Below are 82,946 nucleotides of genomic sequence, written 5' to 3'. Positions count from 1 at the left end.
CAGGAGAAGTTGGAGCGACGGGGGCAACGGGAGCCACAGGAGAAGTTGGAGCGACGGGGGCAACTGGAGCCACAGGAGAAGTCGGGGCGACGGGGGCAACGGGAGCCACAGGAGAAGTCGGGGCGACAGGAGCAACTGGAGCGACAGGAGAAGTTGGAGCGACGGGGGCAACTGGAGCGACAGGAGAAGTTGGAGCGACGGGGGCAACTGGAGCGACAGGAGAAGTTGGAGCGACGGGGGCAACGGGAGCCACAGGAGAAGTTGGAGCGACGGGGGCAACTGGAGCCACAGGAGAAGTCGGGGCGACAGGAGCAACTGGAGCCACAGGAGAAGTCGGAGCGACAGGGGCTACTGGTGCAACTGGCGCAACTGGCGCTACAGGAGCCACCGGTACCTTTGAATCCGCGGCAACAATAGAAAATGTAGGGCCTGCAGTTAGTTCTCAATTCAACGAGCTAAGGACTGCGGAAAAAACACCTATTATTGAATTGGTTTCAGTATATGGACTATCCGACCTTAGAGACGTTGTTACTATTACAGGTGCGGGGACAGTTGGAACTAATAATACGGAATTTGTATTAAGTACCACTGCAAATGGTGTAGATAGTGCGATCTTAGAGACTGCGGAAAGAGGAAGATACGAACCAGGATTTGCGGGAGAAGCAGGAATCGGTATACGTCTTCCAGTGGCTCCCACCGGGAATCAGGTGGTCAGATGGGGCGTTTTCGATGACCAAAATGGTTTGTTCTTTGGTCAAGATGTCGCGAACGGTATTTTCGTAGCAATTAGGAGGTCAGGCGTCGACACAATAATATCCCAAGCTGCGTGGAACGTGGATCGCTTAGATGGTACAGGACCAAGTGGTGCAACACTCGATCTTTCAAAAGGTAATATATTTCAGATGGTGTTTACTTGGTATGGATATGGTGTCATAGAATTTAGGGTAGTTTTACCAGACCCCACGACGTTAGCCCAACAGGTTATCACTGTCAATCGCTTTTCACCCACGGGTCAAACGAGTCTGGCAGACCCCAATCAGCCTGTGCGTGCAGAAGTATCCAACAACGGGTCGGCTACTGCAATCGATTTATTTGTTGGAGGAAGGCAGTATAGTATTGTCGGAAACTTTGACCCAGTATTCCGTATAACGTCTGAAAGAAGACAGGTCACAGCCACTGCAACGTTGACTCCAATTATTGCCTTCCAACGAAAAGCTGTCTTCCCTGCAGGGTCAGGAAGAGCTAACTCCGTCAGCGTTAGGTTAGAGGGGATTGACCTTGTAACCGCAGACGATATTGTTTATCAAGTAATATTGGATGGCACCATAAATGGAGCATTTGTTAACTATCCTACCGCGACTACAAATATCCCACTTACCGAGACTGCCTTAATGGTTAACAGCACTTTAACGACCATCACCGGTGGGCAAGTAGTATTACAAGGATTAGCAGCAGGGGCTTCAGGAAATACACGTGTTTTAGCAACGGATAGTCTCCTTGATTTTGAATTACCAGATGATAGCACAGTTACCCTTGCCGTTGCAAATTTGGCAGGTGGTAGTAATTTGGTAACAGCTACCTTCCAGGTAACTGAAGAGTGGTAAGAGGATAAGAAATCAAGGGAGAAAGAGAAATTCAGCTTTCTCCCTTTGATCAGAAAAGGAGGGATTGTCGTGTCCAATATTATTATCTCTAATATCGGTCCAGCTGTTGACTCGCAATTTAATGAACTAAGAGTTGCCAGAAAGTTTCCGATCGTTGAATTAACGTCAGTGTATGGAGTATCAGAATTAAGAGATGTTGTTATTACAACAGGCGGAGGAACCGTCACCAATGACGCAACTGAATATAGTGTTAGTACGACAGCAAGTGGAGTAGATTCTGCCATTTTAGAAAGTGCTTTAAGAGGCAGGTATGAGCCTGGGTTTGCAGGGGAAGCTGGAATCGGTGTTCGTATCCCTACTGCGCCAGCGGGGACTCAAATTGCACGTTGGGGTATGTTCGATGATGAAAATGGGGCTTTCTTCGGCTCAACCAGCACAAATATTTTTGTGGCAATACGAAGGGGAGGCGTCGAAACTGTCATTAATCAATCCGCCTGGAATGTAGACCCCTTAGATGGAACAGGACCCAGTGGAGCAACCCTTAGCCTTGCCGAGGGAAATATTTATGAAGTTGTCTTTACTTGGTACGGGTACGGTATCATTGAATTCAGGGTAGTTTTACCGGATCCCACAACCTTAGCCCAAGAAGTAATTACCGTTCATCGCTTTTCACCGACCGGTGAAACAAGTATTGTTGATCCCAACCAACCGCTCCGAGCAGAAATCGATAACGCCGGAACAGCTACTAGCTTTGATTTATTCGTAGGCGGCAGACAATATAATATTATCGGGAAATATAATCCTACCATTAGGATCACTTCAGAAAGAAGAACCATTTCCGATGTCACGACGACATTAACCCCTGTAATTTCATTTACGAGAAAAGCAGAATTTCCAGCAGGTTCAGGAAGAGCTAACTCCGTTGAAGTGAGTTTAGAGGAAATTGACATTATTGGGACAGTAGAGTTAGCTTATCAAGTACTTTTAGGCGGGACTCTCGACGGCGCATTTGTTAATTATCCGACAGCTACTACCATCATCCCTAATGCTGAAACGGCTCTCTTGGTCAACACAACTTCCACAACAATTACCGGGGGACAAGTGGTGTTTCAAGGATTAACATCCGGCGGTGGTGGCGGGACCAGAGTGCTAGCGACTTCTGAAATTTTAGACTTTGCCCTTCCCGTTGATGAGGTTGTCACACTAGCCGTAGTTAGAATCGCAGGTTCAGCTACAAATACAGTCAACGCATCCTTTAGTGTCACGGAGAGTTGGTAAGTGAGCTGTCTAGTACAAGTTAAACATTGAAAAAAGTCTAAGACTACCACTTCGTAAAAAGCTGGAGTCTTAGACTTGGTTAAATTCATTAAGCTCAACGGTCATTCTTCTATTACGACCCTTCCTTGTAAGTGCAAATATCTAGACCTCTAATCTCTTGAAACGTATCACTGTGGTGTCAATAATAAGTGGACGGCCATATCATATAGTAATGGGATTGAGGAATGATGGAGGATTTATGATGGATAAGCTTGATGACCAGAGCAAAAAAAAACTATTAACCCTCCCACAAGTTGTTGGAGTAGGGCGTGGTTTCAAAGAAGTTAAGGGTGTAAAAACCGATCAGGAGGCTATCGTTGTCTTAGTAACAAAAAAACTTCCTTCTGAACAGCTAGCCGACCATGAACTCATACCCAAGAATGTATATGATATGATTACGGATGTCATTGAAGTGGGAAAACTCCAAGCCATAGAAGTGGAAATACTCGAACCGCTCCAAAGTCGCACGGAAAAGGTGAGACCCGCGCCTCCAGGATTGAGCATTGGTCATTATTTAATTACGGCTGGGACCTTCGGAGCCGTAGTTTACGATAACTCTACCGGGCAACCGATGATTCTTTCAAATAATCATGTCCTAGCGAATACTAGCAATGGCAACGATCAAAGAGCCAGTATCAATGATAGGATCTACCAACCTGGACCCCTTGATTTTGTCCATGTTGATCTTGGCTACGCAGCTCGACAGTATATTATTGCTTGCTTGAAGAGATTTGTTAGTCTAGCTGATTACCCAGAAATTAATGTTGTAGATTGTGCCATTGGGGAACCGCTGGAAAATAGCATGATCGTTCCAGATATTCTCGAGATCGGTTCGGTTCAAGGAGTCACTACGCCAGCTTTAAATATGGCAGTCAAAAAATCGGGACGTACTACGGGTTTAACGTTTGGTGAGATTATTGTTCTTGATGCTTTGGTTGACGTGCATTACGGAGCGGGACGAACTCTGCGTTTTGATCACCAAATTATTACCACTAAAATGTCCTCTGGAGGAGATAGCGGTTCCCTTCTGTTTGATCACAATAACTTGGCGGTCGGATTACTGTTCGCGGGCTCAGACTCTATAACGGTACACAATCCAATTCAAGATGTTTTGGATTTATTGAGTGTAAATTTCGGCTGATGAACGTCATGGAACTGCATTTTAAACAATAGATAAATCAACGGGGAGGCCTTAAAAATGTTTTACGTTACGACAGGCATCTTGGATAATACAGCTGTTGGAGACGGGAGGCCGACGTTCACACTAAATATAAGAATTACAAATAACGGCCTAGTTAATGATACGGTACAAATCATAGGCTTCTATATTAATGGTGATACGAAGGTGCAGTATGTCAGTGAGATTATTACTCTAGTACCGGAGGGTGCTCTGAATAGAAGTTACTATGCAAATTTAGATGCCTTCGAATTTCAGTTTATGACTATTCATAACTCAATGGAGATCTCGGTATGGGGAAAAAGCGCTAATAACAATCTAAATCCAGCGCATAGGGTATTGCCTTCCGAGCTCAATCCTATTCCCTTGTGAAAATAGATACGTATCCTCGGTGAGGATATAAAACCAAAATGATTAATGGAATGTCGTGTCAACAAGGGATGGACTTCCATAACTTAAGTAATGAGTTATGGCGAGGATGGATCCAATAATGAAGATTTAGACTTCACCTGATTAAGAAAATAATAAATGAAGGGGCCGTAGCTGGCCCCTCCAAGTCTTTATACAATCACTCTTTAGTGATTTTCTATTCTTCCCTTCTGTTTCCCAATATTTTACAAGGTCTTACTTAAGGCTTAACAAGAACGCCTCTACTTGATCTGCAGTACGTTGCCAAGTCCAGGTTTGAGCGAAAAGGTGGCCAGCGTTTGCTAGACGCTGACGTTCCATTTCATCAGTTAGCAAATATCTAATGGCTGAGCTAAGTTGATCAATGTCGCTAGGAGGAACTAAGAGACAGTTTTCACCACTTCTGACATAATCACGGTTTCCGCCACAGTCGGTGCTTATAACGGCCGTGCCGGAAGCCATCGCTTCAAGGGGAGGTAAACCAAAAGCCTCAAAGTAAGAGGTGTATACGAAGAGGTCAGCCTCCGCATAAAGTTGAGCAAGCTCTTGGTCTGTCGTCGAGGTTTTGACTCGACATGGAACCGGGCTAGCAAATTGAGCGCTCTCCGGTATAGATACAGTTAATTCAAAATCAATATGCTCTTTTACTTGATTGACAGCTTGCAAAAAGTCTGAACCCCCTTTCCAGGTATAGCCTGAAGTAGGATCACGCATGATGTAAAAAATGTTCTTGCGGCCCGTTAGTGCAGAGGGTTTAGGATAAGGGCAGAATGTCGAGGTATCCACTCCGCCGGAAATTACCGTGCTTTGTAAGCCAGTTTCTTGGAGTATAAGTTGACGGTGCCACTGAGATATTGACATGATTGGAGCACCAATTAGATAAGTCTGTTTTGCAGTTTCTGATTCTGAAACCCAAAGAGGTTCATAACCCAAACTCAAGCGAACAACTTGCCCACGTCTAGATTCCCAAGCGGGTTTAACTGTCAAATAGAAGTTTGGAAGTATGAAATCGGCTGAAGGGATGGAGGCTGGGGTTAGCTCTTTTACTCTTCGCAATTTGGCACGAAGCGGCCATACCTGGAGTCCTTTTTCGGGCATCACGATTTCAACATCATGCCCCTTGTCAACAAGGGCATTGGCTAGATGATAAATAAAACGGGCTCCCCCGCCCATTTCTAAACTAAGAACAGGAAACACGATTTTCATAGTTTGTCCTCCCTTTACTTTCCGGTACTACATATTATGCTTTCACAGAGGGTATTGGTGTGTCAGATGGCACTTTAAATGAAATTTTGAATATGATAGTAAAGAAACGAAAATTAAGGATGGAAGGATGTCAGCCTGTGACAGTCAATACCGTAAAGCATAAGGGTTTTCTCGTTACCATTAATGAACTACTGTCAGATTCAAATACGGTCCTTGATGTAGGCTGTGGAGTAGGTGAAACCCTTGGAAAGTTCTGTTGTCCGATAAAAGTTGGGGTTGATGCTCATCGTCCCTACTTAGAAAATACTAAGTTGGGTGAAACGTTTTTAAAGATAAATTTTAGAGCAGAGGGCCTAAGAGAATTGTTTTTGCCTAAGTCGATAGACAGTGTAACCTTGATTGATGTTATAGAGCATTTTGAGAAAGAAGTTGCTTGGGACGTACTCTGCCAAGTAGAAGAAATCGCTGCTAAAAGGGTGATTATCTTTACTCCAAGAGGGTTTTTCCGACAACTTGACGTCGATCACTATAATTTGGGGGGAGAAAGCTTTCAAAGGCATCGATCAGGATGGGAGGTAGAGGATTTTCAAAAGCTTGGTTACAATATTTTGATTTTTAGTAAGTTCCATGACCATAGTAATAAAGCTTTTTTGGAGGTCTATGGAAAAAATGCTGAACCTGTCGATGCCCTTTTAGCTTGGAAAGACTGTTAAAACGAATCCTAAGAGCGGGCTAACTGAAATAGTAGGGTCTCTAACTTATTAGCAGCGTGCCGCCATGTCCAAGACTGAGCAAACTGCAAACCAGCCAGGGCAATGCGAGTCCGTACTGCTTCCTGAGTTAATAGATGAGCTAATACAAGAGTTAGCTGATGAGTATCACTGGGGGGAACTAGAAAACAGTTCTCTCCATTTTTTGTATAATCCCGGTTGCCGCCATTATCGGTCGTTACGACGGCAGTTCCACATGCCATTGCTTCTAAGGGAGGCATGGAAAAAGCTTCGAAGTACGATGTTGAAACAAAAATATCTGCTTGAGCGTAGAAGAGGGCCATATCATTGTCAGCAGGGGCTTCAATGATTTTATAGGGAAGGGGTGCTTGATAATTTGCTCCTTCCGGAGCTACAACTTGTATATCAAAATCCGGAACCAATTGCGCTAAACCCTTACAAGCTTCCCAAAAGTCATCAGTGCCTTTCCAAGTATACCCATGTTCTTTAGAACGAAGAATATATGCGATGGTCAATCGTCCGGTAGAAAGAGATTTTTTAGGACTAGGTGTAAAAACAGAGGTGTCAACTCCTCCGGAGATAACCGTACTGTTTTTCCCTGTTTCTTGTAGGATTAATTGGCGATGCCATTCGGATATGGAAATTATCGGAGCATTTATATGGTAAGAAGCTAATGCTTTTTCTTTTTCTGCAACCCATAAAGGTTCATACCCAAGGCTTAGTCGTACGACTCGGCCTTTTTTTGATTCCCATGCAGGAAAAACTGTAGGATAAAAATTTGGCAGGATAAAATCTGCAGAAGGGATTCTATCAGGAGTAAGCTCTTTGATTCGAGTAACTTGTGCACGCAGTGGCCAAGCAACTATAGCTTGTTCAGGAAGTACAATCTCAACAATGTGTCCTTTATCCACCATCTCGTTTGCTAACTGATAAATAAAGCGTGTTCCTCCCGTTTCCAAGCTTACAACAGGGATTACTATTTTCATGTTTTGTCCTCCATAAATTTATTATCTTTTTAGTGTATGTTCTAACAGGCATCAAGGTTGCAAAACTTTACAGCTTTATCCAGCGTCACAGAGATTATTTCTAGCAGATATATAGATCAGTTGTGTCAACTAAGAGTGGACTGCCATAACCTATAGTGATGATATTGGGGGAGGATGGTTTCCAATAATGAAAATCTGTGTCGTTGGGTTGGGGAATATCGGGTTTAATCTGTTCGCATATCTGGATCAGAAATTCTCTGGAGAGGTCATTGGGGTGGATGTAAATGAGAGTCGAGTTAAAGAGCTGAGACGCCAGGGATATAGAGTAACCACGGATTATAGGGCATTAACAGGGATAGATATATGGTTAATGGCACCTTCTACCGGTAACCAGGGCCAAAATTTGTTTTCAGCCCTAGAGCATATGATCATTTGTCCAGGCGCTTTGATCTCCATCGAATCGACGTTGCCTCCGGGTACCATGGTGCGAATTCGAGAATTCTTGGAGAAAAGAGGGTTTAAATTAGGGACAGATATTTTCTTAATTCATGTTCCTCACAGGGTAATGTTTGGAGTGGATAAAACCGTTTGTGATACCCCCAGAGTGATGGGAGCCTTCACAAAAGAGTGCCTAAAAAAGGGCCGTGAGTTTTATAGCCCATTGGTCCCACAACTGGTAGAGGTTTCAGATGTTCGAGTGGCTGAGTTATCGAAGGTTGTTGAAAATGTAAAACGTTATGTTGATGTCGCTTTTGCCCAGGAGATTTACGGATTTTGTGTTTCTAATGGGATGAGTTATGAAGAACTGAGAATGGCTGTTAATAGTAAAAACAATGTTGAATTACTGACAACTGATTGGGGAATTGGAGGGGAATGTCTGCCTAAAGATATGAACTTTTTAAGGACGGTTTGTCCCTCGGCTTTGTTAGAGGGGGCTGAGCTTGCTGATCAGGGTTATCGAGATCGAATCCTTAAACAGGTAGGTATAAGTAAAGAGGTATGGCTAAGAGGTATAAGCTATAAAACAGGAGTCAAGGATCTTAAGCATAGCAGAGGGGTAGATTTGGTTAGGGCTTTAGAAGCCGCCGGCAATACGGTTAAAGTTGAAGATCCATTATTTTCTGCAGATGAGTTAAGTGAAGCAGGCTTTAATCCAATCAATCAGCAAACGGTGGATTCTCAAAACAATGAAGAAGATACTGCCAGGGTTATTTTAGATCGGCATAAGGCCTTAGAGATTAAAATGTGGGAAAAGGAGCAATACGATGGCTAAGATTTTAGTGACGGGAAGCAAGGGCACGTTAGGTAAACGATTAGTAGAAGTACTCAAATTTAGAGGAAACGATGTTTGGGAAGTGGATTTGCAGCATCATCTGGGGGGGAAATATATTAGAGCGGATATCTCTGAGTATCGTCAGTTAGACCGGGTATTTGAACAAGACTATGATTATGTTTTTCATTTAGCCGCTGAATTTGGACGTATCAACGGAGAACATTATTATGACACTCTCTGGAAAACTAATGTCATTGGAACAAGGAATATATTAGAATGGCAATTGAAGAAGGGTTTTAAGTTGATCTTTACAAGTTCCTCAGAAATCTATGGGGAAGCGATGGAGCCATTGTTAACAGAAGATTTGCCTCTGAAGAAGACGATTATTCAGCATAATGATTATGCTCTGACTAAGTGGGCTAACGAAGTGCAAGTGATCAACTTCGAAAAGAAATACGAATCTCCAATCGTTAGGCTACGGTTATTTAACGCTTACGGCCCCGGAGAATACTATCATTCCTATCGCAGTGTAGTCTGCCTCTTTATTTATCGAGCTTTACAGGGAATCCCATATGAGGTTTATGAAGGCTACTATCGTGTTTTTATGTATGTAGATGATCTAATTCCTACCATAGCTAACGTTGCTCATAACTTTAAACCTGGGGAGGTTTATAACATTGGAGGGACGGAATACCGAAGTGTCAAGGATTTAAGCGATTTGGTGCTTAAATATACTAATGGCAATTCGAAATTAGTAAAATATCTTCCTGAAGATAAGCACAATACAGTTAGTAAACGACCAGATATCAGTAAAGCAAAAGAGGATCTAGCCCACAACCCAAAAGTGTTGCTAGAAGAAGGTTTGCCCCAAACTGTAGAGTGGATGAAGAAGATATACAGTAATTAAGTGATAATCTTACTTCAATGGAGTGTAAACTCCATTGAAGTAAGATTCCTAAATAGACGGTAAATGCCAAAAACTTGAAGCATCCGTCATTTAGCCAATACTCAGAATGAGTCTAGCTTACTGCAGCAAGTAGGATTTGATTTTGAGTACGTGCTGTGATTAAGGAGGAAACTTAATGCTAATGCCTAAAGTTAGTGTCGTTATCCCTACGTATAATCACTCGCGATACCTGACTCATGCTTTAGAAAGTGTCATCAATCAGAGCTATGCAAATCTTGAGGTGATAGTTATTGACGATGGTTCCACGGATGGGACAGCAGATGTAATTAAGCCTTATCGTTCAAAGATCAATTATATTTATAAAGAAAACGGAGGAACACCCAGTGCTTTGAACCTTGGTTTATCGACAGCCAGTGGAAAGTATATTTGTTGGTTAAGTGCTGATGATGCCTTTTTAGAGGACAAAGTGGCAAAACAAGTGGGGCTCATGGAAAATGACCCGGGTATGGGGTTTAGCTACACAAGCTTTGTAGTCATTGATGCCTATGGAAAAAAGCAATACGAAGTTAATTCGGCATTTTATCCCAGCAGACAGGAAATGGTCACCCGCCTTATGGAGGGTTGCTTTATCAACGGATCTTCTGTGATGATGCGCAGTAATGCGTTAGAGGCTGTAGGGTTTTTCGATGTAGGTTTACCTCAAGCCCACGATTATGATTTATGGTTTCGTTTCCTTCGCCATTATTCCTGTGGATTTCTGCCAGAACATCTGCTGGCATATCGCTGGCATGGCGAGAATATGAGTTTGAATCCCGATGAAGCATGTTCCGTAATTGTTCAAGAAAGGGCGAAGAAGCTCTTTCCTGAATGGCTGAACTAAATAAAAATGTGGAAAATGATGGGGAGTGGTAGTAACTGCTTCCCATCATTATTGTGGGAACATAGACATGTTGTGATCTATATCTTTCTCGTTGATTAAATGACGTTGACTTAGAATTTTTGAGGAACCAAAAAGAGGACAGGTTAATATAATGGCAAAAAAAGAATTTTTCATTATTTAGTAGGTTCTAATAAAAAATAAAAATATTAAGGAGATTGGGAATGGACCTATTAACTACGGGATTGATAGAGAATACTTCTGTAATGGGGGTAAGGCCAAGTACGAGCCTTACTGTAAGGATTGCAAATAATGAGGCACTAGAAGCCTCCCTTGAAATTAGGGGGTTTTATGTAGCTGGGAGCGGTCTAATACAGTATGTATTAGAGAATGTTACCCTTATGGCAGGCGAAGCGGCAACAAGAAACTACTATGCAAATTTTGATGCCTTTAAATTTCAATTTGTCATCAACTCTGATGCTGTAGAAATATCGGCTTGGGGGAAAGATGTCGATGGCAATTTAACTGCAGCCCATCGCGTATTGCCTGCCGAACTAGATTTGGTTGGTTCTGAGCTTGGAGCAACCGGAGCAACAGGAGCAACAGGAGCAACAGGAGCAACAGGAGCAACAGGAGCAACAGGAGCAACAGGAGCAACAGGAGCAACCGGAGCAACCGGAGCAACCGGAACGACAGGAGCAACAGGTGCTGCCTTAATTGCGGAGTATGCCTATATCTTTAATACCGGTGAACAGCTAATTCCAGTAGAAGAAGATTTATCGTTTAGTACTAACGGGGCATTATTTGGTCCTAACCATATTGTTGATACGGGAGACCTTGTTATTTCAAGTTCCGGTATTTATGCGGTTTGCTTTATCGTGGCTGGTTTAGAAGCTAATCAATTTACTCTCTTTCAAAACGGTCAGGAAGTTTTAGGGAGCGTTTATGGATCCGGCGATGTGACCCAGCCCAACCCCGGAATGGTCATCATTTCAGCGGCCGCAGGAGATAGCTTAAGTGTAAGGAATCATACCAGTTTAACAAGTATAAATTTACAAGCCTCAGCCGGCGGAACACAAGCAAATGTGAATGCCTCAATTATGGTGTTAAAAATAAGTGAACTTCCATTAATTACACCTGAGTTAGAAGCCGTTAATAACGCAGAAACAATAGTCCAGATGCGCGTTGCCATTGAAGACCCTCAGCTTGGATTAGATCTTACAGGCTTTGATATGCTAAGTATAGATCTACAAGATCAAGTATTAGATTCAATTATTAACAACCGACCGGTATTAGGTTATTTCACGGTGACAAGTGTTCAAGAAGTTTTGGATTATGCCGTGAATCACATCGTTGATCCAAATAATATTTGGGTTCAAGCAGGCGCTATAAATGGGGACGGGAGCATGGCCAACCCATTTGGGATGATAGAAGAAGGAATTTCTGCGGTCGAAGCAGGTGGAACTGTTCATGTTTTAGGCGGAACGTATAATGTTGCAACTCAGATTGTTATTCCTAAAGCACTCACTTTACTTGGTGAGTCGGATCCACTTCCGCAAGTCGTATTTGATCCTTCAGTAACTTTAGATGGTATTCAGATAGTGTCTGATAATGTAACTATTGATAGTTTGCACTTAATTAGCAATAGGACTTTAACTGGACTAAATGCTGTTTTTAGTGTTCAACTAAAATCATCTAACCCCATTGATCTTTACAACAATTTTAATCTCCGTGCCAGTATTATTGAAGGTACTGTACGAAGCGGATATATTTGGGCGCAGAATATGACCATTGAGGATACACTATTTATTCATAACGCTCTTAACACTCAAGCATTAAGATTACAAATAGTTAGAGGGACGACAAATATCCTTAATAATACGTTCCAAGGCAATAGCACAAGCCTTGGGGCAATAGTAGTAGAACCAAATTTAGTTTCCTACACGACCTCTGGTGATATTAATGTAATCGGGAATACAATGACGAGATTCACTCAGTTCGTTAATTTCTTCCCTCACCTTGCTGGGCCAACAAGTTTAATAGTCCAAGATAATGATATTGATCATCAAGACCGTTCTGGGAGTTCAGTTATTCTATTCGCCCGTGTAAATTATGACTTAATGGAGGAGATCCTAATTCAAAACAATACAATGGTAAATCCAAATCCTGAACGACTTGCTGTATATTACAGTGGAGCTGGTGGAAGCTTTGTTCCCTCTGAGGATCAGATTCAAGTGTATAATAATACCTTTGAAGTTGCACAGCCATGGGGAAAGCCGACAGATACAGTTGATCCAAATTTCCCGGTAGGGTATGCAAGCGATGCACCGGTAGGGATGTCACTAGATGCCTTTGATTTACAAGGAAATATTAATATATAGTCATTTGTGACAACTTGAAGGTGCAAAATAACTAGCTTCATGAAAGCATTTGTTTCTAAATTGAGATAGTGTTTCGGAATTGATGAGTTACAAATATTTTTTTAGGATAATGCAGTAGCAATTAAGTGCATTATCCTTTTAATTTAAATACATTATTAATCGATAAGAAAAAATGTAAAAGTTTTTACTCTGTAATAACCTCCTTGTATCACCTAACAATTGACACATACATAATATATAAAACCTAGTATTAATTATTACTCCTCTAATCAAGATACTAAAATAACTTCTTCGCCTGTTTAACTGAGTCAAGAGAATACTGAATTTCAATAATAATTTATGATCTATATTGTAAGGAGGCGAAAAATGGCTTCGCTAACAACCGGATTGATAGAAAACATTAGAGCTTCCGGTGTACCCCTCTGTTCAACTCTCTCCGTAACAGTAGAGAATAAGGATCTTATAACTAATACTATTAGAGTCAATGGATATTATTGGGATAGAGCGACTAAGAAGGAGTACGTTTTGGACTTGCTGACCTTGGCACCTGGGGAAGTAGTTGTTCATAACTATTTTGCACAGTTTGAGGCTTTAGAATTTAGTTTTATATCAAGCTCTGACTCTTTAGAAATCACGGTTTGGGGTAAAAATGATGCTGGAAAATCGACTATGAACTACAGTGTTCTTCCTGCACAACTTTTTCCCATCGATAAAGAACGTATAACTATGGAGGCGCAAAATTCAACTCTGCCATCTGCTCTCAACAGAATTTATCTCTTAGATTCCCGCAGCAACAAAATATCAGTTATTGATGGTCATACCAATACTCTTGTAGGAAATCTAATTGCTGGTTCCGGTCCTTTTGGAGTGGGGGTTAATCCGGTAACAAATCGAATATATGTTGCAAACTTTGCAAGTAATAATGTCTCAGTTATTGATGGAAGCTCTAATGAGGTCATAGCCCATATTACCGTGGGATCGAATCCCATGGGTGTGGGTGTAAATCCCACAACTAACAGGATATATGTAACAAATTGGGCTAGTCATAGTGTGTCAGTTATTGATGGGTTTACCCATATAGTCATAGGGACTATTAGGGTAAGTTCATATCCTGAAGGAGTAAATGTTAATTCAACCACTAATCTAGTTTATATAACAAATCATGCCAGCAATAATGTTTCAGTCATCGACGGAAGCAATAATACTATACGAGGAACGATAGAATTAAACGAAAATAACAATGATGAAAGATCATTGTAAGATCATAGAAGGAGCAAAAGGATATGCTCCTTCTGATTTACTTGTATGTTTAGTTAGGAGAATGTTGTAATGAAGATTATGACGATTTTAGGTACTCGCCCGGAAATTATTCGCTTAAGCCGGATTATACCTCTCTTAGATGGACTATGTGATCATATTTTAGTGCATACCGGTCAGAACTTTGACCGAAGATTAAATGAGATTTTTTTCTCAGAACTTAACTTAAGATCTCCGAATTACGAATTAAATTGTCAGGCTACAAGTGTGATGGCTCAAATTGGTGAGATACTTCACAAGTGTGAGCAGGTGATGATCAGAGAAAGACCTGATCGCCTGCTTATTTTAGGAGATACAAACAGCGCTTTAACTGCGTTGGCAGCGAAACGTTTAAGTATTCCCGTTTACCATATGGAGGCGGGCAACCGCTGTTATGATGACAGGGTGCCTGAGGAAATCAATCGAAGAGTAATCGATCACTGTAGTGATATTTTAATGCCCTATACAGAACGAAGCCGAGCAAATTTGCTGAAGGAGGGAATCGAAGGAAAACGCATATATGTTACTGGAAATCCCATTAGGGAGGTTCTGAGATATTATACAGATAAGATTGAACAAAGCAACGTTCTAAAGACTTTAGAAGTAACTGAAAAGGGTTATTTCCTAGTAACTTTACATCGAGCTGAAAATGTGGATAATGAGGTTCGTCTGAGTAAATTCATAACGTCTTTTCATAGATTATATTTCGAATACAAAATACCCCTTATTTGCAGCCTGCATCCTCGTACTCGATCTCAATTGGAAAAGCAAAGTAAGACGCTTGACAGTACGGGTATTCATATTCTAGAACCTTTAGGGCTATTTGATTTTGTTTGTTTAGAGCAAAATGCCTTTTGTGTGCTGAGTGATAGTGGAACGGTTCAGGAGGAATGCAGCTTATTTAAAATACCAAATGTAACCTTAAGAGATGTGACAGAACGTCCCGAAACCGTGGAATCAGGAAGTAATATTATTTCCGGTTGTGAACCGGAAGACATTTCTAGAGCTGTAAACGTTGTATTAAGCCAAGGATGCGACTGGGAGGCCCCGTTAGATTATATGGAACAAAATGTTAGCAGAAAAGTGCTCAAAATCCTCCTGGGCGGCTAAAAAGGGATCGGGTAATATGGCAAAAAAAAAACCCCTACTTTTACTAGAAGTAAGGGTCTAGAAAACCTAGATGATGGAATACTAGTATAACCTTGTTGCTAAGAACCTCGTAGGAGGTTCTTTAATATTACTGCTGCAAGAATTCTTGAACGTAGAGATTGCCATAAGCACTTCCGTAAGCTATTCCGACACCCACATGTGTGAAACGAGGATCTAGGATATTTGCTCTATGACCTGGGCTTTGCATAAGTGATGCCATTGATCCCGGTACTGATTTATTTGCTGAAATGTTTTCTCCAGCCCAGCGTACGGTAATACCTGCCTGCTGCATCATGGCCCAGGGGCTACCATAGGTAGGAGAAGTATGACTAAAGTAATTATTTACTTTCATATCGTTAGCCTTAGCTCGTCCTACGGCGGTCAAGCGAAGATCTGCAATTACAGGATTTAAGCCTGCCCCAATACGTTCTTGATTGATCATGTCCACCATAAGTTGCTCGTCAGCAGTTAATGCTGACACTGGGGGTATTGAAGGAATCGTAGGGGTCGGAGTAGGAGCCGGTGCGGGAGTAGGAGTCGGAGTCGCTGCCGGGGTAGGAACTGGAGTAGGTGTCGGAGCAACTGAATTAGTCCTAGTTAGGTTATAATTTTTTAAGGAAATAACATTTCCATAGGAGTTTGTCGGTGGTGCTCCAATGTTAATATACGTTGGGGTGGTTGGAGTTGGAGTTGTTGGGGTTCCTTGGTTAGGAGCTGGAGCTGGGGTTACAGGCGTAGTTACTGTTACCGGAGCAGGAGTTACGGCTGTCGTTACGGTACCAACAGAACGCAGGGTGACAACAGAACCTGATAACTGGCGAGGAGCTCCTACAATAAGGGCAGCTTGGACCGGTAGAGCAACTGTGGTCATTAAAACGCCAAGTTGAATTCCGATTAGTAGTTTTGCTTTCATTGACATGTCCGAAACCTCCTAAATTAATATTCTTATGCTAAAGCTTGTGCTTTTTTGGACAACTGCAGTATAACATGCTGAGTTAAACCTGGAAATGGTACATTATGCCACATATAAATAAGTACTAATTGCTTAAGCTATAAATTTCCCTCGGGGAATAAAACGCGCTATAATAAAACGAGAATGAAATAAGTAAGCGCATATAAAGATTGTTACAAAATAGTAAACTTGGCGTAAGATAAACCTCGTCTGCGCCCGGTCCTATGTCAAAGACTTGTAATTGTTATGAAATCAAGTCAAGGGCCATATCATCCTGAGCGCAGCGAAGGATCTAGACCAACGCTTAAGCTCAGGATGACATGATAATCGTTTATCGTGGTGCGGCAGCGTGTGAAGAATTGCTATGAAAAATAGAGTATAGAGAGGGTGAAGTAACAAGTATGGCAAATGAGATGTTACTCATCTTTGCCCATCCTGATGACGAATCCTTTGCCTTAGGCGGAACCATCGCTAAATACGCCGACCAAGGGTTAAACGTTACCCTTGTGACGGCGACCAAAGGAGAAGCAGGTAAGGCTGCTGGGATTTGCAAGCCGGAAGAACTTGGTTTATTTCGAGAACAGGAACTTAGAAGAGCAGCAAAGGTCTTGGGGATTAAGGAGATAATTTTTCTAGGCTATCGAGATAAGGAAGTTCCTACTGCACCGCATCTTGAAATAGTAGAGAAACTTGTACAAGTTATCCGTAAAATACGTCCTCAGGTTGTGATAACCTTTGGAGCAGATGGTTCGTCCGGGCATCGTGACCACAAAGCGATTCATTACTTTACAAAGGCAGCTATACAACTTGCAAAAGAGCATATAGAACCCGAGTGGGGAGCTCCCTATACTTTACCGCGTCTCTGTTATGTCCAGTCTGGATGGAGGCTTTCGGAAGATGTACTGAAAGAAATTGACTATATCGTCTCAATTGATCAATGGGCTGAGCAGAAAAAAAGGGCTATTAAAGAGCATCGGACTCAACAATTCTCTCAGCAAAAGTTTGAAACCATGGATGAACGACTAAAGCAGGATTATTATACCAACGAATATTTTCAATGTGATGCTGAATTGAGTGCCTTTCCTGGGCGAGGTTCGGATATCTTTGCAGACTTGGAAAGGGTGGATTCTTAGGTGCAGGCCAAAGTAGTGCTGAAATTTTGCCCAGACTACACAGCAGATGTGGAAAACAGTTTGAGGGAAGGCCTTGAAGAATGGGGCGGTATGTCCACGTTTGTGAAACCTGGACAAAAGGTATTGCTTAAAGTAAACCTCCTCATGAAAAAACGACCAGAGGAAGCAGTTACGACTCACCCTAGCGTTGTCGAAGCTGTGGTTCGACTCGTTCAGGAGGCTGGCGGAATACCAATCATAGGTGACAGCCCCGGTGGGCCTTACACAGTAGGAGCTTTACAGGCTATTTATACAAAGTCAGGCCTACGTGAAGTTGCAGAGAGGACAGGAGCGATTCTGAACGAGGATGTCGGACAAACAACCTTTCAGTATCCTGAAGGGAAAATCATCAAGAGTTTAACCGTCACTAACTGTGTTTTAAATGCGGATGTAGTAATCCCTATCTCAAAGCTGAAAACTCATGGCATGATGACCTTTACCGGTGCAGTTAAGATTTTGTTCGGGGTTATCCCAGGACTATTAAAAGCCGAATACCACTTGAAAATGTTTAAAATCCCCGATTTTGCAGATCTTCTTGTGGACATTGCTGCTTGGGTAAACCCAGCCTTAAGTATAATGGATGGTGTCGTGGGGATGGAAGGAGATGGGCCTTCAGCGGGTAAACCACGAAACATTGGAGCCCTTATTATGAGTACAGACCCTTTCGCTTTAGATGTTGTTGCCACAGATTTGATTGGTCTAAAGCCAGAAAAGGTTCCAACGCTGATGGCAGCGCGCTTGCGAGGTCTGACAAGCCGTCTCAATGAAATAGAATTAAAAGGGGACTCCCGTTCTCTTTGGCGAATTCAAAATTATATAATTCCAAAAGCAGTATCCACTAATTTTCTAGACATGGTTCCGTTGCCAAAAAGCGTCAAGAATTTTGTACTCAACCGTGTTCGCCCTTTTCCAATGTTTGAGCATGAGATGTGTGTAGGGTGTAGAGACTGTTTCAATAATTGCCCTCCAAAAGCAGTAACCATGAATGAGAATCAGAGGCCGATCGTCGATTTACAAGCTTGCATTCGCTGTTTTTGTTGCCAGGAACTTTGTCCACATCACGCAGTCAAGCTCTTTAAGCCTTGGCTAGGAAGAAAGTTTATCAAGTAGTGAAAATTGTAGAGACAATTCATGAATTGCCCCTACGGGTAAGGGGTAATTGCATTGCCATTTGGGGAAGGTGGTGTTATTAATGACAGAAAGTGTAATAGTGATTGATGTTGGGTCCGGAACCCAAGATATTCTTCTCTATCAACCGGGGAAGAATCTAGAAAATTGTCCAAAGTTTATTGTTCCTAGTCGGACTCAGACGGTAGCGGCACAGATCCGTAAAGCTACAGTTCAAGGAGATGAAATCTTTCTTCATGGACATTTAATGGGTGGAGGGGCGAGTGCTGTGGCACTTAAACAACATGTGAGTGCAGGTCTAAAAGCCTTTGCAACCCCTAAAGCTGCAGTAACCTTTAATGACAACCTTTCTCTAGTCGAGGGCATGGGAATCGTCCTATGCGAAGCAGCACCACAATCAGCAAAGCCTATTTGGATGGGAGATGTAGATACTCGTTCTCTGAAGCAAGCCCTCGAAGCATTTAGCCTCGACTATCCCTTAAAAGCTGCAGTTGCGGTCCAAGACCATGGCTTCAGTGTCACAGAAAGTAATCGAACACTTCGCTTTCGGCTCTGGGAGGAGTTTGTTTTGCAGGGAGGAGATTTGCGAGGCTTGGTGTTCACTCAAGATATCCCGAAAGTCTATACAAGAATGCGTGCACTCCGTGAGATTATCCCAGAGGCTGTCGTGGCGGATACCGGGACAGCGGCACTTCTAGGAATTATGGCTGATCACTATGTTAAGCCCCACCTCAATCAAGGTATTTTAGCGGTTAATATTGGGAACTCGCATACGTTAGTTGCAGCTATTCGAGGGGAACGGGTATATGGAATAGTAGAGCACCACACTAGTATGATTAATATAGAATCCCTAGCCAAACTCATTCAACGATTTCAGATGACCGAATTGACCAATGCGGAAATCTATGAGCAAGGAGGGCATGGTGCAACTCTACATCCAGAAATGCGCCCGGGCTGGGATTTTGTTGTAGTCACTGGACCTAGGAGAAGTATGGCGAAGCCTCTCAATTGGTATGAAGCTGCACCCTATGGGGATATGATGTTAACAGGATGTTTCGGAATTCTAGCGGGTATGGGGATTGCATAGCGAAAAAATATTTCGTAAAGGCAAGGATTTTTTACATATATGGAGAATTTAAACAGAGTGAGAAAAACTCTATTGGTTATAGATTTGAGTAGTTAGAAACGGGGGGAGACCATGGCAGAATTCTTATCACAATTTGAAAACTTTGGACTGCGGAGTGCTATTGATATCATCGTGGTGGCAGTGGTCTTCTACCAATTCTATATGCTCATTAAACGTACCCGCGCAGTGCAGTTAGTTAAAGGGGTGATGGTACTTGTCGCTGTCTCCCTCCTCGCAAGGTACTTTCAGTTAACAAGCATTAGTTGGTTGTTGAGTAAACTCTTAGAGATGTTTGTCATCGCCATACCCGTTGTCTTCCAGCCCGAACTTAGGAAGGCTTTAGAACAACTGGGCAGAGGGCGGTTTTTAACTCGCCATCCCTCAACCCCGGGCTTGGATACCTTAGAACAGGTTGTCGAAGAGTTAGTACGGTGCACACAAGTTCTCTCTAAAAACCGAATTGGAGCGTTGATAGTGCTTGAACGAAAAACAGGCATTCAAGATTTCGTTGAAACGGGAATCAAAATTGATGGCATGGTCTCCTCTGAATTTTTAGTCAATATTTTCATTCCGAATACACCACTTCATGACGGTGCAGTCATTATCCGGCAAGATCGTGTAGCTGCCGCTGGGTGCTTTCTCCCGTTGTCTGAAAATCCCAATATCAAAAAAGACTTGGGAACACGTCATAGAGCAGCTATTGGTTTAACAGAAATCACTGATTCTTTGGTGCTTGTTGTCTCGGAGGAAACCGGGGCCATATCCATTGGAATTGATGGAGCATTGACTCGCTTTACAGATGATAAAACGTTACGAGAATTACTGCTGCAGGAGCTTGATGTCAAAAGTGTCTCCTCATCCGTTATTCCGTTTTGGAGGTGGTAGCCATGATTGAGATACTTCGGCGAAACCTCGTAGTTAAGGTGGTTTCGTTCTTATTTGCCATTCTCTTTTGGCTTTTTGTACTGAACCAAGGGACACCTGATAAGCTAATTCCTGAGCAGACATTGACCATCCCAGTGGTATCTAGCGGATTGAACCAAAACATGGTTGTTATGACCCAACTACCTTTAGTTCGAGTTCGTGTGCAAGGAATCAATCCCAGTGCCAATATTAAAGATATTTATGCGCAAATTGATCTATCTGGTGGAGTACCTGGAGAAAACACTTATGTCGTTAAAGTTAACACTCCCCCAGGAACAAATGTGGTGGATGTTCAACCTTCAAATATTAAACTGACCTTGGATACGGTCCAAGAGAAGACAGTCCCAGTTCAGGCCGTCCTATCGGGTAATCCTGCCGATGATTATCAAGCGGGCAGCCCGATTATTAAACCTTCGGCGGTCAATGTACGTGGGCCGAGTTCTATTTTAGGTACTCTAGACAAAGTAATTGTTGAAATTAGCGTTACAGGCGCTAATGAAACGATTCAAGTATCTCGACCAGTAAGCTTTCGAGATAAAGAGGGCAACCCGATCTTTGGTCCAAACCCGAGCATGGATATTTTAAGTGCTTATCCCAGCAGTGTGGATGTGATCGCTCCAGTCCTAGCGAAGGATCTTTCTTCGAAAATGATTCCCTTGAGAGTTACTAGTAAAGGAGACCCGGCCTCAGGCATGGAACTCTGGTCATTAGTCCCATCTCCAGCAAGTATACAGGTTACCGGGACCCTACAAGCCTTGAAGGGATTAGACTCGGTCAACCTTGGCCCGATTGACATTAGTAATCTAACAGAGGATAAAACGTTCCAGATTCCAATTAATCAAGTATCATTACCAGCGGGAGTTACCATTCTGGACGGGACAACCCTGAGTGTTATTGCTCAGATTCGCCCCGGACCAATTCAAAAGGCCATATCCAAGGTTCCGGTTCAAATCCGAAATATTGGGAAAGATTTAGAAATAGAGCAACCAATTTCTCCTATAGATATTGTTGTCGAAGGTCTATCGGATATCTTGAATAATGTAGCTGCAGATCAAATCCAACTCTGGGTAGATGTCTCGGGTAAAGAGGCAGGAAACTATACAGGTGTTGATGTTTATTGGCAACTCCCGCCGGGAGTGAAAATGCTTACAAAACCACAAGTGGACTATAGTCTAAAAGCTCACTTGGAAGAAGGAGCAGAGTAACTACGTGGATTTATTATGGTCTAATCTAAAAATTCCTGTAGAAGAGGATGCCTTCTTAAAGACGACGATGGCCCGCAAACTAAAAGTACCTGAACAGAGTATAAACGGTCTTCGCTTCCTGCGTCGTTCTTTAGATGCGCGTAAAAAACCTCTTCTCGCTTTTGTCTATACGCTTCAATTCTCTCTTGACGTACCTAGGACCCAGGGAAATCGTATCTTAGCCAGGGTTTCAGGGCTCAAAGAAATGCCGATAGAGGCCCCGGTTATATGGCCAAAGCCGAGTAAAACCCTGACCCATCGTCCCGTGGTGATTGGTGCGGGCCCGTCAGGGTATTTTGCTGCGTTAGCTTTAGCTCGGAGGGGGTATTCTCCTCTTGTCCTCGAACGGGGTGACGCTGTTGAGGATCGCACCCAAAAAGTTCAGGAATTCTGGGATACAGGAAAACTAGATTCTGAGAGTAATGTCCAATTTGGAGAAGGTGGAGCAGGTACATTTTCAGATGGTAAGCTCACAACTCGAATTCAAGATCGAAGAATTTCGCAGGTTCTAGAAACCTTTGTTAAGCACGGAGCCCCAGCTGAAATCCAATATTTAGCTAAACCTCACATCGGGACAGATATACTTAAAGATGTCGTCAAAAGAATTCGGCAGGAAATTGAGTCTTTAGGTGGCGAGGTGCGTTTTCGAGCTAAGGTGACAGGATTAAAGACATCATCAAGTCGCCTGAGAGCGGTCGTTGTTAATGGTGAAGAGGAAATCCCTGCAGAAGCAGCTGTACTTGCTATTGGGCACAGTGCTCGAGATGTCTATAAATACTTATTTGACATGAATCTCACTCTGGAAAAAAAATCCTTTGCCATTGGCTTACGAATAGAGCACCCGCAGGCACTGATTAATCAGTCTCAGTATGGAGTAGAGGTACACCCCCATGTCGGACCGGCTGATTATCAGCTAACGTATAAAGATGTGAGTACTGGCCGAGGGGCTTATGCCTTTTGTATGTGTCCAGGAGGAAAGGTTGTGGCAGCAGCTTCAGAAGAAGGTGGAGTTGTCACGAACGGTATGAGTGAATATGTTCGTGACTCGGCAATTGCCAACAGTGCCATCGTGGTAACTGTTGGAACTGACGACTTTCCGACGACGCATCCCCTTGCTGGTCTGGAATTCCAAAGAGAATGGGAACATAGGGCGTTTATTGCAGGCGGGTCAGATTATAAGGCTCCTGCTCAAAGAGTCGTTGACTTTTTAGAGCGACGTGTGACGGACCGTTTTGAAATGTTACCTACTTACTACCCGGGTATTAGATCTTATGAACTCCATGAGGTACTTCCGGGTGCAGTAGGAGATGTATTAGATCGTGCACTACGAGTTTTCAATGGTAAAATCAAAGGATTTGCCGGGGATAAAGCAAATCTGACAGGAATTGAGACAAGGACAAGCTCCCCCATTCGAATAGTCCGAAATACTCAAGGAGAATCTATAGCCTTAGCAGGGTTATATCCGGCAGGTGAGGGAGCGGGGTATGCAGGGGGAATTACCAGTGCCGCCGTCGATGGGATAAGAATTGCAGAATTTCTTATGGCGCAATTTGCTCCTATAGAGTAAACTATTGAAGTTAACAAGTATCATTGAAATTAAGATTCTTGTATATAAGAACGTTTTACTAAAGAAGTAAATACACTAAATAGGAAGGGAGGGAACGATTTGGGTCGACTCTTTGGAACGGATGGGGTACGTGGTGTGGCTAACAGCCAGCTAACCCCCGATCTCGCTTTTCGCCTTGGGCAAGCAGGCGCATATGTACTTAGCAAGGAGCATCCACACCCCCGCATTGTCATTGGTAAAGATACCCGGATTTCTGGAGATATGCTCGAATCCGCGCTGATTGCAGGGATTTGCTCTGTCGGAGCAAATGTTTTACGAGTTGGAGTGTTACCAACACCTGGAATCGCTCTCTTAACGCGTACCCTTGATGTTAGCGCGGGTGTTGTAATTTCTGCCTCGCATAACCCTGTCCAAGATAATGGAATTAAGTTTTTTGGTTCATCAGGATATAAATTGCCAGATGCTATTGAAGATGAGATTGAACGAATCGTTGTAAGTAAAGAGAAGCCTTGGCAGACCCCGACTGGCGGGGAGGTAGGAAGGGTAATTGAAGTACATGACGCTGAATCTCGTTATAAAGATTTTCTTAAATACACGGTTGGACGTTTGGACGGAATCAAAGTAGTTTTAGATTGTGCCAACGGAGCAGCATCCTTTGTCGGTCCCCAAATATTACAAGAGGTTGGGGTCGAAGTGATCTCTATATGTAATACGCCGGATGGTATAAATATTAATGAGGATTGTGGGTCCACTCATCCGGAAAGGTTACAGAAGGCAGTATTGGAACATGGCGCAGATCTGGGACTAGCAATGGACGGAGATGCCGATCGTCTTATTGTGGTGGATGAAAAAGGCACCATCTTAGACGGGGACTTCATCATACTTATTTGTGCCTTAGCACTAAAGGCCAAGGGAAAATTGGCACAAAACTCAGTCGTTGTCACTGTCATGAGTAACTTAGGATTACACCTTGCCCTAAAAGAGGCAGGGGTCAAGATTTATGAAACTCAAGTTGGGGACCGCTATGTCATGGAAGAGTTAATTAAAACGGGAGCCCAGCTGGGCGGAGAACAGTCTGGACATATTATTTTCCTTGATCACAACACGACAGGAGATGGATTATTGACTGCCCTTCAGTTATTATCCGTGATAAAGGAACGACAAGTTCCGCTGTCTATGCTTGCTTCCCAAATGCAGCGCTTACCTCAGGTCCTTCTCAATGCTAGGGTTCAACATAAGGAACGGTTAATGTCGGATACCAGAGTGCTTGCAAAAGTACATGAAGTAGAGGAAATCCTTAACGGCAAAGGCAGAGTATTGGTACGTCCTTCCGGAACAGAATCTTTGATACGAGTCATGGTCGAAGGTCCAGATCAAGAAAAATTATTGGACTTGGCCCAAGAGGTTATTGACACTATTGTTCAATGTGATGAATAAAATACCATTGGATAACTTTTGAGAATTTGTTTATAATGATCCATGTGCCTTTTGTATTAAGGCTAAACTCTTTTGTGGAAAAGGGCACATGGACCCCTAGAAAGAGGTGATGCTATAGGTTTATAAATATGTAAAGAGATTGTTTGGATGGGCATTTGAATCAGTTTGGGCAATAATATAAAGCGCCAGGACCTTAGAAGTTCTAATTGATAAGGTCGACGAGGAAGAGGGTTATCGAAGAATTCGGCGGATCCCTCTCGGTGGCTTGTCACCGTAAAGCTTACTTAAAACCGAGGAGTAATTTTCGGGACAAAGGTAAAGCTGACAAGACAAGGGGAAGGTGTGTTCAATTTGATCCCCCTTGCTTGTGTTGCCTTTAATCTGAATCAACAAGTCGTCCAAATAGGACGGCTTTATTATTTTCCGAAAATTATGTAGTTCGCACATACACTAAGGCTGAAATTTAGGTACAAAAGTTTAAGTTGAGAGGAGATACACATATGTGTGGTATTGTTGGGTATATTGGAAAACGGGTAGCTATCCCTATTTTGGTTGATGGTTTAAAGAAATTAGAGTACAGAGGTTACGATTCCGCAGGTGTGGCCGTCTTAGACTGTGAGAAAATCGTAGTGTCTAAAAGTGTTGGTAAGTTAGTTGCCTTGGAAGAAGAACTCGGTCAGAGTTATTCTCAGTCTTGCATCGGGATTGGACACACCCGTTGGGCGACACATGGCAGACCTTCTCAGGTGAATGCACACCCTCATTGCGATTGTAAGCAGGACTTTGTAGTCGTGCATAATGGAATCATTGAAAATTACTTGGAATTAAAGGATATGCTTATTGAAAAAGGGCATAAGTTTGCCTCTGAAACTGATACAGAGGTTTTAGCACACTTACTCGAAGCCTACTATGAAGGAGACCTTGAGGGAGCTGTCCGGAACGTTCTGAAGACGATTCGAGGTTCTTATGCAATGGTCGTTTTAAGACGTCAGGACCCCAATAAGCTGGTGGCAGCTCGTAAAGACAGCCCTATGGTGGTCGGTCTTGGAGATGGAGAGTTTTTTGTAGCTAGCGATATCACTGCGATTTTGAACTATACCCGTAAAGTCTATATTTTGGATGATGGCGAAATGGTTGTCATTACTGAAGATGGAGTGAAGGTCTTTGACTTTGAAGGCAATCCCCGTGCCAAAGAAGTCTACGATGTGAAGTGGGATGCGGTGGCAGCGGAGAAGGGTGGATATGAGCATTTCATGCTCAAAGAAATCCATGAACAACCTAAAGCCTTGAAGGATACCATGTTAGGACGCTTGGAAGACGAGAAAGTAGTCCTTCAAGAGGTAGATTTAACCCTTGAAGAACTAGCTCAGATTAATAAAGTATATATTGTTGCTTGCGGTACAGCTTGGCATGCCGGATTGGTAGGCAAGACCTTGATTGAACGATGGGCACATCTGCCCGTTGAAGTAGATATTGCCTCTGAGTTTCGCTATCGCTCTCCTCTTGTAGATGATCATACCTTAGTTGTGGTCGTAAGCCAGTCCGGGGAAACAGCGGATACCTTAGCCGCTCTGCGCGAAGCAAAAAATCGAGGCGCGCGGGTGGTTGCCGTCACGAATGTGGTAGGAAGCACGGTATCGAGGGAAGCGCATGATGTGATTTTTACTTGGGCCGGCCCGGAGATTGCCGTAGCTTCGACGAAAGCTTACACAACTCAGCTCGAGGGAATGGTTTTACTGGGACTCTATCTCTCTCAGGTTAAAGGGACATTGCCTAAAGAAAGAATTGCAGAGATTATTACTGCGTTGAGAAAGATTCCGGCTCAGGTCCAAGAGCTTTTAGACCAGTCGAGTCTCATTAAAGAGCTTTCAGAGTCCTTTGCTAAGGTAGAAAATACCTTCTTTATCGGCCGCTCCTTAGATTGGGCTGTTGCCATGGAAGGATCTCTAAAACTAAAAGAAATTTCCTATATCCACGCTGAAGCTTATGCGGCTGGCGAATTAAAACACGGTACCTTGGCCCTGATCACTGAGGCCACACCCGTCATAGCTTTAGCTACCCAACGGGATGTCTATGAAAAGACAATTTCCAATGTCAAAGAGGTCAAAGCCCGAGATGCTAAAGTCATCGGACTAACCTACAAAGGGAATACCAGCATGGCGAAGTCGGTAGATCATGTGATCTATATTCCAGAGACAATGGATGAGCTCTCACCAATTCTTACAGTTATACCCTTGCAACTTCTATCGTACTATGTATCAGTTGCTAGGGGGTGTGACGTTGATAAGCCAAGAAATTTGGCCAAGAGCGTCACAGTGGAGTAGGACTTGAAAAGTTATTTTTTGAATTATTATGGTGAGGGTGAAACACTCTCACCTTTTTAAATTTGAAAGCCATCTCATCGATTAGTCTTGAGAAGGACCTGTTACCTAGCCAAGTTACTTAATTCGATCTTTTAGCCCTGAGAATGAATCCTGAATCATTGTTTCGTTAGCACCTAACTCATTTATATGATGTAGATACTTAAAAAAATAGAGTAATAAAACGTGGGAAAAAATAGCGAACATAAAGGTCTCAGCGATACTCCAACCATTAAAGAATACCTGATTAAGTGAGTGGGCTGTATAGTTCATAATCGTAGCCCATATAACAAAAAACAATACAAGCCATATCTGATATTTTGAAAAGCGCCATAGTAAATAGCCAAAAATTACTGTCACGGCGAACCAACTTAATGTAAAGAAAACGGGTATATTATAAATCATTACTATGTCACCCTTAAAGGACCATCGTTTGAATATATTTACCGCAAATATTTGCACTATCCAAGTATAGATGAAACCGCCTAGAAAGGCGAAGGGCATAAGTCTTTTGATATAGTTTATGGGGACTAAGAACAAAACAAGGGACCAGTACGCGACAGCCTGAGCAACCCAATAGAGTTCCATATCGAACACCTCCTGCTATATTATGAGATATTTACTGACTTACTATGAGAAAAAAGAATCTTATTACGAAAATAGGATAATTATAAACAAAGGCATTTCAATACTCAAATGGGATTATCATGCCCACTTGCTAGTACTAAAATGCCTTTTGTTTATATTTGTTTGCCCCTAGCACATATCGGTAATTTAGTAAGGTATCAGCCCACAATCCTCCAAGATCTGCTGCCCCTTCTTGCTTAAAATTAGATCTAGGAAATTCTTTGCTAAGTCGGGGTTTTCAGTATTTTTTGGAATAGAGATGGCAAATTCAATGGGTGCACCGGGGACCGTAATCATCTCACCGGAATTTTTGCCCTGCAAACTTACTGTGGCCTGCTTGTAATACTCTGCGTAAGAGGGGTTCGATAGATTAATCTTTTCTGGTAGAGTCAGATATTTCAGACCGAACTGATTAACCACACAGAGATATTCGAAGGCATAGCCTAGTTTACCTACCAGCACATCTGAGGCTAAGTCGTAAGATTTAGGATAAATCAAATCCTCTCTGCACTTCTGGTCTAGTTGAGCAAAGAGACCGGATTGTTCGTAGTATTGTTCCGCTAACTGCCAGACCATTAGAGTACGATAGCCACATGGATCTAAATTTTGGTTAGACCTGCCAAAGGTGACGTCTTCGCGAAGCAGAATATCAAACCAGTTCTTGACGTTGATTTCTCCGCTTCCTCTAGAAAACTCATTATAGGCCAATACAATTTGGTCGTTGGCAAAAATATAGTATTTGTCCACGTATTCGGGTCCTAGCAGCTCATCAAAGAGCATGGGGTCTGCCAGAGCTAGGATATCAACGACCTTGCCCTCACGCACCTGTCTAGCACAGGCCCGTGAACCATAGGATTCTAGCTGAATGTCTATCTCCGGACAAACTGCCTGTAGCAACTTGGCACATTCAACAACCGGTTTGCGCAAAGCCCCGGCGTGTAATATTTTTAAGATTTGCTGATAACTCAACTTCCTTTCACCTCCCGCTGGTATTGTTCTAGAAAAGCTTGCATTTTGGTTACCTTGTCGGTGATTAATTGCACACAATAGTCCAAGGCCTGGTAACCTTCGGGGCTTAACTGGTAGGACCGTCGTGCGGGACCAGTATTTTGAGTTTCCCACTGGGAAATGACCAGCCCATCTTCTTCCATCTTGCGTAGGTTGCGGTAAATAGTGGCTGGGTCGGCTTCGATTTCCGAGAAGCCTGATTCGTTAATCTTTTGTATTAGCTCGTACCCGTGTGCAGGCTTATGTGCTAGAAAGTAAAGTAGAGCGGGTACCAACATTTTATCGATACGCCCAGCAATATAAGCGAAGGCAGGATTTTGCAGGTCTTCTTTCACTGTTTTCACCTCAAAACTTTTTCTACATTGAACATTCTTCTTCTATCACATAAAACTACCTAATACACTGACTGGTACAACTCTAGACGATTCTAGTATTTAATCATAAGATATCCTTTGAGAGTCTATTGAACAATAGCCTTTTGTTAGAGGATTAGAGGAAATATTGTCCAATATAGCTAATAGCCAAAAATAGTATTAAACCAGTTAAAATAATCTTAATTATTCGATCAGGCAGGAACTTCTGGACTCGGGCACCTACATAAGTACCAAGCAAACCCCCAATACCAAAGAGTATGCCTAGCATCCAGTCCGGGGCTACTGAGGCACCTGCTGCAAGGTTGCTTGCGGCTAAAATATGGTAGTAGGCGACTCCAGCAATGGAGGTAATAAAAGTACCTGCTAAGGCGGCACCGGCTACAGTATAAATGGGCAGCCCTAGCACGGCAACACAAAAGGGAGATATAATCGCACCACCGCCAATGCCATAGATACCACCAATTAAACCGACAACCAGAGAAAGGCATAAAATAGATATTCCGCTAAAGGAATAGGTTTCACCCCAGAATTCATACTCGATTTTTTTCCATGAAATAGTCTTAGTCTTAACCACAGCTTCTGCAGGAAGGCCGGAAGCTAATCGACCAGAATTTACTTCTTTCATCTTAGCTACTTGTTTGGCAAACTTGTTTTGCATGATCGTACTTTGTTCTTTTACCTTCTTATTCCAGCCCATCACTTCGGACAGAAGTCGGTAGCCCAGATACAATAACACTACGCCTACGAAGAGCTTAAAGACTTTGGGGTCTGGCAAATAGAGTATACGTACCCAGGCACCTACGAATACGCCAGGGAGGGTACCGATAACCACCGCCCATGTCAATGGCCATGCCATGCGCCCCTCTTTGATATAGCGATAGAGACCTCCAGGAATGGCTACAATATTATAGATAAGATTAGTAGGACTCACTGCTGGACTGGTGTAGTGTAAAACACTCACTTGGAAGGGGAGTAGTAGAAATGCACCAGACACACCTGCAGAAGCGGTTAATGATGATACCAGAAATGCCACCAAGGGAGGGATGAAGGGTAATACATCGACACCGGAAACTGGAAAATGCATAGTTTCTCCTCCTAAAATTAAATTTTCTCAAAAAGGTTATTTTTTGAAAATATATGTACAATTCACCTAGTGTCACTGTGCATGTAGGTTCAATGGATTGTATTCTATAAAGTTAATAATTATCCTGCTATATATTGGTATGACAAGCTAATTTTTTTCTTCTAATCCTTTTAATATAACATATTGCTTTCAAAGGGGTTTTCCTGCTATTGTTAGATAGGGGGATGTCGTTTGGTACAGTGATGCTTTCGAAAGGCTTCTGCCTACGATTATTCAGAGAGTGTAAGCAGGGATTTGTTTATGGTTTATTGAATATATGATTTATAAATAAATTATTTGGAGGATTTATGAGAAGTAAATTTCTAAAGATTGCAGGCGTTATGGTCTTATTGATAGCTGTGGCAGGATTTTGGGGATACGATAAATATTTTAAGCCTGACTTGGAAATCCAACATGAGCTTACTAGCCAGTTTGGAGAGGATTTTTTTACATCATTTGATGGTTTGAACGCTGAAAATAATCCCGGTACAGTAGGTCAGCCAATCAATCAACCAAAAACAACGGATGATACGAATGAGATAAATGAAACTCCAGATAATAAGCCAAAGCAAACTGAACCTGAACCAGGGACGATAGCTGCACCTGTTAAACAAACTACTACTCCGAAAGAGTTTACTCTTGAAGAAATTAATAATAAGTATAAGTCTCAGTTTAGTTATCTACAGAGTGTAGCTTTGAGTCGTTTAGATACTTTGTATTCGGCGGCAGTTCAAGAGTACGCTCAACGCAAGAAAGAGGGTACAATAAACCGTTCAGCGTTGGCCCAAAAATATATTCAAGCAGGAAACATGCTTGAGGCTAACATGGATAGACAGTTCAGTAATACCTTGAATGCGATGCAGGCTGAGTTGATTGCAAATAATCTACCCACTGATCTTATAGATGCTATAGAGAGCGAATATGAAAATGCTAAGTCTGATAAGCGTTCACAGCTCTTGTCAAAACTCACCAAATAACAGCACCAGTGTAATTGATAAACATTGCTACGGATATATAAGAGTGGATATAATTAATTACGGCCTAGCTTTTAAGGATAGAATGATCCTTAAAAGCCAGGCCGTAATAGTTGATCTAGTTCAATTCAGCTATAAATTCGTTATGAATCCAGAAGGGAACTAATCTCCAGGGGGGGATTCAGTAAATTTTAGTTTAGGTACCTCATGCCTTAAGGTCACTTCAAAATGTTTTATATCATTTATATGTCGTTGGTAGACGGAGAAATCTTCCAAATCAACCCAGTGCTTTTTAAATTCAACTTGCTCTTCCCCTAAAAGTATACGAGTAACCTCTATAGGTACCTCTACGTCTATGTGCCCATGATTAGCGGAAGAAATGGTTTTCTTTTCTATTACAAGCTCTTCACACTTAACAGGCACCGTAAATGTTTTTTCCTGAGTGTAAGATTCCTTATATATCGTTACCGCTCCTGTTCGTATCCACTTTTTTACGAGATCAAGTTGTTCCTCTTTAATCTGAAGGGACACATTTTCAATCGAGTCATTGGTTTGATTAGACGAACTTGTTTCAAATGATGAGTTCTCTTCCATACCTTCGGCCTCCACTTATTAGAAAAACACCCCACCAATCATAAATACGATGGGTGAGGTGTTTGTTATGCTACTGTAATTGCTGATCCGTTACACTCTCGATTACATCGGGATTGCCATATTTATTTACCCGACCTTCTTCATGTCTAAGAGTTTCATCGATATGCTTAGTATCTTCAACAATGTTCTTGCGAGCTAGAATTTCTCCGGTTACAACGGTATATTTATCGACGATAACTTTCTCTTGACTGACAGGAATTCGTATGGCATCTTCGTCAGCTATTGGCGAGTCCGTCTGTTCGTTGTTCAAGGCTCTTCTTTCGATAACAACTTCTTCACGCATTACAGGAACGTCGACGCTCCTTTGTTCTTCAATGATTTCCTTGCTAAGTTCTACTTCACCAGTTTGCACTCTGTCTTTTTCAATATTGAGCTCCTCTTTGCGGAGAAGTAGCTTTGCGTCATCGTTAGTCTGCGTAGGCTCTTCTCGAATCTCTTCTGGAGCCTCGTCCTCATTCCCATTTCCAAAAATATCACTTAAGATACCCATATTATATAAATACCTCCTTAATTTTTATCCTTTTGTAGCCCTTTTTATATTGCCCTTATACTGCTAATCTATGAAATGAAATTTCTGCAGATTTTTGGTACAATAATGCAAATAATAAATTGGATTATATGAAAGGAAGGATATAATATGGGTATTAAAGAGGATGTGCTAAGCGCAATGAAAGATGCCGGAAAGCCTTTAAGCGCCGGAGAGGTTGAAAAATTGACAGGGCTAGACCGTAAAGAAGTTGATAAAGCATTTAAAGAGTTAAAAAAAGAAAATACCATTGTTTCCCCTGTAAGATGCAAATGGGAACCTACCAATTAAACCAAAAATCAAAACAACTCCTGTTGTAGAAACATTTGTAATCTATAGCAGGAGTTATTTTTTAACGTTATGCAATAAAGGCATCTATTAAAGAATTTAGCGTAGAAGTGTTTATATACTCATAAAGAAATAAACGATCATCAAAATTTCAGCCCCTAGCTTTAATACTGTTCCGCCAAGGATTCCGACGAGAGTGCCAAAGCCAACCCGGATTGCTCGGTTTATTTCTATTCCTCGCAGCAATTCAGCCACAACGGCACCGAGGAAGGGCCCAATTACGATACCCAGAGGTCCGAGGAAAATTAAACCAACAATTGTGCCGAGGATTGCTCCCAGGCTGCCTGTTTACTGCCATTGAAGCGTCGCGTGCCAGCAGCAGAGGCTAGAAAATCTATAGAGAAAATAACCACGAGCGCTAATGCTTGTAAGAGAAAGAAGTTTGCATTAAGTGTTGCGAACTTAGTCATGAAGCCGTAAAGAACCATCCCACCGTAAATGAGAATGGCACCAGGTAGAATAGGCAGTATGGTACCTAACAAACCAGCTATAAATAGGATAATCGTTAGAATTAAAGCTGTTGTCGCCAAATTATTTACCTCCTTTGTTAGTACCTCAGCTGTATAAATTTAGCTTATCAAAAATATTAAGTCTCGGCAATTCTTAATGGCCGGATGGGGTGAAATTTGCCTTGAACAAAGAAAACCAAAATTTATGCTCGATCAAATTAACAGACTAAGAGTTAATTAAATGGATACCTGAGAAAGGAGTTGCATAATGACAGGGCCAGATAAAAATAAGCTATTTCCTAATGAACGTATAAAGACGATTTGCTATTTAAAGAACCTGCCACCAAAGACAAATGTAGAAATCGGAGAGTACACATATTATAGCGACAATAAAAACCCTCCAGAGAAATTTTACGATAACATAGAACATCATTATGAATTCCTAGGAGATAAGTTAATAATAGGAAGATTCTGTGCGATTGCAGAGGGTATCAAATTCATTATGAATGGTGCAAACCATAAAATGGATGGTATACAACCTAAAACACGGGGACAGGTTCACTGTTTTGCTTTAGACAAAACAAGTGACCTGTCCTCGTGTTTGTCATCCTGAGCGTTAGCGAAGGATCTAGATCCTTCAGTCGTACCTCCTTCAGGATGACATAGCCCTTGAGTTACTTTCATAGAAAAGACATGTATAGTAAAAAGACCCGTAGCGTTTTTTCTTAACCTTAACCGGTTTTGTATTGACATATACAGTGGAACTGTATATGTTATATATATAGTACAACTGTATATTGTGACTGTATAGTTTAGATGTATAACATAAAAATTGGAGTTGAGCTTATGAACCGAGATAAAGATCTACCATTGACAGAAACCACATACTACGTGCTTTTAGCCTTGTTAGAACCTGCTCATGGTTACCTTATCATGCAAAAGATTGAGGAACTAAGTAGTCAACAAGTTAGAGTAGCAGCAGGAACCCTTTACGGAGCAATTGAGAATTTGCTGAAAGCAAAATTGATACAGTCCGTAAAAAGTGAGGATAAAAGACGAAAGACATATGTAATAACAGATAAAGGAAAAGAGATTTTACGCTTAGATTTTGAAAGAATGCAGCATATGATTAGCATAACAAAAGGGTTATTAAACTAATTGTTTGGAGGGGTTTATAGTGAGGAAGTTTAAGTATTTTATTGACTATGACAAAGAAGAAAAATGGTTAACTGAGATGGCTAAAAAAGGCTATCAGTTAATAGATACATCCTTTGGATATAAATTCCGTTTCACAAAACCAGAAGAGGCAACAATTAAGATTGATTATAGAACGTTCAAGCATCAAGAGGATTTCATTGACTACTGTACTCTATTTGAAGACAGTGGTTGGCAACACATAGTAGGCAAGAAGAACTCGGGGCCCCAATATTTTAAGAAAATTGATAAAGATAGTGATGATGATATTTTCTCAGACAAGATTTCAAAAGCGGGCAAATATAAACGATTATCTAAAATGTTTATAGAACTGGCAATCTGCTTTTTGCCACTTTTTGTAGCAATGATAGCAACAGAAGTTATTGATTTAGATATAATATTAAATCCAAAGTTATTATACTTGACTCCGCAATTATGGGATATGAATGGAGAACTATTTTGGAAAGCTTTTATATTTGAAACTCCCTTTGCCCTTTTAAGAGCCTTAGGATCCTTATTCATACCGCTTTGTATCGCTAGCTTCCTTTTTATTTCATATAGAGCTCAGAAACTTTATAAGAAAAACACTAATTGAAAGAGAAACACGGGGACAGGTTCACTGTTTTGCTAGAAGCAAAACAGTGAACCTGTCCCCGTGTTTCCCCGTGTTTCCCCGTGTTTCTCCCTGTATTTTCAGAATTAAGTTCGAAGTTAAAGGAGATTACTAATTTATATATGTTTATCACTTTGCATAACCGACTAATTCCGACAACAATCGTTTTAATCTCTTTAGTTGTGTGATATATTTTAGAAGAAAATAAGTGAAGAGGTCGAATATCCTGCGCGTAACTGCGGGAGATTCGGTTCATATGTTTTATTTAAGAAGGGAATGAAAGGTTGTTGAACTATAAAAATCTTAATAGAAAACGCCTGGCTGCGGTGATACTTATGATCCTGGCCGTAGGGATATTAACAGCTTGTAACTCGAACAAAAATGAAACGGTTGAAGCTGATGACTTTGCTATGGGAACGGTTATTTCTCAAAAGGTTTATGGAGCAAACGGACAAGCTGCAGTCGATGAAGTTATGGAAAAAATAAACTATCTGGACAGACTCTTAACCTTTAATGCCTCGGAAGGGGATATTTACAAGCTGAACGAAAATGCGGGAATCCAGACTGTGGAATTGGATTCTGAAACGGTGAAAATAATAAAAAAGGCTCAGGAAGTAGCTGTGCTGAGTAATGGTGCCTTTGATATTACAGTAGGGCCATTAGTACGAAGCTGGGGTATAGGAACAAATCAGGAACATATTCCTAGCAACGAAGAGTTGAAAAATTTACTCCCCTTAGTTAATTATCAAGATATTTATATTGACGAATCCTCTGTGGGGTTGAAAAAGGCTGGGCAAATGGTTGATCTAGGAGGCATTGCCAAAGGGTATGCCGGAGATGTTGCTAAGGAGATCTATCAAAAGAACGGTATCCATTCGGCCTTTATTAACATTGGCGGAAATGTCGTAACTCTAGGAAAGAAGCCTGATGGAACTCCCTGGAAGGCCGGTATTCGAAATCCTAGACCTGTAGGGGACCAGAGTGGTCAAATCGTGGGAATTGTTAAAGTAGCGAACAAAGCGGTTGTAACAGCAGGAGATGAACAAAGATACTTTGAAAAAGATGGTCAACGCTATCATCATATCCTTGACCCTGATACCGGATATCCAGCCAAGTCGGATTTGATGAGCGTCACCTTGGTCACAGAGTCTTCGTTGGAAGCAGATGCTCTTGATACGGCGGTCTTTATCTTAGGGTTGGAGAAAGGTAAGGAACTTCTCAGGCAGTATGGTGGTGTTGAGGCTGTTTTTATTACCGCTGATAAAAAGATCTATGTTACAGAAGGCCTGAAAGGGAACTTTGAATTTCATGATGAAAGCAAGCAGTTCGAGTATATTGAATAAACCCATAACAGAAAAAGGAGGTAGTGATTCCTAAGATGAAAGCAATGCGTAGATTCAAAAAGGGTGACATAGTTCTTGTGTTATTCATTGGAATTATAGCCATAATCCCTCTGTTATGGACCTATCTCGGCGACAGAGGCAAACAAAGGGAAAACCTAACCGCGGTAGTTATTCGAGATGGAAAGCGTGTGAAGGAAATAGATCTTAATAAGGTGCAGGAGTCTCAATATATTAGGTTCGAAGAAGGCATCAAAACAACGATCTTGGCGGAGAAAGGACAAATAAAGTTTCTAGAAGCCGATTGTCCTGATCAAATTTGTGTCAAAACAGGTTTATTGACCAAGCCAGCCGACAGGGCGGTTTGCTTACCGGGTAAAACCATCGTGTTGATTGAAGAAGATGAAGGTAATAACTGATGAATAAAAACAGAAAGTATGCTTTGATTATAATTTTAGTCACTAACGCGATTTTGATTTCATTTCTAGAATCACTGATTCCTATACCTGTTCCTATCCCCGGTGTGAAACTGGGATTGGGAAATATAATAACCATGATCGGGATTGCATTTCTTGGCTTTAAGGATGTCCTGTTTATTGTGATTGTGCGCAGTTTTGTGGTAGCAATCCTGACGAGGGGTATTATGATGCTAGTCTTTAGTCTAACTGGCGGCCTTTTGAGCGCGCTTGTCATGTGGCTGCTTTACAAGAAATTCTCGAAACTATTTAGCATTAAAGGTATAAGTATCGCTGGAGCCATCGTTCATAGTACAGCACAAATTGTAGTGGCATCAATAATTTTAGGACAAGTTGTCGTAATGTTTTATTTACCGATACTTTTAATTTCTTCCATAATAACGGGCTTGATCACGGGAAGCATAGCCGAATTAACGATCAATGAAGTCAGAAAAAAAGAGGTTTTTAAGAATGTTAACCAATTCTAAAACCCAAAAAAACACCGAGAGCTGGGAGATGGATGGTCTAATTAAGTTTATTTTGGCAGCGGTGCTTTCTGTCATGCCTTTTTTAGTTCATAGGCTGATTAGTTTTGGAATACTTGCAGTTTTTTTATTAATAGTGACCTTGGTCTTTAGACTAGAACTACGAATCTTACTAATAAGTGCAGCATCATATAGTATCATTGTTTTAATACCCTACCTATTCGGGGTACTGATGAATGCCCTTGCATACTGGTTATCTGGCAATGTACAATTCGCATATCAAGGATCCTATGATCTATTTCTGAGACTGTTTAGATTGTTAGTTATTTGGTATGTTAGCATCCTATATTTCCATACTACACCAATGAAAACCGTGATCGGGTTACTAGATAAACTTTTTACCCCGTTGAAATTTTTGGGTGTGCCCGTTACAGATTACCTTAACGTCGTCATGTGCATTGTGCTAGAGCTCAAGGAGACAGGAGCAGTAGTGACAAAGGGTTTAGGAGCGCGTATGCGCTCAGTTATGGGGGAGGACAAACGAAGGTTTAGAATAAATGTTAAAGGGATATCCCAAATTATCGTCTCATTAATCGTTAATTCCTTTGAAAAAATTGATAGAATTCAAAGCTTTGTTGAAAAAGTGAATCCGAATGATTTGTATAATTATCGCTTTAAACTATCAAAGACTGATGTGATTGGGGTATTAAGCTTTATTATACTCACGGCTGTGATTATGATTTTTGAAACGAGGTATTGGTAGCAAAATTTCACAGCCTTTGTAGGGTGTCATTAAATATTATAGTGTTATTTTAAACTCCCATATGTGTATATTCACTAAGGTTTGGGCAGGGAGGCTTTTTGGCTCTCTGGTTTTCAACCAGAGTGCAATACAATATTTTACAATACGCCCTACTATTCGACATAATAATTACTTATATCTTATTTATTGACAAAATGCGTTTGGGTTGGTATTCTCAGATAGAGCAAAAGAACGTTTGTACAAGCACAAGACTTGGTCAGAAATGAGTAAATGACCATAATATTGTGAAAAGGAGGATTAATCTCAAAAAATCTAACTGAGTATCTTTATTACCATGGACTCATTAACGCTCAACAAAATTAGAAATTAGAAGGGGATTTTGAAAAATGAAGAAGATTAAATTGGCAACAATTGCACTCGCTTTAACAGCTTCAGTACTCGTTTTAGGAGGATGCGGATCAAGCGCTCCAGCAGCAACAGATAAGACTTCTGGCGCAGATCTTAAACTATCCCAAGGTGTAGGACAAACCTCCGTTTTTCGCACAAAAGTAGATAAAACGACAAAGCAAGAATCATATAGCACGAATTACGTAACTGCTAGTGCAATTTTTGATCAAAACGACAAAATTGTCAGGGTTCAATTCGATACTTTGGAAATTGCTCAAGCGTCCAAAAAAGAGGGCGCAACTCTTTTCCCTGGATGGCCTAGTGCAGAGATCAAAAAGGACGATGTAGTAACCGCTGTTGCGAACTGGAAAACAAAGCGTGAGCGCGGCGATGCAGCTTATGGGATGAATTGGACAGAGCAAGTTGACAGCTACCAAGAATTATTCAAAGGTAAAACTGTAGCTGAAGTGGAGCAATGGTTTGCTAAGAACACTTCTGACCTCAATGGAACGCCATTAGTCTCAGATTCAGAGAAGCCCGAAGATCAAGCAAAGTTTGCTAAGCTTACTGATGAAGAGAAAACCGCTCTTGCAGATGTAACTTCTGGTGCTTCAATTAGTTTGAAAGATGATCATGGCGATTTCATTGGAGCGCTCAAGGAAGCTTTTGAGAACAAAATTGAAGTTACTATGCCTGCTAAATAAGGTGTAATACAAGCGATCAAATTAGAGAGGGTATCTCGGATAGTAATTTATTCGAGATACCTTCTTTTTTGCTATCTTCCTTTCATTGACATAAGAAAATAATTAAACTACCCTTAGAGAGTATTAGTTTGACAAGCGTTGTTAGCATAAACGATAAGGATCGAGTTAAGGTGGAACAGGAGTAAACAATTATGCATGGAAAATTTAAAATTATCACCGCTATGCTTATTTTCGGAAGTATCGGAGCTTTTGTGAAGGAAATTGACGTATCTTCAAGTGAAATTGCCTTTCTAAGAGGAGTTATCGGCAGCTTATTCTTGGTTTTAACCAGTTTATTATTAAAGAAAAAACTTTCATTAAAAGCAATAAAAGAAAACTTTATCCTACTAATTCTCTCAGGAACAGCAGTTGGACTTAATTGGATACTTCTATTTCAGGCCTATAAGTATACGACAATATCTAATGCTACCTTAAGCTATTACTTCGCACCGATTTTTGTCATTATTTTAGCACCCTTTGTACTTAAGGAGAAATTAACGCCATTAAAGGTAAGTTGTATTATTGGAGCCATGATAGGATTATTTTTAATCCTTAATAATGGGGGCAGCAGTGCAAGTGGTTCTTATAATCATGTGGTTGGGATACTTTATGGTCTTTCAGCGGCAGTATTCTATGCCAGTGTTATTTTGATCAATAAATTCATAAAAAACCTATCTGGATTTGAAACAACCTTAGTTCAATTAATCATGGCAACTGTGGTGCTTTCACCGTATGTTTTATCCAAAGATCATAAGGTTCTTTCGGCTGTAAATTTAGATTCGATTATACTTATCCTTACAGTAGGTATTGTCCATACTGGGATGGCTTACTTCTTATACTTTACATCACTTCAGGAACTAAAGGGACAGACAATTGCTGTTTTAAGCTATATTGATCCAATTTCTGCAGTGATTATCGCTGCGATATTCCTTGGAGAAAGTATGAGTTTTATCCAAATGGTTGGCGGCACCCTTATATTAAGTTCCACTTTTTTGAGTGAAAGGCTAGATAGAAAAAATCAAATATTAGACCTAGAGGCATAAGCACAAAATTTCTTGGTGTTTTTCTCGTATGTTAGATCCGGTATCTAGAATCGGACGACCTTTTTCGTTAGGTTTAACTGCTCTTAATAATAGGGAGAACAGAGGGACAGGTTCCCAGTTTTGCTTTCGCAAAACTGAGAACCTGTCCCTCTGTTTATTCAGATATTTTCATATAAAGCCTCAAGACGGGCACATTAATGGAAATAATATCAAGGAGTGAATGAATTGATGGAGTCTTATTGGATTGCCTCTACCCCTAAAACTAATTATCCAACCTTAAACGAAGACATGAATGTCGATGTCGCGATCATCGGGGGAGGGATGGCGGGGATTACCTCAGGTTATTTACTATCGGAAGATGGATTAAAAGTAGCGCTCCTAGAAGCGGATCGAATTCTATTGGGTACAACAGCCCATACCACGGCCAAGCTTACTTCTCAACACGGGCTGATTTATGACCAAGTAAAACGTCAAATGGGTGCGGAAAAAGCCAGACAGTATGCAGAAGCGAATGAAAATGCGATTACCTTCGTTGCCAATTTGATTGAAGAGAAAAAGATTGAATGTGACTTTAGTTGGCAGTCAGCTTATGTCTATACCCAGTCAGAAGACTACCTTCAGACACTTCAAGACGAACAGACTGTAGCCGCTGATTTAGGAATCAAGGCATTCTATCAAACCGATCTGTCAATACCGATCCCAATTAAAGGGGCTCTGAGGTTTGATAATCAGGCCCAGTTTCATCCCCGTAAATATTTGCTTGAACTTGCTAAGATGATTGAAGCTAAAGGTGGCAAGATTTTCGAACAATCTAGAGTTGTAGATATCCAAGGAGAAGGTCCATACTCTATCTTTACACTGAACGGAAAGAAAGTAAGGGCTCGATTCGTTATTATGGCCTCGCATTATCCCTGCCATAACTTTCCTGGACTTTATTTCACTAGATTATATACGGAACGGGCCTATGCCGTAGTCGCTAAAGCCAAGGAAGCGTTTCCAGGCGGAATGTATATCAATGCAGAGAGTCCGTCACGATCCCTCCGTTCATTACCCACTGAAGAGGGAGAAAGGATCTTAATTGTTGGAGAAAAGCATAAAACTGGTCACGGTCAGAACTTAAGCCAGCATTATGAGAACTTAATGGATTTTGCCCGGGAGCTTTTTACTGTAGAGGAGTTTCCTTATCGGTGGTCAACTCAAGATTGTACGAGCCTGGACGATATTCCATATATAGGTCAAATGACTTCCGACCGTCCCAATATCTATATCGCAAGTGGATTTAGAAAGTGGGGGATGACCAATAGCACTGTTTCAGGCATAATTTTGCGAGACTTAATTGTCAAAGGAGAATCTCCTTGGCAAGATGTTTATTGCCCATCTCGCTTTACATCTTCTGCAGCTGCAAATTTCATAGTGCAAAATGCAGATGTAGGGGTTAACTTTATATCTGGAAAACTTAAGCCTATGGAGGAGGACATTCAGGTTAATCCTGGTGAGGGCGTAGTTGCGGAAGTCAAAGGCCATAGAGCGGGAGTATATAAAGACAAGGATAACGAGTTCCATGTGGTAGATACGACCTGTACCCATATGGGATGTGAGGTGCAATGGAATGATGCTGAACATTCTTGGGATTGTCCCTGTCATGGTTCGCGCTTTACAGTCGATGGCAAGATCGTAGAAGGACCAGCGATGAAGGATCTGGAGACTATAGTTTTTCCATAATTCTTGGTTTGCCTGGGTCACAAGAGGGGCTTTGAACGTCGGAGACAGAGGAAAGCTTGATTAAATAATAGCATTCCTCTCGTAACATATGATCTGGAAATAAAGGGTCAATAATTCCTAAGGCGGTTTTATTGAAAACCATTTCCTGAAGTTGAGTTAGAAATTGATTGAACTTTTGAATCTGTGCGGAGGCCTCGTGATTAAATTGAGCTAACTCAGGGAAATGCATCACCGCTCTTGTGAAACCAGCCATTTCAAGTGCTTTCTGGTAAGAATACTTAAAATCTTTAGAGAACTGTTTACTTTGTGTTCGTAAGGGTTTTTCAGATGCGTCGAGTGAGGTGGTGATTGAATCTGCATGTCCCACCGCATCCAGCATCCACAGCAAATGGTAGTGGGTAGGAGGGAGCAAAGGGACGTCTTCCTCCTTGATCAGAAACCCTAGTATTAGTTGATATTCTTCTAGCTCATTTACCATATGGCTAACTAGTGAGGGTGGTAAATTTAATCCAATATGACCTTCGAGATGTCGACGGATTAGGTGAAATTTGAACTCTTTCAATTGTTGGACTCGCTGCCAAATGAGTTTGTGTAATCGATTTAATTCCTCTCTGCCCAGACCCTGGCGGACTTGGGCAAGCAGACTATCAAACTCCTGAATAAAGTAATGAGCTCGACTTATTTCCTCCTTTTCAGAGGGACTTAAGGATTTGAAGAAAAAGCGCGAATGATCACCGAGAACCTGTAACCAGAAGCGGTGTTCATATAAGGCATGTGCCGGGAATTGGGTGGTCATGGAAAAACCTCCTCCATATAATTTGGCTTATTTATTAGGATATTATTTTTATAAGTGAGTTATTCGCATCTAAAGCCTACTAATGGCTTCGTACCTATATCTCATTTCCTTTAGGATTTCTAGAAGTGTCTAGGATCAGCCCTTTCAAACCTTAATATTTTTTTGATCATTGGAGAAATCTTTTTAAATCTACACCCTATGAATTATTGGATTAGACATTGAGAATTCTAGTATTGGGCATTAATGGGAAAGGGGAACTTAAAATGCAATCCTGTAAAAAGTGCTTAGTTCTCTTCGGCTTAATCTTTTTAGTTGTATATACTGCTCATAGGGTGGCTTATGCCTTTATGGCCGATCCTACTTTTTGTGTGAGATGTCATGAGGTAGCACCGTATGTTTCATCATGGGAAAATTATCCACATAGTAATATAGATTGCCGGCAATGCCATGAAACAAGAGGACTTTTTCGCAGACTTGATTTTGCTGTTCGCGGTATAAGGGATATTGGAATTCATTTCAAAGGTGATTTCTCTTTTCCAATGAGGGCTGTAGTATATGATGTTAATTGTATTAATTGCCATTTAGGCACCTTTGAACCAGAATCGAAAGCACCGATATTGCCTAAAGACCATAAGAAACTGATCAAAAGTGGCGTAGGATGTAACAATTGCCATAGAGATACTGGTCATAAGAATGGTCTTGGCGTTGATGATAAGTTTGAGTCTATAAATCCTTAAAAATATCGTACCTGCCTAAAAAGGTGCTTTACTTATTTGTAAAGCACCTTTTTAGGCAATGATTTTACATCCTGCTGCTAGGGCTTAACGTAGTAATTAGAGTTAAGCCCCTAGCTTTTCTATTGGTTACCAATATGATGTATGATTTGCTAGGTATTCAGAGGAGTAATACCTTTGTCAGGATATAGTAGCTAGAATGTTTAGAATATATCATATATGAAGCAAAATGAGCAATATTCTGGCATTTTAGTATACCAAAAGGATGATATTATAGTTTATACATACCGAATTATTAGTAAAGGGACAAAGGATAAAAACAATTATTAGGACTGAAATACCCTTTGAGTTATTGAATCATATTTAAAGGAGGGGGAACTAAAGAATGACTGATAAACGAAGTTTCTTCAGCAAGATCGATCGCCCCATCTTCTCAATTTCTACCGCTATTATGCTTATATTTGTCGTATGGACCCTACTGCAGCCTAAATTGGCTAGTAATACATTCAGCTTAGTCCAGAAGTTTATTACTGACAACTTCGGCTGGTGTTATTTAATTGGTGTAACGTTCTTTCTATTTTTTTCTGTATTTATAGCTTTAAGCAGATATGGAACGATTGTCCTTGGGAAAGACGGCGAGAAGCCAGAGTACAGTACTGTAAGTTGGTTTGCCATGCTATTCGCGGCCGGTATGGGAATCGGACTAGTGTTTTGGGGAGTAGCTGAACCCATGACACATTATACTAATCCTCCCTTTGGTCAACCTTCTTCGATAGAATCTGCCCAAATTGCAATGCGCTATACCTTTTTTCATTGGGGTTTGCATCCTTGGGGAATCTATGGGATGGTAGGTTTGTCTATGGCGTATTTTCAGTTCCGTAAAGGCTTACCTGCTTTAGTAAGTTCTACTCTTTATCCCTTATTGGGTAAAAAAGGAATTAACAGTTGGATTGGAAAAGCTGTTGATATCCTTGCCATATTTGTAACTATCTTTGGAGTTGCTACATCTTTGGGATTAGGTGCTTTGCAAATCAGTACTGGACTTAATTATGCCTATGGTCTTCCTACCGGTACTATGTCAACAGTCATTATTGTGGTAGTGATTACTGTACTATTTATAATATCTGCAGTAACTAGTATTGAGCGGGGAATTAAGTACCTTAGTAATACGAATATGCTTCTACTCTTCCTGATTCTAATGTTTATGCTAATAGTGGGACCTACTAGGTTTATTCTTAACGGCATTACCGAAACTGTTGGCTCCTATGTTCATAACATCATTCAAATGAGTTTTTGGGCGGATTCATATAAGACTAGGCCTGGCTGGGTAGGGGGATGGACTATTTTCTACTGGGCATGGTGGGTTGCTTGGGGTCCCTTTGTTGGGGCCTTCATTGCTCGAATTTCTAGGGGTCGATCGGTAAGAGAGTTTTTATTGGGCGTGCTTATTGCACCTACCCTAATGAGTTTTATGTGGATGGGAGTCATGGGCAACAGTGCGCTGTATATTGATGTTTTCCAAGGTGGGGGAATTGCAACTCAAGTGGCTAAAGATATCAGTACTGCTATTTTTGCCATGATCCAGCACTATCCGCTTAGTGGGATTTTAACAGTTTTGACGACTTTGATCATAGCGATCTTCTTTATTACATCGGCTGATTCTGCAACTTTTGTTATGGCAATGTTTACTTCAGGTGGAGATCTAAACCCTAGTACTGAGCTGAAGATTACCTGGGGCTTGATCGAGGGTGCTGTTGCTATTGCCTTACTCATCGCTGGAGGATTAGGTGCCTTGCAGACGGCCTCGATTGCTTCGGCATTTCCATTTATGTTTGTCATATTTGCGATGTGTGTGTCGCTTATAAAGGCCTTTAAAGGAGAGTTGAAATAGCAAGCATCTTTAATTAGTTAAGGACTCCATACAACTATAGTATGGGGTCTTTTTGCTGTTTTTACCGTCCTTAGCTAATATTGGTACACACCTCTTGTTAGAAAATGTGAAAAAGATATCAAAAAATGAATAATTAGAATTTTCATTTTTGGCTCCAAATGTAGCAAAACGAGCATAACTGTAGCGTTAATGAGCAAGAACTATGGTGTTATGATGAATACAGAGAAAATCAATCAAGAAGTGTTTGAGTAACTGTTTAACCGCATTCAAAGATCTGGGGCTTAAAAACACTATAAAATGGGGGAGTTTATAATGCTAAAGTATACTTCAGAACAACATGTCTACGATATTAATGGAGTAAAAGTAGGCGGGCAGCCAGGACAATACCCTACCGTGCTTATCGGTAGTATTTTCTATCGAGGTCATAAAATCGTTCAAGATGGAATGAAGGGGATTTTTGATGAAGCAGCAGCGAAAGCCCTTCTAGATCAAGAAGCAGAATTAAGTGCGGAAACGGGCAATCCATTTATTCTAGATGTCTTAGGAGAATCGGTAGAAGCTTTAACGCGTTATGTCGAGTTCGTTATGAAAAATTCAAAGGCCCCGTTTTTATTGGACAGCATTAGCCCCGCAGTGCGAATGGGAGCTTTAAAACAACTTGGCAAGGATTCAGAAGTACGGAAAAGGCTTATTTATAACTCAATTGAGGAACATTATTCTGAGGAAGAGTTAGAGACAATTAAAGAAAGTGGTATTAAAACGGCTGTTATTTTGGCTTTTAGTAACAAAGCATTAAAACCGAAAGCTAGAATTAAGCTCTTAAAAGGGGACGGCGAGAAAGAGGGATTAATCGATGCCGCTAAGCGAGCGGGTATTGAACAGTTTTTGGTTGACCCGGGTGTCTTGGATGTGCCCAGTGCCAGCTGGACAAGTGAAGCTATCAATGTGGTCAATGAAGAATTTGGTTACCCAGGTGGCTGTGCTCCCTCAAATGCCGTTTACCTGTGGAAAAAGATGCGTTCTAAAGGAACTCCATTCTTCGAAGTGGCTGGGGCTTCGGTCTTCACATACCCGGTAACTCAAGGCGCTGCTTTCATTCTTTACGGACCTATGGTAAATGCTCCCTGGGTATATCGAGCAGTTGCTACTACGGATGCTATGATGGCCTATAATAATAAACTAACTGGCGTTAAGTCAGGAACTACTGAGTATCCGTTAATAAAGATTTTTTAAGTAACGTCGTAAAACGAAAAATCAGGAAAAGATAGTTAATGGTTTATTCAATAGCACAAACTATTTAAAAATGTTAAAGGGGTGTCAAATCATGTTGCCAAAGTATAACGTTCTGACCCAAGAACAAGTTGAGATTATTCATAATGAATCTATCAAAATACTTGAAGAAATCGGTATGGATTTTGAATATGAACCGGCCCTAGAAGTCTTTAAGGCTCAGGGGCTAAAGGCAGAAGGAAACCGGGTGTATTTTACAAGAGAATTTATTGAGGGGAAAGTTAAACTGGCACCTTCTGAATTTACCTTGCATGCTCGCAATCCGGAACACAATTTGGTTTGCGGCGGTGACAATATTATTTATATGCCCGGCTATGGGGCTCCCTTTATCCAATTAGCTGATGGGTCGCGTCGTAAAAGTACGATGGAGGATTATGATAATATTGTTAAACTAGCTGGGGCCAGCAAAAACTTGCATATGACAGGTGGGACTGTAGCTGAGCCTCAAGATATTCCAGATGAAATACGGCATTTAAAGATGATCTATAGTTCGATCAAAAACTCGGATAAATGTTTCATGGGTAGTGCCGAAGGTCGGGAACGTGCACAAGATTCCGTTGAAATGGCGGCACTGCTTTTTGGTGGTAAAGATGTCATTAAAGAAAAACCAGTTCTCATTTCGCTAATTAATTCGTTGACGCCCTTAAAATTTGACGAGAGAATGTTAGGAGCTTTGATGGCTTATGCTGAAGCAGGACAAGCAGTTGTTGTCGCTTCTTTGGTTATGGCTGGTTCTACTGGACCGGCAGCATTAGTGGGTACTCTAGCACTTCAAAATGCTGAAGTTTTAGCGGGAATATCCTTAGCCCAAAGCATCAATCCTGGGACGCCAGTTGTTTATGGCTCAACTTCAGCTCTTAGTGATATGCGGAATGGCAGCCTCTCCATTGGAAGCCCAGAATGTGCTTTGTTCATTTCGGCCAGTGCCCAAATTGCTCGCTTCTATGGTATTCCCAGTCGATCTGGCGGTGGCTTAAACGATGCCAAGATTGTCGATGCCCAGGCGGGTTATGAGTCAATGATGACTTTAATGGCAGCCAGTGTAACCGGGATCAATTTTGTTCTTCATACAGCAGGAATTTTACAATATTTCATGGCCATTTCCTATGAAAAATTTATGATGGACGATGAAATGGCTGGAATGCTCTTGCATTATATGAAGGGTTTCAACTTTGATGAGGATGGTTTAGCCTACGAGGCAATTGCTAATGTTGGACCGGGAGGGCACTTCCTTACTCAAAAACACACCCGCAGGAATCATAAGAAGGAATTCCGTACACCACAATTGAGTGACCGCTCTGCTTATGAAGCTTGGTCTAGGGAAGGTTTAGATACAAATCAAAGAGCCCACAAACAATGGCAAGAGGTTTTGGCTAAATACGTACCACCAGTCCTTGATGAAAGTATTGATCAAAAACTTTTAGAGTTCATCGCTAAACGTTCCTAAATGTAATAGTCGATGAAGTGTTTTCTATAAGGATTTCGAAATGGGGACTCATCTTAATTAAAATTGGAGGAATACAAAATGAGTGAAGAAATTTTTGCAGGATTGAAGCAAGCAATTATCGATGGTGATGAGGATATAGTAGAAGAGTTATCACAACAGGTTATTGAAGAATCTATTAACCCAGTTGATGCTGTACAAATAGGTCTGATTAAAGGGATCGAGGTTGTAGGAGAGTTATGGAAAGCTGGGGAAGTCTTTTTGCCGGACGTAATGATGTCAGCTGAGGCTATGAAAGTTGGCTTAGGTCTTCTTGAACCAGAAATCGCAAAGTTAGGAATGAGCGAAGGGGATAGTAAAGGTAAGATTGTCCTAGGTACAGTGGAAGGTGATATTCACGACATCGGTAAGAATATTACGGGAGCTATGTTCACAGCAGCAGGTTATAAAGTTTTTGATATTGGCACAGATATCAAGGCAGAAGATTTTGTCTTGAAGGCTCAAGAGGTTGGAGCAGATATCATTGGTGCGAGTGCTCTCTTGACAACAACGATGAGTGCGCAAAAGCAAATTATTGATTATTTAAAAGACAAGAATCTTAGAGATCAATTCAAAGTATTCATCGGCGGAGGTCCTACTAGCCAAGCTTATGCAGATGAAATCGGAGCGGATGGATGGGCGGAATCTGCCGACGAGGCGGTCACCCTTGCGGACCGTATCCTGGCGAAGTAATACAATTTCTTGTTGAACTAATTCTAATAGAAGACTGGGTTTGCTTATAGAATGAATCCTAGGGACCTTAATAATACACATTTTTAAAAGTCCCTAGGATTTCTTTCGGTATTAACGGCGATAGAGAGGATTCTTTAGACTGGCGACTCCACGCACCAGGACTAGAATGCAAAACTAATCCCTAAACGTAGAGTTTACGAAAGGAGTAGTGCTATTTATGACTAATAATAGAAGCTCAGCAAATCGTTCAGTTATGTACATTTCTTCAGTTATTATTGTTTTGTTTGTAATTTTCGGAATGTTCCTACCAAAGGAAATGGGTGTAGTTGCCAGCGCTACCTTCGCATTTTTAACGACGAATTTTGGATGGCTATACTTGTTAGCAGTTGCCTTTTTCACCGTTTTCATTTACGGTATCGCGTTTAGCCGTTTTGGTAGGATTAAGCTAGGGAAAGAAAATGATAAGCCTGAGTTTACTAACTTTCAATGGTTTTCTATGCTATTCGGAGGAGGTATGGGTATTGGGCTTGTGTTCTGGTCAGTTGCTGAGCCAATGATGCATTACCTGACTCCACCGATGGATACAGCTGGTACTCCGGAAGCTATGCGTACAGCCATGCGCATCATGTTTTTTCACTGGGGTATCCACCCTTGGGTGATTTTCGCCATTGGCGGTCTAGCTCTGGCGTACTTCCAATTCCGAAAGGATCTGCCCTTCCTAGTTAGTTCAGCGTTTTATCCGCTGATTGGTGATCGAATTTACGGACCGGTCGGTAAAGCAATTGACATCTTAGCAGTGTTTGCCACAGTATTTGGGGTAGCTACTAGTTTAGGTCTTGGCTCTAACCAGATTGCCACTGGGCTGCAATATATCTGGGGAATTCCGGCGACGCCCATGACCGTCTCGATCGTTATAGCTGTGATGACACTACTCTTCACTCTGGCCACTATCTCCGGTTTGCACAAGGCGATGCAGATTGCTGCCGATATTAAGATATGGCTTTCCATCGGCTTTATGGTATTTATATTCTTGTTCGGGGGTACGGTTATTATCCTGAACAACTTCACAGATACTCTAGGTGCCTACTTGCAAAACTTTGTCGAACAGACCTTTTGGATGGGTAATATTGACTGGATTAATGGCTGGACCGTGTTCTACTGGGCATGGTGGATTGCCTGGGCACCCTTCGTCGGACAATTCGTTGCCCGTGTTTCCAAAGGTCGAACCATCCGTCAGTTCGTGTTGGCAGTCACATTGTTGCCTTCCGGATTCTCCATGATTTGGCTAGCGATTTACGGTGGGGCGGCCTTCAACCTGGATAAGATTTCTAATGGTGCCATCCAAGCAGCCGTTAATGCAGACTATACTACTGCCTTATTCGCCATGTTGCAACAGTTACCCTTATATACAATCACCGCTCCTTTAGCAATTCTTCTCATCGTTGCTTGTTTCGTAGGTGCTGCGAATTCCGCGACTTATGTACTAGCCATGTTGACATCCAATGGTGACATGGACCCCGGCAAGAAATTGCGCAGCTTTTGGGGGATCATACAGGGTTCCTTTACCATCATTCTAATCTTAGTCGGCGGCGGAACTGCGGCGTTATCCGTCTTGCAAACTGTTTCGATTGTAGCGGCATTCCCCTTTATGTTAATTATGATCGCTATGTGCTTCAGTATTTACAAAGCACTTGGGCAAGAGAAGATTTAAGGCGGAAAGACCCTAATATAAATCAGAAAAGAACACCCGGGTTGTGGAGGCCTGGGTGTTCTTTCACAAGAACTATACTCTTTTTTGTGATTGATAATGGTTGTTATGAACTTGACAAGTACCGTCTACAGGTGCATAAGGCTTGCGAGAAATATGATAAAATATATTCTGAGTAAAAAGGGGATCTTAAGTTCGTAGAGGCTATTCTTACTAGCAGTGGGAAATGGTGCTTGTACTCTCAAACTCTCAAAATGATGAATCTAAGGATACATACCAAAGTAGAAAGGAGGATGCTGTAGTGAGGATTAAGTTAATTGGTTGTCATTCAACCATGAATGAAGTTCATGCCCAGGGGTTTGAACAAGAGGTGGATTGTGAATTCTTAGATTTTAATTTTCACGCTCAGCCGGAGAAATTACATGCTAAACTCCAGGAGATAGTCAATAAGAGCCAAGATTACGATCTGATCATTATGACCTACGGACGATGCTCTAATTCAATGCTCGGTTTGCTATCTCCGCAAGTGCCACTCTTATTTCCCGCGACACACGATTGTATTGGCCTTATGTTAGGTTCAACGGCTAGGCATATGGAATTATTCAAGGAGAACCCTCTGACTTATTATTTCAGTCAGGGATGGTTGGACTATGGGCGTACTCCCTTGGCTGAGTACTACGAATATGAGGCGCAGTTTGGGGAGAAGAAGGCGCGTAAATTAATCAAGATGTTATATGGCAGATATCAAAAGGCAGTCTTTATAAAAACGCCTGGGATAAACGATCTTGAACAATATCGGAAGAAGGTTCGAGAAATTGCTGATTTCTTTGGTTGGGATGTTGGAGAAATAGAGGGAGATACCAGCCTCCTTACCTCGATTGTCAAAGGAATTACAGCTCCAGAATCTATTTATGTCGAGGCGGGGCAGGTGATTACTTTAGAAATATTAGGTGGCAGCAAAAGGAAGCGAATCGTTGAGGAGTGAGAGTATGATAGTAAGAAGATTAATGACAACTTCAAGGACAGAACTACTCTCATACATGCAAGAGTAGTTCTTTTTGCATTTTGTAACTTTCTAAAGGGCAATCTTTATGAGCCGTCACGCTTAGAGGGCAACAGCTTGCTTAGATTTTCCTTTAAAAAATTGCGGAATTCGAAGGCATCTTCAAAGGTATAATCTGCTCCTATTTCCTTGGCGAAAGCATCTGTTATCGGTGCGCCACCGACGATTATTTTAATTCCATGTCGTAGTCCTTGAGCTTCCAGTTCATCAATTACATCTTTCATAACAGACATGGTTGTGGTTAATAAGGCTGAGATCATTAAGATATTCGGTTTTTCTTTACGAACAGCACTGGCAAACTTTTTAGGAGAAACATTAACCCCAAGGTCTATAACTTTTGCTCCAGTCGTCATAGCCATGGTTTTGACAATGCCGAGGCCAATATCGTGCAAATCCCCTGCGACGGTACCCAAAACTATCTTGCCTAGTCCCTTTTTGGTAGGTGAAGTTAAGATTGGTTCAATAACAGATAGGCCTGCATGCATTGAATTGGTAGCCATTAGGACCTCCGGAACATTCACTTTTTCTGATCGGTATTTTTCAGCGATCATATTTATACCGATTATCAATCCTTTTTCCAGAATGGAGGTGGCAGAGTATCCCTGAGCTAAAGCTTGCTTGCACAAATCGATTGTATCTTCGGATTCACCTTCAGCAATTGAATGGATAATATCATCAAATATCAAGTAAATCGCCCCTAAAATAAGCTATTTTTATAAACTAAAGGAGTCACACCAATATATTTACGGAATACTTCAGCGAAATAGCTTTGGCTTTTAAAGCCTATTGCTTTAGATACTTGTTCAACACTGAATTCCGGTTTTTTCATCAGTTCTACTGCTTTTTCAACACGTACTCTTGTTAGGTAATCGTTAAACGTGCAATCCAATTCTAACCGAAATAAACGAGAAAGGTGGGAGGGACTAATAAAGAGATGATCGGCGGTTGCTTTTAGGGTAAGGGGTTTTTGATAATTTTCCATAATAAAATTTCGGGCGTTATTAACTAAACTGAGATGTTTCTTGTCGGCGAGTTTAAAAATTCCATCAAGGAACTCTGCTATGACTTTATGAACTTTGAAAAAGAATTCTTCTATGCGTTCAATGTTGTCGATCTCATTATTAAAATCCTGCAGTTTAACCATGACTTGTTCAGCATCAGCCCCTCCTTCTACGGCTGCTCTCGAGGATAGGGAGGCTAATTCAAGTATCCTGCTCTTTAAAGTAGCCTTATCACCAGCAGTTTTTGTTAAGAGGTCAGTTAATAGGTTTTTCAAAGTACTTTCAGCTCTAGTTTTATCACCAAGCCGTATATAACTTAGAAAGCGCCGTTCATTCTTTAAATAGGTGGCATAGTCAGTAAATTGAGCACTGTTTTTTTTCTTTCTGCTCTCTAGATCAGCTTTTATCTGAAGGCGTTGTAAATGATAGGCATGTTCTTCTTCCAGGGTGTGAATGGTTCTCTTCACCAAATGATTTACCACAACAAAAAGCATATCTGCGGCAGCTTGAGACTGCTCCGGAGAGGCTATACAAAGATTTTTAACCTTTTGTTGCAATGTATCAAAATCTAAAGCCGAATTGCTTTTTTTAATCTGACGAAGAAAAAATTCATCAGGTTTCCACAATAATACTTGTCCGCAAATAATACTCCCTAAAAATACATTATCTACTATGATTGGGACGGCCCATATTACGAGTCCGGCATGACAACGGAAGAAGTAGGGTTCATTCCATTTTGCGGCTTCTAAAGTGGCCTCTTTATAGGATTCTATACACTTCTTTTCCCCTTTACTATGACTACGGATAAACTGACAAAAATCACTTCGGCATTTATTCCCTAGTATTGCAAGGGTTTCTCCTTTTCTATTGACAGCTTCAATATATAAACCTGTTGCCTTGGAGAAACTAGCGAGGATTTCCTCTAAGTATTTGGGGTCGAGAAAATTTTCAATAGTTCGCTTTAACATGAATAGTCTCCTCATATTAATTGTTAATCGGCACTTGAAAGGTAATTGAATGTCAATAAAAGTTTAACTATATATAATATTTCGACGTAAAACCTACAATTCCTTTAGATTACACAGTTATTAACGACTAGAAAGTCCTGCACTATCGTATTGAGGTAATCGGAAGCCCGTAACAGTTACAGCTGATTACGGGCTATTTTAGAATTATTATATCCTTATTCAGTTAACCAGCTTCGAAGGAGTCTACTAACGAATTCCTGTTGTCTGATGAGGTCTGCTAATCTCAATCAGCTTGACAATTCCCCAGGCAATGACTGCATAAACAATCATAGCAATAATCGTTGTTGGCTCTAAGATGGATTGAGCTTCAATCCCTTTAGTGACTGCGGATCTAAAAATCCCATTAAAAGGTGCTAAGAATGCTTGAGATACAGAATATATGAAGGATACAAAGGGGCTCTGAGGATTAGCTCCTAGCAGTTTAAAAATTAAGCGAAAAGCTAATAAAACTTCTAAAACCCCCAGGACATAATAAACAATATTCTTTGCTTTCAAAGTCTGGTGGTGTGTTTTTATGTCCGTAGCTTCGTTCATTAAGGATCCCTCCATAATTTCAAATTTTACTTTTTATCTTTCCAAATTTCATAATGAATTACACGTAAGTTTGATTAAGTTACTGTTTAAAAGACAGTTTTTTAAGCCATAGGCCTTTCCCCTTGGCAAATTATCCTATGAAAATAACCTAGGTTGAATCGTATTTAGTATAAACACATACATATTTACTCTTGTAAATGCGAAAACTCTCTTATAGTAATTACTTAAGGGGGAACTAGGAAATGTCTGAAACTATTCTTGAGAAAACAGAAGGTCGGTTGAGTTACCATGATTCAGTAGAAGAAATGATGCCCAGAATCCGGGAAGATGGAATGTCAAATGTATTTGATCGCTGGATTCAACAAGAAAAGATACGTTGTAAGTTTTGTCTGCAAGGGTTAACTTGTCAACAGTGTTCCCAAGGACCTTGTCGGATCAGTGAAAAAGGTGGACAGGATAAAGGGGTCTGCGGAATTGGACCGGATGCCATGGCAGTGAGAAAGTTTCTTCTCCAAAATATCATGGGAGCAGGTACCTATAGTCATCATGCTTACGAGGCTTTTAGAACTCTAAAGGCAACTGGAGAAGGCAAAACCCCATTCAAAATTACGGATGTCAATAAGCTTAAATGGATGTGCGAAAAACTTGGAATCGATACGAACCAGGATACCAATCAGATGGCCATACAATTAGCGGATCTTCTTAATGCTCAAATGAATATCGATACTGAGGAGCCTAATTTAATGGTTGAAGCCTTTGCTCCAAAGAAGAGAAAAAAGGTCTGGAAGGATCTACATATTTACCCAGTAGGAGTCAATCATGAAGAACAAAATGCCGTGGCTAGTTGTTTAACGAATGTTGACGGGGATTATGTTTCTCTGGCGCTTAAAGCTATGCGCTTAGGATTGGCAACCATTTATAATGCTCAAATCGGCTTAGAAATGACTCAAGATATTTTGTTTGGCACCCCTAAACCTCATGAGGTTAACGTCGACTTAGGAATTATGGACCCTGAATATGTCAATATTGTATTTAACGGTCATCAACCTTGGCCTGGTGTAGCAACAATTCAAAAGGCTAAACTGCCTGAGATACAAGAAAGGGCAAGAGCAGCCGGAGCTAAAGGACTTAGAGTGATTGGTTCTATTGAAACAGGACAAGAATTAATTCAGAGATTTGAGATGGACGATGTTTTTGTTGGTATGATGGGAAATTGGTTAACGATTGAACCATTGCTGGCAACAGGGACAGTGGATGTCCTAGCGATGGATGAAAACTGTTCGCCACCAGCGATTGATATGTATGCAGAGCAATACCAAATTTCCCTCGTTAGCGTAAGTACAATTATCGGCGTCCCTGGACTTCAACATAAAATACCCTACCATCCGGAACAAGTGGATGCGATGGCGGATCAACTCATCGATATAGGTATTGAAAACTTTAAGAAACGTAAAGGAAAGATTGTTCCAAAAGTCCCTCAAATAACGCAAAAAGCAATTTCCGGATTCTCTACAGAAGCTGTTTTGGAGGCTCTTGGTAATAAGCTCGATCCACTGGTTGACGTTATTTCGGCAGGGAAAATTAAGGGTGTTGTAGCCTTAGTTAGTTGTTCTACCTTCAGAAATGGTCCGCAAGATTGGAACACGATTAATTTAACGAAAGAACTTATTAAGAGAGATATATTGGTGGTTTCCGGCGGGTGTGGAAACCATGCACTAGAAGTTGCTGGGTTATGTAATATGGATGCCGTGAAACTGGCTGGAGAGGGCCTCGGGGAAATTTGCACAGCCTTAAAAATCCCCCCTGTCTTAAGCTTTGGAACCTGTACTGATACCGGCAGAATCTCAATGCTTGTGACAGCACTGGCTGACCACTTAGATGTTGACGTACCTCAATTACCTATAGCTGTAACTGCCCCTGAATGGATGGAGCAAAAAGCAACGATTGACGGGATTTTCGCTGTGGCATATGGAGCTTATACTCATTTATCCCCAACTCCCTTTGTTACCGGCGCACCTCAGCTTGTCAAATTATTAACCGAAGATGTTGAAGGGTTAACCGGAGGGAAGGTCGCTCTTGGGGATGATCCTGTCGAAGTAGCCAACAACATCGAAGCTCATATAATAGAGAAGAGAAAGGGTCTTGGATTAAGCACCTAATTAAGCGGCGGCGAAGTAAACTAATGAATAAAAAGAGAACGGTTTCCATCATATGGAGACCGTTCTCTTTATACTAAACATCTATGCCCTTTTTGAAATCATCAAGGAAAAACGAGATGCTTTTAAGGTGGTTTAATTTAGCGTGCGCCTAAATCATAGGGAGTCTCTTGATAGACGTAGTAATTTAGCCAGTTCTGAAATAGTAAATTGGTATGGGAGCGCCAGTTGTGGATTGGTATTTGGCTGGGATCATCCTTTGGAAAATAGCCTTTAGGAAGGCTGATAGAGAGACCTTTGGCAATGTCTCGGTCATATTCCTCTTTTAAGGTTAACGTATCATATTCTGAATGCCCAGTTACAAAGACTTGCCGGCCATCTTTGGATACAACAATGTAAATACCAGCTTCATCAGACTCTGATAAAATCTCTAATTCGGGGTGTATTGCAAAGTCGGCGTGCTTTATTTCGGTGTGACGAGAATGGGGAACATAGAATTCATCGTCGAAACCTCGCAAGAGTTGCATACCATTTAAGCTGCTCTTATTAACGTTGTGTTTAAAGATACCAAACATTTTCTGGGCGAGAGGGTATTTAGGAATATCATAATGATGATACAGGCCAGCTTGAGCTCCCCAGCAGATGTGAAGGGTGGAGGTCACATGAGTCTTTGTCCAATCAAGAATGGTTTTAAATTCATCCCAATAGGTGACCTCTTCAAATTCTAAGTGCTCTACCGGTGCCCCAGTAATAATCATACCGTCAAACTTTTGGTTTTTAATGTCATTAAAACTTTTATAAAAGGAATCTAAGTGCTCCTGAGCGGTATTTTTTGAGACATGTGTGTCAATACGCAAAAGCACAATATCAACTTGTAAGGGGGAATTGCCTAGGAGTCTTAAAAGCTGTATTTCGGTTGTTTCCTTAATTGGCATAAGGTTGAGTATGATGATTTTCAAAGGACGAATATCTTGATGAAAGGCCCTGTCTTCCCCCATCACAAAGATGTTTTCTTGGTGCAATATATCGAGAGCCGGTAAATTTTCAGGTATTTTGATTGGCATATAGAACCCCCCACTTAAACCTTTTGACTTGCTACTAGGGCTTGATCTAAATCATATAATAGATCGTCAATAGTCTCTATTCCGATGGATAAGCGAATCATATCTGGTGAAACTCCTGCGCTGCGTTGGGATTCTTCGTCGAGCTGTTGATGTGTGGTGCTGGCAGGATGAATGACCAAAGATTTGGCATCCCCAATGTTTGCTAAATGAGAAAATAGTTTGAGGCTGTTAATAAATTTCTTCCCTTCATTCAGACCGCCTTTGAGACCGAAGGTGAAGATCGCGCCAGATCCTTTAGGCAAGTATTTCTGAGCAAGCGCATAATAGGGGCTTGTTTCAAGATCTGGGTAGTTAACCCAAGTGACTAAGTCATGTTGATCAAGAAATACTGCAACCTTTTTGGCGTTTTCAACATGGCGTTCCATACGTAGTGGGAGTGTTTCCAATCCTTGCAGGAACAAGAACGAGTTAAACGGGGAAAGGCAAGCTCCAGTGTCTCGGAGAAGAGATACTCTGGCCTTGGTGATATAGGCAGCATTACCACAGGCTTCGGTAAAGACAATGCCGTGGTAACTAGGATCTGGCTGACTGAGTCCTAAGAACTTGCCGTTATTCCAGTCAAATTTTCCTGAGTCAACTATTACTCCTCCAATAGAAGTGCCGTGTCCGCCAATGAATTTAGTTGCAGAATGAACGACGATGTCTGCTCCGTGTTCGATAGGGCGACACAAATAGGGGGAGGCAAAGGTATTGTCAACGATAAGAGGAAGACCATTTTCGTGAGCAATATTGGCAATTGCCTCTAGGTCGGCAACATTTATGAGTGGATTACCGATAGTCTCTGTGTAGAGAGCTTTCGTATTTTCTGTAATTTTTAAGCGGAATTCCTCTGGTTTATTGACATCAACGAAATGGACTTTGATGCCAAGCTTTGCGAAGGTGTAGGCGAACAATGTGAAAGTGCCACCGTAAAGAGAACTTGAAGCGACAATTTCATCCCCAGCTTGTGCGATATTTAGAAGAGCATAGGTTATGGCAGCTTGCCCGGAGGCAGTCGCGAGTGCTCCGATCCCCCCTTCAAGTAGGGCAATACGTTGCTCAAAAACGTCTTGTGTAGGATTAGTAATCCGAGTGTAGATATTGCCAGACTCTTTTAAAGCAAATAAATTGGCAGCATGATCTGTGTCGTTGAAGACAAAGGAGGACGTCTGGTAGATTGGAACGGCACGTGAATTTGTCGCGAGATCTGGGCTTTGTCCTCCATGCAGGGAAATCGTTTCGATACCTAGTTGTCGTTGTTCAGTCATGATAATTCCTCCTTATTTTTGGTAGAGATACTGTTTTTAGACCTATGAGTTGATTAAGGATGAAAAAGGTTTAAATAAAAACGACCGCTTCAAGAGAAGCGGTCGTTATGTTATTTAACGCGCTACTCTCATCTTTCAGAACCTATGGTTCTGCTGGAATTAGCACCTTATAGTTTGCACTATCGGTTGCCGGGCATCGTAGGGCCAGTCCCTCCGCCACTCTTGATAAGAGAAATTCAATATTCAATTGTTCTGATTGGAATATAGCTACTATAAAACAAATTTGAGTCTGTGTCAACGCTTAGGATGATGCCAATTTTTGGGTGTAACACGCGTGTCAAAAAGGACCATCCCCCTTGTCACACCTCTAGAGTAAACGTGCTAAACTTACTCCCAGGGCCACGCCACAGAAACCTACAATGATGCTGAGTAGGGTATATAATGCTGCAGTCAAATAGCTACCGCCTTCTATTAAGGAAATTACCTCAAAGCCAAAGGTCGAGAACGTTGTGAAAGCCCCTAGGAAACCCACCCCGATTCCAAGACGCCATAGAGGGCTGACATTTAAGCGTTCGATAAATAAAATATGTAAAAATCCTAAGAGAAAAGCCCCAGTGATATTAATTAGAAATGTATGCAGAGGGAAGTCCTGGCTCCATTTGTTCGATATCCATACCCCGAGGCCATAGCGTGAAAGAGCTCCAAGTGCTCCCCCAACCGTAATAACAAGTATTGTTTGCATTGCTTTAACCTCTTATCCTAAAATAAAGTAAACATGTATCTTTATCATAATACCTTGGAAAAATATTAACAACTATAGATGAACCAAGGTGTCAAAAAGGACCGTCCCCCTGTCACGAAAAGGAGAAGATTGTTAGGGATAGGACGTTGTGGAATGCTAGGAAAAGAAGTATCATTATCAATATACAATCATAGATCTAGAAACTAGAGGTGTAACTTGTGATTATTGATCCCTTAAAAATATTCGTAACAGTTGTCGAACATAAGAATTTCTCGCATGCTGCAGAGGAACTTTATCTTTCTCATCCCGATGTCAGTTTGCAGATCCAGAGTTTGGAAGAACAACTCGGCACAAAGCTAGTTGATAGCTCATCCAATCATCTGGAACTGACGCAATCAGGTGAGATATACTATGAATACGCTAAGCAAATTTTGCAATTGCAAGATAAGGCAAAACAGGAGATTAAAAGAATTTCAAATGTAGTTACTGGAAGTTTGAGGGTAGGTGCAAGCTATACAATTGGGGAATACATTTTGCCCTTTGTCGTGGCTGAATTTGCTGCTCAATATCCGAAAGTGGAGATTGAAACCTCAATTGCTAATACGGGGGATATAATTCGAGGGGTACAAGCTAATCACTTAGACATTGCTCTTGTGGAGGGAGAAGTCGATCATTCAGACATCCTTGTCCGCCCATTAATGGAGGATGAAATTATTTTGTTAGTACCTAACCAACATCCCTTGGCAAGACTTCCCATTGTTACTTCTGAGCATCTCCAAGACCAAGTATGGATTCTCAGGGAAAGTGGTTCTGGTACTCGTGCGTTTAGCGATAAGCTCTTCAAGGAATGGGGCATTCATGCTAGAAGGTCGTATATCTTTGGAAGTGGCCAAGCCATTAAACAGGCTGTAACCGCTGGCTTAGGAATTGCACTCGTCTCACGTTGGATTGTGAGAAAGGAGTTAAATGCGAAAGAGTTTAAGACGATCAAATTAAAAGGGAATCCACTTACGCGTTCTTTTTACTTAATAGGACCGAAGGATCCTGAAGCGTCTGAGGCTAGGGAGGTTTTTACGGAGCAACTCTTAACTCTGGAGTCTACTACATGGAGAAAACTGAGTAAAAAAGGAATTGCAATTTAGTGAATAATGGCAAGGATTAGAGTCATATCGATAAAAAGGCTAAGATTAAGAGAGGTGATCGAGAATGAAAGATGTAGTTGAACTTGTGTTTCGTCCTACGCCTTCTATAGAGCGTCTTTATCTGGAGTTAACCAACCGTTGTAACTTGTCTTGTGAAATGTGTTATCGCCAGAAGTGGCAAGAACCTTTGGGAGATATGTCAACTGGAATCTTAAAGGCAATTGCAAGTGAGGTGGAAGTTTTTCCTGATCTTCAAGAGGTAATCCTTGGAGGTATTGGTGAACCGACGATTGCCAATAATTTTAGACGTGCCGTGGAGCTATTCGCTTCACGGTATAAAGTTTCTGTAACAACGAATGGAACTACGTTAGATAGTGAATTAATTAATTTTCTAATTAAAAGTAAAATAGCAAAGATCATTTTATCTGTAGATTCCACCGATGTACAGACATTTGCCGCCATTCGTCATGAAAACATACAAGGAATCTTAGAAAGTACACGTCTTATAACAGAGCAAAGTGGTAACGGAGGACCGGAGGTGATATGGGAATTTGTAGTCATGAAAAGCACTCTCCCTTATCTGGTAGAGACCGTACGCCAAGCAGCCAAGCTAGGCGTAACTAGAGTCTTCGTTTCTCATCTTCTGCCGATGAGAGAAGAAATGATGGCAGAAACTCTTTACTATCCCACCAAGTCTGCAGAGATGGATAAAGTATTCCAAGCCGCTTTCATCGCTGGATTAGCAAAAGGCGTGGAAGTAGTGCTGCCTAAAAGTGAATTAAAAACAGATCGATATTGTAAGTTCGTCGAAACTCAAAGCGCCGTCGTCCGTTGGGATGGTCAGGTTACTTCTTGTTATCGATTCTTGCATTCTTATCCAGAGTATGTGTTTGGGAGATATAAGCAGATTGATTCACATAGTTTTGGTTCTATAGAGAAGCAATCCTTGCTCGGAATTTGGACTACGCCTGAATTTATGAGGTATCGATATCATGTTTTGCACGGAGAATACGCATCATGTACTGATTGTAACTGGGTTGATGGTTGTGACATGGTTCTTCGGGCAGATATGGATTGCCTAGGTCATGCGCCTTCTTGTGGTGATTGTCTTTGGGGACGAGGAATAACCGTTTGTCCATGATCTCTCTAGAGTGCTCTAAACATCAATATCTTCAATATCAACCGCATCATTACTCACTACGACTAATCCGGTCTCCCCTGCAAGTTCCGGGTCATGAATCATCGTGTAAGATTTTTTCATTTTTCGAGCTAGTTTAATGTACTTATCGGTAAACTGAGGGCTCAAGGTGCCACTTATGAGCATTCTTGAGCTTTTCTTATGATTTAATGCTTCCTTAATCTCTGGGAAGATAGACTTCTCAGCAACTTGCTTTTTAGTCAAGCGCCGAATAATGCGTTCGCGGAATTCTCCGAGGTAGTTCATTTTTTCGTCGTGTTTCAGTTCAGGTACCCCATGTACACCAACAGCTATTCTTTGTATAGTGTTCGTAGTCGCTGAAGTAGGCAATTCATCAATTTTGAGATTTGAATCCATTTTGTCCTCCTTGAGAGTTTAGATTACTGTGATTTATAGTTTGCATTTATTTGGAGGATATGCATACTAAATGAGTAGTTTTCTAGAGGAGGACTAATTGGGGTTCTAACGCGATCCTTTGTATACTTGCTCCTTTTGCAATTTAGAGTCGTAAGGTTGCCTTAAGACGTTGTGTCTCTATAAGTAAACCGAGAGCGTTTTCTATATTGTGGACAATCAAATCTGCTGATAGGAGAGCTTGTGTGGATGCCCCCTCTAAGCCGATGACTGCAATACCCAAGTGAGCATGCTGAAGCATTAACTGATCGTTAGCTCCGTTTCCTATAGCTACAACTTCGCGATCAAACTGTAATACATAATCTGCTTTTTCTTTGACGTGCTCTGTGCTCTTTAATACGTTTACTTGAACGGGTAATCCCTCACATTGCTGCACCACGGTACCGTAGGTATCTGAAGTAAGAATATGAATTTCTAGAAAAGGAGATAAACGGCGGAGACTTTCCTTAACAGATTCAAACATTTTCCCGTCTAGGGCCAAGGTTCCGTTGTAATCAAGGACTAACACTTCAAGGTTCATAGTTCCACGACCTGGAATAGAGACTTGAATCATTTTATTTCCTCCTCTGAAGTCAAGTGTATAATATGAGCAATTATACCGCAGCATGGAAGTGTAGTTCCATCCTTTATCGTTTATAGTCAACTTGTAAAACATTCTCTATAAAAAATGTACCATAGATAGGGAGGGACAGTTCAAAAAGCTGTCCCTCCCTATCTATTTCTGAAGCCCATAAACTGGATCATCATAAAAATTAATTTAGATTTTTAACTAATACGTAAGAAATAATTGACACAACATTGTGTTATAACATATAATAAAAACATAATAAATATACGTTATATGAGAAGGAGGAGTTATATGAAGGTCATCTTACGAAAGAACGATAGTGCAACCAGTCTATTGCTTTTTGTTTATAATAGTTATTTTAATTTCTACCAGAAAGATACTATCAAGCTATCTAGTCTGCTTGAGATTATGAAGGCCTTTGGGAAAAGCGAAAGTGCCACAAGAATGTCACTATCGAGAACGGTAAAATCAGGTATCCTTATCAATGAAACTTTCGGTAGTGAAGTGTATTATTCATTGGATTCAACTGGCAAGGAGGCTATAAATATCTGGAATGAAGGTATGCAACAATTTTGGGATAGGTACGCCTCAAGAAATGAGCCATGGGATAAGAAATGGTATTTAGTTAATTTGGAGTTCGGGGAAGAGCATAAGGAGAACAGGTCAATAATTTTAGAGAAATTACAGCAAATTGGATTTGGTAGCTTAAGTACAAATACTTGGATTAGTCCATACTATCGACCTAATGACTTTCAAAAGATATTAACTGAATTTAATATGAACACCGGAGTAGTTGAAATGCATGGCGAGATGAAAATCTATGGAGATATGGTTGTTTTTGTAGATAAAGTTTTTCATATGAAGGACCTAGAGAAACCCTACAAAAACTTTATAAAGGTATTTAGTAAAAAACTTGAAGAGACTAAGAAGCTATATCGGGAAGAGTGGTTTGTAGAAGGAGGGCACTCGTTGCCATTATTACATGCTCTTGGTTGGGAGTTTTTATCTATAGCAACAGATGATGCGGCATTGCCTAAAACAGTATACCCTGCATGGGCTGGCGACGAAGCTGCACAACTAATGATTGAATTTAGAAAGATCCTTTTAGAAGCATCTATTAAGTATCTTGAGAAGTTTGCGTGAAATCATCCGCTTTAAGTAAGTTCAATATGAGTGAGTTATGGGTTAGATCTAAATAATAAAATAGAGGAGGATATTACAATGAACGCACAAGAAATTTTAAATTATCTTGAATTGTTGGCAAATAACAGTTTGTGGGTTAATTTTTCAATGCATGTTCTCGCTTTAATGGCACTGATATCAGTTTTCATGGTAACCAAAGAGTATTTAAAACGATGGGTTTTTCAAGGAACCGTAAGTATTCTATTTTTATCCGTAGCAATCAATGCGTTTATTTTTGGAAACCCTTTTCATATGGTTACGTTCAGCTTACTAGCCATAACGGCATTAGTACAATTATTTGTGGGAAAAGAAAACATTCGAATAGCTGAAAGTAGATGGATAACTGCTATTGCTCTTTCCTTTATACTCATTGGACTGTGGTACCCTGAATTTGTGGATAAAAATGCTCTTATGCTCCTGGTGGTTTCACCTGTAGGGGTTATTCCCTGTCCGACGCTACTCACAACCATAGGGCTATTAATGCTTATCATGCCTAGTGTGAGTAGGTTCCAATATGTAATTACAATTATAATGGGTATTGTATATGGCGTAATAGGAGTCTTTGTTTTCAAAGTATACTTGGACATCACATTGTTGATCTTGGTTTTATATGCAAGCTGGATATATTTTAGGAGTAGTTCACAAGCAAAGACCAAGACAGTTTTATGCTCGCAATTAGAGGGATAAAATTGTGTTGCTTACCCTGTGAACCTGTAGATGGGATTTATAAGAAATTTGATCTATGCAATGACAAGAAGGGATTAAAAAGGTAGAATATAGAGAGGAGAATCAAGTAGCTGAAAGTGGAGGAAACAAAAAAGTTATGCAACTCATTTTTATCATTATCGGAATCAATGTAGTCTATGTGTCCTTGTATACTTTGCGAATGATTTTCGTAATAAAAGGGCAAAGAGGTTTAGCATCGATTATTTCTGTCGTTGAAGTTTTTGTTTATATGACAGGATTAGGCATAGTCCTGCAAAATCTCGAAAATTATTGGAATCTAGCAGCGTATTGTATTGGTTACGGCTTAGGGGTGTATACCGGAAGCCGAATCGAGGAGTACATTGCTTTAGGTTATGTTACAGTTCAAGTGACAGTAGATTGCGTTGAAGCGGAATTACCCTCAAAGTTACGGGAATCTGGATACGGTGTTACTTCTTGGTTAGCTGATGGCAAGGATGGTCCCCGGCTTATGATGCAGGTTTTAGCGAAGAGGAGCAATGAACCTAAATTACTTGACATCCTCGATAAGTTTTGCCCCAAAGCTTTTGTAGTTTCGTATGAACCAAAAAATTTTAAAGGTGGATTTTGGATTAAACGTATGCCTAAGCCTTTTGAATAAAATTACACGCAACTTTGTTCTTCAATAGTGTCAGAACGAACTAAATAATCTACTCTCCGAGCTGATCAACCTAAAGAGAAATCCATGGTTCATCGGCCAGGGCTATAAGGCCCTCAGGGTATGTCTGGAAATGGACCTACCTTCACATTTTGAAAAGGAGGTAGCTGCACGTTGACTTGTATTACATGGCGGCTCCACGTTCTTTGTGGAGCCGTCTTTTGTATAGAAGTGTCAGTAAATACGGATATTAGCAAAGAAAGGAGCCATAGTATGTTTAAACCTGTGAAACCAATTTGGAGGTACTTTGTTACGCTATCATTAATCTGTCTTTTATTCCTAACGGGTTGCGCCCAATCCAGTCCCCCAGCAACCTCAGCGACTCCAAAACTTCGGATTGCAGCTGCTGCTGATCTTACGCTGGCCTTTAAAGAAATCGCGACTCAATTCGAACAGGAGACAAATATACCGACGGAAATAACCTTTGGCTCCACGGGAACGACTGCCATGCAGATCGAAAACGGAGCACCCTATGACATTTTTGCAGCAGCAGATGTTTCATATGTAGATAAGCTTAATCAAAAAGGCCTTATCATAACCGATACTCAGCAACTCTATGCTCAGGGCAGAATCGGTATTGTTTCTCTGAAAGGAAACCCGTTGTCTATAAAAGAGTTAGACGATTTAGCGAACAATCCTATGGTCAAAAAAATTGCCATTGCTGAACCGTCACACGCCCCTTACGGCAAAGCCGCTAAACAAGCTTTAGAATATCGCAATCTATGGACTAAGGTAGAACAAAAAATGGTTTATGGTCAGAATATCCAAGACACTTTAGCCATCCTTAAATCTGGAAATGTGGACGTCGCGATCATTGCTCTTTCCATCTATAAAGCGGATGAAGTGGAATTCACCCTAATTGACGGGTCGTGGCACGATCCTCTTAATCAAGCGATGGCTATCCTGAAAACGACCAAGCAAGAGGATAATGCCCGTCAATTTATGGCGTATGTCCATGGAGAAGAGGGGCGTGAGATTATGAAAAAATACGGTTTTCTGCTCCCTGGCGAGTTTGTGAAGTAGTAATGGTTTGAACCGTATTTCCTTTAAAGAATCGGAGAACGGAACAAATATAAGCTTTAACATAGTTTTTAGCGGTTTCGAAGTCACTGTGTAGATGCTTAATGAATTATATTGGAGAAGTCTTGAAAGAGGTAGTAATAATGAGTATAACGGATCTAATGCCTCTTTATCTTTCCTTGCGCCTGGCTTTAACTGCTACGTTCATCGGACTGCTGATCGGTTTACCCATCGCCTGGTTTTTAGGGAACACTCGTTGGAAAGGCCGGGAGGTTCTGGATTCGTTGATCAGCATTCCCATGGTCCTGCCGCCGACCGTGCTGGGATACTACTTGCTGGTTATCCTAGGCCGGAATAGCTGGATTGGGAGTCTGGCGGAAGAGTTGGGAGCCCCTCTTGTGTTTACCACTCGTGGGGCAATAATTGCTGCCACAGTTGTTTCAATCCCTTTTTTTATTAAGACGGCTCGTTCAGCTATCGAAGGGATCCCGTCGGATCTTTTAGATGCTGCCCGTGTCCTTGGTAGGACAGAATTCAATATTTTTTTCAGTGTGGTTATTCCTAACGCTTGGAAGGGGATTGCTTCTGGGTTGGTGCTTATGTTTGCGCGAGCTTTGGGGGACTTTGGAACAACGCTTATGGTTTCGGGTGGCATACCAGGCGAAACACTAACTATGCCTATTGCCATCTATAATGCCATGTTAGCTGGGGACCAGGGGACAGCTAATCGTCTGGCCTTAATTATGGCAGGGACTGCTCTACTGGTATTAATCTTGATCAATGTTCTTAATCGTCAGGTTGGAAGGAGAAGTAATCGATGATAGAAGTTCGGATTTCTAAAACCTTAGAACTCTTCTCCCTTCAAATTGATCTTAAACTATCTGAAGGATCTTCCTTAGCTTTAGTAGGTCCTTCTGGATGCGGCAAAAGTATGACCCTGCGCATGATTGCTGGTTTGGAACAACCGGACGAGGGGTACATTAAAGTCGGAGATACTACGTTTTTTGATTCTAGCGAGGGCATCGATGTCTCGGCTTATAAACGCCGTGTTGGGTACCTATTCCAAAATTACGCCCTTTTCCCGCATCTTACGATTGAAAAAAACATTGCTTTTGGGTTGAACCATTGTCCCAGATCGGAAAAGCGTGCTAAGGTTCATTCCATCATGGAAAGGCTAAGAATTAAAGGACTGGAGAAGCGTTATCCTCCATACATTTCTGGAGGACAGCAACAACGTGTGGCCTTAGCCAGGACACTTGTTACAGATCCAGAGTTACTTCTCTTAGATGAACCATTTTCCGCCTTAGACAGCCAAGTAAAAAAGAAAATGGAAAAAGAAGTAATCGATGTGAGAAATGCATTCTCGGGGACAATGATTCTAGTGACTCATAGCCTGGAAGAGGCATTTCGGCTTTGTCCTAATATTGCAGTGATGGATAATGGGAAAATAATTCAGCTAGGCACTCAGGAGGAGATTATACACCAGCCGGCTGACCGCACCGTAGCTCGCCTTACTGGGACGGAAAACATCTTTGACGGGAGGATCATTGAACGTCGTGATGAGGTAGCTCGAATTTGGGTAGAAGAACTTCGAATTAAGCTCACCATTCCCAATACTTTAAAGCAAGACAATCTTTCTTGGGGAATTCGTCCTGCTCAGTTAATTGTAGAGCAGGACCAGTGTGCACGAGCTCAAACCCCAGAAAACTGTTTCTCTGGACAAATTGTTCAAACGATTCCTACGCCTGACGGTCAATTTGTATTTATTCAATTAGTCAAGAATCCAGCCTCTATCTCAAATGCTTCGATGTCACATCAGCGACGAGACTACGACTTTCAGGCTTATGTTCCGATTAATTCCGGCAAGCGTGGCCATCGGCCTTTTCAACTTGGAGATTTGTGTTGTATTATAGTTCCGATTTCTGCCATTGCGCTTTGGTCTTAACTCAGCGTTTCCGATTAACACCTAACAGAAGTTCCTATCCTACTGTATGAAAGTATGGAGGGAACTTTTTTTTGCTAGACAGACAGTCAATGAGTTTCCGCCAAAAATTAACTTCTAAGCTTTATATAAGTACCATTTACATGTACTTAGCTCATATTTGAGTTCATAGAGTTTTAAAAGTCCGTTAATTTCACTCTGGCAACGAAAAATAATCATGCGATTTCCAGCGAGTTTTTCCTCGGAGCGGGTCACGACTCGGTCTACCTTAACGACTACATTGGAAGCGTCCGTTGAAGTCATTTTATAGCGAATAGGATTAGGGATTCCCTCTAAGGTAAACCAAGCAATCATTTCGATTGGCTGCATTAAAATTTTCATGTACACCACCTCATCTTTTGCACAGGATTACTTTATCAGAACATATGTTCTATGTAAAGAATATAAATAGTATTTCCTAAATACTCCAACAGGAAGTTATTTTCATAAGCAGTAAATATTATTAGACTTATCAGAAAATTTAATGGAATCTTTTAAAAAGTAGTTATAAATAAAGAAGGATTTTAAATATTGAGTGGTGAATATATGAACTATATAAAATAATCTAATGGGAGCTGAGGTTATGTTTAAAAAGATATTGGTAGCAACAGATGCCTCGGAGTATTCTCGCCGAGCACTAAGAACAGCTTTAGAAATAGCACGGGTATTTAACGCTGAGGTGGAACTTCTATTCGTTATTCATTTAAGGGAAGCATATTGGGGCTATAATGCTGTATATAGTATATTAGTTCCCCAGGAACAAATTGAGGAAGCTGGAGAGCTTGCTTTAGAAGCGACACTTGAGGGGATCGATTTAGGGGATACTTCCTTGATAAAGAAAAAGGAACAGGGATATCCTGCAAGTGTTATTTTAGATGAAATTGATAAAGAAAACGTAGATTTAGTTGTTATGGGTAGCCATGGTTACGGACCGATCGTTGGTTCAGTGTTAGGCAGTGTGAGTCAGCGCGTCGTTCAGCGGGCAAAGTGTCCCGTTCTTATCGTGAAGTAAAGTCCGAAATTAAGACAGATCAAAGGAACGAAGATCTGAGGATTAGGGAGGAACAGACATGTTTGAAAAGATTTTGGTGACTACAGATGCTTCGGAGTATTCCCGTCGAGCGTTACAAACTGCTTTAAAGATCGCTCAGCAATACCAGTCTAAAATCGAACTTTTGTTTGTGGCTTATACTCCGGAAGCGTATTGGGGCTACAATATGGCTCATCTCATACAAGAAATTACGCCAGACCAGATTGAAGAAAGAGGGAAGCTTACATTAAATGCAACCATAGAAGGAATCGATGTTAAAGATGTTATCTTAGAGAAAAAAATGTTACAGGGACAACATCCAGCAAGTGTAATTTTAGAAGAGATTGCTAAAGAAAATATAGATTTAGTGGTCATGGGTAGCCATGGCTACGGACCGATTGCTGGTTCAGTATTAGGTAGTGTGAGTCAGCGTGTTGTTCATCGATCAGAGTGCCCTGTTCTTATTGTGAAATGATATGTGAAGTCAAATGACTTTTAAGAGGCAAAATACCCAAAAAATCCAAGGAATGATATTGACTTCATATATTTTATAGGAGGTAGATCAAAAAAATTTTGAGGAGGTGAAACATGTTTAAGAAGATATTGGTGGCGACAGATGCTTCGGAGTACTCACGTCGAGCGTTAAAAACTGCTTTAGATCTAGCCCAGAAGTTTCAGGCCAAAATTGAACTTTTGTTTGTGGCATATACTCCAGAAGCGTATTGGGGCTATAATTCAGCTTATACAATAGAAATTACACAGGAGCAAATTGAAGAAAGAGGGAGGCTTACGTTAGAAGAAACCCTAGAAGGAATCGATGTTAAAGATGTCCCCATAGAGAAAAAAATGATACAAGGACACCCATCCAACGTAATTTTAGAAGAAGTCGTTAATGAGAAGATTGATTTAGTAGTAATGGGAAGCCATGGCTATGGGCCAATAGCAGGAGCAGTATTAGGTAGCGTGAGTCAGCGTGTTCTCCGCAAGGCAGCGTGTCCTGTTCTTATCGTGAAGTGAGTTAATAAAATTAAACATAACCTAGAAAATGCTGTTGATTGAAGGTCAACAGCATTTTTTTGCAAAATCTGTATAGTGTAAGTTTTTCGATGCTCTATCTTTTGGACATCCCTATTGAGTCTTGACCAGTGTATTTAAAACGGAAGGCCTAGCCGTCGAATTAGGGCAAATCCTGCTCGTTTAGCGAGAGGAAGAAATACTTTACGTGCAAGTGGTAAACCAACACGTCGAGCGAGGGGAATTCCTACCTTGCGTGCTAAAGGCGGTCCAACTTGTTGTACAATGGGAAGCCCCACTTTGCGGGCTAGTAGAGGTCCAAATTGCTTCATTAGAGAAGGACCGTATTGTTTCATAAGAAGTTCCGCTTGTTGTTGCCATGGGTTAGGCGGCTCTTTCTTTACTGAAGAAGGTTGAAATTCCGGTAAAGCAGTTTGTTTTTGAGGAGGAGATGTGGATTGGTTTACTGGTTGGGATATAGGTTGAACGACCGGCTTAGTCATTGGTTGAGCCACCGGTGTGGAATTTTGTTGTCCATCAAGTGATGGTCCTAGCCCCTGTTGCTGAACAGGTTTAGTTTCCTGTTGCTGTAGTGGAGAGAACCTATTGTATTGAGTTGGGGAATAACCCCGCTGCCCCATCAACGGTTTCATGGGCAAGCCCCCTTATATAAAAGCGTTAGTTGGTATATATTACTATATATGTATATAATTAATAAATGTTCCGTGTACATCGTTATATAAATTGAAAGGTTAAGAAAAATTTTACATTATTTGCACAAGATTAGAGGAGTATATCTTAAAGACCTCGAAAGATATGCCTATCAACTTTTTCCTTAGAGCAATTCATCAGAGCAACCTTTACTATTAATTACCATCAGGAGGCATTAAAATGACTAAGAATCAAGGAACACAAGAAAACAAAGAAGATCTCGAGAAAAAGATAAGCTTTTTACAACGTAAAAACATAATATTTTCTGTAAAAAGATATGGGATTGATGCTTTAGGTGCAATGGCTCTAGGTTTATTCTCCAGCCTTATTGTAGGACTTATCCTTAAGGTCATTGGAGAACAAACAGGGTTACAAATTCTCATTGATTTTGGTAAGCAGGCCATGGCAATGATGGGTCCAGCCATCGGTGTAGCGGTAGCTTTTGGATTAGGTGCTCCTCCGCTGGTATTGTTTGCCTCTACTATTACTGGTATGGCTGGCGCTGCAGTAGGCGGACCTGTCGGTGCGTTTGTGGCAGCTGTAATGGGGGCGGAGTTCGGCAAACTAGTTTCAAAAGAAACAAAAGTGGATATTATTATAACTCCTGCTGTTACTATCCTAGTGGGCGTTGCGGCTGGGACTTTCATTGGTCCGCCTTTAGCAGAATTCATGAAGTGGCTGGGATCAGTCATAATGTTGGCGACGGAACTAGCACCAATTCCAATGGGTATTTTAGTTTCAGTGCTTATGGGCATGATATTAACGTTGCCCATTAGCAGTGCTGCTTTGGCTATGATGCTGGTATTAGGGGGGCCCGCTGCGGGTGCCGCGACGGTAGGTTGTGCAACCCAGATGGTTGGATTTGCAGTAGCAAGTTATCGTGAGAATGGATGGGGTGGTTTAGTTTCGCAAGGATTAGGAACATCCATGCTGCAAGTACCTAATATTGTAAAAAATCCGTTGATATGGGTACCGGCTACTTTAACTAGTGCAATCTTAGGCCCCTTGGCCACAACTATTTTGCCGATGTCTAATATTCCTGCTGGTGCTGGCATGGGTACCTCAGGGTTAGTTGGACAGTTTGGGACAATTGAAGCTATGGGAATGGGTACTGGTGTCTTGATCAAAATTGGTTTATTACATTTTATTTTACCTGCTGTTCTAACACTAGTTATATCAGAGTTTATGCGGAGTAAAGGTTGGATTAAGTATGGAGATATGAGATTAGATATTTAATTTCTAAACTGAAATCTATTTAATGCCGTTATGTATCTAAGTAGAATTCCTTTAAAAGATAGAATTGAACGCGAAAGGGTCCTTTAAACTTTAAAAGTTAAAGGACCCTTTACATAAGTACTTATTCAGCGAGAGCAATTGCTTCAATCTCAACAATCGCGTCTTTAGGCAAGCGCGCGACTTGCACAGCCGAACGGGCTGGAGGATTGTTCTGGAAATAGGTAGCATAAACTGTGTTCATCGCTACGAAGTCATTCATATCTTTTAGGAAAACCACGGTTTTTACGACTTTGTCCATAGAAGAGCCTGAAGATTCTAAAATTGCCTTGACATTATCTAAAGATTGTTTGGTTGCTCCTTCAATATCAGTGACCAATTCTCCGGTTTCTGTATTGATGGGGAGCTGTCCGGAAGTGAAAATTAAATTTCCTACTTTAACCCCTTGTGAATATGGTCCGATAGCTGCGGGTGCATTTTGTGTATTGAGAGTTTGTTTAATCAAGTGACTTACCTCCTTGAAGTTATTATGCCATTATATGGCTTAATTTAATGACACAACTAAATTTTAGTATACCTGTTTTCCTGAGAATAAACCAAGCAAATAATTGGGATTTTGAAGAAAAGATTATTTTACTCGGTTAATCGATATTTATAAGGAATTCAAGAGGTTACTAGTATTTTCAGAAAAAAAAGGAAATCCTATGCATGGAAGAATTATGGTAAAAGGAAAGTGTTTAACATGGGTCTAATATATTCAGTGTTTGTTCCACATCCCCCCCTATTTGTCCAAGAAGTTGGCCGTGGAGAGGAACGTAAGTGTCAAGCGAGCTTAGATGCCTATCATGAAGTGGCCCGGCGAATAGCTCAAGCTCAGGTAGAGACGGTGATCTTGGTTTCCCCTCATGCCCAGCTCATTAAAGATGGAATGACTATGGTTGTTAATAAGACTATTCAAGGAGATTTTGCTCAGTTTGGGGCTGCACAGGTTAGTATGTCGTTTGCCAGTGATCCAGTAGTTATTGCAGAATTTCAAAACATCACTGGGGTTGTTCCGATACAGAGTTCTATTGATCACGGCGCCTTTGTACCGCTCTATTTTTTGCAAAAAGCAGGTTGGAAAGGAAAAGTGGTTCTCTTAGGAATGCCTCTTGAACAACCAGAGGAGTATGGTGAACGTATAGGAAAAATCCTTGAGGACTTACCTGGTCGCTATGCCATTGTAGCTAGTGGGGATCTTTCCCATCGCCTAAAGGAGGATGGACCCTACGGTTTTGAACCTGCCGGACCGGAATTTGACCAATTTGTGTTAAGGACTCTTCAGAGGGATTCCAAGAAACTATCAGATTTACCAATGGACCTTGTCGAACGAGCAGGAGAATGTGGGTATCGGAGTCTTCGCTTGGCATTGGCCTCTAAAGAAGGTGCACCGGAAGTGCTGTCTTATGAAGGGCCATTTGGTGTAGGATATCTGGTGGCAGATCTGTATCATTCCTCACCTTTGCCAAAGTGGGCTCGAAATTGTCTATTGACTTATTTAGAAAAGGGCGATAATACTCCATTACATATACCAAACTCTACTACTGAGTTTAAGATGCGGAGAGGCTGTTTTGTGACTCTTAAGCAACATGGGCATTTGCGCGGATGTATTGGAACAACCGAGCCTTGGCAGGAAAACTTGGCTTTAGAAATTCAACACAATGCAATTGCTGCAGGGACGCAAGATCCACGTTTTAGGCCTGTTCGAATAGATGAACTAGATACCCTGAGCTTTACCGTGGATGTCTTGGGCGAGCTTGAGAAAATTGCGGGACCGGAAGAGTTAGATCCTTGGAGGTATGGGGTTGTTGTTAGGCAGCGTGGGCGAAGCGGGCTGTTACTCCCCCATTTGGAAGGGGTCGATACAGTTTCTGATCAGATCAATATTGCCAAAGAAAAAGCGGGGATTTCGGGTGGAGATCCAGTGGAGCTTTGGCGTTTTGAGGTTATGAGACATTATGAGTAATGAAAACAGTGTAAAAGATTCTTATATGGCGAGTTGTCTATTGTGTCCCCAGCGATGTCAATTGCGGCATGGGCAGTCAGGACGATGCCACGCTCGAGAAAACCGTGAAGGTGAGGTTGTATCTCGAACCTATGGTGAAGTGGCTGCTTGGAATATGGATCCGATCGAGAAGAAGCCCCTTTATCATTTTTATCCCGGTTCTTGGATTTTCTCCGTTGGGGGCTTTGGTTGCAATCTTAGCTGTTCCTTTTGTCAAAACTACCAGATATCCCAGCAACATCAAATTGGAAGAAAGGTTACTCCTACAGAGCTTGCTGAGCTATCGTTACAGGAGCAATCATTGGGATTGTGTTTTACCTATTCGGAGCCGAGCGTGTGGTTTGAGATGATTCGAGATACTGCTCCCTTGGTGAAAGCTCAAGGGGGAAAGGTGGTTTTGGTAAGTAATGGAACAATTTCACCGAACTTTCTCGAAGAGTTGATCCCATGGCTAGATGCAGTCAATATAGATATCAAAGCATTCTCGGAAGATTTTTATCGAGAGTATTGTGGAAGTAAATTAGCTTGGGTATTGGATAATGTTGAGCGTTTGGCTGGGCGGGTTCATCTAGAGATAACAACGCTTATTATTCAAGGCGCAAATGATAATCCTCAAGAGCTAACTAAATTGTCACAATGGCTACGTAAGTTAAATGTTCCGTTGGCCTGGCATTTGAGTGCCTACCATCCGGCGTATCGACTCGATGTTCCTCCTACGGAGCGAAAAATCCTAGAACAAGTAAGAGATATAGCAAAGGAATATTTGCCCTACGTATACTTGGGAAATGTCAGAGGCGGAGATGCGACGTTTTGTCCTAAGTGTGGTGAGGCTGTGATCCAACGTCAACCTGTGTTGATTAATCGATTAAAGCTCGGGTGTTGCCCGAAATGTGGAGAGGGCATTTTTGGAGTTGGCATGAATTGATGAATTGTAGTTTTCTGAAACTACAATTCATAGGCAGACGTAAAGGAGCATCTTAAGCGTGCAACTCTTATTCTTAATGATTGAACATATCGGCCTGATCGTAGCAATCGCTTTTATGCTAACGAGGTTAACTGCGTTTCGTGATCTCATTGACCATAAACTCGATTCTGGGACGATTATTAGGCTTTCCATAGTATTTGGCTTATTTGGAATCGTTGGAACGTATACCGGGATTTCAATTAGACCTAGCACAAATTCCTTTCTTTGGATTCCTCGCGTGGATACAATTGGCTTTGAAGAAGCCCTTGCAAACTCTAGGGTTGTTGGGGTTGTAATAGGCGGACTTTTAGGGGGACCTTGGGTTGGACTTGGTGCAGGACTCATCGCTGGTATTCACCGAGCTCTGCTCGGCGGCTTTACTGGGCTAGCCTGTGGGATTTCCACCGTGACAGAAGGTTTAATTGCTGGCTTAGTTTATCTAAAGATTGGGAATCGTAGAATCGTTCCTACTTCAAAAGCACTGTTCACAGGGGTAGTTGCAGAGACGGTACAAATGGTGATTATCCTTCTTATTGCTAAACCTTGGGAAAGTGCTGTTGTCTTGGTTCAAGTCATTGCTCTTCCGATGATCCTAGCAAATAGCTTTGGAATCGCGCTTTTTGTTGCAATTATTCGGTCTGTCATTCACGAGGAAGACCGTATCGAAGCTAATCAAGCCCATAAAGTTCTGGATATTGCCGATCAAATGTTAGTCAATCTCCGTCAGGGACTCACGGAACAATCCGCGACTCAACTTTCTAAACTACTTTTAAAAACTACGGGAGTTTCCGCAGTCTCGATTACTGATCACGAAAAAATTCTATCCCATGTCGGGGTAGGAGATGATCATCATCTACCTGGGCACACTATTTTGACAGAAGCAACTAAAAAAGTGCTCAGAACTGGTAAACTATACATTCCCAAATCTTTAGCTGAAATCCACTGCCCCCAAAAAGGATGTCCGCTTGCGGTGGCAATTATTGTCCCCTTAAAAAAGTCAGATGAAGTGATTGGGGTTTTAAAATTCTATTTTATAAATATCAAGCAGATTAAACCGGTTGACAAAGAAGTCGCCCAGGGACTAGGTAAACTTCTCTCGCATCAGCTTGAAGTAGTTGAAGCCCAGAACCATGCTCGACTCATCCGTGAGGCTGAGATTAAAGCACTTCAAGCACAGATTAACCCCCACTTTCTTTTTAATTCCTTAAATACAATAGTTGCACTAATCCGTACTCAACCCAATATGGCACGTAAGTTACTCATTCAACTTGGGAACTTTTTCAGGAAGAATTTAAATGCCTCTCTTTACGAATTTGTCACCTTAAGGCAGGAAATTGACCATACCTGTGCATATTTAGATATTGAACAAGCTCGTTTTACAGAACGCTTAAGCGTGAAACTTGAAATTGATTCTAAGCTCGAAAATGTTCTATTGCCTCCACTTACTCTCCAACCGCTTGTAGAAAATGGAGTACGTCATGGCCTAAAAGGGCTTGAGAAAACAGGTGAAATCATCGTGCGTGTTACTGAAAGCAAAGAGTATGTCCTCATTTCTGTAAAGGACAATGGAATTGGAATATCTCCAGAACGGATTGGGGAATTACTCCACAGTCGAACTGTATCTCAAGAAGGAACAGGTTTGGCCCTATATAATGTCAACCAGCGTCTTAAGTTTCATTTTGGCGAGGAATCTCAACTTCATATTGATAGTGAATTAGGCCAAGGAACGTGTGTCTGGTTTAGGGTACCGCTACAGCAGGGAGGGGGAGTGACGTGATTTCTGCTGTTATCGCCGATGATGAACCACTCGCTCGGGATGAACTGACATATCTTTTAAAGCAATGTGCCGATATCGAAATTGTTGGAGAGGCGACCCAGGGTGCAGAAGCTTTAGAAATAATTCGAACGCTTAAGCCTGATGTGGCCTTCTTAGATATCCATATGCCTAATATCGATGGTTTAAGCCTGGCGCGAAAACTGCTTGAAGAGGAGCAAGACTTAATGATTGTCTTTGCTACAGCCTATGATAAGCATGCCATTCAAGCCTTTGAAGTCAATGCTGTAGACTATCTTTTAAAGCCATTTGACGAGGAACGCGTCTGGAAAACAGTAGAACGAATTCGCCAAAGAGTAAGAAATCCCCAGAAGGATGCTCAGAATCAAACACTCAATGATTCCTTACTGGAGCTTCTGACCAAAATGGCTGGCGCAAGTCAATCTACGGCAAAAGGGCAATTTCAAGCAGTGAAAATCTCAAAACTTGCTGTTCAAGGTGAGGAAAGCGTCGTATTGATCGATCCTAAGGATATTCTCTATGTCTACCGTGAAAATCGGGATGTCTTCATTAAAACGGTGGAAAGAGTTTATTTGACCAAGCATTCATTACAAACACTTGAAGAAAAACTAGCGAGCTATTCTTTTTTTCGCCCTCATCGGAGTTATTTAGTCAATTTAAGTTTTGTGCGAGAATTAGTTCCTTGGTTTAATGGAGCATACACACTAATTTTAAATGACGAAAAGAGTTCCCAAGTTCCTGTGAGTCGAGCTTACGTCAAGGCATTAAAGGATGTACTAGAAATCTAGTTAGAACATATATGCAAAACGAACTTAGAATAATCACATTCGGACACGGTTAACGACATTATAGACTGGAATCCGTCAACCACCTCCTGAGATGATTTAAAATAAGGACAGTTAGTTGAACTTATCCTTAATCTATGTTAAATCTGAGAGGAGGATTCTTGTGATTACTTTTTTACTTTCGTTTGTCGCACTTATTATTGGTTACATGGTCTATGGGAAGTTTGTAGAAAAGGTTTTTGGTATCAATGAAAACAGTGAAACCCCTGCCTATACCAAAACCGACGGAGTCGATTATGTTCCTATGGACTCTGGCAGAGGGAGTCTTGTTCAACTCTTAAATATTGCTGGACTGGGGCCGATCTTTGGGCCCATTGCAGGCGCTTTATGGGGGCCAGTCGCTTTTCTCTGGATTGTTCTCGGTGGAATTTTTGCTGGTGCTGTCCACGACTATTTTAGCGGCATGCTTTCCGTAAGAAATGGTGGAGCACAACTCCCAGATATAGTAGGTAAGTATCTTGGCCAAGGAATGCGTCAGTTTGTTAATGTCTTTTCAGTGGTACTATTGATTCTTGTAGGAACGGTTTTCGTTGCTGGTCCTGCCAACCTAATTGTCACTTTAACTCCATCTTGGATTAGTTTAAGTGTTGTGACTGCTGTAATTTTTATTTACTATATCTTAGCGACACTTTTACCAATTGATAAAATTATCGGAAAGATCTACCCTCTCTTTGGTCTTTTGCTTATTGTCATGGCAGTAGGAGTAGGAGCTGGATTGATTGTCAAAGGATATCATATACCTGAACTCACTTTGAGTAATCTTCATCCTAAGAATTTACCCATGTGGCCATTACTCTTCATCACGATCGCTTGTGGTGCAATCAGTGGATTCCATGCTACCCAATCTCCACTTATCGCCCGAACCATTCAAAATGAAAAATATGGCCGTAAAGTATTCTATGGCATGATGATCGGAGAATCGGCTATCGCTCTCGTTTGGGCTGCAGCAGGAATGGCAGTCTTCGGTGGAACGGGTGGATTACAAGAAGCCCTAGCGGCGGGCGGACCCGCAGGAGTTGTCCGTACAGTTTCGATTACTATGCTGGGAGCCATCGGTGGAACCCTTGCCATCATTGGGGTTATCATTCTCCCGATTACTTCCGGAGATACAGCATTCCGCGGTGCTCGAATGGTTATTGCTGATTTCTTCAAAATGAGCCAAAAGCCTATTCCAAAACGCTTAGCTATCTCCATTCCTATCTTTGTTATTGCTTTCGGCTTGAGCAAGATTGACTTTAACTTCCTTTGGAGATATTTCTCTTGGGCAAACCAAACGACAGCGATGATCCTTCTGTGGGCTGCTGCTATGTACCTCGTCAAGGAAAAACGACTGCACTGGATCGCAACAATTCCTGCTATTTTTATGACAGCGGTCACCTTCACCTATCTCTTACAAGCACCGGAAGGCTTTGGGCTGCCCACTAGCATTTCCTATCCGGTCGGACTCTTAATTACCCTCGGAATCACGGTGCTCTTTGCCAGTAAAGTGATTAAAGAACGCAAAATAGAAACTTACAGAAATGTCCCAGTTTCTGAACAGAACCCTTAAATACGAGCATTATATGAACCTTCTATTGTAGAATTTATAAGGCTGCAGTAGGAGGTTTTGTTATACATTCCAAATTCTAAACCTAATTTATAAATATTTTCCATTACGAATATTGATTAAGAGTAAATTGATTCCCTCTAGACACATTAATGTCACAATGATAATCTCTGATTGTAAGAAAAAAGAAAAATTACATAAGGATTCTAGAAAAAAATTTGCCAATTCTTTCTACTTTGTAGAAATGAAAAACGACTTCGGAGTCATTAAAGTTAATCAGTTCCTTCCTATATTAATAGAATATAAATTTAATATTATTTTATGCAAAGTTCATTGCTTAACGAATGACTAATAGCAAGCGAAACATCCTTACTGAATTTTCTTATATTCTTGACATAGTAGAATGTAATGGTAGAATGTATATGATATGTTTAGGGACAGATTATTGGCTATAGGTTACAGTAAATAGGGGCTAAGATATTATATTTAAGTTTTGCACTATTAAACGACTAATTTGTGCAATTTCCAAGTATCCTACCTGATATCATTATGGATTCAACTAGCTTTTTCAAGGCTTATGAGCTAATTAGTTAATAAATAGTTCTCTAAAAAGCTCTTTAGCAATGATTATTCAGAAGTTTTTTTAAATTCCGGAAATGTCCACAAACCAAACTTGGGGATGCTAGCAATCACCACTTGAAAAAACTGTATGGGGGGGTGCTTTTTGCGAAAAGGTATATCTGAACATACTATAGCCACTAACAATAAACGTATCATTCTACTAGTGACCAAGAATAACTAAAGATTGTGAGTTGTGGGAAGATATGCTTAGTTTTTTACTGACAGCTGTTTTAATGTTTATTTTTTGGTTTAGTTTATCCGGGCAAACAAAACCACTTTTCCTTATATTTGGGGCGATTTGCAGTTTGCTGGTAGCCTACTGGTCTCACGATTTGTTGATTGGCAAGTTGGAGAAGGGACCAGACCTAAAGAAGTTCATTCGAATGATAGCATATTTACCTTGGTTAGCCTGGCAGATTGTGTTGGCTAACTGGCATCTTGTATACCTGGTTCTACATCCCAAGATGCCTATTGATCCTACTATTATGAGATACGAACATGACTTAAAAACAAACATGGGCATTACGGTGCTAGCCAACTCAATTACCTTAACACCTGGAACCACCTCTATTGATGCTGACCGTCGTGAATTAATTGTCCATGCAATATCAAGGAAAACTGCTGAAGATTTACTTTCCGGGTCTATGCTGGCTAAGGTAAGGGAAATTGAAGGCGGAGCAAGGAGATGAGCAAGGCGTATGTTTAATATGTTTGAAGTAGCTACATTTACCATTATATTATCTGCAGTGCTCATCCTTTATCGATTAGTGGTGGGACCCTTTGTTTTTAACAGGATTTTGGCTGTGAATTTTTTTGGAACCAAAACGGTAGTAATCATGCTCCTGGTGGGTTTTATGTATGGCAGGCCTGACATGTTTATAGATATTGCCTTTGTCTATGTCTTAATTAACTTTACGGCTGTATTGGCTTTTCTAAAATACGTTGAGTCTGGCCGTTTTGACAACTGATAACAAAATCTATGCAACGGGATGGTAAAATATGGATATAGATATTCGCGTTATTCTAACGGCATTATTCTTGGTCATTGGATGTTTTTTGTTTATGATTGCCTCCATTGGAGTAATTAGGTTTCCTGATTTCTATTCTAGGATGCATGCCGCAGGCAAGGGAGATACCATGGCGCAAGCCTGCATTATCATCGGACTGATCATTTATTCGGGATTTAACCAAGTAAGCCTGAAATTGCTGATGATTATGATAATGATTTTGATCATTAACTCCACAGCTAGTCACTATTTGGCCAAGGCAGCTTATACAAAGGGTGTAAAACCTTGGATGAAGGGCAGCAAGTATGGGGAAACTGACCCATTTGCCTTATCCTCTACTACCAAGGCTACCGGTAAGAAAGCCAAAAGGTGAGCTAAAACTACGAATATAAAATCACATTTATGGAGTTGAGGACATGATTGATGTAGCCATTCCGCTTTTTCTGGTGGTTTGTGGTATTGCAGTATTACTCGTAAAGGATTTAATGAGTTCTATTATGATTTTCTCAGTCTACAGCCTGTTGATTGCTATCGAATGGGTCCGGTTGAATGCCATTGACGTAGCGATAACAGAGGCGGCTGTAGGTGCAGGTATTTCCACGGTTCTGTTTATGATTATCTTAAGCCGTACTAAATCTGTCGAGGAGTGTAAAAAATCCATAAGCATCCCTGCTCTGCTTGTTGCAGTTGGGGTGGCAGGTGTACTATTGTATGGTACCGTCGACCTCCCCAATCTGCGAGATCCTAACATTGCGCCCAGTACCCATGTCTCGCCCTATTATCTGGAGAACGCCTACAAACAGACAGGTCAGGAAAACGCTGTAGCGGCCATTTTGGCCTCTTACCGAGGGTATGATACATTGGGTGAAACCACTGTGGTGGCGACTGCTGCTTTTTGTCTCATTCTGCTCCTGAGGGGGCGAAGGCATACCAATAAAGATTTAAAGAAATACGAGGTCACGGGCATAAACAAATGTACTGTCAAGGGCGTTGGAATAAAGCCAACTAAAACGAATCCGCCTGGCAGTGAGCAGGACAAAGACATCATTAAGAAAACGGTAACTAAGTTTTTGATGCCTTTTATTCAACTCTTTGGGCTGTATGTAATAGTCCACGGAGAACTGGGCCCCGGTGGGGGGTTCCAGGGTGGTGTGGTTTTGGGAGTGAGTATTATAGTTTACTCCCTAGTATTTGGCTTCAAAGAGGCTCAACAGAGGATGTCTGTAAAGGCGAAAGACTTGTTGGTTTCCTCGGGGGTTTTGCTTTATGGTGGTATCGGCGTTTTAGCACTTTTCCTTGGTGGTAACTACCTTCAGTATAATGTGCTTTTGCCTGACCCCAAATTTGCCAGTATCATTGGAATTTTAGGTATAGAAATAGGTGTAGGTATAACTGTTGCCGCGGTAATGATAACCCTATTTTATGAAACAGTAAGGATAGATGCCAATGGTTGAACTACTTGCGAAATATAATTATTGGATTGTAATAATTTTGTTAACAACTGGGTTATATGGGGTAATGGCTAGACAAAACCTGATAAAAAAGATTATCTCGTTAAACGTTTTTCAAACGGCTGTGCTCCTGTTTTATGTGTCAATGTCCAAAATTGAGGGTGGAACCGCGCCTGTCCTCATAAAAGGGGCAAAACATGTTATTTATGATAACCCACTTCCCCAGGTATTAATGCTT

Annotated in this window: 80 protein-coding genes, 3 pseudogenes and 2 riboswitches (1 of these 85 cut by a window edge); of the genes and pseudogenes, 61 read left to right on the top strand and 22 right to left on the bottom strand. The window is 41.2% G+C overall.

The genetic code is table 11. From position 1 onward, the window contains the following. The 4 genes and pseudogenes from HGJ98_RS19010 to HGJ98_RS18995 form a co-directional block, all read left to right on the top strand. Positions 1 to 1,604 (top strand): annotated as a pseudogene (locus HGJ98_RS19010) (hypothetical protein); the annotation flags it as partial. Between the two features lie 69 nt (positions 1,605 to 1,673). After that, on the top strand, positions 1,674 to 2,882 hold the full coding sequence (locus HGJ98_RS19005) for a hypothetical protein (protein ID WP_291353279.1): 1,209 nt from the start codon (positions 1,674 to 1,676) through the stop codon (positions 2,880 to 2,882). Positions 2,883 to 3,123: 241 nt separating this feature from the next. Further along, on the top strand, positions 3,124 to 4,062 hold the full coding sequence (locus HGJ98_RS19000; protein ID WP_291353278.1) for a hypothetical protein: 939 nt from the start codon (positions 3,124 to 3,126) through the stop codon (positions 4,060 to 4,062). A gap of 57 nt (positions 4,063 to 4,119) precedes the next feature. After that, positions 4,120 to 4,470 carry a hypothetical protein gene (locus tag HGJ98_RS18995; protein WP_291353277.1) on the top strand — a complete coding sequence of 117 codons (351 nt, stop codon included), beginning with the start codon at positions 4,120 to 4,122 and terminating at the stop codon, positions 4,468 to 4,470. A gap of 252 nt (positions 4,471 to 4,722) precedes the next feature. Here the strand turns inward: HGJ98_RS18995 and HGJ98_RS18990 are convergent, their stop codons facing one another. Then, positions 4,723 to 5,712: a glycosyltransferase family 4 protein gene (locus tag HGJ98_RS18990; RefSeq protein ID WP_291353276.1), complete on the bottom strand. Its 990-nt coding sequence runs from the start codon at positions 5,710 to 5,712 to the stop codon at positions 4,723 to 4,725. Positions 5,713 to 5,804: 92 nt separating this feature from the next. Between HGJ98_RS18990 and HGJ98_RS18985 the strand changes: the two genes are divergently transcribed. Continuing rightward, positions 5,805 to 6,425, top strand: a complete 621-nt coding sequence (locus HGJ98_RS18985; protein WP_291353275.1) for a bifunctional 2-polyprenyl-6-hydroxyphenol methylase/3-demethylubiquinol 3-O-methyltransferase UbiG — start codon at positions 5,805 to 5,807, stop codon at positions 6,423 to 6,425. 8 nt (positions 6,426 to 6,433) lie between these two features. Here HGJ98_RS18985 and HGJ98_RS18980 read toward each other — a convergent pair whose 3' ends face one another. After that, entirely contained in the window at positions 6,434 to 7,429 is a 996-nt protein-coding gene (locus HGJ98_RS18980; RefSeq protein WP_291353274.1) for a glycosyltransferase family 4 protein, read from the bottom strand. 187 nt (positions 7,430 to 7,616) lie between these two features. On the opposite strand from HGJ98_RS18980, the gene HGJ98_RS18975 reads away from it, so the two are divergent. From HGJ98_RS18975 to wecB, 6 genes are all read left to right on the top strand, one after another. Then, positions 7,617 to 8,702, top strand: a complete 1,086-nt coding sequence (locus HGJ98_RS18975; protein ID WP_291353273.1) for an NAD-binding protein — start codon at positions 7,617 to 7,619, stop codon at positions 8,700 to 8,702. Next, positions 8,695 to 9,609, top strand: a complete 915-nt coding sequence (locus HGJ98_RS18970; RefSeq protein ID WP_291353272.1) for an NAD(P)-dependent oxidoreductase — start codon at positions 8,695 to 8,697, stop codon at positions 9,607 to 9,609. The genes HGJ98_RS18975 and HGJ98_RS18970 overlap by 8 nt, the downstream gene beginning before the upstream one ends. A 175-nt stretch (positions 9,610 to 9,784) precedes the next feature. After that, complete coding sequence (locus HGJ98_RS18965) at positions 9,785 to 10,489, top strand: glycosyltransferase (protein WP_291353271.1); 705 nt, start codon at positions 9,785 to 9,787, stop codon at positions 10,487 to 10,489. A 221-nt stretch (positions 10,490 to 10,710) separates the two neighbouring features. Continuing rightward, on the top strand, positions 10,711 to 12,867 hold the full coding sequence (locus HGJ98_RS18960; protein WP_291353270.1) for a DUF1565 domain-containing protein: 2,157 nt from the start codon (positions 10,711 to 10,713) through the stop codon (positions 12,865 to 12,867). Positions 12,868 to 13,233: 366 nt separating this feature from the next. Next, positions 13,234 to 14,127, top strand: a complete 894-nt coding sequence (locus tag HGJ98_RS18955) for a YncE family protein (RefSeq protein WP_291353269.1) — start codon at positions 13,234 to 13,236, stop codon at positions 14,125 to 14,127. 69 nt (positions 14,128 to 14,196) lie between these two features. After that, positions 14,197 to 15,273 (top strand): non-hydrolyzing UDP-N-acetylglucosamine 2-epimerase, encoded by a 1,077-nt coding sequence (gene wecB, locus HGJ98_RS18950; protein ID WP_291353268.1) that lies wholly within the window; start codon positions 14,197 to 14,199, stop codon positions 15,271 to 15,273. 127 nt (positions 15,274 to 15,400) lie between these two features. On the opposite strand, the gene HGJ98_RS18945 is transcribed toward wecB, so the two are convergent. Next, positions 15,401 to 16,231, bottom strand: a complete 831-nt coding sequence (locus HGJ98_RS18945) for a CAP domain-containing protein (RefSeq protein ID WP_291353267.1) — start codon at positions 16,229 to 16,231, stop codon at positions 15,401 to 15,403. A gap of 434 nt (positions 16,232 to 16,665) precedes the next feature. On the opposite strand from HGJ98_RS18945, the gene HGJ98_RS18940 reads away from it, so the two are divergent. From HGJ98_RS18940 to glmS, 8 genes are all read left to right on the top strand, one after another. Further along, positions 16,666 to 17,397: a PIG-L deacetylase family protein gene (locus HGJ98_RS18940; RefSeq protein ID WP_291353266.1), complete on the top strand. Its 732-nt coding sequence runs from the start codon at positions 16,666 to 16,668 to the stop codon at positions 17,395 to 17,397. After that, on the top strand, positions 17,398 to 18,546 hold the full coding sequence (locus HGJ98_RS18935) for a DUF362 domain-containing protein (protein ID WP_291353265.1): 1,149 nt from the start codon (positions 17,398 to 17,400) through the stop codon (positions 18,544 to 18,546). A gap of 82 nt (positions 18,547 to 18,628) precedes the next feature. Further along, positions 18,629 to 19,651, top strand: coding sequence for a DUF1786 domain-containing protein (locus tag HGJ98_RS18930; RefSeq protein ID WP_291353264.1), 1,023 nt, complete (start codon positions 18,629 to 18,631; stop codon positions 19,649 to 19,651). A gap of 111 nt (positions 19,652 to 19,762) precedes the next feature. Then, a complete protein-coding gene (gene cdaA, locus HGJ98_RS18925; RefSeq protein ID WP_291353263.1) occupies positions 19,763 to 20,575 on the top strand; it encodes a diadenylate cyclase CdaA in 813 nt (270 codons plus the stop codon). Positions 20,576 to 20,577: 2 nt separating this feature from the next. Further along, positions 20,578 to 21,819: a CdaR family protein gene (locus HGJ98_RS18920; RefSeq protein ID WP_291353262.1), complete on the top strand. Its 1,242-nt coding sequence runs from the start codon at positions 20,578 to 20,580 to the stop codon at positions 21,817 to 21,819. Between the two features lie 4 nt (positions 21,820 to 21,823). Continuing rightward, positions 21,824 to 23,425, top strand: a complete 1,602-nt coding sequence (locus tag HGJ98_RS18915; RefSeq protein ID WP_291353261.1) for an NAD(P)/FAD-dependent oxidoreductase — start codon at positions 21,824 to 21,826, stop codon at positions 23,423 to 23,425. 99 nt (positions 23,426 to 23,524) lie between these two features. Then, the gene (glmM, locus tag HGJ98_RS18910; protein WP_291353260.1) at positions 23,525 to 24,862 is read left to right on the top strand and encodes a phosphoglucosamine mutase; all 1,338 of its coding nucleotides are present in this window, start codon (positions 23,525 to 23,527) and stop codon (positions 24,860 to 24,862) included. A gap of 500 nt (positions 24,863 to 25,362) precedes the next feature. Then, positions 25,363 to 27,186: a glutamine--fructose-6-phosphate transaminase (isomerizing) gene (gene glmS, locus HGJ98_RS18905; protein WP_291353259.1), complete on the top strand. Its 1,824-nt coding sequence runs from the start codon at positions 25,363 to 25,365 to the stop codon at positions 27,184 to 27,186. A gap of 114 nt (positions 27,187 to 27,300) precedes the next feature. Here glmS and HGJ98_RS18900 read toward each other — a convergent pair whose 3' ends face one another. The 4 genes from HGJ98_RS18900 to HGJ98_RS18885 all read right to left on the bottom strand — a co-directional run bounded on the left by HGJ98_RS18900 (position 27,301) and on the right by HGJ98_RS18885 (position 30,315). Then, positions 27,301 to 27,810 carry a hypothetical protein gene (locus tag HGJ98_RS18900; protein WP_291353258.1) on the bottom strand — a complete coding sequence of 170 codons (510 nt, stop codon included), beginning with the start codon at positions 27,808 to 27,810 and terminating at the stop codon, positions 27,301 to 27,303. A gap of 186 nt (positions 27,811 to 27,996) precedes the next feature. Continuing rightward, positions 27,997 to 28,818 carry an extracellular solute-binding protein gene (locus HGJ98_RS18895; protein WP_291353257.1) on the bottom strand — a complete coding sequence of 274 codons (822 nt, stop codon included), beginning with the start codon at positions 28,816 to 28,818 and terminating at the stop codon, positions 27,997 to 27,999. Continuing rightward, positions 28,815 to 29,201, bottom strand: coding sequence for a PadR family transcriptional regulator (locus tag HGJ98_RS18890; protein WP_291353256.1), 387 nt, complete (start codon positions 29,199 to 29,201; stop codon positions 28,815 to 28,817). The genes HGJ98_RS18895 and HGJ98_RS18890 overlap by 4 nt, the downstream gene beginning before the upstream one ends. Positions 29,202 to 29,346: 145 nt before the next feature. Then, positions 29,347 to 30,315 (bottom strand): sulfite exporter TauE/SafE family protein, encoded by a 969-nt coding sequence (locus tag HGJ98_RS18885; RefSeq protein ID WP_291353255.1) that lies wholly within the window; start codon positions 30,313 to 30,315, stop codon positions 29,347 to 29,349. Between the two features lie 347 nt (positions 30,316 to 30,662). Between HGJ98_RS18885 and HGJ98_RS18880 the strand changes: the two genes are divergently transcribed. Then, on the top strand, positions 30,663 to 31,331 hold the full coding sequence (locus HGJ98_RS18880; protein WP_291353254.1) for a hypothetical protein: 669 nt from the start codon (positions 30,663 to 30,665) through the stop codon (positions 31,329 to 31,331). Between the two features lie 159 nt (positions 31,332 to 31,490). Here the strand turns inward: HGJ98_RS18880 and HGJ98_RS18875 are convergent, their stop codons facing one another. Together HGJ98_RS18875 and HGJ98_RS18870 are read right to left on the bottom strand one after the other, a co-directional pair. Then, a complete protein-coding gene (locus tag HGJ98_RS18875) occupies positions 31,491 to 31,922 on the bottom strand; it encodes a YsnF/AvaK domain-containing protein (RefSeq protein ID WP_291353253.1) in 432 nt (143 codons plus the stop codon). Positions 31,923 to 31,992: 70 nt separating this feature from the next. Continuing rightward, positions 31,993 to 32,472, bottom strand: a complete 480-nt coding sequence (locus HGJ98_RS18870; RefSeq protein WP_291353252.1) for a YsnF/AvaK domain-containing protein — start codon at positions 32,470 to 32,472, stop codon at positions 31,993 to 31,995. A gap of 147 nt (positions 32,473 to 32,619) precedes the next feature. On the opposite strand from HGJ98_RS18870, the gene HGJ98_RS18865 reads away from it, so the two are divergent. Then, on the top strand, positions 32,620 to 32,799 hold the full coding sequence (locus tag HGJ98_RS18865; RefSeq protein WP_291353251.1) for a transcriptional regulator: 180 nt from the start codon (positions 32,620 to 32,622) through the stop codon (positions 32,797 to 32,799). 111 nt (positions 32,800 to 32,910) lie between these two features. Here HGJ98_RS18865 and HGJ98_RS18860 read toward each other — a convergent pair. After that, a pseudogene (locus tag HGJ98_RS18860) lies at positions 32,911 to 33,386 on the bottom strand (DUF456 domain-containing protein). Between the two features lie 187 nt (positions 33,387 to 33,573). Here HGJ98_RS18860 and HGJ98_RS18855 point away from each other — a divergent pair. From HGJ98_RS18855 to HGJ98_RS18810, 10 genes and pseudogenes are all read left to right on the top strand, one after another. Further along, positions 33,574 to 33,840 (top strand): annotated as a pseudogene (locus tag HGJ98_RS18855) (acetyltransferase); the annotation flags it as partial. A 311-nt stretch (positions 33,841 to 34,151) separates the two neighbouring features. Next, positions 34,152 to 34,463 carry a PadR family transcriptional regulator gene (locus tag HGJ98_RS18850; RefSeq protein ID WP_291353250.1) on the top strand — a complete coding sequence of 104 codons (312 nt, stop codon included), beginning with the start codon at positions 34,152 to 34,154 and terminating at the stop codon, positions 34,461 to 34,463. 19 nt (positions 34,464 to 34,482) lie between these two features. Continuing rightward, positions 34,483 to 35,094 carry a DUF2812 domain-containing protein gene (locus HGJ98_RS18845; protein ID WP_367142749.1) on the top strand — a complete coding sequence of 204 codons (612 nt, stop codon included), beginning with the start codon at positions 34,483 to 34,485 and terminating at the stop codon, positions 35,092 to 35,094. 353 nt (positions 35,095 to 35,447) lie between these two features. Beyond that, a complete protein-coding gene (locus HGJ98_RS18840) occupies positions 35,448 to 36,455 on the top strand; it encodes an FAD:protein FMN transferase (protein WP_291353282.1) in 1,008 nt (335 codons plus the stop codon). Positions 36,456 to 36,490: 35 nt separating this feature from the next. Then, a complete protein-coding gene (locus HGJ98_RS18835) occupies positions 36,491 to 36,871 on the top strand; it encodes a NusG domain II-containing protein (RefSeq protein ID WP_291353249.1) in 381 nt (126 codons plus the stop codon). Further along, positions 36,871 to 37,395 carry a Gx transporter family protein gene (locus HGJ98_RS18830; protein WP_291353248.1) on the top strand — a complete coding sequence of 175 codons (525 nt, stop codon included), beginning with the start codon at positions 36,871 to 36,873 and terminating at the stop codon, positions 37,393 to 37,395. Before HGJ98_RS18835 ends, HGJ98_RS18830 begins: the two co-directional genes overlap by 1 nt. Next, a complete protein-coding gene (locus HGJ98_RS18825) occupies positions 37,379 to 38,155 on the top strand; it encodes an energy-coupling factor transporter transmembrane component T (protein ID WP_291353247.1) in 777 nt (258 codons plus the stop codon). Before HGJ98_RS18830 ends, HGJ98_RS18825 begins: the two co-directional genes overlap by 17 nt. Positions 38,156 to 38,541: 386 nt before the next feature. Further along, positions 38,542 to 39,246: an FMN-binding protein gene (locus HGJ98_RS18820; protein ID WP_291353246.1), complete on the top strand. Its 705-nt coding sequence runs from the start codon at positions 38,542 to 38,544 to the stop codon at positions 39,244 to 39,246. Positions 39,247 to 39,437: 191 nt separating this feature from the next. Beyond that, positions 39,438 to 40,328, top strand: a complete 891-nt coding sequence (locus HGJ98_RS18815) for a DMT family transporter (protein WP_291353245.1) — start codon at positions 39,438 to 39,440, stop codon at positions 40,326 to 40,328. A gap of 228 nt (positions 40,329 to 40,556) precedes the next feature. Beyond that, the gene (locus tag HGJ98_RS18810) at positions 40,557 to 42,050 is read left to right on the top strand and encodes an FAD-dependent oxidoreductase (RefSeq protein WP_291353244.1); all 1,494 of its coding nucleotides are present in this window, start codon (positions 40,557 to 40,559) and stop codon (positions 42,048 to 42,050) included. Here HGJ98_RS18810 and HGJ98_RS18805 read toward each other — a convergent pair. Further along, positions 42,034 to 42,846: a DUF2935 domain-containing protein gene (locus HGJ98_RS18805; protein WP_291353243.1), complete on the bottom strand. Its 813-nt coding sequence runs from the start codon at positions 42,844 to 42,846 to the stop codon at positions 42,034 to 42,036. The two genes, HGJ98_RS18810 and HGJ98_RS18805, sit on opposite strands and share 17 nt — an antisense overlap. Before the next feature lie 263 nt (positions 42,847 to 43,109). Between HGJ98_RS18805 and HGJ98_RS18800 the strand changes: the two genes are divergently transcribed. The 7 genes from HGJ98_RS18800 to HGJ98_RS18770 all read left to right on the top strand — a co-directional run bounded on the left by HGJ98_RS18800 (position 43,110) and on the right by HGJ98_RS18770 (position 51,630). Beyond that, the gene (locus HGJ98_RS18800) at positions 43,110 to 43,583 is read left to right on the top strand and encodes a NapC/NirT family cytochrome c (protein WP_291353242.1); all 474 of its coding nucleotides are present in this window, start codon (positions 43,110 to 43,112) and stop codon (positions 43,581 to 43,583) included. A gap of 382 nt (positions 43,584 to 43,965) precedes the next feature. Beyond that, positions 43,966 to 45,471 carry a BCCT family transporter gene (locus HGJ98_RS18795; RefSeq protein WP_291353241.1) on the top strand — a complete coding sequence of 502 codons (1,506 nt, stop codon included), beginning with the start codon at positions 43,966 to 43,968 and terminating at the stop codon, positions 45,469 to 45,471. 312 nt (positions 45,472 to 45,783) lie between these two features. After that, entirely contained in the window at positions 45,784 to 46,704 is a 921-nt protein-coding gene (locus HGJ98_RS18790; RefSeq protein WP_291353240.1) for a tetrahydromethanopterin S-methyltransferase subunit H, read from the top strand. Positions 46,705 to 46,774: 70 nt separating this feature from the next. After that, positions 46,775 to 48,208, top strand: a complete 1,434-nt coding sequence (gene mtgB / locus HGJ98_RS18785; protein WP_291353239.1) for a glycine betaine--corrinoid protein methyltransferase — start codon at positions 46,775 to 46,777, stop codon at positions 48,206 to 48,208. A gap of 78 nt (positions 48,209 to 48,286) precedes the next feature. Then, on the top strand, positions 48,287 to 48,937 hold the full coding sequence (locus tag HGJ98_RS18780; protein WP_291353238.1) for a B12-binding domain-containing protein: 651 nt from the start codon (positions 48,287 to 48,289) through the stop codon (positions 48,935 to 48,937). Positions 48,938 to 49,154: 217 nt separating this feature from the next. Next, positions 49,155 to 50,648, top strand: coding sequence for a BCCT family transporter (locus tag HGJ98_RS18775; protein WP_291353237.1), 1,494 nt, complete (start codon positions 49,155 to 49,157; stop codon positions 50,646 to 50,648). Between the two features lie 298 nt (positions 50,649 to 50,946). Next, the gene (locus HGJ98_RS18770) at positions 50,947 to 51,630 is read left to right on the top strand and encodes a DUF1638 domain-containing protein (protein WP_291353236.1); all 684 of its coding nucleotides are present in this window, start codon (positions 50,947 to 50,949) and stop codon (positions 51,628 to 51,630) included. A gap of 104 nt (positions 51,631 to 51,734) precedes the next feature. Here the strand turns inward: HGJ98_RS18770 and HGJ98_RS18765 are convergent, their stop codons facing one another. The 3 genes from HGJ98_RS18765 to HGJ98_RS18755 form a co-directional block, all read right to left on the bottom strand. Next, positions 51,735 to 52,394: a B12-binding domain-containing protein gene (locus HGJ98_RS18765; RefSeq protein ID WP_291353235.1), complete on the bottom strand. Its 660-nt coding sequence runs from the start codon at positions 52,392 to 52,394 to the stop codon at positions 51,735 to 51,737. An 11-nt stretch (positions 52,395 to 52,405) separates the two neighbouring features. Further along, positions 52,406 to 53,677, bottom strand: coding sequence for a PocR ligand-binding domain-containing protein (locus HGJ98_RS18760; RefSeq protein WP_291353234.1), 1,272 nt, complete (start codon positions 53,675 to 53,677; stop codon positions 52,406 to 52,408). A gap of 246 nt (positions 53,678 to 53,923) precedes the next feature. Beyond that, the gene (locus HGJ98_RS18755) at positions 53,924 to 54,271 is read right to left on the bottom strand and encodes a YggT family protein (RefSeq protein ID WP_291353233.1); all 348 of its coding nucleotides are present in this window, start codon (positions 54,269 to 54,271) and stop codon (positions 53,924 to 53,926) included. A 242-nt stretch (positions 54,272 to 54,513) separates the two neighbouring features. Between HGJ98_RS18755 and cooS the strand changes: the two genes are divergently transcribed. Then, a complete protein-coding gene (gene cooS / locus HGJ98_RS18750) occupies positions 54,514 to 56,430 on the top strand; it encodes an anaerobic carbon-monoxide dehydrogenase catalytic subunit (protein WP_291353232.1) in 1,917 nt (638 codons plus the stop codon). Positions 56,431 to 56,567: 137 nt separating this feature from the next. On the opposite strand, the gene metA is transcribed toward cooS, so the two are convergent. The 3 genes from metA to crcB all read right to left on the bottom strand — a co-directional run bounded on the left by metA (position 56,568) and on the right by crcB (position 59,540). Next, positions 56,568 to 57,491 carry a homoserine O-succinyltransferase gene (gene metA / locus HGJ98_RS18745; RefSeq protein WP_291353231.1) on the bottom strand — a complete coding sequence of 308 codons (924 nt, stop codon included), beginning with the start codon at positions 57,489 to 57,491 and terminating at the stop codon, positions 56,568 to 56,570. A gap of 14 nt (positions 57,492 to 57,505) precedes the next feature. Then, a complete protein-coding gene (locus HGJ98_RS18740; RefSeq protein WP_291353230.1) occupies positions 57,506 to 58,798 on the bottom strand; it encodes a homocysteine synthase in 1,293 nt (430 codons plus the stop codon). Between the two features lie 125 nt (positions 58,799 to 58,923). Further along, positions 58,924 to 59,030: riboswitch (SAM riboswitch) on the bottom strand. Between the two features lie 135 nt (positions 59,031 to 59,165). After that, positions 59,166 to 59,540, bottom strand: coding sequence for a fluoride efflux transporter CrcB (gene crcB, locus HGJ98_RS18735; RefSeq protein ID WP_291353229.1), 375 nt, complete (start codon positions 59,538 to 59,540; stop codon positions 59,166 to 59,168). A gap of 218 nt (positions 59,541 to 59,758) precedes the next feature. Between crcB and HGJ98_RS18730 the strand changes: the two genes are divergently transcribed. Next, positions 59,759 to 60,682 carry a LysR family transcriptional regulator gene (locus tag HGJ98_RS18730; protein WP_291353228.1) on the top strand — a complete coding sequence of 308 codons (924 nt, stop codon included), beginning with the start codon at positions 59,759 to 59,761 and terminating at the stop codon, positions 60,680 to 60,682. 64 nt (positions 60,683 to 60,746) lie between these two features. Beyond that, positions 60,747 to 61,823: a radical SAM protein gene (locus tag HGJ98_RS18725; protein ID WP_291353227.1), complete on the top strand. Its 1,077-nt coding sequence runs from the start codon at positions 60,747 to 60,749 to the stop codon at positions 61,821 to 61,823. Positions 61,824 to 61,838: 15 nt separating this feature from the next. On the opposite strand, the gene HGJ98_RS18720 is transcribed toward HGJ98_RS18725, so the two are convergent. Both HGJ98_RS18720 and HGJ98_RS18715 read right to left on the bottom strand, forming a co-directional pair. After that, positions 61,839 to 62,237: a YueI family protein gene (locus tag HGJ98_RS18720; protein WP_291353226.1), complete on the bottom strand. Its 399-nt coding sequence runs from the start codon at positions 62,235 to 62,237 to the stop codon at positions 61,839 to 61,841. A gap of 142 nt (positions 62,238 to 62,379) precedes the next feature. Next, positions 62,380 to 62,847, bottom strand: coding sequence for an ATPase P (locus tag HGJ98_RS18715; RefSeq protein ID WP_291353225.1), 468 nt, complete (start codon positions 62,845 to 62,847; stop codon positions 62,380 to 62,382). 306 nt (positions 62,848 to 63,153) lie between these two features. Here HGJ98_RS18715 and HGJ98_RS18710 point away from each other — a divergent pair, with 306 nt between their 5' ends. From HGJ98_RS18710 to HGJ98_RS18685, 6 genes are all read left to right on the top strand, one after another. Next, positions 63,154 to 64,005, top strand: a complete 852-nt coding sequence (locus HGJ98_RS18710; RefSeq protein ID WP_291353224.1) for a PaaX family transcriptional regulator C-terminal domain-containing protein — start codon at positions 63,154 to 63,156, stop codon at positions 64,003 to 64,005. Between the two features lie 78 nt (positions 64,006 to 64,083). Further along, positions 64,084 to 64,731 carry a hypothetical protein gene (locus HGJ98_RS18705; RefSeq protein ID WP_291353223.1) on the top strand — a complete coding sequence of 216 codons (648 nt, stop codon included), beginning with the start codon at positions 64,084 to 64,086 and terminating at the stop codon, positions 64,729 to 64,731. A 136-nt stretch (positions 64,732 to 64,867) separates the two neighbouring features. After that, a complete protein-coding gene (locus tag HGJ98_RS18700; RefSeq protein WP_291353222.1) occupies positions 64,868 to 65,389 on the top strand; it encodes a DUF2179 domain-containing protein in 522 nt (173 codons plus the stop codon). Between the two features lie 42 nt (positions 65,390 to 65,431). Beyond that, positions 65,432 to 65,565, top strand: a riboswitch (molybdenum cofactor riboswitch). A 94-nt stretch (positions 65,566 to 65,659) separates the two neighbouring features. Next, on the top strand, positions 65,660 to 66,469 hold the full coding sequence (gene modA, locus HGJ98_RS18695; RefSeq protein WP_291353221.1) for a molybdate ABC transporter substrate-binding protein: 810 nt from the start codon (positions 65,660 to 65,662) through the stop codon (positions 66,467 to 66,469). A gap of 140 nt (positions 66,470 to 66,609) precedes the next feature. Beyond that, on the top strand, positions 66,610 to 67,287 hold the full coding sequence (gene modB / locus HGJ98_RS18690; RefSeq protein WP_291353220.1) for a molybdate ABC transporter permease subunit: 678 nt from the start codon (positions 66,610 to 66,612) through the stop codon (positions 67,285 to 67,287). Continuing rightward, positions 67,284 to 68,411, top strand: a complete 1,128-nt coding sequence (locus HGJ98_RS18685; protein WP_291353219.1) for a sulfate/molybdate ABC transporter ATP-binding protein — start codon at positions 67,284 to 67,286, stop codon at positions 68,409 to 68,411. Before modB ends, HGJ98_RS18685 begins: the two co-directional genes overlap by 4 nt. 114 nt (positions 68,412 to 68,525) lie before the next feature. Here HGJ98_RS18685 and HGJ98_RS18680 read toward each other — a convergent pair whose 3' ends face one another. After that, positions 68,526 to 68,789, bottom strand: coding sequence for a hypothetical protein (locus HGJ98_RS18680; RefSeq protein ID WP_291353218.1), 264 nt, complete (start codon positions 68,787 to 68,789; stop codon positions 68,526 to 68,528). Positions 68,790 to 69,030: 241 nt separating this feature from the next. Here HGJ98_RS18680 and HGJ98_RS18675 point away from each other — a divergent pair, with 241 nt between their 5' ends. The 3 genes from HGJ98_RS18675 (at position 69,031) to HGJ98_RS18665 (ending at position 70,494) form a co-directional block, all read left to right on the top strand. Continuing rightward, positions 69,031 to 69,459 carry a universal stress protein gene (locus HGJ98_RS18675; RefSeq protein ID WP_291353217.1) on the top strand — a complete coding sequence of 143 codons (429 nt, stop codon included), beginning with the start codon at positions 69,031 to 69,033 and terminating at the stop codon, positions 69,457 to 69,459. Between the two features lie 58 nt (positions 69,460 to 69,517). Further along, on the top strand, positions 69,518 to 69,952 hold the full coding sequence (locus HGJ98_RS18670) for a universal stress protein (RefSeq protein WP_291353216.1): 435 nt from the start codon (positions 69,518 to 69,520) through the stop codon (positions 69,950 to 69,952). A 113-nt stretch (positions 69,953 to 70,065) separates the two neighbouring features. Further along, positions 70,066 to 70,494: a universal stress protein gene (locus HGJ98_RS18665; protein WP_291353215.1), complete on the top strand. Its 429-nt coding sequence runs from the start codon at positions 70,066 to 70,068 to the stop codon at positions 70,492 to 70,494. A 134-nt stretch (positions 70,495 to 70,628) separates the two neighbouring features. Here the strand turns inward: HGJ98_RS18665 and HGJ98_RS18660 are convergent, their stop codons facing one another. Beyond that, the gene (locus HGJ98_RS18660; RefSeq protein WP_291353214.1) at positions 70,629 to 71,144 is read right to left on the bottom strand and encodes a hypothetical protein; all 516 of its coding nucleotides are present in this window, start codon (positions 71,142 to 71,144) and stop codon (positions 70,629 to 70,631) included. 238 nt (positions 71,145 to 71,382) lie between these two features. On the opposite strand from HGJ98_RS18660, the gene HGJ98_RS18655 reads away from it, so the two are divergent. Further along, positions 71,383 to 72,438, top strand: a complete 1,056-nt coding sequence (locus HGJ98_RS18655) for a PTS transporter subunit IIC (protein ID WP_291353213.1) — start codon at positions 71,383 to 71,385, stop codon at positions 72,436 to 72,438. A 121-nt stretch (positions 72,439 to 72,559) separates the two neighbouring features. Here the strand turns inward: HGJ98_RS18655 and HGJ98_RS18650 are convergent, their stop codons facing one another. Beyond that, positions 72,560 to 72,940, bottom strand: a complete 381-nt coding sequence (locus tag HGJ98_RS18650) for a RidA family protein (protein WP_291353212.1) — start codon at positions 72,938 to 72,940, stop codon at positions 72,560 to 72,562. A gap of 237 nt (positions 72,941 to 73,177) precedes the next feature. On the opposite strand from HGJ98_RS18650, the gene amrA reads away from it, so the two are divergent. From amrA to HGJ98_RS18600, 10 genes are all read left to right on the top strand, one after another. After that, positions 73,178 to 74,440, top strand: coding sequence for an AmmeMemoRadiSam system protein A (gene amrA / locus HGJ98_RS18645; protein WP_291353211.1), 1,263 nt, complete (start codon positions 73,178 to 73,180; stop codon positions 74,438 to 74,440). After that, positions 74,433 to 75,404 carry an AmmeMemoRadiSam system radical SAM enzyme gene (gene amrS / locus HGJ98_RS18640; RefSeq protein WP_291353210.1) on the top strand — a complete coding sequence of 324 codons (972 nt, stop codon included), beginning with the start codon at positions 74,433 to 74,435 and terminating at the stop codon, positions 75,402 to 75,404. Before amrA ends, amrS begins: the two co-directional genes overlap by 8 nt. Positions 75,405 to 75,462: 58 nt before the next feature. After that, on the top strand, positions 75,463 to 77,220 hold the full coding sequence (locus tag HGJ98_RS18635) for a sensor histidine kinase (RefSeq protein ID WP_291353209.1): 1,758 nt from the start codon (positions 75,463 to 75,465) through the stop codon (positions 77,218 to 77,220). Then, positions 77,217 to 78,026, top strand: a complete 810-nt coding sequence (locus HGJ98_RS18630; RefSeq protein ID WP_291353208.1) for a LytTR family transcriptional regulator DNA-binding domain-containing protein — start codon at positions 77,217 to 77,219, stop codon at positions 78,024 to 78,026. Before HGJ98_RS18635 ends, HGJ98_RS18630 begins: the two co-directional genes overlap by 4 nt. A 160-nt stretch (positions 78,027 to 78,186) precedes the next feature. After that, positions 78,187 to 79,632 carry a carbon starvation protein A gene (locus HGJ98_RS18625; protein ID WP_291353207.1) on the top strand — a complete coding sequence of 482 codons (1,446 nt, stop codon included), beginning with the start codon at positions 78,187 to 78,189 and terminating at the stop codon, positions 79,630 to 79,632. An 851-nt stretch (positions 79,633 to 80,483) separates the two neighbouring features. Beyond that, positions 80,484 to 80,939 (top strand): Na+/H+ antiporter subunit E, encoded by a 456-nt coding sequence (locus HGJ98_RS18620; protein WP_291353206.1) that lies wholly within the window; start codon positions 80,484 to 80,486, stop codon positions 80,937 to 80,939. A 9-nt stretch (positions 80,940 to 80,948) separates the two neighbouring features. Next, complete coding sequence (locus HGJ98_RS18615) at positions 80,949 to 81,218, top strand: monovalent cation/H+ antiporter complex subunit F (RefSeq protein ID WP_291353205.1); 270 nt, start codon at positions 80,949 to 80,951, stop codon at positions 81,216 to 81,218. 31 nt (positions 81,219 to 81,249) lie between these two features. Beyond that, positions 81,250 to 81,630, top strand: a complete 381-nt coding sequence (gene mnhG / locus HGJ98_RS18610) for a monovalent cation/H(+) antiporter subunit G (RefSeq protein ID WP_291353204.1) — start codon at positions 81,250 to 81,252, stop codon at positions 81,628 to 81,630. A 43-nt stretch (positions 81,631 to 81,673) separates the two neighbouring features. Then, on the top strand, positions 81,674 to 82,711 hold the full coding sequence (locus HGJ98_RS18605; RefSeq protein WP_291353203.1) for a DUF4040 domain-containing protein: 1,038 nt from the start codon (positions 81,674 to 81,676) through the stop codon (positions 82,709 to 82,711). Next, positions 82,704 to 82,946: the 5' portion of a cation:proton antiporter subunit C gene (locus HGJ98_RS18600; protein WP_291353202.1), read on the top strand. 123 nt of this gene lie beyond the right edge of the window; 243 of the gene's 366 nt are visible here — the first part of the coding sequence; it begins with the start codon at positions 82,704 to 82,706; its stop codon lies beyond the right edge, outside the window. Before HGJ98_RS18605 ends, HGJ98_RS18600 begins: the two co-directional genes overlap by 8 nt.

Origin of the sequence: Desulfosporosinus sp., assembly GCF_014237355.1 — a bacterium.
Taxonomy (GTDB): Bacteria; Bacillota; Desulfitobacteriia; order Desulfitobacteriales; family Desulfitobacteriaceae; genus Desulfosporosinus.
The sequence above is the reverse complement of the archived record's forward strand: the minus strand, read 5'-3'. Positions and strand labels throughout refer to the sequence as shown.

Coding starts and splice junctions, on each gene's coding strand:
- HGJ98_RS19000 (WP_291353278.1), top strand. CDS start 3,124: ATGGATAAGCTTGATGACCAGAGCAAAAAAAAACTATTAACCCTCCCA.
- HGJ98_RS18995 (WP_291353277.1), top strand. CDS start 4,120: ATGTTTTACGTTACGACAGGCATCTTGGATAATACAGCTGTTGGAGAC.
- HGJ98_RS18990 (WP_291353276.1), bottom strand. CDS start 5,712: ATGAAAATCGTGTTTCCTGTTCTTAGTTTAGAAATGGGCGGGGGAGCC.
- HGJ98_RS18985 (WP_291353275.1), top strand. CDS start 5,805: ATGATAGTAAAGAAACGAAAATTAAGGATGGAAGGATGTCAGCCTGTG.
- HGJ98_RS18980 (WP_291353274.1), bottom strand. CDS start 7,429: ATGAAAATAGTAATCCCTGTTGTAAGCTTGGAAACGGGAGGAACACGC.
- HGJ98_RS18975 (WP_291353273.1), top strand. CDS start 7,617: ATGAAAATCTGTGTCGTTGGGTTGGGGAATATCGGGTTTAATCTGTTC.
- HGJ98_RS18970 (WP_291353272.1), top strand. CDS start 8,695: ATGGCTAAGATTTTAGTGACGGGAAGCAAGGGCACGTTAGGTAAACGA.
- HGJ98_RS18965 (WP_291353271.1), top strand. CDS start 9,785: ATGCTAATGCCTAAAGTTAGTGTCGTTATCCCTACGTATAATCACTCG.
- HGJ98_RS18960 (WP_291353270.1), top strand. CDS start 10,711: ATGGACCTATTAACTACGGGATTGATAGAGAATACTTCTGTAATGGGG.
- HGJ98_RS18955 (WP_291353269.1), top strand. CDS start 13,234: ATGGCTTCGCTAACAACCGGATTGATAGAAAACATTAGAGCTTCCGGT.
- wecB (WP_291353268.1), top strand. CDS start 14,197: ATGAAGATTATGACGATTTTAGGTACTCGCCCGGAAATTATTCGCTTA.
- HGJ98_RS18945 (WP_291353267.1), bottom strand. CDS start 16,231: ATGTCAATGAAAGCAAAACTACTAATCGGAATTCAACTTGGCGTTTTA.
- HGJ98_RS18940 (WP_291353266.1), top strand. CDS start 16,666: ATGGCAAATGAGATGTTACTCATCTTTGCCCATCCTGATGACGAATCC.
- HGJ98_RS18930 (WP_291353264.1), top strand. CDS start 18,629: ATGACAGAAAGTGTAATAGTGATTGATGTTGGGTCCGGAACCCAAGAT.
- cdaA (WP_291353263.1), top strand. CDS start 19,763: ATGGCAGAATTCTTATCACAATTTGAAAACTTTGGACTGCGGAGTGCT.
- HGJ98_RS18920 (WP_291353262.1), top strand. CDS start 20,578: ATGATTGAGATACTTCGGCGAAACCTCGTAGTTAAGGTGGTTTCGTTC.
- glmS (WP_291353259.1), top strand. CDS start 25,363: ATGTGTGGTATTGTTGGGTATATTGGAAAACGGGTAGCTATCCCTATT.
- HGJ98_RS18900 (WP_291353258.1), bottom strand. CDS start 27,810: ATGGAACTCTATTGGGTTGCTCAGGCTGTCGCGTACTGGTCCCTTGTT.
- HGJ98_RS18885 (WP_291353255.1), bottom strand. CDS start 30,315: ATGCATTTTCCAGTTTCCGGTGTCGATGTATTACCCTTCATCCCTCCC.
- HGJ98_RS18880 (WP_291353254.1), top strand. CDS start 30,663: ATGAGAAGTAAATTTCTAAAGATTGCAGGCGTTATGGTCTTATTGATA.
- HGJ98_RS18875 (WP_291353253.1), bottom strand. CDS start 31,922: ATGGAAGAGAACTCATCATTTGAAACAAGTTCGTCTAATCAAACCAAT.
- HGJ98_RS18870 (WP_291353252.1), bottom strand. CDS start 32,472: ATGGGTATCTTAAGTGATATTTTTGGAAATGGGAATGAGGACGAGGCT.
- HGJ98_RS18865 (WP_291353251.1), top strand. CDS start 32,620: ATGGGTATTAAAGAGGATGTGCTAAGCGCAATGAAAGATGCCGGAAAG.
- HGJ98_RS18850 (WP_291353250.1), top strand. CDS start 34,152: ATGAACCGAGATAAAGATCTACCATTGACAGAAACCACATACTACGTG.
- HGJ98_RS18840 (WP_291353282.1), top strand. CDS start 35,448: ATGATCCTGGCCGTAGGGATATTAACAGCTTGTAACTCGAACAAAAAT.
- HGJ98_RS18835 (WP_291353249.1), top strand. CDS start 36,491: ATGAAAGCAATGCGTAGATTCAAAAAGGGTGACATAGTTCTTGTGTTA.
- HGJ98_RS18830 (WP_291353248.1), top strand. CDS start 36,871: ATGAATAAAAACAGAAAGTATGCTTTGATTATAATTTTAGTCACTAAC.
- HGJ98_RS18825 (WP_291353247.1), top strand. CDS start 37,379: ATGTTAACCAATTCTAAAACCCAAAAAAACACCGAGAGCTGGGAGATG.
- HGJ98_RS18820 (WP_291353246.1), top strand. CDS start 38,542: ATGAAGAAGATTAAATTGGCAACAATTGCACTCGCTTTAACAGCTTCA.
- HGJ98_RS18815 (WP_291353245.1), top strand. CDS start 39,438: ATGCATGGAAAATTTAAAATTATCACCGCTATGCTTATTTTCGGAAGT.
- HGJ98_RS18810 (WP_291353244.1), top strand. CDS start 40,557: ATGGAGTCTTATTGGATTGCCTCTACCCCTAAAACTAATTATCCAACC.
- HGJ98_RS18805 (WP_291353243.1), bottom strand. CDS start 42,846: ATGACCACCCAATTCCCGGCACATGCCTTATATGAACACCGCTTCTGG.
- HGJ98_RS18800 (WP_291353242.1), top strand. CDS start 43,110: ATGCAATCCTGTAAAAAGTGCTTAGTTCTCTTCGGCTTAATCTTTTTA.
- HGJ98_RS18795 (WP_291353241.1), top strand. CDS start 43,966: ATGACTGATAAACGAAGTTTCTTCAGCAAGATCGATCGCCCCATCTTC.
- HGJ98_RS18790 (WP_291353240.1), top strand. CDS start 45,784: ATGCTAAAGTATACTTCAGAACAACATGTCTACGATATTAATGGAGTA.
- mtgB (WP_291353239.1), top strand. CDS start 46,775: ATGTTAAAGGGGTGTCAAATCATGTTGCCAAAGTATAACGTTCTGACC.
- HGJ98_RS18780 (WP_291353238.1), top strand. CDS start 48,287: ATGAGTGAAGAAATTTTTGCAGGATTGAAGCAAGCAATTATCGATGGT.
- HGJ98_RS18775 (WP_291353237.1), top strand. CDS start 49,155: ATGACTAATAATAGAAGCTCAGCAAATCGTTCAGTTATGTACATTTCT.
- HGJ98_RS18760 (WP_291353234.1), bottom strand. CDS start 53,677: ATGTTAAAGCGAACTATTGAAAATTTTCTCGACCCCAAATACTTAGAG.
- HGJ98_RS18755 (WP_291353233.1), bottom strand. CDS start 54,271: ATGAACGAAGCTACGGACATAAAAACACACCACCAGACTTTGAAAGCA.
- cooS (WP_291353232.1), top strand. CDS start 54,514: ATGTCTGAAACTATTCTTGAGAAAACAGAAGGTCGGTTGAGTTACCAT.
- metA (WP_291353231.1), bottom strand. CDS start 57,491: ATGCCAATCAAAATACCTGAAAATTTACCGGCTCTCGATATATTGCAC.
- HGJ98_RS18740 (WP_291353230.1), bottom strand. CDS start 58,798: ATGACTGAACAACGACAACTAGGTATCGAAACGATTTCCCTGCATGGA.
- crcB (WP_291353229.1), bottom strand. CDS start 59,540: ATGCAAACAATACTTGTTATTACGGTTGGGGGAGCACTTGGAGCTCTT.
- HGJ98_RS18725 (WP_291353227.1), top strand. CDS start 60,747: ATGAAAGATGTAGTTGAACTTGTGTTTCGTCCTACGCCTTCTATAGAG.
- HGJ98_RS18720 (WP_291353226.1), bottom strand. CDS start 62,237: ATGGATTCAAATCTCAAAATTGATGAATTGCCTACTTCAGCGACTACG.
- HGJ98_RS18715 (WP_291353225.1), bottom strand. CDS start 62,847: ATGATTCAAGTCTCTATTCCAGGTCGTGGAACTATGAACCTTGAAGTG.
- HGJ98_RS18710 (WP_291353224.1), top strand. CDS start 63,154: ATGAAGGTCATCTTACGAAAGAACGATAGTGCAACCAGTCTATTGCTT.
- HGJ98_RS18705 (WP_291353223.1), top strand. CDS start 64,084: ATGAACGCACAAGAAATTTTAAATTATCTTGAATTGTTGGCAAATAAC.
- HGJ98_RS18700 (WP_291353222.1), top strand. CDS start 64,868: ATGCAACTCATTTTTATCATTATCGGAATCAATGTAGTCTATGTGTCC.
- modA (WP_291353221.1), top strand. CDS start 65,660: ATGTTTAAACCTGTGAAACCAATTTGGAGGTACTTTGTTACGCTATCA.
- modB (WP_291353220.1), top strand. CDS start 66,610: ATGAGTATAACGGATCTAATGCCTCTTTATCTTTCCTTGCGCCTGGCT.
- HGJ98_RS18685 (WP_291353219.1), top strand. CDS start 67,284: ATGATAGAAGTTCGGATTTCTAAAACCTTAGAACTCTTCTCCCTTCAA.
- HGJ98_RS18680 (WP_291353218.1), bottom strand. CDS start 68,789: ATGAAAATTTTAATGCAGCCAATCGAAATGATTGCTTGGTTTACCTTA.
- HGJ98_RS18675 (WP_291353217.1), top strand. CDS start 69,031: ATGTTTAAAAAGATATTGGTAGCAACAGATGCCTCGGAGTATTCTCGC.
- HGJ98_RS18670 (WP_291353216.1), top strand. CDS start 69,518: ATGTTTGAAAAGATTTTGGTGACTACAGATGCTTCGGAGTATTCCCGT.
- HGJ98_RS18665 (WP_291353215.1), top strand. CDS start 70,066: ATGTTTAAGAAGATATTGGTGGCGACAGATGCTTCGGAGTACTCACGT.
- HGJ98_RS18660 (WP_291353214.1), bottom strand. CDS start 71,144: ATGAAACCGTTGATGGGGCAGCGGGGTTATTCCCCAACTCAATACAAT.
- HGJ98_RS18655 (WP_291353213.1), top strand. CDS start 71,383: ATGACTAAGAATCAAGGAACACAAGAAAACAAAGAAGATCTCGAGAAA.
- amrA (WP_291353211.1), top strand. CDS start 73,178: ATGGGTCTAATATATTCAGTGTTTGTTCCACATCCCCCCCTATTTGTC.
- amrS (WP_291353210.1), top strand. CDS start 74,433: ATGAGTAATGAAAACAGTGTAAAAGATTCTTATATGGCGAGTTGTCTA.
- HGJ98_RS18620 (WP_291353206.1), top strand. CDS start 80,484: ATGTTTATTTTTTGGTTTAGTTTATCCGGGCAAACAAAACCACTTTTC.
- HGJ98_RS18615 (WP_291353205.1), top strand. CDS start 80,949: ATGTTTAATATGTTTGAAGTAGCTACATTTACCATTATATTATCTGCA.
- mnhG (WP_291353204.1), top strand. CDS start 81,250: ATGGATATAGATATTCGCGTTATTCTAACGGCATTATTCTTGGTCATT.
- HGJ98_RS18605 (WP_291353203.1), top strand. CDS start 81,674: ATGATTGATGTAGCCATTCCGCTTTTTCTGGTGGTTTGTGGTATTGCA.